Origin of the sequence: Campylobacter concisus, from assembly GCF_015229965.1 — a bacterium.
In the GTDB taxonomy this organism is placed as follows: domain Bacteria; phylum Campylobacterota; class Campylobacteria; order Campylobacterales; family Campylobacteraceae; genus Campylobacter_A; species Campylobacter_A concisus_BD.
Genome location: NZ_JAAKZB010000006.1, coordinates 1 through 88,904 on the forward strand (window position 1 = coordinate 1; position 88,904 = coordinate 88,904).

Sequence of the window (88,904 nt, forward strand, 5' to 3'; positions counted from 1 at the left end):
GTATATCTCTATAGGGTAGTAGGTATATTCACTTGTTTCATTTGAATAAGGTTCATAAGATATATTCTTAACAGCATAAGCGTCATTAAATTTATTTGTGAAATACTTATGAAGTATTAGTTCATAAGATCTTTTTTGTTGTTCGTAAGATGAAGTATAAGCACTATCTAGAAAAAAATTAAAGCCAGCTTTTGCGAGATTGGATATTACTGCTTTTCCTGCATTTTTTGCAAATTCTATACCTATCCTTAAAGTTATAAGTTTTCTTGTAGTGCCTTTATACTCTTGTGCTAATTTTTCTTGATTTAGACGTTGAGCTTTGTCTTCTGTTTTTTGTCCAAAATAAGAAAAAAGGTAGTCATTGCTTTTTAGCTTTTGCATCTTAAAAAATTCGCGACTTTCATGAAGTTTTAGATTTTTTTTATCATTTTTGCCGATGAATATCAAATAAGGTTTTTCTTTTATTAGTGTGGCCAATCTAAGCTCTCCGCCCGTTGCCATAAATATGCCTTTGACAACATTAAGAGGGTTAGCGTCTTTTCCTACGTAAAACATTGTCCTTATAACACTTTTCCATACAGTTTCACCACATTTATCTATAAAAAATCCATAAAATGGAAATATATCATATAATATATCGTTCATTATAGACTTTAGTGAAAAATCTATCACATTCTTGTACTCATCATCGTTTATAAGCTTTATATATCTTTTAAATTTCTCATCCTCTATGCTGCTCGTATCTATAGTATTAGGATTACCAAGTGTCTCTTTAAGTTCTTTATATTCTTCGTCACTTAAAGAAAATTCTTTTTTGAATTCAATTGCAAATTCCTCATTACTAATATCATGTGTGTCTATGGCTGTTGGCTCCTCAAGTATCTTTTTTAACTCACTATATGTATCATCATCCAATATATGATCATCATCCGCCACATGACTTTTTTCTATTGTTTCCACTATCTCTTCTATGCAGATTGTATCCTTTTCTCTAGCTTTTGCCTCTTTTTCTTTTTTAAAGAAATATATAGGAACTTTCGTTTTATCTTCTTTTAGATAATAGGTATTTTTAGATAAAACTAGAAGCGTTTCACCATATAATTTTATGGCTTCACCCTCAGGATAAGGTTCTGGTTTAATTATGGAATTATCAAATATTTGTCTTAATATAAAATATCCCATCGTTAATAAAAATACTTTTGTAGCTGGATAATAGTATTCTGTTTCTATCTCAATTGCATCATTAGACTCCTCTGCTAGTAGTTGCATCATACCTCTATCATCGATTGGTATTGAGGTTGGTTTGCCCAAAGCATAAACAATGCGATCTCGTTCTGTATTTGAATTCAAATTTAAAAAGAAGGTTTTGAATTCATCTATATTTGCCTTTAAAAATTCTTTCTCATTTTTGATTATCTCTTCCATGTCTTTAGCATTTTTAAAGTGCTTATCTATATGACTTAAATAGTCGACAGCTTGTGTAAATTCAAAGAATCTATCTGTGTTTCCAAAGATTTCTTTACCCATTGACGTGTTAAATATGGAATTCTTTGAAATGTTGTTTTTAAATTTCATTATCTTCTCTTTGCTAATCCTTGTAAATGGGCTTAAGCTTAACAGATATAGATCTTCATCGTTTTTGGCGTCTATTTGTATAGAGTACTGACTATAGTCTTTTGTGCCATTTAGTTGTTTAGGATCGGTCACCTTCTTATCATCCGCTCTATTTAGACTATCTACTATCTTGTAGTTTAATACGTTTTGTAAAAGATGCTCATTTAACTTTGCATTTTCTCTTATAGGGGCGTTTGAGATGACAAGATAGTTTTTAGAGATACCGCTACTATTATTTGTATTATGAGTGTTGTCTTTTGTGGTTAAGGATTTGTCTCTTAAAAGATTTGCAAATTTTAAAGAGTTAAAAAATGGATATTGCATATAGACAAAATTTACTCTATTTGCGATCACGCACTCTTCTATCCTTTTAAGTAAGCTCTCTTCAGTATTATCCTTATCGTTTTTGCATATTGATATATTATTCTTTTTGTCTATATTTTCATATTTGCTTATCCTTGCATCAAATAGACTTTTTTCATCACCTTCTAATGAAAAATCAGAACAAATTCCAATGTACTCATCATAGTTACTTTTTGTCTTAGTGGCTGTTATATCAAACCCTGAAAAGTCTATAAATGCTCCACTCTTTTGATCGTCGTTTGTAAAAACTAAGATATTATTAAACGACACTGTATTTAATAGCCCTAGAGTAAAGCCAAACTTAGTAGCTAGCAAACTCATAACTGGACCAGAAAAAGTATAAAATCCTCTTTTTTGAAGAAATTCACTTACATTTTTTATAGCAGAAAGGGCATCTGGCACGGCAAGCAGCAGCTTTAGTGGTTTAAAGGTAGACTTCAAATCAGTTATATCGACAAGGCTAAAAAGAAATTTAAATATCTCTTTTGCTATGTAAAGCTTGCCATCCTTTGAAGCTTTTTTAAGATTTTCTTTGATTTCTGTAAATCCGCTCTTGATTGCCTCTATGCTCTCTTTTTCCTTATCGAAATTTTCATGGTTTAATATTATGGTGACTTTTTCTATTAGTGCGTTTTGTAGCTTATCCAACAATGAATTAATTTGTTGATCTAATTTTTTATAGTTGCTCACTAGCTCACTAGATGCTTCTTCGAAATTTTTAACCTTATCATCTTTATCTCTAAATGAATTTGCCAGGTTTGCTAGCTCTTTAGTAAATTCTTCTATAATATCCTTTTCTTGACTAAGCACCTCTAAATTTATATTACTGTTTGCGACTTTTATTTCATCAGTTCTTTCAAAACCACGCTCATTTTTAAATAAACTAAACTTATCAAAGTACTTATAAGTCTTTATGCTAACGTTTTTGCCCGCTTTTTTTTGATCATATAGCTTGGTAAATATCTTATTATATAAGGCATCTCCGTTTAGTATGTTTGTATTATAGAAATGATTTAAGTCACGACAATAAAAAGTTATATTTTTGTATGTCTCACCATTAACACCAAACTCGAAAAGCAATTCCTCTATGCTTCTAATAATTTTCGTATTATCTAATCTCAAGAACGATCCTTCACTTTAAATTTATCAACTAACAAGCATTGTAAAGCTAGTTGTGTTTATGTCGTTTTCATATCCACTATCTAGCCCTTTAGCTATCTCAAGCTCTATACTTTTAGCGCCAGTTGGAGTTAAAAATACATTCGTATAAGTTTGCTTGTTTTTATCTGTGCTAGAGCTGTTAAACTCGTCTAAACTAGCATAAAATCCCACACCACTTTCAGGACTATTTGCTTTTTTATAGTTCTCTTTATCAAGTGCGCTAAAATTCTTTGGAGCGACAAATACCAAATTTAGCTTATCCGCTCCATATCTTAGTTTAAATTCTTTGATATCATAGCGCTTATCGTCATAATTATCCGCTAAAAGAGCCTTTAAATTCTTATCCTCTACGTCTCTTCCCTCATCTAAGTTGAGCTTGATCTTTTTAAAACCATTTTTATCTTCAAATTTTTTATCAAATAGATAGTACGTAGCCACTAAAAGGTTATCACTCTGAGAAGCAAAGGCCTTCACATGAAGTCTGATCACTGGCTTGTTTAAATTTGGATTTAGCACCGCTGCATTATTATTTTCAGATGCAGGGCTACCTATGCTATGAGCTAGCTTTATCCTATTTTCTTTTTTTATGCACCTTAGCGGTGAGCTAGTGTTGCTTAGGCACGCTGGCACTAGATCTTGCATAACAGCATAGTGGTCATTCATGCTTTTTAGACTAAGAGCCGCTCTTGGCACGTATGCCACCTTTGTGCAAGGGTTTTTAGCTGAGCAGCCAACTATCGGTGAGTTGATAAAATCAACATCAAGTATCACGCCTTGATCATCTGACCTTATGCTTTTGCCAGCTCTACTTTTTAAGATCACATGGCCACCATGTGGGCAAACTACCACGTCATCTTCTATTATTGGATTAGCAAAGGCAGTGCCACCAGCACCTACCGCGCTACTTTTCTTTTCTAAATTTAGTCTCTCATTTGCCTTTTCAAGCGACTCTTTGGTCTCTTTGTTTGTTGGCTTTAGGTCTATATTTAGGCTCTTTTCTAGTAAAGAGTAGTTTAGTATGCTAGCCTGTGAGTTTTTATAGCTAACGCTTAGTCTTCCCTTGTCTTTATCCTCATCTCTTGGCTGATGAGTGAAGCTTAGTAGGTTAGACTTTGACTCATCCCCATCCTCTTCTTTTTTAAAGTATAGCGGATAGTCTGATTGCTCTGTGGCGGTGTTTAGTGGCATAGAGTTTAAAAAGACGTTTGGCGTATAAGACCTAATATCCTCTATATTTAGCCTATCTTCTATCTTATTATAAATTTCATCGCAGTCCACAACATCCTTATCGTTTAAAAATATATAAAGCTGCTTGTTCTCAGTGTCAGCAAATGCCGTAGAGCTTGATCTATCTAGGCTAAATTTCTCTTTAGCCCCATTGTCTCTTATATAAATGCTAGTAAAGTTATCGCTAAACATAGCATTTTTAAACTGAGCCTTTTTGGCCTTTATAAACAAGCTATCTTTCTCTTTTGGCAAATAGCACTTTGTAAGATTTGAGCCGTAGGTGTAGGCTTTCGTGATATCAGTTTTATCTTTTATTAGCTCGTTTTCGTTATGTATAAATTCCAACGGATACATCTTTTGCAGCGATCTTACTTGATTTAAAGGTATATTTGAGCTATCGTCCATATCGTTTTTGTCTATTATCCTTGCATAAATTTGCTTATCCGCCAGATCCATCAGCATATCCACCAAGGTTACTTTACTTAGCTTATTTTCACTTTCGGCAGAGTATTTGTCTATTATCTCTTGACACTCCTCATCTCCAAGACTCTCTAGTATGTGATAAAGCTCTCCTAAAATGATACTTATATAGTTTTGATTACCATCTTTTATATTTTCGTTTTTATCGCTGAGCTTATATTTATTGCCCTCTATGTTGTCTACTAGTATGGCAGATAGCTTATCAAGATACGTTAGCGCATAGGATATGTCCTCACTTAGCGCCTTTTTCTTGGAATTTTTATCTTCTTTTAAAAGGTAGTCATATAGATATATGGCATATATTATACTAGTCATATAGTGTGAGTTTTTATAGTAATTGCCGTCGAGTTGACCTATATGAAGCAGATGAAGCCTAGGCGTATTTTTGTAGTTTATCCTATCATTTGGAGTAAGCCCTAGTTTATAGCCTAGATCAGCTATCACCGACACAGTAGGCTCTATGGCTCTATTAAAGTCATTGCCTATGTTAAATTCCTCGCAAGTCACAGTATTTTTTATAGTCTCGCAGTGGTGTATCTCAAATGGTATGCGGTCTTTGTATATAGTTTTGCAGCTAGCAGCGCTCTCCTCTAGCAAGTTAGGGTCTAGCTCGTCTTTGTGCTCTTTGCACTCGCTTATTAGAGTATCAGTACTTTTTGAGCCATTATATATCTTATCTACACATTTGTCTATGACCTTTCTGGTAAATCCAAAAAGATCAAGCAGCTTATGTACGCAAAATTTGATCATCTTAACTATCAGCCTAACCACCCTAAATACAAAATGCAAAGCACTGATAGCAAGACCACCTATACCAGGGGCATTATATGTATAAAGCTCATCTACATTTAAACTCTTGTAAAACAAGCAACATACCTGAGATAGGTGACCACCAAGGCTGTGGCCACATATACTTACGTTAAAGTTGGGCATTTTCTCGTCACTACCACTATCCTCTCTGATAGCCTTTTTTATATCGCCGATCATCGTAAAGAGCGATATGATCTGAGGTAGTCCAGCAAATGCAGCTATAAACACATCAGTAAGCACCAAGTCTTTTAATAGCTCAGCACCGCCAACCTCCGTGCCCCTAAATGCTATGATGTATCTTGGCTGATCACTACTCATAGTAGGCTTTGTATCCTTAAATATCGTGTAAGAAAAGCCAGATATTGAGGTATTTTGCTGATGAGATATCAGCTCATATCTATTTACAAATGTTTTTGTTCGGTGAGAAATTTGGTGAAAATTTTCTTGATTTACAAAGATATAAGGTGGTTTATCATCTGGTGTCACAATAAAACTTTGAATTTCGTTATTTATCATTTTATGCTCAGGCTCTTGAACATCATTTATCATTGGCTTAGTTATAGTCAGATCCTTCATAAATCTGGCTTCAATACATAAAGCATAAGCAGTTGGAGTTCCAGCTTCTTTAATAATATTGTCATTTTTATCCCGAATATCTTCAGTCAAGACATCGCCTATTCTAATATTGTCTTTATATCTCCAAACAGGTTTTTCTGCTTCTTGTTTCTTATATGAATTCACAATGCCTTCAGGGACATTTTCTTTACCTATTTTAGTATAAAGATCATCTAGTCCATTTTTTTCGTTTTCAAATACATTATTCAAAAAAGCATAGCTCGCATCTGCCATATTGGCGTGATCTTTTAAATCAGAGATTATCTGCTTAACTGATTTATTTTTAGGGTTATTATTGTTGTTCATTATTTATTCTTTATAAAAGTATTTTTATGATTATCAAAGTAAAAAATATTGCCACCTTTAATTGTGTAAATTTCATCTCTTGAGAGAGAAAAACCAGCTCCTTCGTCTCCAAATAGACCATATTTTTTCGCCTTATAGCTATATGTTACCGTTAATTCAATAGGCACTATATTATCCATATTGTCAATGTAAAAAGACCAAAGATTGATACTAGGTGTAAATTTATAATAATTTTCTTGTCCCATATAATCTATTATTTTATTAATATATATTTTAGATAATTTTACTGCTTTACGATAGTTATTAATTGTATAATATTGCTTACCATTAGAAAGAATTTGAGGAAATTTTTCATTAATAGGCTTTGGATCAACAGCATAAAGACCACCACCTAGGTCTCTACCTTTCATTTTTTTGCTTAGTTCTTTTCTCTCTGCTTCTCTTCTATCTATCTCTTCAACAAATTTTTGATTAAACACATAAACTCCACCATATTTACTAGCTAAATTTTCTAGCTCAGAGTTACTTATCTTATTGCTTGCTTGATTTGCAGAGCAAGCTATTAAAAATATGCTTGTTAGTAGTAGAAGTATAATTGCAACAAATTTCATCCTATATCCTTTTAGAAATTTTATTTTGGGTATTTTATTGTCGCAATATTTACAATCCCATTAATTATCTCACCCTTAAATTTCCAATCCTTAAGAAAAAGAATTAATATTAAGAGTAAAATAGGCTCTTTTAGGTGAAATTTCGCAAATGGCGTATCTGCCAAATATTGATAAAGAATTTCAATATTTTTTACTATCAAAATGAGCCAAATATTGAAAAAACTAAAGCATTTTTTTAAACTTGCTTTTAACTTTTTTGTTATAATATCCCATCAAAAATAAAAGGGATATTTTTTATCCGAATTAAGGTTTTAAATTTGAGAGTATATTTAGACAATAACGCCACAACGATGGTTGATCCAGAAGCTTTTGAACTTATGAAGCCATTTTTTTGCGAAAAATACGGCAATCCAAACTCACTTCACAAATTTGGCTCAGAAACCCACCCAGCGCTAAGAACAGCACTAGATCAGCTCTACACCGGACTAAATGCAAAAGATAGCGATGACATCGTCGTTACCTCATGCGCAACCGAGAGCAACAACTGGGTTGTAAAAGGCATCTACTTTGACAAAATAGCAACTGGCGAGAAAAAACGCATCATCACAACCGCAGTCGAGCATCCAGCCATTTTGGCAACTTGTAAATTTCTAGAAAAATATGGCGTGGATCTTACGGTTTTAGACGTAAATAGCGACGGCATCGTCACTCCAGACCAGCTAAGAGCCGTCATGGACGAAAACGTCGCGCTTGTCGCCATAATGAGCGCAAACAACGAAACTGGCATGATCTTTCCTATAAAAGAGCTTGCCAAAGTTGCCCACGAATACGGCGCTTTATTTCACACTGACGCCGTGCAAGCAGTCGGCAAGATAAAGATAGATGTTCAAGACCTAGACGTTGATTTTTTAAGCTTTTCAGCTCATAAATTTCACGGACCAAAGGGCGTTGGAGCGTTGTTTATAAAAAATAGCATGCCACTAAGCAGCTTGCTTCACGGCGGTGAGCACATGGGCGGACGCAGAAGCGGTACGCTTGATGTACCAGGCATCGTTGGCATGGGCAAGGCGCTTGAGCTAGCAAATAAATTTATGGATTACGAGCATTCGCACGTTCGTCGTTTGCGTGACAAGCTAGAAGACGCGCTACTACAAATTCCTGACGTTAGCGTCGTTGGCAAAAAAGAGCAGCGCGTGCCAAACACCATCCTAGCATCTATCAAAGGTGTCGAGGGTGAGGCGATGCTTTGGGATCTAAACAGAGCTGGCATAGCGGCCTCTACTGGCTCCGCCTGTGCGAGTGAGACGCTTGAGAGCAACCCTATCATGGAGGCGATCGGCGCTGACAAAGAGCTAGCTCACACCGCACTTAGACTCTCACTTTCTAGGTTTAACACAGAAGAAGAGATCGACTATGCGATCGAGCAGATAACAAAGGCCGTAAATAGGCTAAGAGGCATATCAAGCACATTTGCATACGCCCCAGAGTGGCATAAGAGTGGATTATAAAATTTAAAGGAAAAACATGGCAAAAAATAACTTAATCGGCGGCTCTATCTGGGATGAATACTCAAAGGTAGTGCAAGATAGGATGAATAATCCTAAATTCATGGGCGAACTAACCGAAGAGGACGCCAAAAAAGCAAACGCAAAACTTATCATCGCTGACTTTGGCGCAGAGAGCTGCGGCGATGCGGTCAGGCTCTACTGGCTCGTTGATGAGAAAACTGACAAGATAATAGACGCTAAATTTAAAAGCTTTGGCTGTGGCACGGCGATAGCTAGCTCTGATACAATGGCTGAGCTTTGCATCGGCAAAACGGTCGATGAGGCGGTAAAGATAACAAATTTAGATGTCGAAAGAGCTATGCGTGACAACCCAGACACTCCAGCTGTGCCACCTCAAAAGATGCACTGCTCGGTTATGGCATATGACGTTATCAAGGCAGCTGCTGCAAGCTACAAGGGCATAGACCCAGAGCACTTTGAAGATGAGATCATCGTTTGCGAGTGCGCTAGAGTGAGCCTTGGCACGATCAAAGAGGTGATAAGACTAAACGACCTTCACACGGTTGAGGAGATCACGCAGTACACCAAAGCTGGGGCATTTTGCAAATCATGTGTTAGACCTGGCGGACATGAGAAAAAAGACTACTATTTGGTTGATATCTTGCGCGATACTAGGGCTGAGATGGAGCAAGAGAGGCTCGAAGCTCAGGCCAACGCTCAAGCAAACAACACGCTAAGCGACGTTAGCTTTGAGAGCATGACGATGGTTGGCCAGCTAAAAGCGATCGAGTCGATCATCGATAAAGAGATCCGCCCGATGCTTATGATGGATGGCGGAAATTTAGAGATCATAGACATCAGAAACGACAACGGCGAAAATATCGACGTTTATATCCGCTATCTTGGCGCTTGCTCAGGCTGTTCAAGCGGCTCGACTGGCACACTTTATGCGATAGAAAATGTCTTACAAGAGAGCCTAAGCCCAAAAATCAGGGTTATGCCTATATAAATTTATCGAACGGCTTCTTTTGGAGCTGTTCGCCTCCACTAAACTAAATTTACCACCCAGACAATCTAAATTTAACCAAGCTCAAATTTAGCCTTTAAAAATTTCAAAATTTCACTTCTAGTCTGTGCCAAATCACCCACAAATTTCTTCTCAAACTGCGAGCAGTTAAAGGTTCTCTGACGCTTAGCAAGCTGGGCTGTGTGCGTTGCTATGAGTGTTTCAAGCTCACTTTTTGAAATTTCACCCTCCAAAAACTGCTTGCACTCTTTTAGACCTATTGATTTTAGTGGTTTTGGCTCGCTTTTATACTTGTCAAATAAAAACTTCGCCTCATCTATCAAGCCCTCATCTAGCATATTTTTCGTTCGCTTTGCGATGCGAGCTCTAAGCTCCTCTTTATCCCACAAAATTTCAAATATCGCAAGCTCTTTTATGACGCTCTCTTTGGTGTTTTGCTTTAGCCAGATGCTTGGGATTTGCCCGCTAAATTTATAAATTTGATACCATTTTTCAAGGCGATAAGAGTCGTTTTGACTAAATTTACTTGCAAACTCTGGATCGTTTTGTAAAGCTAGCTCGTAAATTTCTTCGTTGCTTAAATTTAGCTCGCATTTTGGCACGTCTGGCGCAAGACCGCTAAGCATCGCCTTTAGATAAAAGCCACTGCCGCCTGTGATGATGAGCAAAGACTCTTGCGAGCGCGCAAATTCCTTTGCCTTTTTATAAATTTCAAAAAATGCCCCAACGCTAAATTCCTCATCAGGATAAATTTCATCCACCCCAAAGTGCCTCACAGCTGCTAGCTGCCAGGGCTTTGGCTTTGCGCTGGCGATATCTATCTCTTTATAAAGTGCGAGTGAGTCAAGGCTTAAGATGACGCCATTAAACTTCTTTGCTAGCTCAAAGGCTAGATCGCTCTTGCCGCTTGCTGTGGTGCCAATTAGTGCTAGCTCGCCAAACAAGCTTAGCCCTCATAAAGTGAGCTAAATAGCAAAATTTCATCGCTTTGCTCGTTACTTTTGCCCTCTTTTAAAAGATCAGCCAAAACGCCTGCGAAGTGCGGTGCAAAGCTTAGTTCATTTAGCCCGTACGCTTGGTTATAAAGTAAATTTTGATATGTCTCGTCGCGTCCGATCGCTGGCTTGTCGTTTGAGCTAAGAAGGATGAAATTTACCCTAAATCTAGGCTCTTTTAGCTCGCTTATGCCAAGGTGTCTTTTTAGCTCGTTTAAAAATGCGTTGATCCTTTCTGTTTTTACAAGCGTATCGATAGCGCCCACTTGTAAATTTGTGATGATCGTGACGCCATTTTTGGTTGGGTAAATTTTGGCAAACATATCATTTAAAATGATAGGTTTTTTAGGGATTTGACCCTCGCTTAGCGCGAGATCGATCGTGTAAAATTTAGCCAAGATGGCGCTTAAATTTGTCCCAAGCTTGCTTGAAAGCTCCAAATTTCTACTAGCCACTACAAAGCTATCAGCCTCGTATTCGCCAGCACGGCCAACTGCCTTTTGAACGGTTTGCCCCTGCGTTTTTAGCTCATAAATTTCATCGTTTATAAACTGCGCTCCAAGCTCGTTTAGTTCGCTAACAAGCGCTTTTTTTAGCTCAGCTGCGTCGATACTTGCGTTTTTAGCTAAATTTAGCACCCCTTTTATGTTTTTATTTATCAGACCAAAATTTGCAAGCTCACTATCCACGCTTAAAATTTCTTGCTCGCTATCAGCGACTTTCATCTCATCAAGCCTCTTTTTAAAGCTCTCATCCTCGCTAAAGATGAAATAAACGCCACTCTCATCAAAATTTATCTGCGGATATTTTTCACTTAGCTCTTTTAAAATTTCAAAGCTCTTTTGTCCAAATTTCTTAAACAAAATTCTCATCTTTTTATCGTGAGCCTTTGTTGATTTAAGCGTGAAATTAGCCATCCAAGCTCTAAAATTTTCATTTAGGCAAAGCGCTATATCAAGCTCGCTTTTTTTACTAACTAGTCCCAAAAACGAGCTAGATATCGCTCCATCTCTTGCGAGCGCTGGGATGTTAAATGGGGTTAAAATTCCGCTCTCAAACTCATCTTTTTGGCTACTAATAACTAAAATTTCTTCATTCTTTTTAGCTAGCTCAAGTGCCGTAAATAACGCACTAAAACTATCTCCTATAATCACTATTTTACTCATCATAACCCTTCATTTTAAATTGCTCTTGCAATGATAATATAAATTTAGATTTAAAGCAAAATGGTGTAAAATCAGACACTTTTTAAAAAACATGGAAATTTATATGATCAAAAAGCTAAAAGATATCGCAGAACTCATCGTTTTTAAGCATTCGGTTTTTGCCCTGCCCTTTATCTTTGTGGCGATGATAGTTGCGAGCAAGATAGAAAACGGCTCGGCTTGGTTTGGCTTTAAACTGCTTATTTTAGGCACTCTTTGCGCAGTTAGCGCTAGAAATTTCGCTATGGCGTTTAACAGATACCAAGACGAGGACATCGACAAGCTAAACCCACGCACCGCAAGCCGTCCAAGCGTCGATGGGCGCATCGGCAAGGGCAATATGCAGCTTTTCATCGCAGCAAACGCGTTTATCTTTATCATCTGCGCTTATTTTGTAAATTCGCTCGCATTTTGGCTAAGCTTCCCTATCCTTGCCGTGCTTGGCGGATATTCGCTATTTAAGCGATTTAGCGAGCTAGCGCACTTAGTACTTGGACTTAGTCTTGGGCTTGCTCCCATCGCTGGCGTGGTCGCAGTGAGCGCTGCCATACCGCTTTGGAGCGTGCTACTTTGCCTTGGTGTGACATTTTGGGTGGCTGGCTTTGACCTGCTTTACTCGCTTCAAGATATAAAATTTGACCAAGAAAACAAGCTCTTTAGCATACCAGCCATTTATGGCGACAAGGCGACACTGTTTTTATCAGCTATTTTTCACGCCTTAGCTTTTATACTCTGGCTACTTTTTGCCTGGGCGGCTGGACTTGGAGCGATGGCGTTTTTTGGCATTGTGGTAAGTGGCGTGATATTATTTTTCGAGCATAGGATCGTAAGGCGCGACTTTAGTAAGATAGACCGAGCGTTTTTCACGCTAAATGGCTACTTGGGAATTTTATTTTTCATCTTTGTTTGGATAAGTGTATTATGAGCGAAGTAAGGCTTTTTAAAGCGCCTCTTAGCATGGTTTATGAGTGTGACAGCTCGGGAGATGAGAAATTTTTAAGAGAATTTAACTCTATCTTGCCAGGCGACGAAGATGCGCTTGGAGCGTGGCTAAAACGAGCTAAATCACGCGGCGAAACCAAAGAGAGCGACCAAGTCTTGCTAACGCTTGTCATCGAGCTTCATAGAAAGATCGACGCGCTAAGTGATTATATAAAAAATGAGCACAAGCAATACCTGCCACTAAAAGAGAGCGTAGATATCGATGAGATCGGCTTTACGCATATAAAAATAAGCGAAGATAAATTTAAAAAAGATGAAATTTACTACGCAAGGATCGCGATGCCTATCTTTCCAAAGAGAAATTTGAGCCTTTATCTAAGGGCGCAGGATGAGAGGCTAGCAAAGATAGAGAACATGCACGAAGAGGACGAGGCCGACTGGAACGCTTACGTGACGGCTAGAGAGCGTGTGATGATAAGAGAGCTTAGGGCAAATTCGTAAAGGAAAAATATGGAAATTTACATTTTTTTAGGTTTTGGTATCGTTTTAGCGATAATAATAGCTTTGATATTTATAAAAGATAGCGAGACAAATAAGAAATTTACAAGATATGAGCGTGCCATAGAGAGCGCCATACAAGAAAACTACAATCTCAAAAAGCAGCTAGCCGCACTAGCAAGCTTTAAGCCTGATGATGACGAGCAGCTAAAAGATGTAAAAGATGAGCTAAAAGAGCAGATAAACGAGCAGATAAATGAAAAAATCGTGCCGATAATCCGCGCTATAAAAAGCATCGAGCGAGTGATAGACGACTTTGCAAACGAGCAAAAAGATAGGATGTTTAACCTTGAGGAGCGAACAAGAGATATCAATAAAATCGCCCCAAGCGTCATCAACGAAGAAGAGCAGATCCTAAAGATGTTTAAAGATGGCAAAAGCGCAGCCATGATCGCTAAAGATCTTCACGTGGGTATGGGGCGAGTTGAATTTGTGCTTAAATTTCATAAATTAGCCTAAATTTGGGCTAATTTTAAAAGACAAAACTACTCTTAAACTACAAAAATTAGCTTAAATTTTTATTTAAATTTAAATCTTTTAACATATAATTGAAAATTAAAAAAGCTCTAACCAAGCTTAAAAAAGGTGCTTTATGCTAATAGATAAATATGGTCGGGTTGTTGATTATTTAAGAATTTCAGTGACGCAGCGCTGCAATTTTAGATGTAGATATTGCATGCCTACGACGCCGTTTAGTTGGACGCCAAAAGAGAATTTACTGACATTTGAAGAGCTATTTTTATTTGTAAAGGTAGCTATCGACGAGGGTGTGAAAAAGATCAGGATCACAGGCGGTGAGCCACTCGTGCGCAAGGATCTGGACATCTTTATAAAGATGATAAACGACTACAAGCCAGATATCGATCTAGCGCTTACGACAAATGGCTTCATGCTGCCACACTTTGCCAAAAGGCTAAAAGACGCTGGCCTAAAGCGCATAAATATGTCGCTTGATACGCTAAATGAGCAAAAGGCTAAATTTATCGCTCAAAAGAGCGTCTTACACGAGGTTTTGGCTGGCTTTGAGGCAGCACTTGACGCTGGGCTAAAAGTCAAGATAAACACCGTCGCACTAAAAGGCTTTAATGACGATGAGCTAGTAAATTTGCTTGAGTTTGCTAAATTTAGAAACTCCCAGATCAGATTTATCGAATATATGGAAAATTCGCACGCAAAAGAGGATCTAAAAGGACTAAAAAGCGATGAAATTTTAAATATCATCTCGCAAAAATATAACGTCACAAAAGATGAAAAATTGCCAAACGCACCTGCGTCTATTTATAGGCTTGATGACGGCTATAAATTTGGCATCATAGACCCTCACAAACACGACTTTTGCGAGAGTTGCAACCGCATCAGACTAAGTGCTGAGGGGCTTTTGATACCATGTCTTTACTTTGAAGATGCGCTAAGTATCAAAAAAGCAGTTGCAAATGGCGACATCGTCGCAGCAAGCGAGATCTTAAGGCAAGTGCTAGCTAACAAGCCAAAAGAGAACAAATGGGCTCTAGGAGCTGAAAATGAAACCTCTTCAAGGGCCTTTTACCAAACTGGTGGTTGATGAGCAAAGAGCTAGAATTAGTTGAGGCATTTTTAAGCATCCAAGGCGAGGGCGCTTATCAGGGCAGGCTCGCCATATTTTTACGCTTTTTAGGCTGCAACCTAAACTGCTCTGGCTTTGGCGTAAAGACAAGGTCTTTAAAAACAGGCGAAGAGCTTTTGGGATGCGATAGCATAAGAGCCGTTTTTAAGGGACATTTTCACCACAAAAGATATAGCACAGATGAAATTTTAAGTCTAGTTGATGGGCTTTGTAAAGGCTTAGAGCAAAAGCCGATCATCGTTTTAACAGGCGGCGAGCCACTCATCTGGCATCAAAATGAAAATTTCATAAATTTGGTAAGAAATTTGCTTATAAATTACGAGGTGCATTTTGAGACAAATGGCACGATCTTGGTTGATTTTGCTAAATTTGAAATTTATAAAAACTGCCATTTTGCACTTGGCGTAAAGCTAGCAAATAGCGGAGTTAGCGAGCAAAAACGCATAAATTTAGATGCCATTTTAGCTATCAAATATAACGCAAAAAGCAGCTTTTTAAAATTTGTCCTCTCGCGCTTTGATAAAAGCGAGCTGGATGAAATTTTATATATAAAAGATAGAGCAAATTTGCCAGTTTGGTGCATGGCGATGGGCGCAAATGAGGACGAGCTAAGCAAAAATGCTCTAAAAACAGCACAATTTGCCATAAAGTATGGATTTAACTACTCAGAGCGTATCCACATCAGGCTTTGGGGCGACAAAGAGGGTGTTTGATGATTGTTAGAAAACTTTTTAGATTTGAAAATGCGCATATCGTGAGATTTTGTAGCTCAAAGCGCTGCAGGACGAGCATCCACGGACACAGCTACGTAGCAGAAATTTTACTTAGCTCAAATTTCTTAGATAACGCTGGCATGGTCTATGACTTTGGGCTGATGAAGCAAAACATAAAGACGATCATCGATAGCTTTGATCACGCTACGACCATATTTTCAGGCGATAGTGACGAATACAAAAACGACCTTAAAAAGCACTCTGCAAGGTGGATCGAGATCCCGCTAAATCCAAGTGCAGAGCAGTTTTGCCGTATATTTTTTGTCATGATCGAGCGGATACTTGAGCTTAGCGTGATGAACAACGGCGAGCGCGAAGTAAAGCTTCACAGCGTCATCGTGCACGAGACCGATACTGGCTATGCGCAGTGTTTCAAAGAGGACGCGACAAACCCACAAATGGGCGAGATAAGGCTTAGCGATATCAAATTTTCTGAGGCCATTATGGACGAGTGGGAAGATAAAAATTTGCTTGAAAAGATGATAAATAAGATAAAAATAGAAAATCCAAAGGACGTTTAATGAAAAAATTTATAACCTCTTCTTTGCTTATAGCTGGCGTATTTTTGGGATGTGGAGATAAAGAAGAGGCCAAAAGCGACGTTAGTGAGCCAGTCCCTAGTGATGTTACGATAGCTCAGCCTGATGCGAATGTAACTATCGACGAACAGCTGCCACCTGAGCCAGTCGTCGAAGAAAACGAGCCTCCTAAAGAGAAGAAATGAACGAACATTTAAGCTCGCTTTATGCTTATACTTTGCCATTTCACGTGACATTTTTTTATGTGCTTCTTGCCTTGGCGGTGCTTTATCTAGCGCTTACTCAGTTTGGAGTGAGAAGCAAAAACTACGTGCTTCGCATAAGGTATTTTTTGCCTATTTATCATATGCTACTTAGCTTTTTGGTGCTAACTGGGCTTATTTTGTGGGCATATTATAGCTATGAGCTAAAATTTAACGCCATAAAGATGCTTCTTATCTTGATAGCCCTGATCGCACTTAGCGCAGTTGGATATAAAAGGCTAAAAAGATACGCCATTGCTGGCGAGCTAGAGAAATTTAAAAAATTTGCCCTTATTAAAGGCATTTGCGACATTATTTTGATTGTTATTGCAGGAATTTAGATGAAATTTTTATATGATAAAAACGCTGGCGAAGAGCGCTTAAAGATAGTAAATGATGCGTTTTTGCACCTAAAAGCTAGAAGGGTTGAAGCAGGAGAGCGCATAAGTGTTAGAAATTTACGTGACGGCAAAGAGTACATCTACGAGATTGATGAGATAGAGCGCAGAAGTGCAAATTTAAGCCTTGTCTTTGCCAGCCTAAACTGCGAGCATAAATTTGACTTTACCATCGCTTGGGCGGTCGTTGATCCAAAGACGATCGAAAAGGCACTGCCATTTTTAAATGAGCTTGGCGTTGGCAAGATCGCCTTTGTCTATACTAAATTTTCTCAGGCAAATTTCAAGATCGACCTTGAAAAGCTAAACTACATAAACGCACTTTCATGCGAACAGTGCGGGAGAACGTCGCTAATGGAGTTTGAAATTTACAAAAATTTAGACGAGCTAATGAGCGTTTATAAAAATGTCTCGGCCATAAATTTTGGCGGTAAAAATTTAAACGAAAAAAAAGATGATGAGATATTGATAATTGGTCCAGAGGGCGGATTTAGCGATGATGAGACGGCTAAATTTAAAAATATCTACGGCCTAAATACAAAAAATATCTTAAGATCGCAGACCGCAGTCATATTAGTGGCGGCAAAATTTCTTGCTTGATTTATTTGATTTTTAGATTAGTTTTTATATAATCAACAACTTTTAAGGTAACAAATAGCCCAAAATAATAAAGGAAAGATGATGAAAAAAGAGATCCATCCAGAGTATGTAGATTGCACCGTAACTTGCGCGTGTGGCAACACTTTTAAGACAAAGTCAAACAAAAGCGAAATCAGAATTGACATTTGTGACAAGTGCCACCCATTTTTCACAGGCAGCGAAAAGATAGTTGATAGCGCTGGCCGTGTTGAGAAATTTAAGAAAAAATACGCTCAAAAATAAGCCTTGCTCTACTTTGTTCCTACTCCAATAGGAAATTTAGAAGATATCTCGCTTCGTGCGATCAAAATTTTGCGTGAATGCGAGATAGCTATCTGCGAAGATACAAGAGTTTGCAAAAGCCTTGTAAATCTACTAAACGAACGCTTTGACGCAAATATAAATATCTCAAATTTTATCCCGCTTCACACCCACAACGAAGATGATTTTTTTGCAAATTTAAGTGATGAAATTTGGAGTAAAAATATAGCTTATATGAGCGATGCTGGCATGCCAGGCATAAGCGATCCAGGCGTTAGTCTAGTAAGATACGCTCAAAAAAATGATATCAAATACGAAATTTTAAGCGGAGCAAACGCCGCACTTTTAAGCGTAGTCGCAAGTGGGCTTTGCGATAAAGAGTTTGTTTTTTTAGGCTTTTTACCAAATACTGGCAGAGAGAGGGCTTTAGCTATACAAAACGCTCTAAGCTTAGCCTATCCAGCCGTGATCTATGAAAGCCCAAAACGCGTATTAAGCTTAGTGCAAAGCATCGCAAATTTAGAGCCAGAGAGAGAAATCTTTGCCATAAAAGAGGCCACCAAGAAATTTGAGACCAAATTTAAAGATAAGGCTCAAAATTTGGCCCAAATTTTAGAAAAAGCAAATTTAAACGGCGAGTGGGCGGTGGTCATCTCAAAAAGTGCTAACATAGCCACTCAAAACATCACAAAAGATGAGATCATCTCGCTTGATATAGCCCCAAAAGCAAAGGCAAAACTGCTTAGCAAAATAACTGGCGAAGAGGTCAAAAAGATCTACGACGAGCTCATAAAAGCATAAATTTAAAAGCTCAAATTCCCTCAAAAAGTTTCAAAAATTCACTCAAATTTAGAAGCAAAATAAGTTAAATTTTACTTGATTTTAGCTACCATAAGCCACTATGATAATATACGGAAAACAGCTATTTTTACATATTTTGAACAAGCGCCCGCAGATCCTAGAAGAGATCTATCTCTCAAAAGAGTGTGATAAAAAACTCTTCTCAAAAATTTGCGGCACTGGCAAGAAGATCATCCGCGTGGATAATCAAAAAGCTCAGTCTATGGCGCATGGCGGCAACCATCAAGGCTTTTTAGCAAGCGTTAGTGAGTTTGAGTTTTCAAACATTAGCGAGCTAAAAAAGCTAAATTTCATCGCCGTGCTTTATGGCATAAGCGACGTCGGAAACATCGGAGCCATCGCTAGAAGTGCCTATGCTCTAGGCTGCGAAGGACTAGTTATTGTTACAAAAAGTGTAAATATGCAAGGCGTTTTAAGGTCAAGTAGCGGTGCTGCCTACGAGATACCAATAGCGATCTTTGAAGACGGACTTAGCCTGCTAAATGAGCTAAAACAGTGTGGTTTTAAGCTCTATGCGACGGCAAGCAACGGCAAAAATATAAAAGAGATGAAATTTGCTGGCAAAAGGGCTTTGGTGATGGGCTCAGAGGGCGAAGGCATACCGCAAAAAGCTCTAGCAAAGTGCGATGAGTGCGTCGGTATCAAGCTAAAAGACGGCTGGGACTCCCTAAATGTAAGTGCAGCTTTTGCGATAATTTGTGATAGGATGATAGATGAATGAACTAGAAAATTTAAAAGAGATAGGCATAAAGGAAATTTCGCGTAAAACGCACATTGAACCCACATTTTTACAATACATTTTTGACAAAAATTTTGAAAAATTATCACGCTTAAACATGAGAGGCTATGCCAAAATTTTACAGCGTGAGTACGGCGTCGATCTTAGCGAACTTCTTGCTGAATACGACGCATTTATGCAAGAAAACATGCCCGATGAGAGCAAAAAAACAAAAGTTAGCCCAAAAATTTCTTCTTACACACCTGAGGATGTCTCGATCCAAAGGCAAAGTAGCGGTGGCGGGGCTGGATTTTTCTTCTGGATCATCATTTTAGCTATCATCGCTGGCGGCGCTTACTACTTTGACGCTTACAAATACGTCCAAAATTTCATAGCAAGCTTAAATGAAGACAACACGAGCGTGAGCTACTCGCAATCAAGCATCGTAAATGAAGTGAAGAAAAGTATAATCGACACAAACGTAACGATCTCTCAAAACACTCCAAAGATCGATGCAAACGCTTCAAGCGTGAAAATTTCAGCTCCAGCTGAGCAAAACGTGACTGTAAGTCCTGCTAGCGTTGATCAAAATGCCCTAAAACCTAGCATGGCAGCCCAGCCAGCTCCAAAAGTAGAGCAAAACGTGACAAAACCGCTAAATGAGGCGATCATCACGCCAAAACAACGCGTTTGGATAGGCATCATCAACCTTGAAAATGGCCAAAAAACATCAAGCGATACAAGCAAAAGTGTCAATATAAATTTAGACCAAAGACAGCTAGTCGTTTGCGGAAATGGCAACATCGAGCTTAAGATCGGTGATAAAGTGACGAAGTATAACCCAAGTCGTCCAGCTAGATTTTTAGTAGAAAATGGCGATATGAAATTTTTAACTTATGACGAGTTTGTCGAGATGAATAAGGGCAAATCTTGGTAAAAAAACTAGCCATATTTCTTCTTTTTAGCGTTTTTTCATACGCTTTTGATCTAAATAGTAGCGCAAACGCACTAAGTAGCGGAAAAGATCTGCAAATTTCTTTAGAAAATTTAGACACTAACGGCTCGCTAAACGTTGGCGAGCTAGTCTCAAGGCTAAAGCAAAGCTCAAACTACGATGCACTCTCTTTTAGCTCAAATAGCTTAAATTTAAAATTTATAAGCACGCAAAAAGTCCACTCAGCACTATTTGTAAAATCGATAAATTTAGCTCTTGAAGATGCAAACATAAGCGTGGCAAGGGTAAATTCTCTAAAAAATGGCAATGAAATTTCTTATGGGATTTTAGCTCTAAAAAGTGGTGGCATAGATCCAAATTTGCTAAATTTCACGCTTAGTAAAAGTGGCTTTAAGATCATGGGATTTGATAGAGTTGATGGAAATTTAGCGCTTTATTTGGACGCTAAAAATATGAGCCTAAATGCCTCAAAAGTAAATTTTAACGAAGAGACCCCGCTTGTAAAAAGTGGCGGCGTCTATATCGTAGATGTAGCAGGTGCAAGCAGCCTAAATATCATCTCAAACGAGCCAAACAAATGGGTACCACTTGTTAGAATTTATGATAAAAACTTAAACCAAATCGATCTAAAAAGAGAAAACGAGATAAAAACTAACTACACCATAAATTTAGCTAACGACGCAAAATATGCGTTAATTAGCGACAATAACGACATAACTAATATTAAAAACGAGATAATTATCAAGCTTATAAAATAGGAGCAAACAGTGTTTGATGAGATAAGATTTAATACAATTGAGCGTTTGCCAAACTACGTTTTTGCCGAAGTAAATGCTATAAAAATGGCAGCACGCAGAGCTGGCGAGGACATCATTGACTTTTCTATGGGCAACCCAGAGGGCAGAACACCGCAACATATCGTCGATAAACTATGCGAAAGCGCACAAAAAGACAAGACTCACGGCTACTCAGCCAGCGCTGGAATTTACAAACTCCGCCTTGCCATTTGCAACTGGTATAAGAGAAAATATGGCGTAAATTTAGACCCAGAAACTGAAGCAGTTGCCACCATGGGTAGCAAAGAGGGCTTTGTGCATCTTGCTCAAGCCGTGATAAACCCAGGCGACGTGGCTATCGTGCCTGACCCTGCATATCCGATACACACGCAAGCGTTTTTATTTGCTGGCGGAAGTGTCGCAAAGATGCCACTTCACTACAACGATAAATTTGAGCTTGACGAGAATAAATTTTTTGAAAATTTAACCCAGACGATACACGCAAGCTCGCCAAGGCCAAAATATGTAGTTGTAAATTTCCCGCACAATCCAACGACCGTTACCGTGCAAAAGAGCTTTTACGAGCGCCTTGTAAGCGTTGCAAAGCAAGAGAGATTTTACATCATCTCAGATATCGCCTACGCAGATCTTACATTTGATGGCTACAAAACGCCAAGCATCTTTGAAGTAGATGGGGCAAAAGACGTTGCAGTCGAGTGCTACACTCTTTCAAAAAGCTACAACATGGCTGGCTGGAGAGTTGGCTTCATGTGCGGAAACAAAAGGCTTTGCGCGGCTCTTAAAAAGATAAAATCATGGGTTGATTACGGCATGTTTACGCCGATACAAGTATCAGCCACAGTAGCGCTTGACGGCGATCAAAGCTGCGTTGAAGAGATACGCCAAATTTATGAAAAAAGAAGAGATGTGATGATAGAGGCCTTCACTCAGGCTGGTTGGGAGCTTAAAAAGCCAAATGCCAGCATGTTTATCTGGGCGAAACTGCCACCAAAAGCTAGCCACTTAGGCAGCCTTGAGTTTTCAAAGCAGCTTCTTACAAAGGCATCAGTCGCCGTTAGCCCAGGCATTGGTTTTGGCGAGGGCGGAAACGACTATGTGCGCCTAGCTCTTATCGAAAATGAAAATAGGATAAGGCAAGCAGCAAGAAATGTAAAAAAATATTTGAAAGAATTTGAATGAATGTAGCGATATTAGGCGTTGGAACCGTTGGCGAGTCGGTCGCAAAAATTTTACTAAAAAACAAAAAGCTAATCGCAGCAAGATGTGGCGAGGAGATAGTGCCAGTCATCGGCGTGGTTAGAAATTTAAATAAAAAAAGAGATGCTGACATCCCTTTGACTGATGATATAAATAGCGTCATAAACCGCGATGATATCGACGTTTTTGTCGAGCTTATGGGCGGCGTTGAAGAGCCTTTTAGAGTTGTGAGCGAAATTTTAAAACGCAAAAAAGCGGTCGTCACCGCAAACAAGGCGCTTCTTGCCTATCATAGATATGCTTTGCAAAATTTAGCCAAAAACACGCCATTTGGCTTTGAAGCAAGCGTGGCTGGTGGCATACCGATCATTAGAGCTTTAAGAGAAGGGCTTAGCGCCAACCACATCTTAAGCATAAATGGCATACTAAATGGCACAAGCAACTACATCCTAACCTCGATGATGAATGAGGGCTCAAATTTTAAAGACGCACTTAAAAAGGCGCAGGAGCTTGGATATGCTGAGGCTGACCCTACCTTTGACGTGGGTGGCTTTGACACAGCTCACAAGCTTCTCATCCTAGCAAGCATCGCTTATGGCGTGCACGGCGATCCAGAGGATATCTTGATAGAAGGGATACAAGGCATCACTCCAGAAGATATATTTTTCGCAAAAGATTTTGAATACTCGATCAAGCTTCTAGCTATCGCCAAAAAAAGTGAGGGCAAGGTCGAACTACGCGTGCATCCAGCGCTTGTGCCACAAAACAAAATGATAGCAAAGGCAAGCGGCGTGACAAATGCGATCAGCGTCGTTGGCGAGGTCGTTGGCGAGACTATGTACTATGGCCCAGGAGCTGGCGGCGACGCAACAGCAAGTGCAGTCATCAGCGATCTCATCGATATCGCAAGAGATAGCAAGTCGCCGATGCTTGGATACAAAGCGCCATTTGAGCTAAACACCTTAGAGCTACTTGACCGCGACAGGATAAAGACGAAGTATTACTTTAGGCTAAAAGTCGAAGACAAAATGGGCGTGCTAGCAAAGATAACAAATTTGATGAGCGAAAACAACCTTTCAATCGACAGCTTGCTGCAAAAGCCAAAAGATGAGAGCGAGTATGCCGTGCTATTTTTCACGACACACACGAGCTTAGAGGCCGATGCGAAGCGAACGATAGAGCTTTTAAAAGAGCAAGAGTATATAAAAGAAGAGCCATTTATGATGAGGATCGAGGAGTAGCTTGGGGCTAAAAGAGTATCTCTTTGGTAAGAGCTCTGAAGATAGGGCTTGCGAGTTTTTGCGTGAGCTTGGTTTTGTCATTTTAGAGAGAAATTTTCACTCTAAATTTGGCGAGATCGACATCATCGCACTAAGTAGTGATAAAATTTTGCATTTTATTGAAGTAAAAGCAACTAGCGGAGAATACGAAGCGGAGTATAGGCTAAACAAGGCAAAATATATGAAAATTTTAAAAACAATAAATTTTTATATGATGAAAAATGAGCCAAACAGGGACTATCAGCTTGATCTGCTTGTTGTTAAAAATGAAAATTTTGAGCTGATAGAAAATATTAGTTTATAATAAAATTTATTATTTATCTAAAATTTAAATTTGATTTTGTATAATTGCCACATCTTAAAATAAGGAGAACAAATGGGAAAATACATCGAACTCACAAAAGAAAATTTTGATGTAACAAAAGAAGGCGTTGCTCTAGTAGATTTCTGGGCTCCATGGTGCGGACCTTGCCGTATGCTAGCTCCAGTGATCGAAGAGCTTGCTGAAGACTTCGAGGGCAGAGCGAAAATTTGCAAGGTAAATACTGATGAAGTGCAAGATCTTGCAGTTGAGTTTGGCATCAGATCGATCCCAACATTGCTATTTTTCAAAAATGGCGAGCTAGTTGAGCAAATGGTCGGTGCGCAGTCAAAACAAGCCCTAACTGACAAACTAAATTCGCTTCTTTAATGGGCGAAAAAAGAAGAGGAAGTCTGCTTCCTCTTACCTATATATTTGGTTCATTTTTTGGTGCAGCTATGATAGCGGCTGCATTTGCGTATAGCAACTATCGTTTTTCACAATATAAATTTGTTGATTTTGCGAAGCTAGTTTTTTACGAAAAAAGCGAAATTTTCACTCCAAAAGAGCCAAAATACACGCTTTTAATCTTCAGTTCAAATCAATCAAAATTAGACGAAATTTTACCAACCAAAAATGAAACAGTTGTGGCGATCGATATCTTTCAAAAAAGATATGAGTCAAACTCAACACTAAAATATATAAGCTCAGATATAAATACAGTCCTAGAGCTGATGCGAAATTTAAGCATCACGAAGCTTCCAAGTAGTGTTGAGATAGTTCATCAAAGGGGCGAAATTTACAAACAAAATTCGTCCATAAATGTTTTAGAATAAAGGAAATTTATGCTTGATTTAGCGATCATCGGAGGCGGTCCAGCAGGACTAAGCGCCGGACTTTACGCCACTAGAGGCGGACTAAAAAATGTTGTAATGTTTGAAAAAGGCGAGCCTGGCGGTCAGATCACCTCGAGCTCAGAGATAGAAAACTACCCAGGTCAAAAAGCCCCTGGCGAGAGCGGCTTTGACTTTATGAGCACTTGGTGGAAGCAGTGCAGTGCGTTTGGACTAGTTCACAAGTGGGCAAACGTCGTTGGCGTTAGAAAAAATGGTGACGGCAGCTTTGAAATTTTACTTGAAGGCGGCAAGAGCGAGCAGGCAAAAGCTGTCATCGTAGCGACTGGCTCAACCCCAAGACGTGCTGGCTTTAAAGGCGAGGACGAGTTCTTTGGCAAAGGCGTTAGCACATGCGCGACATGCGATGGCTTCTTTTACAAAAACAAAGAGGTAGCCGTTCTTGGTGGTGGCGACACAGCTGTTGAAGAGGCACTTTATCTAGCAAATATCTGCTCAAAAGTTTATCTTGTGCATAGACGTGACGAGTTTAGAGCAGCGCCAACAACCGTTGAAAAAGCTAGAAAAAATGAGAAGATCGAGTTTATAACAAGTGCGACTGTAAAAGAGGCGCTTGGCGATAAGATGGGTCTAACAAAGATCGTGCTTGATACCAAAAATGGCGAGCGCGTGCTTGATGTGCCAGGCATTTTCACATTTGTCGGACTAAATGTAAATAACGGAATTTTAAAAGATGAAAACGGCAAATTTATCTGCGAAATGGGTGATGGCGGACAGGTCAAGACAAATCTCAAGATGCAAACTAGCCTAAAAGGGCTCTTTGTAGCAGGCGACATCAGAGAGGATGCTCCAAAGCAAGTCATCGTAGCTGCAGGTGATGGCGCAGTGGCTGCACTTAGCGCTATGAGCTACATAGAAAGCTTACATTAATACTCAAATTTAGCCAAATTTTTTGGCTAAATTTCTTTTTCAAAATAAACCTTTTAGTCAAATTTATATTTAAAAAATGCTTGGTTTTTAGGCTAATCAGAACACTTTTTTCAAAAATTGCATTAATAAAATAACTCTAGGGTAGAACATAACCTCTTTTGCATAAAATAGACAAAAAGTGCGCTCTAATATAATTAATACCCATTTTTCTGCTCGCAGCAGTTACCACAATGATAATTTTTAATTAAATTCTAGCCTCAGACAGCTCTTTTTCAAAAGCCATTTCGTAATCTCTCTATAATAAATTTTATGTTAAATTTCAACCAAAAATCAAAGGATAAATTTTGGTAAAAATAGGACTTTACGGCGCTAGCGGCAAGATGGCTCAAAGTATCATCTCTTGTTTAAAAGATGAGAAAAATGCCATTTTAAGCGTCGCGTTTAGCCAAAAAAATGAGGTTGAAAATTTAAGTAGCGAACTTTTGACAAATGACTTTGCTAAATTTTTTGAAGAGTGCGACGTCATCATCGACTTTAGCCAAAAAGAGGCGACCGTAGCACTGCTAAACTATGCTAGGACCAACCCAAAACCACTAGTCATCGGCACGACTGGGCTAAACGACGATGAGAGAAACTTGCTTCATCTAGCATCAGGTGCTATGCCAATACTCTACGCAACAAACATGAGTCTAGGCGTAGCAGTGTTAAACCGCATAGCAAGGATAGCTTCGAAAGTTTTAAGAGAATTTGATATAGAGATCGTCGAGCAGCATCACAGATATAAAAAGGACGCTCCAAGTGGCACTGCGATGACTTTAGCAGGCTGTGTGGCAGAGGCAAGGGATCTAAATTTAAAAGATGTTTTAGTAACTGGACGAGCTGGCATGGTGGGCGCAAGAAGCAAGGATGAGATCGCAGTTATGGCGCTTCGTGGTGGCGACGTGGTCGGTCGTCACACGGTTGGCTTTTACAATGACGGCGAATTTATCGAGTTAAACCACACCGCAACTAGTAGAGCGACCTTTTCAAAAGGTGCGATCAAGGCTGCCATCTGGCTAAAAGATCAAAGCAGCGGTCTTTACTCAATAGATGATAGTTTGGGGCTTGATGATTAAATTTAGTCTTGATGACGCGCAGAGCTACAAGCTAGAATTTGGCGATAAATTCTACCTGCCAGAGCGCGAAAATCGCCAAAATTTAAGAGCTGGTGAGTTTTATTTGAGATTATGGAATTTAATTTTAGTGGATGTGGATTGTTATAAATGGTGCAAATAACGGCGAATGTGCTAGCCATTAGACAACAAACACTTATAAAAAGTGCTTAGCGTTGGCTATGAAATTTAACTACAAAGATGAAATTTAAAAAGATGAAAAGAGGATAAAAGATGTGTGCGATAGTAGGTATCATAAATTCTAAAGATGCGGCGAAAACGGCGTATTATGCGTTATTTTCTATGCAACACCGCGGTCAAGAGGCAAGTGGCATCAGCGTCTGTAACGACGGAGAAATTTCTACTCACAAGGGCAACGGCCTAGTCACTGATGTCTTTAATGAGGAGATCTTGAGCTCTCTAAAAGGCGACATGGCGATCGGTCACAACCGCTACGCGACAGCTGGCAAAAACTCAGGCCGTGACGCCCAGCCAATAGCTGCCAACTACGCCCTAGGTCAAATCTCGATCGTTCATAACGGAAATTTGGTCAATAAAGACGAGGTTAGAGACGAGCTCATCAAAGATGGCGCGATATTTCAGACAAATATGGACACCGAAAACATCATCCACCTCATCGCAAGAAACCACGACGAACACCTACAAGATCGCATCATCGCAGCACTTGACAAGATAAAAGGTGCTTACTGCTTGCTCGTGCAGTCACGCCACAAGACTTTTGCCATCAGAGACCGCTGGGGAGTTAGGCCGCTAAGCCTTGGCAGGCTAAAGGACGGCGGATATATCGTAGCTAGCGAGACTTGTGCGTTTGACCTTGTGGGAGCGACATTTATAAGAGATGTTAGACCTGGTGAGATGATAGTTTTTGAGCACGGCAAGAGCGAGTTTCAAAGCTTGCAAATCTTCGAGCCAGATCCTAGAATTTGCGCCTTTGAATACATCTACTTTGCGCGCCCAGATAGCGTCATAGAGGGCAAAAGCGTCTATGAAGTGAGAAAAAAGATGGGCGAGGTGCTAGCTAGAAAGAGCAAGGTAAAAGCTGACTTTGTCGTGCCTGTGCCAGATAGCGGCGTGCCAGCAGCGCTTGGATATGCAAACGAGAGCAAAATTCCATTTGAGCTAGCCATCACCAGAAATCACTATGTGGGCAGGACCTTTATCGAGCCAAGCCAAGAGATGAGAAATTTAAAGGTCAAGCTAAAACTAAACCCAATGTCAAGCGTGCTAGCTGGTAAAAGCATCGTAGTGATCGACGATAGCATCGTTCGTGGCACCACTTCTAAAAAGGTGGTCGATCTCTTAAGACACGCAGGAGCGAAAGAAATTCACTTCAGAGTTGCGTGCCCTGAGCTAAAGTATCCTGAGCGATACGGCATCGACACACCAAGCTTTGAGGAGCTAATAAGCGCCAAAAAAAGCGTCGAAGAGGTCAGAGAGTACATCGGAGCCGATAGCCTAGAGTTTTTAAGCATCGATGAGCTTAAAGAGAGCATCGGCAATGAGAGAAAATACTCGCTTGTAAGCTTTGATGGCGATTACTTCATAAAATGAGAAATTTAGTAGTTTTGCTGCTTGCAGCACTTTTTTTTGCAGGCTGCTCGCAAAAGACACCTAGTAAAAAAGATGAAATTTCTATTATGGTGAGCTACTTTGAGCTAAATGGCGAAAAGCAGCAGCTACTAATAAAAAGCATGCCAAATTTGGCTGATAAAAATGCCAGCGTGCCATTTTTTGGCATGGTAAATTTTCTTGATCAAAACAAAACGACAAGTGCTTATTCTCTCGTAAATGGCGTTATAAACGTCATAGAAGCAGATAGCTCCTCTATAAATTTAAACAAAGCTAGTGACGTTTTGGCTCTTAAAAAATCTAGCGAAATAAGGTTTTATGAGATAAGGCCTGATGTGGTTGAGAGTGTTAAATTTAGATCAACAAATGGCGTTTGTGGTGAGTTTTTGGCTCAAAAGCCAGTTTTTGTAAATGCGGCCACCAACTACTACTTAAGAGATGATAGCTTTTTTGCAAGTTTAATTGATGCAAAATTTGTTTATAAAAAGGGCGCAAAGATCCTAAAAAAGGAGTTTACTTACAACATATCTGAGCCTAAAATCCTAGAAGAAGCAAAAGAATTTACACAAAAATCAAACCAGCTTTTCTTAAACGATATGCAAAAGCTTGGCAGACTGCTTGACATACTCTGCACATTTTAGCAGGCACTTAGACACTAAATTTATATTTTTCACGAGCTAATAACCCTTTTAAAATTTATTTTAAGTACGGGGGGGGTAGTGCTTCAGTATGGAGCTTATTTGGCGGCGATAGAGAAAATACAAAATGAAAAATGGTGATAAAAAGTGGAATTCTGTTCTTTATGACTATCAACACATGAGATATATTTATAAAGATGCTTCTGCATGGTGGCTATTATACCTTATTGAGCGTCAATAAAAAGAAAAATCAATAAATTTTTAAAGACCAATAAAAGATATTGGTCTTTATTTTTAGCCACAAAGTAATATATAAAAAATATCCAAGGAGTTATTTTTATTATTATTTTTTGGCTTATTTAAAACCATAAGAAAAAAGCAAATAAATACCAATAATAGCAATGACAATATCTAGTCTAGTAATTGGTAATCCATATAGCCGAAGCAATGCATTTTCGTCTTCTTTTAGTTCTTCAAAAAGAAATGGTATGTTTCTAGCCATTCTATCTTTTTTTTGTTTTATAATAAATCGCAATCTATCAAGCATTTTTATACCTTTCTGGTTTCACAATAAAAACTATTGTAGCAAAAAGAAACATTTTTTATAATACATTTTATCCATCTGATCGTGCTACAAGGCAAAAAGTATATATGGATCTTTGACCATCTCAGAGAAGTTGCCTATCGCTACAAAATCAGCTTCCAGCTGAGATATTATCTCTTTAGGCACTAGAAGCTTATGGACTGAGTTGTGGCTAAACTCAAAAAATTCATCGTGGGTTTTTAGTTCGAGCATGTTAATCTAATGCGTGAATTATCACTATAAAAAAGGAAACAATAAAAAAATATATGCCAAAAAATATTGCCATATAATTTGCCGTAGGGTCGGTTGTCATCTCCAATAAAACCCCATCATACCATTGATATAGAGCAAATTTTGCAAGAAAATAAAAAATGATACCAACTAAAACTCCCTGATAAAACCTAACATCCCAATGCTCTATAATGCCATTGACATGATCTGGATACAGAGCGAAAAAGAAAGGTAATATAAAGAATAAATATGTGATAGTCGAAAGCTTTCTAAGAATTTTTTCGGCTCTTTCTTTTTCAGTGCCACCCAAATATTTATATCCCCAAAGTATAAGTGGCGCATATATCAAGCCTATATAGAAAATAGTAAGTAACAAAAAGAATTTAGTATTTGAGCCAAAAAAAACCAAATATAAAAATATCCCTACCCACAAGCAACTTAATTTTACAAATATACTTTCAAATATACTTACTTTATTGCCACGGGAATCCTCTTTGTCTTTTGCAAAAGTAACTGCTGTATATAAAAGTGCCACAAAGAAAAAAAATGGTGGTGGAATTAAAGACACATCAAGCATGTGATTACCAAATAGCCACGCGCAAAAAAATGCACCGATCCACGCCAGGACTATTTTCATGATTTTGCTTTGCATATAACCACTCCTCTTTTAAATTTTCTTAATTATATATTTAAATTTGGCTCAGATCAATACTTTTTTAAAATTATAAATGGCTCAATTAAACTTAAGCGGTTTTTCTCTTATTAATTTAATCGGGAACTGCTGACTTGTAAATTTAGTAAATTTCACCATTTCAAGTCAGCCACTTTAAATTTAAATCTAAATTTAGCCCCCTACTCTTTTAAATTTAGCGCTCGCCTCAAAAAGCCAGACGCCAAATTTATCCTAAAGCATCTCTATAAATGCCTCGAGTCTTGTCTTGATCTGCCCAGCGTCGCTCGTCGAAAAGTCCGTCTCAAGCGCCATATAAGGCGTATCTACGTCGTTGCACGCCCTTTTTATATTAGCAGTTTCTACGTTGTAGGTGTGACAGGCTTGCAGCACAACGTCGATCACGCCGTCCGCCTTGTACTCTTTTATCATCTCTTGCAGCACATTTTCTCTCTCTTTATTTGGCGACATGATCGAGCAAGGTATCGCCATGTAGCGTTTTGCTATGGCGCTCACTGGATCGTCATTTTCATCGACAAGGTTGCTAAAATTTTTAGTCCCAGTGCAGTTTTCGTAAGCTACCACGACGCCGCCTGCCTCCTCTATGGCTGGCACGATCTTATCATAGACCCCGCCACTTGGACAGCCTGTGATGATGATGCGCTTAGCATCCTTATGCACGGGTGAAATTTTATCTCTCACGCATCCTTTTAGCTTCTCAACGATGATCTCAAGGTCGCTTATCTGCTCATTTTTATCAAATATAAAGCCATTTCCATATAGCAGTGCGTGCAGCTCTTTGCCGTTCATCGGTGGTGGCGTTAGTTTCATGAAATTTTGAATTTCTCCCATTAGCTCGCGCTCTTTGTTAAATAACCTGATAGAGTTTCTAAGCTCCTCATCGCTTACGCTCACGCCAAATTTAGCCTCCAAGCGCTCCTTTAGCTCCCTGACCTCATCTTGCCAAATTTCTAAGCTCTTTTGGCTCTTGAAATGCGGCAAATGCATGACGTGCACATCTTTAAATTCGCCCATTAGCTCATACATCTTTTTCTTGCCGTCGCACGTCGTCTCGCCGATAACGATATCAGAGTTTCGCACAAATGGGCACTTGTTTGCCTTAGCAAAGCCATAGCTTGCTTTTATGAGCGGACAGAGGTTTTTAGGCAGGTACTTTTCGCCCTCAACGACCGCGTTATCGCCAGTCGCGCAGACACTCACGCTATAAGCGTTTGCCGCGTGGATGATCTCTCTTGGCGTATAGGTGCAAAAGATAGCAGCGATCTTTTGGCCACTATTTTTGACTGCTTTGACGTTTTGGGCTAAATTTTTCTTAGCGCCATCATAGGTAGCGAAAATTTCGCTCAAACTCATACTCTCATTTATCGCCATTTTCTCTCCTTAAATTTCTTATCCCTGCAAGGCTAGCGCCTATCGCACCGCAGTAGATCGCATCTTTGTGCGTGCTGACTTTAGCTTGCAAGCACACTTCTAAATTTTCTCTCACATACTCACTCTTACTAAAGCCGCCGCTTAGAAAATAGCTCGTATTTGCCTGTTTTTTGACCAAATTTGAAATTTTATTTATAGCTGAGATGATCACCGCTTTTGCGATATTTTCTCGTGAGACGTTTTGAGCGATGAGGCTTATGATCTCAGACTCCGCAAAGACCGTGCACATCGAGCTTATGGATATATCTTTGTCGCTATTTTTAGCAAGGCGTGTAAGCTCATCAAACCTAACTCCAAGGCGGTTTGACATCACTTCAAGAAATTTACCAGTGCCGGCTGAGCATTTATCATTCATCGTAAAGTCCGTCACCGAGCCATTTTCAAGCTTGATAGCCTTCGTATCTTGTCCGCCCACGTCGATAACTGTGCAGTCGCTTTTGCAAAAGTAGTGCGCCCCAAGCGCGTGACAGGTGATCTCTGTAAGGGTTTTATCAGCGTATGGCACCGAGACTCTGCCATAGCCTGTCGCTGTAAAATATAGCTCGCCAAGGCCTAAAGCTAAAACTCGCTCTTTTATAAGCATAGCCGTATCTGCGCTGCTCCAGCCAGTTGGGAGTAAAAATAGCTCCTTTATCTCGCCGCTATTTGCCTCTATGATCGCGACTTTTGCAGAAGTTGAGCCTATATCAATACCGATTGAGTGCATTTTGTATCCAAAAAAGGTCTTTCTAAAACTTAGAACTGGCGTGATTTTACTCACTTTAAGACAAATTTGTCAATAAATAAGACCCAAAATTTATAGCCTTTTCACCTTTTAAAATTTATAATTTACCCACACTTTACAAAGGGGATGAAATTTGAAAAATTTGACAAACGAGCAGAGATTTTTCTCAAATGCCGACCTTGCAAGGCTCTTTTTCCCTATCGCCGTAGAGCAGTTTTTAGAGTATAGCCTAGGCCTTGCAAACTCGCTAATGGCAGCAAGCGTTAGCGAAAGTGCGGTGAGTGCGGTAAGCCTTGTGGAGTTTGTCATGGCGCTATTTATTAGCATATTTACCGCCATAGCCACTGGTGGCTCGGTGGTAGCTAGCCAGTATCTAGGCAGCAAACAAAGTGGCAACGCCAGAAATACCGCCGATCAGCTAGTTTGGTTTAGCCTAATTTTTGCAATATTTATAGCCCTTGCCATCATCATTTTAAAAGACCTCATCTTAGACAAAGTCTTTGGCGATATCGGCGAACAAGTGAGGCATGATGCTAGCCACTATCTCGTTTTCTCCGCCATTTCAGCGCCATTTTTAGCCCTCTATGCAGCAGCTGCGGCGATCTTTCGCACGATGTCAAACGCAAAGCTACCTATGTATATCATGGCGGCTGCAAATTTACTAAATGTGCTGCTAACTGCCATTAGCATCTACACATTTCACACAGGGGTGCTTGGCATCGCCATTAGCACGCTCATAGCAAGAGCGATCGCTTGCTTTGTCATCGTCTATCTGCTACTTGATATCAAGCTAAAACTTCACATAAGAAAGAGCCTTGTCTATAAATTTGACTACGAGATCATCAAGAAAATTTTAAATATTGGCGTGCCTTATGGCTTTGAAAATTCGATGTTTTACGTGGGTCGCATCATCGTTTTGAGCCTTGTTTCGCTCTTTGGCACGGCAAGCATCGCTGCAAATGCCGTAGGCGGGACGATCGTGATGTTTCAGGTGCTCCCTGGCATGGCGATAGGCACAGGCCTAAGCGTCGTCGTGGCTAGATGTATCGGCGCAAATGACTTCAATCAGGCTAAATTTTACGTAAGAAAATCAATGCTAAGCATCTACATCGTGCAGCTTTTTAGCACGGTTGCCGTGTTACTGCTTCTTGAGCCACTACTTCGCGTTTATAATCTCTCAAGCGAGGCCATAAATTTAACAAGGCAGATCGTCTGGTATCACGGCATCGCGATGTGCCTTATCTGGCCGCTTGCCTACACCTATCCGACCGTTTTTCGTGCTGCTGGGGACGCAAAATACCCAATGATAGTAAATTTAGCCTGCATGTTTGCCTGCAGGATCGTGCTAGCTTATATCTTTGCGCTTACATTTGATCTTGGCATGATAGGCACTTGGTTTGCGATGTTTGCCGACTGGGCAGTAAAGGCGGTGCTCTTTGTGCGCAGATATGCAAATGGCACGTGGATGAAATTTCGAGCCATTTAAAAAAAAGTAGTAATATACAAACGATTTTGTCACAAAGGATAAAGATGAAAAATGTTTTAAAATTTAGTGCAGCTCTAGTGATCGCAGCGCTTTTTGCAGGGTGTGCAAGTGAAAGCTCAAGAGTGGTAGAAACTCCAAAAGTAGCAAGCTACGGCTCAGTTTATAACGGCAAAAAGGTCTCAGTTTCTATTGGCCGCTTTAATAACCAATCAGCCTATCAAAATGGCGCCTTTAGCGACGGCGAAGATAGACTTGGCAACCAAGCTCAAAGCATCCTAATTACAAATTTACAGCAAAGCGGTAGATTTTCGGTGCTTGAGAGATCAAATATGTCAGTCCTCAAACAAGAGAGCGAGCTAAGCAAAGAGGCTCAAAATTTAAAAGGCTCAAGATATGTGATAACTGGCGATGTGACTGAGTTTGGCCGCAAGACAACAGGCGATCACCAGCTATTTGGCATACTTGGCAAAGGCAAAAAGCAAACCGCCTACTCAAAGGTAAATTTAAACGTTGTCGATACCAAAACGGCTGAGGTTGTATATTCTGTTAGCGGCGCTGGCGAATACACCCTTTCAAACAGAGAGATCATCGGCTTTGGCGGCACCGCAGGATACGACTCTACGCTAAATGGCAAGGTGCTAAGCCTAGCGATAGTTGAAGCGGTAAATAACCTAGTAAATGGCATAGAAAGCGGAGCATGGCAAGTAAAATAGGGCTTGCCTGCCTTGGCGCTCTTGCACTTGTGCTAGCAGGGTGCAGCAACGCAAGTGGCCCAAGGTCGCTTTACTACTGGGACGGCACATATAGCAGCTCGCTATATAGCTATCTAAACGAAGATGGCGACGCAACCGAGCAAATTTCACGCTTAGAAAATTTAGTGCAAAACTCAACCCAAAGGGGCTACAAGGTTGCGCCAGGGCTATACGCACACCTTGGACTTTTATACTTAAGTAACGGAAATTTAGGCGCTGCAAATGCAAATTTTGACAAAGAGGTGCAAAATTTCCCAGAGTCAAAAGAATTTATAAATTTCATCAAAGGCTCTAAAAATTTAACCCCAAAAAAGCAGAGCAAAAAAGAGGGAGCAAAAAATGAAAAATAGCCTGAAATTTATAGCTGTGACGCTTCTTGCGCTGTTTTTTGCGGGTTGTTCTTTCAAAGAGCCTGAGCCATACGACTACTCAGCCTTTTTGCAAAAAAAGCCACGCTCCATCCTAGTGCTCATGCCAACAAACGATAGCACCGAAGTAAGCGGCTCAGCAGCCGTTCTAGCTAACTCAGTAGCCCCACTTAGCGAGGCTGGATACTATGTATTTCCAGTGGCTCTTGTAAATGATACATTTAAGCAAAATGGCATAACCGAGCCAAGCGAGATCGCAGCCGTGCCACTAAATAAGCTTGATAAAATTTTTCATGCCGATAGTGTGATTTACATAAACATAAAAGACTACGGCACGAGCTACGTCGTGGTCTCAAGTTCTACAAAGGTAGTGCTTGAAGCAAAGCTAGTCGATATAAAAAGTGGCGCGACGCTCTGGCAGGGCGAGGCAGAAGCCGCAGAGGATAGCGGCAGCGGGCAAAACAGCCTACTTGGTATGCTAGTCTCAGCCGTCATCACGCAGGTGGCAAACACCATCTCAGATAGATCATACGACCTAGCAGTAAGGGCTGATGCCTACCTCTTTTCTAGAAACTGCCACGATTGCATACTTTATGGGCCGTACTCGCCTTACTACGGCAAAGACACCCAGCTACATAAAGATAGATAAATTTAATGTCCAGCCATCAACTTGGAGTGCTTCTTACGCTAGTTGGTGGCGTTCTTTGGGGATTTAGCGGAGTTTGCGGGCAGTATCTCTTCTCGCAAGGCATTAGCGCTGATTTTCTAGTGCCTTATAGACTCTTGCTAGCTGGTGCTTTTATCGTGCTCTACTACGCCTTTAAGGCTCCAAAAGCCGTTTTTGCGCCAGTTACTGACGTAAAACTGATGGCTGAGCTTCTCACATACGCCCTGCTTGGGCTCATGATGACGCAGTATGCTTACTTTTACTCGATCGAGCTCTCAAACGCCGCAGTTGCAACAGTTATTCAATACACTGCCCCAGTTCTCATCCTAGCCATCATCTGCCTAAAAGAGAGGCGAGCGCCAAGACCGCTTGAAATTTTGGCTCTGCTATGCGCGATGCTTGGCGTCTTTTTTCTTGCTACTCATGCGCAAATTTCAGCCCTTGTCATCTCACCAAAAGCGCTATTTTGGTGCTTAGTAAGCGCTGTTTGCGTCTGCGTTTATAACCTAGCTCCCGCAAGGCTAAATGCCAAATACTCAGTCACGCTCACGCTTGGCTGGGGCATGGTTATAGGTGGCGTGGTGCTTTGCCTTTATATGAGAGTGTGGGAGTTTGCAGGGCTTAGTGGCACGGCGCAGTGGCTGGCATTTCTCGCCGTCATCACGCTTGGCACGATATTTGCATTTAGCTTTTATATGACTGGAGTTAAGCTCATAGGCGCCTCAAAGGCCAGCATGATAGCCTGCATAGAGCCACTAAGTGCCGCGTTTTTTGGCTACTTTTGGCTTGGGACGAAGTTCGTCTTTTGGGACTTTTTAGGCTTTGCTCTCATCATATCATGCATATTTTTACTTTCAAAGAAGAGAGATGATATACCTAGCGCAAACTGACACGACGGCCGGCTTTTTAAGCAAGGACTACAAGGAGATAAATCACGTCAAAATGCGAAGTGAGGGCAAACCCTGCCTTATCACGACGGCTAAATTTAGCGTTTTACGTGAGCTTGCTAGAGCGCCAAAAAAGTATAAAAATTTCATCCGCCGCTCAAGAAAGACGACATTTTTATATCCAAATTTAAAGGCGATCAGGGTCGTAAAAGAGTGCGAACATGAGAAATTTTTAAGCAAATTTGACTGGCTTTACTCAAGTAGCGCAAACAAAAATGGCATGAAATTTGACGAAGTTTGGGCTAGAAGCGTGGCTGATGAAGTTGTTGATGAACGATTTTTTGAAGATACGCCATCAAAAATTTATAAAATTTCAAAGTCAAAACTAAAAAAGATCCGTTAGTTAAATTTGCTCCCTGCACTTTTTAAATTTAGGTAGTTTTTGTTGTTGTTTGAGGTGATAAATTTGCTAAATTTCACAGCCTGCAAGAGCAGTTTTAAAAGCTAGTTTTTTAGACAAGGTCTAAATTTAATCTACTAATTAGATAAATTTACAAATGTCCAAACTAAATTTAGCCCTTCACTTGCTATGAACCTCGCTCCAGACTATATTTTTTGAAATTTAAAGCCTGCCAGATGCTTTAGCCAAGCACTGGCTGATATAAATTTTCGCCAATATCTAAAGTTGCCAACTAAGACCAAATTTAAGTCATTCAGGCTCCGCCAACTCGCATAAATTGACAAATTTAGAGCAAGAAAGGACTAAATTTCATTAAATTTAGCTCATTTGTGCGGATAAAGTAGCCATTCGACGCAATACCACTACAACCACGCAAGCAAATTTAGTCAAGCCACAAATTTAAAATTTTAGCCACTATCAAAATTTGGATGCAGAGATAGTCAAATAAGTAAATTCATCAGCTCTCAAAACCTAAATTTAGCCATTTTGCAAATTTAAATAAGCAAATTCACTAACCACAGCTAGTTACTTTTTCACGGGCAAAATAGTCTTTGTAAAACGCAAACTACTCTATAAATTTCTCGTGACGGCATCAGATCAGACAAATTTACTTATCAAGCATAAATTTACAAATTTGAAGCGCCAGAACCCAAAAAACCAAAAATATTCTTTATAAATTTATGGCAGTCAAAACCAAAATTTGACTAAATTTAGCCAGCACCATTTGGCACAAACAGATAAATTTACAAACTAGATTATTAAATTTGGTTTTTGGATTAAATTTCACTTGCTAGCCCTTTGGCTGGCACCAAAGGGATTTTGCTAGCAAATTTGGATTATAGTTTTGCTTTTCTTTTGCGCTCTGTTGGGTCTAAATAGCGCTTGCGAACGCGGATATTTATAGGTGTAACCTCAACTAGCTCGTCATCTTCTATCCACTCTAGCGCGCGCTCAAGGCTTAGCTTTCTAGGTGGCACAAGCTTGATCGCATCGTCGCTACCGCTTGCACGCACATTTGTTAGGTTTTTGCCTTTGATAGGATTTACGTCAAGGTCGTTTGGACGGCTGTGCTCGCCGATGATCATGCCCACATAGACTTTTGCTTGCGGATCAAGGAATAGCACGCCACGATCTTGCAAGTTAAATAACGAATAAGCAAGCGTTACGCCGTTTTCCATAGAAACTAGTGCGCCGTTTGTTCTGTGCTCGACGGTGCCGCTAAGCGGTCTAAACTCCAAAAAGCTGTGGTTCATAACGCCCTCGCCTTTTGTATCAGTCAAAAACTGGCTTCTAAAGCCTATAAGGCCGCGCGCTGGGATCTCAAATTCTATCCTTGTTTGTCCGTCGCCTGTTGGGTTCATAGAGACCATTTCAGCCTTTCTTTTGCCAAGTTTTTCGATGACTGTGCCTGTCGTATCATCAGGCGCGTCGATAACCAAAAGCTCGTATGGCTCGCATTTTACGCCATTTATCTCTTTTACGATGACCTCAGGTCTGCCAAGTAAAAACTCATAGCCCTCACGGCGCATATTTTCAGCCAAGATGGTGATCTGAAGCTCGCCACGGCCGCTTACTTTAAATTTGCCCTCGCCGATGTTTTCATACTTCATTGCGATATTTGTCTTCATCTCGTTTGCAAGGCGCTCATCGATCTTATTTGATGTGACGTGTTTGCCCTCAGTGCCTGCTAGTGGGCCGTCATTTACAGAAAATACAACGCTAAGTGTTGGCTCTTCGATATGGAGCGGATCAAGCGGATGAGGGTTGTTTGGATCAACGACGCTATCGCCAACGTCAAGCGCGTCAAAGCCAGCGATCGCTACGATGTCGCCAGTGCCAGCCTCGTTTATATCGATCCTATCAAGTCCCATAAAGCCGATGAGTTTTGAAATTCTACCAGTTGTCTTCGTGCCATCAGCTTTTGCAAGCATGACGTTTTGGTTTTTAGCTATCTTGCCGTTAAAAATCCTCGCGATACCGATCTTGCCGACGTAGTTGTCATAATCAAGCGTGAAAACTTGAAGCTGAAGTGGGTTCTCGTCGCTACCGCTTGGAGCTGGTACGTGAGCTAGGATAGTCTCAAAAAGTGGCTGCATATCTTTGTTTTCATCGCTTAGTTTTAGCTTTGCATAGCCATTTTTAGCAGCTGCGTAAACTACTGGAAATTCTAGCTGCTCGTCATTTGCGTCAAGTGCGACAAAAAGGTCAAAAATTTCATTTATAACGCGGTCTGGATCGCCTGCAGGCTTATCTATCTTATTTACGACGACGATTGGGCGAAGTCCAAGTGAGAGCGCCTTTTTGACGACAAATTTAGTTTGTGGCATAACGCCTTCTTGCGCATCGACAAGTAGTAAAACGCCATCAACCATCTTAAGAACACGCTCTACCTCGCCACCAAAGTCGGCGTGGCCTGGGGTGTCGATGATATTGATCTTTGTATCTTTGTAGCGAATGGCGGTATTTTTAGAAAGGATCGTGATGCCACGCTCTCTTTCGATATCGTTGCTATCCATTACACGCTCGCCAAGGTTTTGATGCTCGTTAAATGTTCCTGACTGCTTCAAAAGCTCATCAACCATTGTTGTCTTACCGTGGTCGACGTGCGCGATAACGGCTATATTTCGTATCTTTTCCAAATGTTTTCCTTGAATTTATTTAAAGGTATGGATTATAATTAAAAAGAGTTTATTGTTTTATAAAAGAAAAATTTTACATTTACTATAACTATACCCTAATCTTCTAGAAGCAATTTTTCATTGTTTTTAAAGGTTTTCATGAGTTCCTCAAGATATTTTTTGCTATTTACGCTAATAATATCCTTAAAAGCAAACTCTACAATTTTATAGTTATTTGATTTTTTCAATAACTCTACCTGTTTCTCTCTAGGCAAAATACTCTTTTGTTCCAAATCCCTTACATAATATCGTTGCGTTGTTTGCTTAGATACACCATTTTCATCTATAAAAATTCCACTAAAATCTTTAAAGTACCTATAACTTACTTGCGCTTTTTCTTCAACATAATGAGCGAACGTATACCAAAGTTTTCCGGATCCAAATGAAATAATCTTGCCATTATTACGTACCAATACATCATATACACAATTCTCACCAAAACAACTAGTAGTATTTTTTGCATACTCGCTTGTTTTATCCCCATGTATAGCAAATGAGAATATAGGATCATTAGTTCTGATTACGCCCTGCATGTGCCTAAAATACTCCGTAAGCGCACCCATTTTACTTATAGAATTGCGCTTATCATAACATTCACCATTACAAAAGCTATAAGTAAAAGTCGGCATTATTAGCACCCCATTTTCACCTATAACCTCCAGAAAAGACTGCAATATGACACTTAAAAATTCCTCTTTAGCTAGAAGTGGTTTCCCAAGTGGAAAAATCTCAGAATGTACACAAATATGATCACTCTTGTCTATGCCAAGTTTTTTTAAAGCTTCAACTAACTCGTGTGTATTAAATTTTTTATTATTAACTTCTAAAAAATTCATTGTTGTCTTACTTTTTCAATTAAATTTGCAATACTCTCAAAACTTTCAAAGCTCTCAGCATCAACAAAATCAGCGTTCACCGGTTTTTTGCAAAGACTTTCTATTGCAGAAACTAAAGCCATGACATCCATACTATCAATCCTACCAGAGCTTAAAAGATTTTTTTCATCCCCTTTAATATCATCTCTTCCTATTTGATTAAACAACTCTTTAATTTCACACATCTTTACTCCTTTTAAAATCTAATTTTATTTTTAAATCACCATCTAGCTGTAATACCAAATAGTTTTCATGTATTTCGTAATATTTCACTTCTCTAAAGCTATCAAAAACTTTTATTATCGGCTTTTTTACATTAGACAAAAACCCACAATCCATCGCTCTTAAAAATCTAAAAATCTTTTCTTTTGACTCTGAGATATCCAATATACCATTATTTGGCAACTCTTCTCTTTTTCTTGTTATGCCATAATTTTTATCAAAAGAAACAAACTTGCTTTGGTCAAAATTAGCTTCACATAAAATGCTTAAGCATTCGCTAAAACTTTCTATGGCGAGTTTATTTTGTGCTATTAATAAAGATAATGCGGTTGTATAACTATCAATAGTAATTTCCTTTTGCAAAATAACCGCACCTGTATCTATATTATTATCTACAAAGTGCCATGTTATTCCGCTTTTTTTATCATTTTCATAAATAGACCAAATATTTGGATTTGATCCTTTATGACTTGGCAAAATAGAATTGTGATAATTAATAATTATATTATTTAAAATATGTTGCTGCTTAAAAATATAAAAGTTATTGGCACTAACTATAAAGCTATCCTTTTTATTTTTCAAAAATTCATCGAGCCCTGTTTTATTACAACCTGGTTTAAATTCATAAAAAGTAACATCTTGTTTAAAAAAATCTTTTAATTTTCTAATACATTCAGTCGCAACCCTTGAAAAACCAACAACAATAATTTGTTCAAATTTTTTCATAGAGTGCCTTCCTATCAATTTTACCGTTTTGGTTTAATGAAAATTTTTCAACCTCAATAATTTTTTTTGGCATCATGTAATGTGGCAATCTACTTTTTAGAAATTCAACTATATTCTGCTCCGCTTTGCCTTCATAGAACAAAGATATTATCTCATTTTTAAATAGACAAATAGCATTTTTTACTCCGTTAATAGAATTTGTCAAACTCTCTATTTCTCCTAGCTCTACACGATGCCCTGCTATCTTTATTTGACTATCAATTCTACCATAACAAAGAAGCTCCATATTTTCATTATAAGCAACAATATCACCTGTTTTATAAATAAATTCACGATAATTATTTTGAAGAGGATTTTGTATAAAAGCTTCATTTGTCTTTTCTAAATTTGCATAATATCCTACACTTAAACCAGTACCACGTACATAAAGCTCGCCTTTTACAAAAGGATCAGTAACTAGTTTTAAGTTTTCATCAAAAACTAGAAGTTCAGTATTTTTACACGCTTGTCCTATTGGCAGGATTTCTTCATCTTTAAAATCTCTGTTACAAATATAATAACTACAAACATCTGTTATTTCTGTGGGACCGTAAAGGTTTGCAAATAGAGTATCAGGTAGAGCTTTACGCCAAAAATTTAGTTGTTTATTAGGCATAATTTCACCACAAAATAATACTTTTTTTAAATTTGGCAAATCTAGCTTTACTCTTAAATTTGCAAAATAAACTAACACAGATGGCACCCAAAAAATCATAGAAATTTGGTGCTTTTGCAAATACGCTAAAACTCTATTTGCAAAAATAAATTCAGTATTTTTAATAATATGAAGTTCTGCTCCAGCCATAATAGATGCGTAAATATCAAGAACAGAATTATCAAAATAAAATGGTGCCTGATTTACTAATTTCTCATCAGATGTTACATTAAAAGTTTCACAAACCCAACTAACATAGTCAATAACACTTTTATGCATTATTGATACACCTTTTGGAACTCCTGTAGAACCAGATGTGAAAAGAGTATAACAAAGATCGGTATCTATTTGAGTTTTTTTGGCTTGCTCTATCAATATTTTATCCAATAAATAGCTATCAAAGCACTCAGTCGATAAAAGGTTTATTTCAAAGTCATCTAATTTTCTATTACTAATAATAAGCCCTGGTTTTAAAATACTACAAATACTTTTAAGTCTCTCTTCAGGCGTATTTTCATCTACTATGGAATAAAAATTTCCGCTTATCGCCACCCCAAAAAAAGCACATATTGCATCAACACCTTTTGGTAAAACTATCAAAACAGGTTTCTTTTTAAGATTAAGCCTTAAAATTTCACTTGCAATTTTTAAAGAGGTATTATATAGATCAGAATAAGTAATGCTTGTGTCGCAATCAACTACTGCTATTTTTTTTGAAAACTTAATTGCTGAGTTTTCTAGAAGGTCACTAACATTTTTAATCATTTAACTTCCTCAATAAGATTAAATTTAATCAACTGATCAATTATTTCTTTTAACTTTCTTACTTCAATTCCTAAAATATCAGCTATTTCTAAAGCATCAGTTTCTCCATCACAATATGCTAAAAAATGTCTTATATTAAGCATCTGTTTTGGATATGCGCCTTTATTTATTGTTGATATTAAGCCTCTTGAGCCTAAATTTGGCTCACAAACTGTATTTAGCTTAAATTTTGCATTTGTTTCAAGGTTTAAAACAATGTTTTTCGCATATTTTAACCCGCCAGTTAATCCCTTTTGTGTAACAAAATTTAAATCATCAAGACTATTGTGATACTCTTTAAATTCTCCAAATTTTGAACGACATATCGCAACCGCACCAAGGTTTAAAGATGGGGTATTAAATTGCCTTTCATCACTTCCTCTATGTAAAAAACTATAAATTTTAGGATTTTTTGTAAGGTGTTTTATAGTATGAAGTGCTATTTTGTCACTTAAACTATTCTCTTTTTGGCTTAAAACAACGCTATATGCCTTTTCATCCCCTAGACAAGACATAACAAAAGCGGCTTTGACATTTTGTTTAAGCTCATTAAAATGCCTACTTATATAAGTTATTGAACCTATTGTTTCTGGAATAATTAAAAACCTATAGTTGTAGCGCCTATCTTGTAGTGATTTTACAAACTCTATAAGTTTTGTCATAACAACAGGACCGCTTAATTCATTATTTGCCATTTGTGGATGACAAAGATATGTTGAAAATAATACTTCATCTTTTGTTTGCGTAGTAGCAGGTATAAATAATTCACCATAATAAAGCGATCCATCATCTTTAAAATCAGTATCTATAAAAACCTCATAAACTCCGTCTTTTAAACTATCTAACTCTTTCTTGCTAATACAAAAGCCCCAACGTCTTTCATAATAACTAGTAACATAAGGAATAGCATTTGGTAAATGAGGTAAAGAATAAAGATGAGGTAAAAGCTCTTTTAGATGCATTTTTTTATGAATTTTTTCAGAGTAATTAACTAAATTAAGTGTATTTTTACTAAATTCGCAGATCTTTTTGCCATCAGGTGTGATTATATAAGCATCTCTCACAACCCACTCGGGAGGTATGGTCCAGTCAAAACACTTGGTGCCACTTTTGACAGAAGTTATATTTAGCTTAAAATTATCCCCATCTTTTTCAACTTCATCTTTTATGAATTGCAAACTTTTTAAAAATCCTTCTCCAGTGATAGAACGAGGAATTGTAAAAAGCTTTGTAGCCATGTCATGCATTTTCATTTAAACTCCTTTTTTAAAATGAAATATTACCATTTTTTTTAATCTTTTATAAATTTTAAGCTGATATCAAGAAATTAATTTTTGGAATAGATTTTGCATGTAAGCGTTAAGTTTTTAAATTTAAAGGGATTAAATGCAAGCTTACACAGCGAAAAACAACGTAGATTTGCTAGCTCCTGCGGCTACTAAAAAGCCTGCAGCTGCGAAGAAGTCTCAAAACAACGGCGAGTTTTTGTCGATGGTTTTAGACGCAGCTGCGAGCAAGGCAAATAGCGGTCAAAAGATCACCGAAAAGGATGTCAAAGAGATAGTAAAAACTGTTGATATCCAAAAAGAGACGATAGAAAAGGCGCAAAACGAAAGCGTGGCAAAAATTTCAGCCGCACTTGAAGAAAATTTGGACGAAGATACAAAAAATGAGCTCTATGAAAATGCAAATTTCATGCAGCTTTTGCAAGTTTTAGAGATCCTAAATGGCAATGAAAAAGTAAGTAAATTTCCAAATTTCAGCGACAAAATAGCAAATTTCTTAAGTGTGCCCCAAAACGTTGAAGAGCTTAGCAACGTTAAAAGCGTTAGCGATCTTATCGACCTTGCTAAGAAATTTGACCTTGGCCTTGAAAATATAGAAATTTCAAACGAAGATGTGCCAAAACTAAACGAGATGTTTAAAAATTTGGGCAAGCAGGAATTTTTCACGCCGATAAAGACTGAGGACAAGCCTTTTTACCTAAAAGAGCTAAAAAATGAGGTCGAGCAAACTATCATCAAAAACGAGCCAAAAGAGGTCGTAAAGCTTGATACTTTGCTAAAAGAGGTGGTGGCAAATCCAGTCAGCGAAGTTAAAAATTTAGTCAAAGAAGAGCCTAAAAAGCTAGATGATAGTGAAGTAAAGCTTGATGATGAGATAGTGGATATTGAGCCAGATGAGCAGCCAAAAGAGCCAAAAGCAAAGATAAATTTACACGAGCAAAAGGCGCAAAAAGCCCCAACTCTTGAGTCGCTACTCTTTCCAGAAAGAGAGCAGATGAGCGAGGCTGAGCTAAGCGAGGAGACCTTTAGTAGCGATAACAAATCAGAGCTAAATCAAATGGTAAAAGATATCGCAAATAGCGCTAAACACCAGCTTCAAACAAAGGCAGAGATAAAAGAGACGCTTAGCAACTTCTCTTCTACGCTAAAAGAGCAGGTGCAAAACTACAAAGCGCCGATCACTCGCTTTAACATCACGCTCAATCCGCTAAATTTAGGCGAGGTCGAGATCACGATGGTTAATCGTGGCAATAATTTGCATGTAAATTTTAGCTCTACCACAGCTACAATGAACCTCTTTTTACAAAACCAAGCTGAGTTTAAAAACAGCCTTGTAAATATGGGTTTTACCGAGCTTGAGATGAATTTCTCAGACCAAAACCAAAGACAAGAAAAAAGAGAACAAGCAAAAAACAAATATAGCTCAAATCAAAGCGACGAGAGCGAAAACGCCCAAGCGGAACAAAGCTTGCTTGAGCTAGTAATACCAAGATATATTTAGGAGAGATTATGGCTTCAGTTTCAGATATAACTACACAAACAACGCAGCAAAAAAATGCCGAGAAAAAGGCAAAAGCAAGACAAGACGCTGCAGCTAGCACAGGAACTAATCCAAATGGACAGCTTGACAAAGATGCATTTATGAAGCTACTTTTAACCGAGCTTCAGCACCAAGACCCAACAAGCCCTATGGATACTGAAAAGATGCTAACGCAAACTAGCCAACTAGCATCAGTCGAGATGCAAGAAAACACAAACAAAGCGATGAAAGAGCTAGTAAGTCAGCTAAAGTCAAACGCAAATGCCTACGCTATCTCAGCCCTTGGCAAGATGGTCTCAACTGGCTCAAATGCAGTCACACTAACAGATGAGAAAAAAGATGCAAATTTTGCGCTTTACTTTAAGACAGATCTTGCAAATGGCAAAATCGAGGTCAAAAACGCAAATGGTCAAGTCGTAAGAACAACTGATCTAAATGAGACAAATGCAGGCGTTCATAACCTAGCTTGGGACGGCAAAGACGCGTCTGGCAATCAAGTGCCAAACGGCTCATACACCATTTCAGCGACTTACACTGGCAAAGATGGCAAAGAGTATAAAACACAAGTAGGCAACTACCCAGTCGAGGCGGTGAAATTTGTAGATGGCAAGGCTATGATGAAGGTAGCTGGCGAATACGTTTCAATGGATAAAGTATCTGAATATTACGAGGGCTAAAAGCCATGATGAGAGGTTTTTACAACGGGGTTAGCGGCATCAAGACGCAAAGCTTTGGCATGGATGTTTGGTCAAACAACATCTCAAATATAAACAATGTCGGTTTCAAAGCTTCAATCCCTGAGTTTAAAAATTTAATAAACCAAAACCTAGTCTCAGCAGGAAGTGGCCCAACTAGCGATCAAGTGGGACTTGGAGCTACCAAGCAAACGACTGCACTTGATATGTCAAATGGTAGCTTTCAAAGCACTGATAACAACTTTGACCTTGCCATAGGCGGAGATGGCTTCTTTGGCGTTGTCGATAAAACAGGCAAAAACTACTACACAAGAACAGGCACTTTTGACATAGATGCGGCTGGAAATTTAGTAGATACTAGGGGAAATTTACTCCTTGGCACGCTTGCAAATTTCACTCCAACCACGCCAAGTGCGAGCGCTCTTAAAAAATATGGTCAAACCTCAAGCGCCCCACAAGCTTACACGGTCTCGCAAGAGGAGCTAAGTCTTGGCGATCCTGGCTCGCAAAAGGGCATAACACTGCCTCATTTTTTATTTATGCCAGCTGAGGCTACTACAAACATCAGCCTAAAAGGCAACCTAAACTCAAGCCGCATAACAGATAAAAAAACGACAGCCATTGATGCTAGCGAATACGCCTACACGCTTGATAATACAAACAAGACGATCTCGCTAAACGGACAGATCCCGCTAAGCACCACATCTCTTGGCGCAAAGGCTGGCGATAGCGTGGTCGTAAAGGTAAAAGACGGCGATGGTAAATTTAGCGAGTTTTCTACCACTCTCGAGGGTGACGGCACTTGGCAGATAAACGACAAGAGCCTTAAATTTATGGATTTTGCAAATTTAGAGGTAAATGCTGAAGTCACCTCGCTCGTTGAAGTGCCAAACAAAGAGAAACTAACCTCTGATATCTACAACGCAGACGGCACAAAGAGCTTGGTCACTATAAATTTAACCAAGCAGATCCCACAAGCTGGCGACCAAACTATCTGGGACGCGGTGGCAACGATAACTGATGCTAGCGGAGCCGTGCAAAACACAGCGATGGGCTCACTTACATTTAATGGCAGTGGTAGGCTTGTCGCAAATACACTAACAAGCGTTGGCGGCGTAAATTTAAACTTTGAAGGCGACGGCGATGCGGACGTTTATAACGGCATGACAAGCTCAGCAAACGCTAGAAAAGATTTCAACATAAAAAGAGATGGCTACGCTGAGGGGCTTTTATCAAAATATAGCGTCGATGACCGCGGCAACATCATGGCAAATTTCGACAACACTCGAGCATTCCCCGTGGCAAAAGTGGCGCTTTATCACTTTATAAACGACCAAGGCGTGGCAAAGGTTGGTGACAATCTTTATGAAGCCACAGCCAACTCTGGCGAGCCATTTTTTTACAAAAATAAAGCTGGCGAGACAGTTTATGGGGCGCAAATTTTAGCAAACAAGCTTGAGATGAGTAACGTCGATCTTGGTCAAGCACTAAGCGAGGTGATCGTCACGCAAAAGGCCTACGAAGCGAGCGCAAAAAGCATCACGACAAGTGATGAGATGATACAAACTGCTATCCAGATGAAGAAATAATCCTTAAAGTAAATTTGGGCGAGCAATCGCCCTATTTTTATAACTTTAAATTTACTTTATCCCTTTCAAATCCCCTAAAATACTTACTTTTCTCTAAATATAGCAATATAATTTTAAGCGTGCTGGTTATAAAATTCATTTAATTTCTTTTTTTAAGGATTGTCAAATGAAAATGCTATTTTTAGCCCCAGTGCTAGCATGTAGTCTTGCCTTTGGTGCTGATGTCATCGCAAAAGACGCAAATATTACGCTTGATGGCAAGATGATCGGTAAGATCGAGGTTTTAACGCCAGTTGAAGTCGTCGAAAAAGGCGATAAAACGAGCAAGATCAAGGTTAGTGGCGTCGTGTCGGCAAACTACTTGGCTCAGCTTCAAAGAAGCGTAGAAGATCCTGAAGTTTTTGTAGCTTTTGATGACGAGAGCGAGACAAATTTCAAAAAAGTAAAAGATCTTGAAGATGACTACGGCGAGGTTTGGTATCAAGCTGATGGCGTTTATGAAGTGCCAAATGACGCACTTGGTGGCAACCAAAAAGAGCTTTACGCAAAGGCAAAGAAAATTTACGAAGAGACCTGCTCAGCATGTCACAGGCTGCACGAACCAAATAGCTTCACAGCTGCTCAGTGGCCAGCAAATTTATCTGGCATGGTCGATGCGAAATTTGTCGCACTTGATGAAACTGATCTAAATTTAGTGCTTAAATACCTACAACACAATGCCAAAAAAGTAAAATAAATTTTCATAAGGGAGAAAATATGAAAAGACGAGATTTTATAAAATTTTCTGCACTTGCTGCCACAGCAGCGCAGGCAAACAAGATAGAGGGCGTGACAAAGACCATTTTTGACCAAAACAAGACCTTTGGCGCAAATAGATTTGGGCTATTTTGGGCAAATACCAACTCAAACCAAATCGTCTCTGTTGATCCATTTGAGGGCGATAAATTTCCAAATACCATGAACAACAGCTTGCCAGACCTCATCCAAAACGAAAGCCGCGTGCTATATCCATACGTAAGAAAGAGCTACCTAAAGGCAAAAGGCGCAGCAAAGAGCGAACTTCGCGGCAAAGAGGAATTTGTGCGTGTTAGCTGGGAGACAGCCCTTGATCTAGCAGCAAAAGCCTTAAAAGAAAATTTCGACAAATATGGCCCTGAGAGCATCTACGGCGAGTGCTACTGGTGGGGTGGCAGCGGTAAGATCAGCTGGGGCAGGACTGTTGGTCACAGGATGCTAAAAGTGCTTGGCGGATACGTCGAAGAGAGTGGCGATTATTCAACTGGAGCTGGCCTTGTCATCATGCCTCACGTTTTAGGCAACAGCGCCGTTTATGACGCTCCGACAAAGTGGGAGGCCATCGCTAAAAACGCTAAAAACGTTGTATTTTGGGGTACTGACCCGCTTGTAACTGGTCAAATTTCATGGCAACCACCAACACATGATGGCTATCTTGGCATCAAAAAGATAAAAGAGGCAGGCATAAAAACTTATAGCGTTTGCGTCTTTAAAAACGACACCACAAGATATCTTGGCTCTGAAGCTATCATAGTTCGTCCAAATACCGACGTAGCAATGATGCTTGGCATGTGCCACTATCTATATGAAAACAAGCTTTATGACGAGGAATTTATCAAAAAATACACAGTTGGCTTTAATAAATTTAAAGACTACCTACTTGGCACAACTGACAAAGTGGTAAAAGATATCAACTGGGCGAGCAAAATTTGTGGCGTAAAAGCTGAAGATATCGCTAAATTTGCAACAGCACTTGCAAAAGAGCCAAGCGTCATCATCGCAGGTAGATCACTTCAAAGACAAGATCACGGCGAGATGGGCTTTTGGGGCATCGTAACACTTAGTGCGATGCTAGGTCAGATAGGCAAAGAGGGGCTTGGATTTGAGTTTAGCCTAGGATACGACTCTGCGGGCGCTACGGATAAGATCGCTCCGGTGCTAAAAGGCATCAGCACTAGCATCAGCGAAAAATACGACAACGTAGATGGCGCTCCTTGGAAGAAATTTAAAAACGTCACCATCCCATCTTCAAGATCGATCGAGGCTTTGCAAAACCCCGGCAAAGAGATAGACTATGATGGCTCAAAGATCAAGCTACCACACATGAGAGTGGCTTACATGGCGTCTGGATCGATGTTTACAAGGCATCAGGATGTAAATAACGCCGTAAAAGCGTGGCGTAAATTTGACACCGTAATAACCGCTGAGCCATTTTGGACAAGCACAGCAAAACTAAGCGACATCGTCTTACCAGTAGCCCTTGAAGTCGAGAGAAATGACATCAACCAAAGCGTGCCTACAAACGAGTACATCGTAGCTTACAAGCCTGTCGTAGAGCCTATGGGCGAGAGCAGGAGCGATTATTGGATCTGCTCACAAATCTGCAAACGCTGGGGTAGAGAAGAGGTCTTTACAGAGGGCAAAGATGAGCTTGGCTGGGCGAAAGAATTTTACGCAGACGCAGCCGAGCAAGCTAAGGGCATAAATGTCAAGATGCCAAGCTTTGATGAGTTTTGGAAAGAGGGATATGTTAGATTTGAGCAAGATGACGAAGCGAGCAGATACTACACAAGGCTTAGCGCTTTTAGAGAAAATCCTCACAAAAACCGCCTAGGCACGCCATCTGGCAAGATAGAGCTCTACTCTCCAACTATCGCTAAATTTGGCTACAAAGACTTTGCGCCGCACGTTGCTTGGATAGAGCCGTTTGAGTGGCTTGGCAGCGAAAAAGCCAAAAAGTATCCATTTAGCGTCACAACCCCGCACTCAAGATACCGCCTCCACTCACAGCTAAACAACTCAATAATCAGAAACTACGCTGAAGTATGCGCAAGAGAGCCAATGCTAATAAACGTAAATGACGCCAAGGCAAAAGGCATCGCAACTGGCGACGTGGTGAGAGTATTTAACGATAGGGGCGAAATTTTAGTTGGTGCGCTAGTCACTGACATCATCCCAGAGCATGTCATCGCCATCTGCGAGGGCGCATGGTACGATCCTGAAGTGCTAGGCGAAAAGAGCCTTTGCAAGCACGGCTGCGTCAATGTCCTAACTCGCGACAAAGGCACATCTAGCATAGCTCAAAGCAACTGCGGACACACGATCCTTGCAAATTTAGAAAAATATAAAGGCGAGATCAAACCGATCACTGCGTTTTCTAAACCAAAAATTTTGCAATCTTTGTAGAATTTATAAATTTAGCCCTCGCTTGGGGGCTAAATTTGATCATTTGCTGTTTTAATCAAAATCATCTTGCGGCTTAAATTTATAATCAACCTGCTCTAAGGCGCTAAATATCACTTATTGAAAACAACTGGTGCTAGAATTTATCTATAGAACCAAAATGATCGCTACTAAATTTATTTTTGCAAATTTAGGCACGCTTTATCGCCTAAACAAAAGCTACAAAGCAAACAAATTTCTATACCTTTAAAAAGACAAACTGCTACCCTGAAGTGCTTTTAGATCAAGATGATTGCAGAGCAAATTTCGCAGTCAGTGTAAATTTGGCTAAAAATTTGCTAGTAAAATTTTAGATTTAAGTCCGAAACGATTAAATTTCGTCGTAAATTTTCATGCTACTAAGTTTTTCTCGTTAAATTTAATGAGAGCAGAGCAATCATAACTAACTGCATTGTCGCTAGTTCTCAAAACACTGCCACCAACACAAGGCAAGCTTTTTTAATAGCCCAAATTCACAATCCACCTTGTTTTTACTCTTTAAATTTAGCTCAAGATATAAATTTACGAGTAGAATTTGGCTCCAGAGATGGTTAAATTTGGTCGTAAATTTTATGTTATTAAAAATTTTGATGAGAATACATCAACTATAACCAACTGCGTTATCGATAGCCACAAGCAATGCCCCCGCGCATAATATCAGCATTTTCTAGTAGTTCAAATTTATTACTTCTTTTTGTAAATTTACCCTGTTGTATCTTTTTAAATTTAGCTCCAGAAATGTTTAAATTTAGGCGTAAATTTCTATTTATAGTCAAATTACTAAGCGCGTATCAAACGTAACTATCCACCATTATCACGAGCCATTAGGACATCACAGAAATAAACCATAAAAAAGTATCTTTTTCTGGTAGCTCAAATTTAGCGCTTTCGTTGTAAATTTGGTCTCTTTTTTAAGTATCGTAGCTTCAAAAATTTAAGCCATAGCAAACAAATTTAGCAATAAATTTCTATCTCATTTGGTTTTGTAGTTAAATTTAGTGGGCATATCAACCACAATCAACTTTACGCTACATTGATAAACCTTGCCTTCATACAACCTACAAAAGCCGTCTTTACTCGATAAATTTACAAATTTGGCTTATTTTATTATTTGAAATCGCAGCGTCCAAATTTTTAAATTTAAACCCAAAAAACTAGATTTAGCCCTAAAATTTTATGTTTTTAGACTTTACGACTAATTGCCACAAACCGCACAAGATTATGCTTATCTAATAGTTCAAATTGACTGCCTATATTGTTTTTAAGCATCACAGCCTTAACGTTTTTAAATTTACGCCCAAAAAGACTAAATTTAACTCCATAGATTTTTAAAATTTGCACTCAAATTTAGCAGTAGAGCTTCGTCTTCAACCAACCGATTTTTCTATCCCGCACTGAACGATATTGTTTAAGCCCAAAGTATGCTATCAAATTCGTCAAAAATGGCTCAAAATGCTCATCAAACCCAATCAACACGCGTCTTTAAGCATTGCTAAAAACGGCAACCTCTACACTACCGCACTTGCTCTAGGTTTTTATTATCTCTTTGTTTCTAATAGCATAAAAATTTGATCTATAAATTTTATAAATTTAATGCAGATCGTTTAATAAGTGAAAATTTCTACTAAATTTTAAATAAGCAAATTTGATAAATTTAAATGAAAATCGAGTTTTTGAAGTTTTAAAATGGAGTTTAAAAAAAATGGTGCGGATGAGAGGACTTGAACCTCCACGCCGTGGGGCACCAGATCCTAAGTCTGGCGTGTCTGCCAATTTCACCACATCCGCACAACAATAATAAGTGGTACGCCCATCAGGATTCGAACCTGAGGCCTACGGCTTAGAAGGCCGTTGCTCTATCCAGCTGAGCTATGAGCGCATAAAGTCTTTCAAGTGGCGCGCCCGATAGGAGTCGAACCCATAACCTACAGATCCGAAGTCTGTCGCTCTATCCAATTGAGCTACGAGCGCCCAAAATGGGGTGAGTGATGGGAATCGAACCCACGACCCTCAGGACCACAATCTGATGCTCTAACCGACTGAGCTACACTCACCATTTAACATGGTCGGGGTGAAAGGATTCGAACCTTCGGCCCTCTGGTCCCAAACCAGATGCGCTAACCAGACTGCGCTACACCCCGCCTGAGTCGTGTTTGTAAGTTTATGCCACTACCTCATTAAAAAGTCGCATTGTATCTAAAAATGTTATTGTTGTCAAGAAAAAATTAGTTTTGGACTTTGTTTTTATAAAATTTCAAGAATTAAGTGTAAATTTCAGACTTTAAAGCTTTTGATAAAAAATCTAGCTAAAAAACGACGCGAGCAGCGCTAAAGCTGATATGAGCTGGCAATGCTCCTTGTGCTGGCTTTATCATGGTCTGGCTAAAACGCTTAAATTCTGGAGCTTCCCAAAGCTTTTTACATAAGCCTTGCTCGCTGATATCTACTCCCAAGCAGCTTTGATCTGCGGCAAAGAATTTTAATGAAATGCACCTTTCATTTTTAGCAAAAAAGCCAAGATCGCCAGAACTATCCACAACCCCAGCATTTGTCATCTCTTTAAATTTTACTTTATTGTTTGTAGTATCAAGAGCTAGTTTGCCTTGTGATATATAGTAGGCATTTATCTCTTCGATAGCGGTTCTAATCTCCGCCATAGTCTTTACCAAGACCGCATCATCTCTTGTAGCACTGATCCTTGGGATAGCAATAGCTGCTAATACGCCAATAACAACTATTACAAAGATGAGCTCTATCATAGTAAAAGCTTTTTTCATCACTTCATCCTTGAAATTTGAAGTTGGGAGATTATAGCTAGAATTTTTATAAATGAAAAATAAATTTTTAAGGGAAATTTAAAGAGAAATGGCAAGGAATTTCCTTGCCAAAAAGCTAGTGAGCTTAAATTATTCGTATTTTACGCCTATACCGCCAAATTTTAAATACTTTTTACCGTTATCATCAGTCAGAGCATCTTTAACACTTTTTAAGCCAGGTAAGCCCCATATATCATTACATAGACCTGCTGTTCCAACCACTACCTCTAAAGCACCACTTGTTGTAGTTGAAGGGCCTTTGACTTCTAAACAGTTATCTGCTTTTGCCTTAACAGGATTTGCAACGTTTGTCATCGCAGCTATATCAATATCACTACTAGTAGTGCCGCCACTACTTGTAGTTTTTGTAGCAAATTTACCTTGTGAGGTGTAATATGCACCTAAATCAGAAATAATAGTCTGTATGTTTGTGGCAACTTTAGCTTTCTCTGCATCATCCCTTGTTGCAGCTAGTCTTGGTATAGCAACCGCAGCTAATATGCCTAAAATCACGATCACGAAGATCAACTCGATCATTGTAAAACCTTTTTTCATGGTTTCCTCCTTGAAATTAAAAATTTGGCGGATTATACAACATTTTTTTCAAAATGCAAATAAAAACTAAATTTTTTACAATTTAGCCGATTTGGTAGTTATGAAAAATAATTCCGCTATAATGACGCTCAAGAATATGGAGATTTTATGAAAAAAGTTTTATTTTGGATGGTAGTATCTTTTTGCATTTTGAGCGCAAATTCATCATTTGAGCCAGTGCTTTCATCAAAATATAACGAAAAACAAGCCTACATCGGTAAGAAGCTCTTTTTTGACAAAAGGCTAAGCACCACTGAAAACTACTCATGCGAAACTTGCCACAACTTATACTGGAATTTAAGTGGCACAAACTCATCTTACACCAGCCAAAAGGGCGTTATAAACCCACCTAGCGTGCTAAATTCGGCTTTAAATTTTCTATTTTTTACTGATGGCAGGGTAAGAAGCTTAAAAGATCAGGTAAAAGAGTCGATAAATTCTAGAAATGAGCTAAATTCAAACAAAGATGAGATAGTAAAAAAGGTAAAAAGCATAGGCGAGTATGGGATTTTGTTTAATGATGCATATAGTGATGGCATAAACTACGAGAATATAGTAGATGCTTTGGTGGAATTTGAAAAGGCTATTTTAAGCATAGATTCGCCATTTGATGAGTATCTAGCTGGCAATGATGACTCCATAAATGCTGAGGCAAAAAAGGGCTTTGAGCTCTTTAATAAAATAGGCTGTGTGGCATGCCACAATGGTAGAAATTTAGGCGGAAATTTGATGCAAAACGTGGGCTTAAAAGATGCAGGTGAGAGCAGACGCCTCATGCGCGTGCCTTCGCTTAGAAATGTAGCAAGAACGGCTCCATATCTAAGCAGTGGCGAAATGAGCGATCTAAAAGAGGTCATAGGCTTTGTGAGCTATCATCAGCTGATCCACACACTAAGTAGCGAAGAGCTGGAGCAAATTTATAAATTTTTGCAAACACTAAATGGACGCAGACCTAGGATACTAAATGAATAAAAGACAAGCAAATATCATCTTAATCGTCCTAGCAATTATCTTTTGCTTTAGCTCAACCTACATCTACATGGCAAATAGAGCAGTTACTGCTGTTAGTAAATTTAATGATACGATCTTAAGTCTTATCTTACTAGATAACGAGCTAAGCTTTAGTTTAGAAAATAACGTACTTCGCCTAAACTACGACGATGTAAATAAAAATTTAAAAAGTTTTGATCAAAATTTAACCAGACTTGATGAGCTAAACGAAATCATACATGTCTTTTACCAAGAGAAAAATGCCAAAACTTTAAAGGTCATAAACGACGACTTTTTAAAAAAACAAAGGCTTGTAGATAGGTCAAACTACGCTAGCTCGTCAATGGCTGCTTATATCTTATCAGGTGAATTTGAAATAGCATCAGAGAAGAAGCTAGATGCACTTAATGTGATATTTCACGCGATAAAAAGCTCAGCCATAATCAGCCCTGAAACGCTAAATCAAACAAAAGAGCAGATACAAAAGTATAAAGATACCTACAAAAACGACGCAAAAGCGATCTTGGTGCTAAATAAGGCAACTTACGCGCTTGAATTTGCAAAAAACCTAAGCGCCATAGCTAAAGACTCTGTTGATCTAAAGCTTGGGCATGAGTTAAGAAAATTTAGAGATGATACCCTAGCCTCTTACAGCATAATGATACGAAATATAGTGATAATGCAAGTGCTTTGTCTTATCAGCTTCGTGCTATTTTGCGCACTGGCCTTTTACCAAGCAAGAGTGCTAACTAAACAGCTAAAGCAGATAAAACTACTAAAAACGACAGTGGATGCAGGACACAGCTCGATAGTCTTTTGCGACAATGACAATAAAATTTTATATGTAAATAAAACCTTTGAGTCAAAAACTGGCTATAAACTAAAAGATGTTGTCGGCAAAAGTCCTAAAATTTTAAAATCAAATATGCACCCAGAGAGCTTTTACGCTGAGATAAGAAATGCTATAAATAAGCACATCTCATGGGAGAGCGACGAGCTAATAAGCAGGACAAAAAGCGGCAAACTGCTCTATGAGAAGGTGCGTTTTGCGCCATTTTTCTTTGAGGGCAAGCTAGAAGGCTACATGGCTATAAAGCTTGATAGGACAAAAGAGCTTAGCATGCTTAAAGAGCTAACTCAAAAAAATGAGCAGATAAAAATACAATCCTCAATCGACAAGCTAACTGGCTTTGGCAACTACTTCGCTTTGACTGAGATGATAGAGGCGAAAAAAGATGGAATTTTGATCAGTATAAGCATCAAAAACTACAAGATGCTGCGATTTTTCTACCAAAACAAGGTCATCGAAGCCATGCTAAAAGCGGTGGCAAATACGCTAAAACTCTGCGTTGATACCTACTCTATAAATGCTGAGCTATTTAGGTTTCAAGATGATGCGTTTTACATCTGGTATCAAGGCGATGATATCGTTAGAGATATCGGCTTTATAAAAGAGTATTTTAACTTTAGTAGGATGAATATCGAGATAGACGGTAAATTTGAAAACCTACCTGGCATCAAGATAACTCTTGGCGTCTCTTTGTCAAATGACACACCGCAAACAAACCGCCTAATGCAGTCGATCCTAGCTAATCAACAAGCAAGCGATAGCGGCAACGAGATCTACTACTACCTAGAAAACGATGCGATCGAGATGAGATACTATAAAAACCAACTCATAACCGAACTCATCGAGTATGCCCTAGAAAACGACAAGGTGATAGTCGAGTGTCAGGGAATTTTTAACGTGCATGAAAATGAGACGGAGGCAAAATACTACGAAGTTTTGGTGCGCATAGTCGATCAAAACGGCAAGATCCGCTACCCAGGCGAGTTTTTAGAGATCGCAATGAAGACGCAACTTTACCTTCAGATAACAAAAAAAGTGATCGCTCTAGCCTTTGATCTAGTTAAAAAATATCCAGACTATACATTTTCTATCAACCTCTCAAGCTCGGATCTAACCGATCCTGGTGTTAGAGAAATTTTAGATGAAAAGCTAGAGAGCTGCCCAGATCCTAGCAGAGTTTGCTTTGAGATGCTAGAGAGCGAAGAGCTTAGCGACTACGGCATGGCAAATGAATTTATAAAAAGAGCTAAAAAATATGGATGTAAAATCTCGATCGACGACTTTGGCTCTGGCTACTCTAACTACTACCGAATTTTAGAGCTTGATATAGATAACATCAAGATAGATGGCTCGATCATCAAAAAGCTACCAACCGATGAAAACGCAAGGGTTTTGGTTGAGACTATCGTGAGCTTTGCTAGAAGACAAGGCTATAAGATAGTGGCTGAGTTTGTGAGCAACGAAGAAATTTTAGAATATATAAAGAAATTTGGAATTTCATACGCGCAGGGATTTTTACTAGGCAAGCCACATCAGATGTAAATTTTGCAGTTAATTTAGAGCCTATAAAAAACTAAATTTAACTGCTTTTTGCTTTTATACTCGTGCGAAACCTCTTTTTTAAATTTTGCTAGACGTGAAATTTGATCTCTTTTTACAAAACGAAAATTTAGGAATTTGTTTTTAGAAATCTTGAAATTTGGATTAACTAGATTTTAAAGCTTATGTGGATAAGATTTTGTCTTTTAGAAGTGGTGACCCATACGAGACTCGAACTCGTGTTACCGCCGTGAAAGGGCGATGTCCTAACCGCTAGACGAATGGGCCACGGTCGGTTATGAAGTTGGGATTATATTACTTTTTAACTTAAATTTACATAAAAGGACAAATCGTTGAAGAAATTTTCACTTGTTTTATTATCTGCTCTCATTTTTTCAGGCTGTGTTGCGACTAAAACACCGCAAAGCTCACAAGCTTTTCAGGTCACTTTATTTTCTCCGATGATAAAGATAAATGATGTTGGATTTTTTCACACTTATAAAAATGATCTAAATTTACAAATTTATAGCTCTGGCGTAAATACCGCAAATATCAATATAAAGGACAAAATTTGCGTAAATAGCGCTTGTTTTAAAAAGACAGAATTTAACGAGAAATTTTTTCTAGCGCCGCATTATGAGAGCCTTTTTGAAGAGATTTTGCAAAGGCAAAAAATTTATGACGGCAAAGGTCTAAGCACCACAGAGTGCGGCTTTAGACAAGATCTAAGTTCTTATTTTATAAAATACGAAGTTTGCGATAACTACGTCAAATTTATCGACAGCAAAAATAAAATAAAAGTGATAATAAAAGAGTTAAAATGAGATACATAGGGGCTCACGTAAGTGCGGCTGGAGGCGTCTTTAACGCACCGATAAACGCTGCAAAAATAGGAGCAAATGCCTTTGCGCTTTTTACAAAAAACCAGCGTCAATGGAGCGCAAAAGAGCTAAGCGAGGGCGAAATAGAGCAGTTTAAAGCAAATTTAAAAGCCTCTGGCATAAGCGCCGATCACGTCTTGCCACACGCAAGCTACCTCATAAATTTAGGCCATCCAGAAAAAGAGGCAAGAGCTAAGTCCCTTGAAGCCTTTATCGACGAGATAGAGCGAGCTAGCAAGCTTGGATTAAAACTTTTAAATTTCCACCCTGGCTCACACCTAAAGCAAATAAGCCAAAACGAGTGCCTAGATAACATCGCAAGATGCATAAACGAAGCGCTAAAACGAACAAGTGGCGTAAAACTAGTCATCGAAAACACAGCCGCACAAGGCTCAAATTTGGGCTTTGATTTTGCGCAGCTGGCGTATCTGATCGAGCGTGTGGATGATGAGAGCAGAGTTGGCGTTTGCATCGACACTTGCCACGCATTTGCCGCTGGGTACGATCTAAGAAGCAAAGAGGCTTACGCTAAGACGATGGGCGAATTTGACGCGATCATCGGCTATAAATTTCTATCTGGCATGCACCTAAATGACGCTAAATTTGGGCTTGGCTCAAAAAAAGATAGGCATGAGAGCCTTGGTAAGGGTGAGCTTGGGCTTGGCGCTTTTGAAAATATAATAAATGATGATAAAATAGGCGAAATTCCCTTGATTTTAGAGACGATTGACGAGAGTATTTGGGAAGATGAGATCAAAATTTTAAGAAACCTAGAAAAGGAAAAGCTATGAAAAGAGTGCTTTTAAGCATTGTTGCGACGTGTTCTTTATTAAATGCTGGGGGTTATAAGGTCCCTGAGCAAAGTGCTGACTCTTTAGGGCTTGCTGCTAGTAACGTAGCCTTTAGTTTTGGGGCTGATGCGGCTTATTTTAACCCTGCAAATATGATGTTTTTAGACGGGCTTCACCATTTTGAAAGCACGCTTGGTTGGTTTCATATAAATTCCATCGACTTTAAAAGCGATGATGGCAAAAGCTACAGCTCAAAGAAATTTGACTCGCTAGCTGGCACATTTAGCTTTGTAACGCCAGAAATTTATGAAAACTGGAGATTTGGACTAGCCCTTGCCGTGCCTGCTGCCGTTGGCATCTCGTGGGAGGATCCAGCTACTGCTTTTACTGGCAAGAGATTTAAACTGCAAGTTGTCGAGCTAAATCCAACCGTGGCTTACCGCATAAATGATAAGCTTGCCGTTGCTCTGGGCGCTAGAGGCGTTTATAGCAAGGGTAAGATAGCAAGCGACTTTGGAGGTTTTGGCTACAGAGAGATACAAGGCGATGGGATAAACTACGGTTACAACGTCGCTCTTACATATAGACCAATTGAAGACCTTAGCCTAGCTGTAACATATCGCTCAAAGGTTGATATGGAGCTAAAAGGTAGCACCGACGCTGACTTTAACGGACAGCTTGCACCTATAAGCTATCACGGCAAAACTAGCGTCAAGATCCCTTTACCTGCTCAGCTAGTGCTTGCAGCTGGATATAAATTTAGCGATTTTACACTTTTGCTAGCATTTGAGAGGACTTACTGGTCTAAATTTAAAGATTATGACTTTGAATTTGGCGATAAGACAGCAGCTCACACGAGTTCTCCGCTTAGCGGATACTTTAAGTCATTTATGGACGATCCAGTCGTTAAAAACGCAAAGGATACAAACACATATAGGATAGGTCTTGCCTACGATGTCAATGAAAAACTTAGGCTAATGGCTGGCTTTTCATATGATGAAGATATAACTAGCAGCGAGCATACTGGCTTGGAGCTTCCAAACACCACTTCTCAAGCTTACACGGCTGGAGTGAATTATAAATTTACACCAAATTTAGAGGTAGGGCTTGGCTATGTATATCAGCACCGTGATAAAAAGCGTGCAACAGATATAAAAAATGGCACTCGCAATGGCATGGGCTCAATGTCAGGAGAATTTGAAACTGGCAAGATACAGATAGTTGCAACAACATTTAAATACTCTTTCTAGGGCTAAAAATGCAATACTCTTATAATAATTTTTATGAAATTTTGACCAAAGTAGCAAAAGAAAGTCCAAACCAGATAGCGATCTTTGACGAAAAAGAGAAGCTAAAATACCATGAAATAAAGCAAAACGTCGATAAAGTGGCGGCTTACTTGCAGCTTTGTGGGGTAAATTTTGGCGACAAAGTGGCTATGGCGGTGGCAAATTCGAAAGAATTTATCATCTCATACCTTGCCATCACGGCTATCGGCGCGGTCGCAGTGCCGATGAATACCTTTTTAAAGACAAATGAGTTTGAGTATATCTTAAACGACTGCGGCGCAAGGGTGCTCTTTGCCTCCAGCTCGCTTGCAAAGGAGCTAATCGCACTTAGTGAGCTTGAAATTTTAAGAAAAATAATCTGGATCGGTCAAACGCCAAAAAAACTTCAAAGTGCCTCAAAAGACGACTATGTAAGCATTGATGAGGAGTATGGCGAAAGCGCCTATCTCTCTTCAACTCCACAAATTTCAAAAGAGGATATGAGCAAGGGCTATGAAAATAACGGCGTTGTAAAAAATGTAAATTTCAGCGAAGCGCTAAATCATAAATACACCCTAAGCATCACAAAATACCCTAAAATAGACGATCTCATGCACATCATCTACACCTCAGGCACCACAGGCAAGCCAAAGGGTGCGATGATATGTTACAAAAATATCCTATCAAATTTAGTCGGCGCTCATGAGCGTTTTAAGGTTAAAAAAAGCGATAGATTTATCGTGTTTTTACCGATGTTTCATAGCTTCACGCTCACAGCGATGGTGCTTTTACCGATATATGCAGGCGCTTCGATGGTGCTTGTAAGATCGGTCTTTCCATTTTCAAACGTGCTAAAGCAGACGCTACTTAAAAGGGTCACTGTATTTTTGGGTATCCCAGCCATCTATACAGCTATCGGCAAGGCAAAAATCCCTTGGTATTTTAGATGGTTTAACCGCATAAGGCTATTTGTAAGTGGCGCTGCTCCGCTTGCTAAGCAAACGATTGATGATTTTAGAGTGAAATTCCCACGTGCAACGCTCGTTGAAGGATACGGCCTTAGCGAATGCTCGCCAGTCGTAGCGGCAAATTTATTTGACAAGCAAAAGCTTCTAAGCGTAGGTCCTGCACTAAATGGCTATGCTGTAAAGATCGTAAATGACGAGATGATGGAGCTACCAGTCGGCCAGATCGGCGAGATCATCGTAAAAGGCGACTGCGTCATGCAAGGCTACTACGGCATGCCAGGTGTGACTGATGAGACCATTATAAATGGCTGGCTAAAGACAGGGGACCTTGGCAAGATCGATGAAGAGGGCTTTATCTACATCGTTGATCGCAAAAAAGACCTCATCATATCAAAGGGCATAAACATCTATCCACGCGAGATCGAAGAGGTCATCTATAAGCTTGAAGCAGTCGAAGCTGCAGCAGTCATCGGTGTAAAGGACGTGCATGCAGACGAAGAGGTCGTCGCCTTCATACAGGTAAAAGATGGCATGGATCTTGATGAAAAGACGGTTAGAGAGCATCTAAAGAAAAATTTAGCAAATTTCAAAATTCCAAAAAGCATTTATTTTGCCGAGGAGCTGCCTAGAAACGCGACTGGCAAGGTGCTAAAACGCGTGCTAAAAGAGCAGATAAAGGATAAAATTTAGTGAAGTATTTGCTTGATTTTCTAAACCAAGACCTCAAAAAAAGCAAAATTTACGAGCTTATAAAGTGCGGCGATGAAGAGGGAGAAATTTTAAAATACCTAAGCAAAGCCTACGTGCAAGGCACAGCTAGCATGAGCGTTTTTGAGCTACTTGGAGCTGTCTTTGGCACGCAAAATGACAAGCAGCTTTTATACCTTAAATTTATAAAAAATTTGCTGGGTAGCGGCTGGATAGTGCAAAACTACAGCCTCTTTAAAATGCCAGAAAACTCGCAAAAAAGCTCTAACCAAGGGCTACTCTCGCTACTTCACTCTGAAATTTCACTCTCAAGCACATTTTTAAAGATACTTGAATATGGCAACGCTGATATAAATTTACCAGAGCTTGCGCCGTATGAAGATCATTTGGAGTATTTAAAAGATCAGTTTTTAAAGATAGAGCTTTACTCTAAGGCTGCGATATTTGAAGGTGGCTCAAATGACGCTAAAAAGCGCATAAACGAGCAAATTTCTGAGCTTACAAAACGCATAAACGAGCGCGTAAAACTAAGCAAGATCAGCCTAAAAATAGAGCAAATTTTTAAAGAAAATTCGCTTGATGAAAAAGAACAGATTATATTTTTAGCCCTTTTAAAAGAGGAGTACGCGGGCGACTTTGAAAACGGCCGCGACCTAAACACGCTAGTTGGGCTAATAAGCAAAGATGAGCTTGAACGCATCAAAAATCGCACACTTTTAGAGGACGGCTCAAGGCTCATCGAGGGCGCACTAATCGACTACGACGAGGTTTTAAACGCTTATGGCAACGTAAGCAAGAGCTTTTTTATAAACGAAGAAATTTTGCAAAGCATAATGCACCCAAAAAATGACAAAAACAGCAAAAAAATCAAGATCGAAAGCCTAGTAAAAGAGCAAGAAATTTTTGAGCTCATTGAGCCAGTAACAAGCCTAGAAGACGTCGTGCTAAACGAAAAGACAAAGCAGCTTTTAAGCACGATACTAAAGCAAGTCGATAAAAAAGTGCTCGCTAGACTTAGCAGCTGGGGCATAAAAACTAGGAAAAATATAGACGCCAAGATCATCTTTTACGGCGAGCCTGGTACTGGTAAGACGATGAGTGCCGTTGGGCTTGCAAAGAGCCTAAAGAAGCAAATTCTAAGCTTTGACTGCTCAAAAATTTTAAGCAAATATGTCGGCGAGAGCGAGCAAAATGTAAGGAAAATTTTTGATACTTACAAAGAAATTTGCAAAAAAAGTGGCAGTGAGCCAGTGCTCTTGTTAAACGAGGCTGATCAGTTTTTAAGCACGAGGGTGGAGAGCTCGAGCGGGGCTGAGAAGATGCATAATCAAATGCAAAATATCTTTTTAGAGCAGATCGAGCGCTTTGAGGGCGTGCTGATCGCCACGACAAATTTCTTGCAAAGCCTTGATGTGGCATTTTCTAGGAGGTTTGACTACAAGATCGAGTTTAAAAAGCCTGATTATAACGGTAGACTTGCCATTTGGCGTAAAATTTTGCCTGAAAATGCGAGCTTTGAAGATGGCTTTAGCGTAGAAAGGCTGGCTGAGTTTAACCTAAGTGGCGCGCAGATCGTCCTTGCACTAAAAAACACCGCTTTAAAAGTGGCGATAAAAGATGATGGGATTTTTACCTTTGAGGACTTCAAAACCACGATAGAGCGCGAGCTAAACTCAAGCTTTGGCGAGGATAAAAAGATGGGATTTGGCTATTAAGCCTTATCTTATTTTATAAATTTGACTTTGCGCTACACAAAACCGCTGGTTTGATAAGAAATTTGCTTTACTCAATAAAATTTAGAAGAGTTTTGCCACTAAAATCACAGAAAATACGAGATAAATTTAGGCTTTGGCGATAAAAAATGCAGATGATTGCCAAGAGTGTGAAATTTTGTTTTTATACGGAGTATGCCCCTAAAAGCGATAGGGAAAGTGAGCTAAATTTGAGCTTTGATGAGAATAAAAAGGTAAATTTTGCTCTTAGATTTTTCTAAAGTATGTTGCAGGCTTTACACTACCACAAAGACCAAAGCGCAGATATCAAATTTGCTTTTATCTATTAAATTTAAAAGAAGCCTGCCACTAAAGTTATAGAAAACATGAAGCAAAATCTATCTTTGAAAAAGTTTTTCTCTTACGCTTTTTTAAATATACGCTTTGCGTCACAAAGCAAAGTCTAAAATATCGGTGCTTGTCAAAACTAAACGTGGAATTTTTTACAATTAAATTTTGGCAAAAACTACAATAGGATAGACGCCTACCCATAGGCTTTTTGCATAAATTTAACTCGCTCGCTTGCCATAAATTTACTACTGCAACCTTTACAAACAAACATTTTTTATTAAAAAGCCAAAAATTTTAAATTTTATCTGCCGTGTGGAGTGTGGGCGTGAGTGCTTTTTTATAACGTTTTATCATTTTTCCTAATACAAAAGTCGCCCACTTCACGAAATTTAACCCCAAAAAACCCAGTAAATTTCAAACACGCTTCCGCGACTTTTATAGCAACACTTTTCGCACCAAAAAAACAAATTTACCGATCTTTTTAATAATAAATTTAAAAGACTATGAAATTTTAGTAGTCAAATTTATAGAGAAATTTTACTGATTGATCTTATCAAGCAGCTCTTCGACCTCTTCAAGTGCAAAGGCCTCTTCTGAGCTTTGTTTTAAGAAGCTCTCCATAAATTCTTTTTTCGAGATCGCAAGGTCAAGCTCCTTGTCGCTGCCCTTTTGATATGCGCCGATGCGAAGTAGGACCTCATTTTCTTTTAAAAGCGAGTAAAGGCGCTTAAATTTCATCGCATTTAGCTTGTGTTCTTTGCCGATCACGTCGCCCATGACACGCGAGGCCGAGTTTTGGATATTGATAGGTGGGTATATGCCAAAGTCTGTTAGCTCGCGGCTTAGCACGATGTGGCCGTCTAGGATAGAGCGGCTTTGGTCAGCTATCGGGTCGCTCATATCATCGCCCTCGACTAGCACGGTAAAAAACGCCGTGATACTGCCCTTGCCCTCCTCTTTGCCCGCGCGCTCCATTAGCTGTGGCAAGAGTGTGAGCGAGCTTGGCGGATAGCCCTTTGAGGTCGGTGGCTCGCCAAGTGCAAGGCCGATCTCACGCTGCGCCATCGCAAAACGTGTGACGCTATCCATAATAAAAAGCACGTCGTTGCCCTGCTGTTTGAAGTATTCAGCTACGCTCATCGCGCAAAAAGCGCCGTACTTTCGCATGAGCGAGCTATCATCGCTGGTTGCTACGATGATGACCGTGCCCTCTAGGTCGCCGCCTAGGTTTTTTTCGATAAATTCAGGCACCTCACGGCCACGCTCGCCTATTAGCGCGACTACTTTTATGGGAGCTAGCGTATTTTTTACGATCATACCCATGAGGGTTGATTTGCCCACGCCTGAACCTGCGAAAATTCCCAGCTTTTGCCCTTTGCCGCAGGTAAGCAGCCCATCTATAGTCTTTATGCCAACACTAAAAGGCTCGTTTATAAGCCCCCTTTTCATCGCATCTATCGGCGCTCTCATGATCGGCATATATTCAGTCGTGTCAATCGCCCCTTTGCCGTCAATGGGCTTCATAAATGGATCGACCACGCGACCAAGTAAATTTGGCCCCACTGGTATGCTCATACCCTGATCGCTCTCATAGACAAAGTCGCCTATCCTAAAGCCCTCGACAAAGCCAAATGGGCTGATGTAAGCGCCATCTGTCTTTATCTGCGTGACCATGCCAAGACCGTTTTTGCTCTTGTCTTTTGCTACTATGCGCACGATGTCACCGATACTTGGGCGAAGTCCGGTGATCTCTATCGTAGTAGCCGTGATCTTTGTGATGACACCAAAAGTATTTGAGAGCTTAACGCCCTCTTTAAGCCTTGAATTTATGCGCTCTAAGCTCAAAAATGCGTTTCCCTAGGCGAATTTATAAGCGAGAAAAACTCCCGCCTTGTGTCTGCGTTTTTGATAAAGCAGCCCCTAAGCGCAGAGGTCGTGGTAGTCGAGTTTATCTTCTCCACTCCCCTCATCTCAACGCACATATGCCTTGCCTCGACGACTACTCCAACGCCTTTTGGAGCGATAACGTCCTCAAGCGCCTTTGCGATCTGCTCGGTCATCTGCTCTTGAATTTGTAGGCGTCTGGCGTAGATATTTACCATGCGTGGAATTTTACTAAGGCCAACGACCTTGCCATTTGGGATGTATGCCACATGCACGCGGCCGATAATAGGCAGCAAATGGTGCTCACAAAGGCTGTAAAACTCGATGTTTCGCATTAAAACCATTTCGTTGTTTGAGCTGGTAAATAGCGCGTCACCAAGGACTTCTTTTGGGTCTTGATCGTATCCGCTAGTTAGAAATTTAAAAGCTTTATAAACGCGCTCAGGAGTTTTAATAAGCCCCTCTCTGTTTGGATCTTCACCGATGATAGTTAGCATATTTTTAACTGAATTTTCAAAACTCTCTTGCATAAATTTTCTCCATAATTTTATCGCCAAATTCTACGTTAAAACGCCTTTTATATCTATAAAAATTTACAAATTTACAATGAAATAAGGAAAATTCTGCTATATTTTGGGCTAAAAATTTGTATTCATAAAGGAATTCGATGGAAATCAAAATCAAAGCTCTAGATAGCGTAAATACCCTAGCAAGCACGACTATAAGTGCAGATGCTATAAAGTCTAGCGTAGAAAAACTAGCAAAAAAAGCAGCAAAAACTATGAAAGTAGATGGCTTTAGACAAGGCCATGTACCAGTCGCTGTCGTGCTAAAACGCTACGAGAAAGAGCTAACAAATGACGCTGAGCAAGATGTCTTAAGAGATGTAGTCGAAGAGACTATCAAACAAGCAGGCAAGAAAAATGACGACCTTATCGGCGAGCCTATCGTTTCAAAATTTGATAGAAAAGATGACAAGATCGACGTTGAGCTAACAGTTTCATTTAAGCCAAGTGTCGATGTGAGCGGCTATGAGAGCTTGTTACCTGAGTTTTCAAACCCACGCGTTTTGAAAAAAGATATCGACGAGAAGAAAACTGAGCTTTTAAAAATGATAGCTCCACTTGAAAAAGTAGAGAGCAAAAGAGGCCTAAAAGTTGGCGATTTTGCTAAATTTGACTTTGAGGGCTTTGTTGATGGCGTTGCATTTGAAGGTGGCAAGGCTGAAAACTACGTGCTTGAGATCGGCTCAAATCAATTCATCCCAGGCTTTGAAGATGGCATGGTAGGCATAAAAGCTGGCGGCGAAAAAGATATCGAGGTTAAATTCCCAGAAAACTACGGCGCTGCACATTTAGCTGGCAAAGATGCCGTTTTTAAAGTCAAACTTCATGAAATTCAAGAGAGAAAGATCCCTGAAAAACTAGACGAAGAGATGCTAAAAACTATCCTTCCAAACGAAGAAAAACCAACTGAAGAGCTACTTGAAGAGCGCATAAAAGAGCAAATTCGCCAAGAGAAAATTTATAAACTTATAAACGAAGAGCTAAAACCAAAATTTGCTGAAGCTGCGGTTGAGAAATTTAAATTTGACGTGCCAAAAAATATCGTCGAGCAAGAGATCGATATGCAGTTTAGAAACGCATGGAGCTCATTTACTCCAGACGATATGAAGAAATTTAGAGAAGACAAAGATGCTCTAGCTAAAAAACGTGACGAGTACAGAAAAGACGCTGAAAATAGCGTTCGCCTAACTTTCATCATCGATGAGCTAGCTCGCGTAAGAGGCGTGAAAGTGAGCGATCAAGAGGTCGTTCAAGCGATCTATTTTGAGGCATATAGAAGCGGTCAAGATCCAAAAGCACACCTTGAGATGTACCGCAACCAAGGCATGCTTCCAGCTATAAAGATGTCGATGATCGAAGAGAAGCTATTTAGCGAGCTTTTCAATAAAGAAAAAGACGAGAAAAAAGCAAGCAAAAAAGAGAAGGCTGAGTAATGAGCTATTACGTTCCTGTCGTAGTTGAAAGAACTAGCAGAGGTGAGCGAAGCTATGATATATACTCCCGTCTTTTAAAAGACAGGATCGTTATGCTAAGTGGCGAGATAGAGGACGGCATGGCTGCTTCTATCGTCGCTCAGCTGCTATTTTTAGAGGCTGAAGATCCAGATAAAGATATCTACCTTTACATAAACTCACCAGGCGGCGTGATAACAAGTGGCTTTAGCATCTATGACACGATGAACTACATAAAGCCAGATGTTTGCACGATCTGCATCGGTCAGGCCGCTAGTATGGGTGCATTTTTACTAAGCTGTGGCGCACCTGGCAAAAGATATGCACTGCCAAATTCTCGTATCATGATACACCAACCACTCGGCGGTGCTAGAGGACAAGCGACTGATATCGAGATACAAGCTCGCGAAATTTTACGTTTGAAAGAAATTTTAAATGGAATTTTGGCAAAAAATACAGGCCAAAAACTAAGCAAGATTGTAAAAGATACTGAGCGTGACTTCTTTATGAGTTCAGCTGAAGCTAAAGAGTACGGACTTGTCGATAAAATTTTGGAGAAAAGTTTTAAATAAGGCCCAAAGTGATAAAGATAGATAACGCACCAGATCCAAAGAAAAAAGCAGCTGAAGCAAAACCAGCTGTCAAAAAAGAAAAGGTAAATATCTATAAATTTTCAGAGGACGTTTTGCACGAACTAAGCGACGACAACGTCCCATCTACGCCGACAAACTACTCTATCTACTTTGAAAAGATGCTTGATGGGCAGTCAGATGAGTTTAGAAAAGAGATCGGCGATATCATCGTGGCAAATTCTGAAAGCTCAGTGCCGACAAATGGCAACATCTCTATCGAAAAAGAGGTAAAACAAGGCTTTATCCAGATAAAGAGCATGCTTCAAGCAGTCGTGCTCATCTATAAAAATTTAGGCGTTATGAGAAGCCTAGTGCAAAAGCGTATGGATGGGCTTAAAAACAACACAAATGTCCTTGCGCTGCAAAATGTCTTAAGCGCCTTTAACCAAGACCTCATCAAGCTAAACGACCTCATGGATAAGCACCTTGACGTCATCAAGATGAGCTACGAAGAGGTCGGCAAGATGTTTAAGGCGATCGAAGAGCAGTCGATCTACGATACGACCTACGAGGTCTATAACAAGAAATTTCTAGTAGCGACCATAAGCAGCGAGATCGAGTCTGTTAGGCGCTACGGCTATAATGCCTCATTTTTGCTAGTTAAGATAAAAGATAAATTTGCAAACCGCGTTAAAAATTTAAAAGAGCGAAACAATATGTTTAAAAGCATGTCGCAGCTTCTTTTAAGAACTTCACGTAGAAGCGATATAGTCGCACACTACGGCGATGGCTGCTTTGCTATGGTGATGAAATACACCGACGAAAACGGCACAAAACAAGCGTGCGCGAGAATTTTAAACATGCTCTCATCTATGCCTTGGAAGATCGACAATGAAGAGTGCAAACTAGACGTGCAGATCGTCTCAAGCATGATCTCAAAGATGAAAAGCACCGAAGAGTTGCTCTCTCACGCACTTGACAAGCTAGAGACCAACCAAGACCTAAATGAGCCACTATTTTTAGACGAGAAAGCAGAGAATTAGTTTGATCCTAGAAGTTTTATCCTATCCAAATAAAAAACTTTATGAAATTTCAAAAGAGGTTGAAGTTTTCGATGAGAAGCTTCATAAGCTTCTTGATGATATGTATGAGACGATGATCGCAAAAGAAGGCATCGGTCTTGCGGCCATACAAATAGGCGTTGCAAAGAGAATTTTTATCATAAATTTAGCCAACGAAGAGGGCGTGCAAGATAGAGAAAATTTAATCGAGATCATAAACCCAAAATTTGAGCTACGTGAGGGCGAGTGCGTCTATCAAGAGGGCTGCCTTAGCGTGCCTGGCTACTACGAGGACGTTAAGCGAAGTGAGGTCGTTAGCATCAAATTTCAAGACCGCTTTGGCAAAGAGCAGACCTTAAAAACTGACGGGCTACTAGCGATCGCTATCCAGCATGAAAATGACCATTTAGACGGACATCTTTTTATAGAAAAAATAGGCTTTAACAAACGCAAAAAATTCGACAAGGAATACAAAAAGCAGAAAAAAGAAAAGACATCATGAAGTCCCTAAAATGTGCTACTTACGGCGACGGACTAAAGATCATTGATGTTGAGTCTATCTTTTCGCGTGGGCTTCCTGGCTTTAGTATCGTGGGCCTTGCAAGCACCAGCATCAAAGAGAGCACAGAGCGCGTAAAGGCGGCCCTTTTAGCGCTTGACTTTGCCTTTCCCGCTCAAAAAATAACCATAAATTTATCCCCCTCAGACCTGCCAAAAAGTGGCTCACATTTTGATCTAAGTATCGCACTTCTCATCGCTCTTCAAAAGGCAAAAAGCTTGGAGAAAATTTTTGTTTTTGGAGAGCTTGGGCTTGATGGCAGTGTAAAAAGCACGGCAAATTTGTTCTCTATCCTACTTTTTTTAAGCACGCAGGTGCAAAAGGCAAAAATTTTAGTGCCAAAAGAGATAGCGCCCAAAGCCTCGATGATCCCAAATTTAGAAATTTACGGCGTTGGCACACTAGAAGAGGCGATCAAGTTTTTTAGCGACGCAGAATTTGCAAAAAGCATGCATTTTAGCGCCACGCACGAGCTATTTTCAAATGTGATAGAAGTTGGCGGCAAAAGATATGTTCCAAATTTAAACTTCGAGCTTGATTTTAAGGACGTTTTAGGCCAAGAAAGAGCCAAAAGAGCCTGCGTTATCGCAGCCGTTGGCATGCACAATATCTTATTTGAAGGCAGCCCGGGCAGCGGTAAGAGCATGTGCGCAAAACGCCTAGTTTATATCATGGCGCCACAAAGCCTAGAAGAGGTGCTAAAGTCCGCCGCCTACCGATCGCTAAACCTGCAAGATAGCGAATTTACAAGCACTAGAGCCTTTCGCTCACCACACCACACCTCGACAAAAAGCTCGATCTTTGGCGGTGGCTCAAACGTCGCAAAGATCGGCGAGATCGCACTTGCAAATGGCGGAGTGCTATTTTTTGATGAGTTCCCACACTTTGCTAAACAGGTGATAGAAAGCCTCAGAGAGCCGCTTGAAGACAACCAAATCCACATCGCAAGGGTAAATTCAAAAGTGACTTATGAGACTAAATTTATCTTCGTAGCTGCGCAAAATCCATGCCCTTGTGGAAATTTATTCTCACGCAACCTAAACTGCAAATGCAGTGAAAATGAGATAAAAAACTACAAAGCCAAAATTTCTGCCCCAGTGCTTGACCGCATAGACTTAAAGGTCGCGATGGATGAGAGCTCGCCAGATGACAAGGCTAGTTTGAGCTCACAGCAGATGAGCGAGATGGTTTTAAAAGCCTTTATATTTCAAAAAAAGCGTGATCAAACGGAGCTAAATGGCAAGCTAAATGACGCGCAGGTGGCTAAATTTTGCACGTTAAACGCCGAGGCAAGTGAGATTTTGCAAAAGGCTGCCACAAAGTACAACCTCTCTCAAAGGGGCATAAAAAGGACGCTTAGAGTGGCTAGAAGTATCGCCGATCTTGACGAGAGCGAGCAAATTTTAAAGCCCCACATCTTAGAGGCGCTTAGTTTTAGGGCATAGAATGAAAAATTTATATTTAGACACGAGAGTTTTGGACGAGCGAGCAAGCGAGAAATTTGGACTTAGCGAAGAGCTTTTAATGGAAAATGCAGCCGCAGCCATAGCAAATTTCATCCGTAAGAAATTTAAAAAAGGCGTGAGAGTGCTTGGCGTTTGTGGCGCAGGAAACAACGGCGCTGACGTGCTTTGCGCTTTAAGAATGCTAGAGGGCGAGTATGAGTGCGAATTTATCCTAGCTAGTCAAAATTTAAAGCCACTTGCCACCAAACAGCTCGAGCGAGCTAAAATTGCTGGCGTGCGAGAGAGCAAAGAGATAGAAAATAGCTTAAATAGCGCAAAATGCCTCATAGACGGGCTTTTTGGCTCAGGGCTAAATAGAGCTTTGGATCAAAATTTAACTAATCTCATCTCAAAAATAAACGCCAGCCCCGCTTATATCATCGCTTGCGACGTGCCAAGCGGACTAAGTAGCGAGGGCAAAGTGCTTGGCGCTTGCGTAAAAGCAGACGCCACCATCACGATGGGAGCTAGAAAGCTAGGGCTTTATAGTGACGTGGCAAAGGACTACGTGGGCAAGATAAAGATCGCTACTCTTGGTATAAGCGCGCAAAACTACGAGTGCGAGAGCGACTATCATCTGCTTGAAAAATGCGACCTCATGCTTCCAAATAGAAAAAATCAGTGCGTAAATAAGGGCGACTTTGGCCACGCATTTATCATATCTGGCGAGCACATAGGGGCTAGCAAGCTTTGCGCAAAGGCGGCATTTGCCTTTGGGGCTGGGCTAGTTAGCGTGATAGGCGAGCAGAGTTTAAATTTACCAACACACATCATGCAAGCTAGCAAGATAAGTGAAAAAATGAACGCTGGAGCCCTTGGCATGGGGCTTGGCAAAAAAGGCGTAGAAGAGCTTGACGTAGAAATTTTAAAGGGCAAAAAGCTCGTTCTTGACGCTGATATCTTTTACAGCCCAAAAGTGCTTGAGCTGCTAAGCGAAAACTGCGTCTTGACACCTCATCCAAAGGAGTTTTGCTCTCTTTTAAAAATTTGCAAAATAGCCGATATAGATGTGCAAACCTTGCAAGAAAACAGATACGCTTATGCGAGGGCTTGGAGCGAGAAATTTAAGGCTGTGCTTGTGCTAAAAGGGGCAAACACCATAATCGCCAAAGATGGGCAAATTTACGTCATGCCTTATGGTAAAAGCGCGCTTGCAAAAGGCGGCAGCGGCGACGTGCTAAGCGGTCTTGTACTAGCACTTTTGGCTCAAGGCTATGAACCGCTAGATGCTGCCATCTCAGCCACTTTAGCTCATGCGCTTAGTCTTAGAAATTTTGACAAAAACAGCTATGCGCTGGAGCCAACAGACATCATCAAAGGAGTAAAATGCTTACGAAAAAGATAGCCGTGCTTTTTAGCGGCAGTGGCTCAAATTTAGAAGCGATACTTAAAAAAGTTCATAATCAAATTTTTAACGGCGTAAAGATAGAAGTTTGTCTTTGTATCTGTAATAAACCTGGTGCATTTGGCATAGAGCGTGCTAAGAAATTTGGGCTTGAAACGCTCGTCATAGAGAGTGCTAAATTTAAAAATCGTGAGGAATTTGACGCTGTTTTGGTGGAGCAAATTTTAAAAAGTGGGGCAGATCTTACGGTACTTGCAGGCTTTATGAGGATACTAACACCAGTTTTTACGGCGCAGATAAAAGCCATAAACCTTCACCCATCTATCCTGCCGCTTTTTAAGGGCGCGCATGCGATAAAGGAGAGCTTTGAGAGCGACATGATGATAGGCGGCGTGAGCGTGCATTACGTGAGTGAGGAGCTTGATGGGGGCAAACTGATCGCGCAAAGGGCGTTTGAGCGAGAGGACGGCATGAGTTTAGATGAGTGGGAGGCTAAAATTCACGCCATAGAGCATGAAATTTTGCCTGAGAGCATAATAAAAATTTTAACAAAGGAAGTAAATGTTTGAATGGTTGAGTTCGCCAGAGGCGTGGATATCGCTACTTACGCTAACTGGCTTGGAGATAGTTTTAGGCATAGATAACATCATATTTATCGCTATTTTAGTAGGCAAACTGCCGCCAGAGCAAAGGGGCAAAGGCCGCATTTTAGGGCTTGGCTTTGCGATGATCACTAGGATCATCCTGCTACTTTCGCTATTTTGGATCATGAAGCTTACAAAGCCGCTCTTTAGTATAGGCGAGCTTAGCATCACTGGACGCGATCTAGTGCTTATAATAGGCGGTCTATTTTTGATAGTAAAATCATCAATGGAGATCCACGCAAACGTCACTGGCAAGCACGAAGAGGCTCACGAGAGCAAGTCTCATCCAGGATTTTTTGCGACTATCCTTGAGATAGGCATTTTAGACATAGTCTTTTCGCTTGATAGCGTTATCACCGCAGTTGGCATGGCTCAGCACATCGATATCATGATACTTGCCGTCATCATCGCAGTTGGCGTGATGATGTTTGCCTCAAAGGCGATCTCAGAATTTGTCGATAACAACCCAACCATAAAAATGCTCGCGCTAGCATTTTTAGTGCTAGTTGGCTTTGCGCTCATACTTGATGGCTTTGGCGTGCATGTGCCAAAAGGCTACATCTACTTTGCGATGGGCTTCTCGCTAGCGGTTGAGTGCCTAAATATCTACGCTAGAAAAAGGGCTTCAAGAGATCAAAAGTAAAAATGTGAGCTAAAATGCAGATAAAAAATTTAGATCACATCGTGATAGTCGTAAGCGACGTTAAAGAGGCGCTTAAATTTTACTGCGACATTTTAGGCATGCGACCAGCTCAGAAAGACGGTCACATTAGCCTAAAATTTGGCTCACAAAAGATAAATTTACATAGGTTTGAGGGCGAGTTTTTACCTGCAGCAAAGCATCCAACAAAGGGTAGCGCTGATATATGCTTTTAGCTAAAAATGACATAGAAGATGTGCGCTTGGAGCTACTTTCAAAAAGCATAAAGCCCGAGCTTGGCGTCGCTAGGCGAAACGGAGCACTTAAAGCAATGAAAATTTATATATTTATGGCAGAAATTTGATAGAGCTTAGTCCAGATAAAATTTAACAAGAATACAGCTTGGACCTACTAAAAGACCCGCTAAATAAACTAATCATCTCGCTCTCGCTGCCAGCTGGCGTGGGTATGATGTTTAACACGCTTTACAACGTCACTGGCACATTTTTCGCCGCTAAAATTTCTACCCTTGCAGTTGCTGGCATGGCGATGAGCTTTTTGCTCTATCTAAGTGTCGTTGGCATCGGTCTTGGCTTTGGCTCGGCACTCACCGCGCTAATAGGCAACAGCCTAGGCGCAAACAAACCAAAAATGGCTAAACTTTATGCGGCAAATGGCATCATCTTTGTGCTTCTTTTTGCCCTATTTATGGGACTTTGTGGCTACTTGCTAGCGCCAAATCTGCTAGTGCTTTTAGGCGCTGATCATCACTACATCAATGAAGCACTTGACTACGCTGGTGTCATCTTTCTTGCAGCTCCATTTTTCTTGCTTATAAAATCGCTTAACGGCGTTCTAGTCGCACTTGGCGATACTAAAAGCTACCGCAACTGGCTATTTTGCGGCCTTTTTATCAACGCATTTTTTTGCTATCTTTTTGCTTTTGGCTTTGCTCTTGGTGTAAAAGGCCTTGCTCTAGCAACGGCTAGCGTGCAGTTTTTAGGCATGATCTATCTCTTTTTTAAAGTTAGAAAAAGCAAGATGATAGAGCCTAGAAATTTAGGCTACTTCGTGCCAAATTTAGCCGTCTGGGCAAAGATACTAAAGCAAGCCTTGCCAGCTTGTCTAAACTACCTCTCAATGTCGCTTGGCTCGCTCGTGCTTTTAAAATTTGTGAGCTTTTACGGCGTCAATGCAGTGGCAGGTTATGGCATAGCTTTAAGGATCGAGCAAATTTTAGTGCTTCCAACCATCGGCATGGCAGCAGGAGTGCTTAGCATCATCTCAAGAAACTACGGCGCTAAGAGCTTTCAAAGAACGATGCAGTGCTACAAACTATCGCTTCTTTTTTTGCTCATCTACTGCGCCTTTGCCTACATCTTTATCAGGCTTTTTGGCGAGAGCGCGATCAAGCTCTTTGACAGCACGCCAGCCGTGCTAGAAGTGGCAAAGCTCTACCTTAGCATCAACTCACTTGCCTACATGGCTTACGGCACGATAAACATCTCAGGCAGCACGCTACAGGCCATAAAACGCCCAGTGGCGATCTTTTTGCTAAATGGCTTTAGACAGCTCGTGCTTCAATGCTCGCTCTTTTACGTGGTGGTCTTTTGGCTAGGACTTGAGATTAAATTTATGTGGCTAGCGCTCTTTTTTAGCGTCTATTTTACGGCAGTTTGCTTTTTGGCTTGGACGCTTTTTAGGTTAAAAAGAGCTAATAAATTTTAGCCACAAACATCTATGATATAATCTCGCAAAATATAAATTTTAAGGAGCTAAAGTGACTAACACAGTAATGCTTCAAGGGCAAAATGGCTTTATAATCACAAGCGAAATCATCAGCGCCATGAAACAGCTTTTTGGCGAAAAGATCAAAGTAGTAGAGATAGATGATGAGTTGATCGATAATGTTTTGGATATAAAAGATGCAAAAGAGGCTGAGGAAATTTATGCTAGATTTGTAGCAAGTAACAGCAAAGGCACGACGCTTGATGAACTCAAAAAAGAAAACTGCTTATGAAAGTTATCATTACCGATGAAGCAAAGGTAAATTTTAACAAACTTGATGGCTCTGTTAAAAAGCAAATCATCAAGGCTCTCGAAAAACTAGAAACCCTAAAAGACCCGCGTGATAGTGGAAAGGCTCTAGTAGCAAATTTAAACGGACTTTGGCGTTATAGAGTTGGTGATTATCGCTTGATTTGCTTGCTAAAAGACGACGAACTAATAATCCTGCTTTTAAATATCGTAAAAAGAGATGAAGCTTACTTAGACAAAAACGTAAAACTACTTTTAAAGCTAAAAGAAAAAGCAGAAAAATCTTCTTAAGAGCTAAATTTAACTCCTCAAGCTTTTAAATTTAAAGCTAAACGCAAAAAAGCAAAGCGAGGCGACTAAGATGATGCTGGCTCCACCTGTGAGGTTAAAGTAAAAGCTAATCACAAGCCCGCTGAAGCAAAAAATGATAGAAAAAATGGTTGAGATTAGCATCATGAGCCCCAGCCTTTTGGCAAAAATTTGAGCAATATATGGCGGTATGGTAAGTAGCGCGATGACAAGTATTAGCCCCACGACACGGATCGTAGCCACCACGCAAAGCGCCATCATACAAACTAGCAGATAGTGAAAAAATGTCGTATTTACCCCGCGAAGTTTTGCAAACTCCGCATCAAAGCTGATCGCCACAAACTGGCGGTAAAAAAGTGCGATGAGAGCCAAAAACAAGAGGTCTAAAACGCTCATAAAGATAATATCTGTGCCGCTAACTGCAAGGATCGAGCCAAAAAGATAGCTCATAAGATCGGCGTTATAGCCAGGCGTTAGATCGATGAAAATGATGCCAATCGCCATGCCAATCGCCCAAATAGCGCCTATTACGGAGTCAATGTTTGTCTTATCTTTTAGCGTGATCGTGGCGATAATGAGCGCTAAAAATAGCGAAAATATGCTCGCTCCAAAAAGCGGCTCGAGCGAGAAGAAAAATGCAAGCCCTATGCCGCCATATGCGCCGTGTGCGATGCCTCCAGCGATAAAAGTCATCTTGTTTATCACCACAAGCGAGCCTATCATGCCGCATATTATGCTTACTAAAATGCTCGCAATAAAGGCATTTTGCATAAAATTTAACTCTAAAATTTCACTCATTTTCTCTCTTTAAAATTTAAAAACATTGCTCTTTGTTTTTTCACAACCACACTCGCCAAGTGCGATCTCGACATCACAAAAATGGCTATGTGTTCTAGCTAGATGCTCGATAAATTCCCTCTTTGCAAGGTTTTCATGCGTTTTATGAATGTGTAAATTTTTACTCACGTAAGCGATCTTTGTAGCGTAATTTAGCACGATATTCAGGTCGTGACTTACCAAAACCACACCCACGCCATTTGCGTTTATACCCTTTAAAATTTCATAAATTTCAGCCTGCCCTTTTGTGTCGATGCTTGCCGTTGGCTCATCTAAGATGAGCACTTTTGCGTTTGCACAAAGCGCTCTAGCGATATAGACGCGCTGCCTTTGACCGCCACTTAGCTCGCCGATCCTTGCATCTGCAAACTCCCTCATACAGACTTTTTCAAGGGCACTTAGCGCTAGGGCTTTTTCATCTTTTGAGTAAAAACCAAAGATTTTTTTATCGATTAGCCCCATTAAAACGACTTCTAAAACCATCATCGGAAAGCTTTGATTTGATAGGAAATTTTGTGGCACGTAGCCTATAAATTTACTTACCTCGCTTGGCTCTTTACCAAAGAGCTTGATCTCGCCGCTTTGAGGCTTAAGCAGACCCAAAATGAGCTTTAAAAGCGTGCTTTTGCCCCCGCCATTTGGACCAATTATCGCTAAAAACTCGTCGCTACTATAGTCTAAATTTATATCCTCTAAAACGACTTGTTTATCGTAGCTAAAGTTTAAATTTCTAATTTTTATAATATCTTTCAAAACAGGCTCTTTTGCGTAAATGTCGTGATAAAAATGAAAAGTCCAAGCCAAAGCATGATGCCAAGGGCTGCAAATTCTGCGTAGATTTTAAACTTTTTTAGCTTAATGTTCGTGCTGATCTTTGAGCCAAAAACTGCCGCTACAAATATCACCACGCTCATGCCAAGTGCCATAAACAGGCCACTTATCACGCCTGCAAAGTAGCTACCTATCTCATTTGCCAGCACAAAGACTAGTATCGTGCCAGGACAGGGCACAAGAGCCGCAGCAGCCGCTACTAGCCACTCCTCTTTGCTCTTTGGCTTTTTAGTGGAGCAAATTTGACAGCCACAATCACTTGTAAATTTTGTATTTTTACTCAAATTTTGACTTAGATTTGAGCTAAAAATATAAAATTTAGTCTCATTTTTGTTTGATAGATAAAATTTGATCTTTTTAACGAGCATAAAAATCGCCACAAAAAAGATCACAACTCCAGAAAACGCGGTCGTTATGCTAGCTGTGTCCTTTGTAAGGTCGTTACTCACCTCTCGTAGCAACAAAAAGCTAGCAAAGACAAAGACAAATGCGCCCACAACATGCAAAAAGCCGATTTTTAACGCAAATAAAAACGCCCTTTTGTAGCTGCCACCAGTTGCGGCAAAATATGAGCTTGTTAGCACCTTGCCATGACCTGCGCCAGCAGCGTGCAAGAAGCCATAGCCAAATGAGATAAACGCTAAAAATAGCAGCGCAAGCGGACTTTTGTAATCCACGCTTCTTAAAATTTGCTTTAGCCTATCAAGCAAGCTTAGGCTAGTTTTTGAAACGATGTCAAATTTAGCCTCATCAATCTTATCTATCTGGCTTAAATTCTCATCGCTCACGCTGGCTACTGGCTCTTTTAGCAGCTCTTTAAGCGCTGGCTTTTCGTTGTGAGCTTTGGCTGCTTCTTTGCTTGAAAATGTAAAAAATATCAAATTTGAGTTTGAATTTGGTATCGCCCAGAAGCTTTCACCCACCAAAAATGCGTTATTTTGCGTGAATTTAAAGTTAAAATAGCCCTCTTTGTCCTCCATATCAACCGACACGACAAGTCCGTCAGCGATCACTAAATTTGTCTTAAAACTAACATCAAATTTAAGCCTGCCCTCGTCAAAGTAGAGCTTGTAATTATTTAAATTTGGCTCTATTATAGTGGCGTTTTCGTCTTTGTAATAGTACTCAATGTCCGTTAGATAGTGCCTTGGCACGAGGTAGTCTAGTAAATTTAAGCGGATCTTTCTAAGCTCTTTATCATCTATCTTTTCATCTTGATTGAGGTCAAAATTTTGCTTCATCAGATCTGAGAAATTTTGCGAAAAAGTCCAAGTAAAGGCTATTTGCGTGATATTATTTTCGTTAGCTACAAATTTCGCGCTAACGTGAGCTGTTGGGCTATAAAGCGAGCATAGAGCACACCCGAAGGCATTTATGGCTAGTATGCAAATGACGATCAGGCGTGCTAACATTTTTATAGACTTTTAGCGAAAATTTCAGCCGTTTTTTTCATCTCGGCTAGCCAGTTTTCAGGCAACTGATCTATCATGACGACCTTTGAGCCAGTCTCTTTTGCGATCAAATTTGCAGCCTTTGTTGGGAATTGTGGAGCTACGAAAATGACCTTTACACCGTGCTCTTTAGCCTCTTCTATAAGCTCTTTTAGCTCAGCTGGCTTTGGCTCTTTGCCCTCTACCTCGATAGCGATCTGCTCTAGGTCATAGCGCTTTGCAAAGTAGCCCCAAGATGGGTGATATACGATAAATTCACGAGTTTTGACATCTTTTAGAGCGTTTTTGATAAAGCCATCAAGCTCGTCAAGGCTAGCTTTAAATTTAGCCAAATTCTCCTCATAAAGCTTTGCATTTTGCGGGAATTTTTCTATTAGCGCCTTAGCGATATTATCAGCTTGAGTTTTTACCAAGATAGGGTCAAGCCAGATGTGCGGGTCAAGACCGTCATGGTGATGATGGTGATCATGATGGTCATGAGCGCCATGGTCGTGGTGCTCGTGTTTATGTTCGCCCTCGTGCTTATGCTCGTGGTGCTCTTCATGCTCATGCTCCTCGCTCATAGCGATCTTTTCGATGCCCTCTTGCGTCTTTACGATACGTAAATTTTTAAACGTCTTTGAGAAGCGATCAAGCCACGCGTCCTCAAACTCGATGCCGATAGCAAAGTAAAGCTCGCTCTTTTCAAGCTCCTTCATCTGCTTTGGTTTTGGCTCATAGGTGTGTGGGTCAGCCCCTTTGCCAACCATCGCATTTACATCTAGCGTATCTCCTGCGATCTGCTCGACAAAAAATTTCGTTGGCAGTATGCTAGTAGTCACAACCGGCTTTGCAAAAAGAGACAAAGCACAAACAGCTAAAAAAACGATAATTTTTCTCATTATCTCTCCTTTAAAAAATAATTGCGAAGTTTAGCAAAATGCAACTTGGTTGCAACTTAAAAAGCAAAAGCCTAAATTTAGCCTTTTCTTTTAAATATAGTTTAAATCTTTTAGCGTTAATATACGAAAAATCAAAAGGGTAAAGATGAACGCGAGAAATTTCTTAGAAGAGCACAACATCAAGGCTACGACGCTTCGCATAAAGCTTGTTGAAATTTTGCAAAACGCCAAGGCGCCGCTAAGCTACGATGAAATTTTAGAGAGCCTTGACGCAAACAAGACGACCTTTTATAGAAGTATGGAAATTTTCGAAAAAGAAAATCTCGTGATAAAAACCGAAAACAACCACAAGAGCTACTACGAGCTGGCAAATGAGGCCAAAGCCTACTTCATCTGCGACGTCTGCCACAAGGTGACAAACATCGACATGCCCCACCTAAGCGTCGCTAAAAATATAAAAAGCGCCGTGATAAAGGGCGTTTGCAACGAGTGCGGTCACGAGTAAAGCGCGATGATCTCAGCCGGGATAGCTTTTGGGCGGTTTGTCTTTAGATCGATATAGACAAACTCTGTCTTGCCAGTTGCTATTAGCTCGCCATCTTTTTTAAACTCAAAATATCTGCAAGATGTCGCCTTACCCTCAGTCTGCGTGTAGGTGTGAATTTCTATCTTATCCATCAGCTTTGCGCTTTTTATATATTTTGCTTCATTTTTTCTAATGAGCCAAATTTCACCCCTTTTATACTGTGCCTCGACCGTGTCGCCAACAGCAGCAGAGTGGGCAAATGCGGCCTCTTGCATAAGCGTGAAATAATAGACATTATTCATGTGTCCGTGCATGTCGATAGCTTGTGGCGGGATGGTGACGCGATATATAAAATCTCTCATTTTTGACCTTTTTTGCTAAAATTATAACCAAAAAAGAGGAGCTAAAATGCAAAATTTATGGGATAAAAAGGCGTCAAACTACCAAAGATTTGACGGCAAGATCAGCGCTATCCAGCAGCAAATTTATGGTAAAGCCTTGGCTTGGGGGATAGACTTTAACGGCAAAGAAATTTTAGATATCGGCTGTGGCACAGGCGTTTGGAGCATATTTTTATCAAAAACGGCTAAGCATATAACTGGCATCGATAGCTCAGAAAAGATGATAGAAATTTTAAACGAGGACGCAAAGAGATTTGGCGTGACAAATTTAACCAGCGAGGTTTGCTCGTGGAGAGAATTTAAGCCAGCAAGGCTCTTTGATATCGCTATTTGCACGATGAGCCCAGCCATTGCAAGCGACGAAGACTTTGCGAAATTTCAAAACTGTGCCAAGCAAAAGCTCTATCTTGGCTGGGACAAGCCTAGAAGCTCTGATCTGCTTGAGCCATTTTTTGAAAAATTTGGTCGCGTGCTCTCTCAAAAAAATGTCGTAGATAGGCTCGAAGCGTGGCTAAATGAGCAAGGCATCGCTTTTAAGAGTCAAATTTTAAACGAAACTAGGATCGCTAGACGAAGCGTGCAAGAAGCAGCTGAAAATATCTGCTGGCACCTTGAGATAAACGGAGCTAAAAACTACGATGAAAAGATGGTTTTAGCAATGTTAAAAGAGAGATTTGAGGGCGAGTTTATAGATGAAAAAATAGACTCGCAAATGAAGCTTTTTGTCTTTTAAGGCTTAAATTTAGAGCAAATTTGCTTGCCAAATTCGCTAAAAATGACGCCAAAGATGATTAGCATGGCTCCAAAAATTTGCCAGATGCTAAGTAGCTCGCCAGCAAAAAAGTAGCCTATTAGCCCAGCAGAGACTGGCTCTAGACAGAAAAACAAGGCTGCCTTGCTAGCGGTCGTGTATCTTTGAGCGATCGTTTGCACAAAGTAGCAAAATATGGTGCCAATCACCGTCGTGATAAATATCGCTATGAAAAATTCCCTATCAAATTTTGGCACGATACTGCCCTGAAAAAGCGCAAAAACAAGCGAAAGCATGGCATTTGTGAGAAAGACCACAAAGACAAGCAGATAAAGCTCGCTCTTTCTTACAAAGTGGCCATTTAGCGTAGTATAAAGCGCATAAAATATCGCGCAAACAAGCGCTAGTGCCTCTCCGCTCCCAAGTGCGAGCGTGGCGCCACTTAAGAGCCAAAGCCCAAAAATAGCGATCATAGCGCCCAAAATGGCAAAAATACTTATCTTATTTTTAAAAATAAAAGCCGCCATAAAAGGGACTATCGCGCACTCAAGTCCCGTGATAAAGGCGACGCTCGAGCTAAAAGTGAGCTTTAGGGCGTAAGTTTGCGTGGCAAATGATAAAAAGAGCACCGCGCCAAGGATAATGCCGTAGATGACGCTCTTTTTGTCAAATTTCTTAGTAAATTTAAGCGCGACAAAGCCCATAAAGATAGCCGAGAGAAAAAACCGGCAAAAGAGCATGACAAAGACGCCATTTGTCTTTAGCGCGTTTGCCATGGGTAAAAACGTAGCGCCCCAAACGACGGCAACTACGATAAGAGCGATGTCGGCTTTGTTTTGAGCGCTTAAATTTCTCATTTAAAGATCGAGTCAAGCACCTTTTTGCCGCTATCTAGGCTAAAGCCGCTTCTTAGCCCCTTTTCCTTCTCGCTCATCACGTTAAATAGCCCATCTAGCGTCTTTCTCGTGATATAGGCGTTTAGATCTTCGCCTTCATCTGGCACATATTCGCTTGCGCCTAAATTTTTAGCTAGGCTCTTCACTGATTTTATCGTTTCGTTATTTTTTGCTGAGCCACCGATGAAAGAATTTAGCCCATTATAGGCAGTAGCAAAGCTATTATCACTCATCATTTTCTCGATTATCGGCGTAAATGCCGCCTTTAGCTTTTGGCTGGAGCTTTGCTGCAAATACTTCGTAACGCTATCGCTGCCGCCATTAAAGAGCTTTTTGACATCAGCTTCGCTCATATTTTTTATGCTATCACTAAAAATTTCAGCAGCCTTTGGCACGGCCGTGGTTGCGGCGTTGTTTATCGACTTGCTAAGGTCTTGCGCCCACTTCTCGCCGCCCACTTTTTTGGCTAAATTTGACGCCATTTCAAGGCTTTTTGGAAGCGGGATTTTAGCTGTGGCGTTGTTTATAAAGCCCTCTTTTGAAAGCTCGCTCACAGCGGCATTTAGCGCCTCGCCAACTAAGCTTTTATAGTCGCCGCTTGATGCATGAGTGGCGATTTTGACACCTTTATTTATCATATCATCCATGCTTGCGGCTTGCAAATTTAAAGCAAGCGCGCCACAAAGCATAACAAGAGTTCTTTTCATCTTCTCTCCTTTTTTAAATTTAAAGCAAAATCATACAAAAAATATCTAAACGCTTAAAATAAATTTAATATTTTTGCACTAGAATTCACCCTTTTTTGAGGGGAATTTATGCAGCTTTTACTTCTTAGCTTCGCTCTTAGCATGGATAGTGCGGCACTAAATATGGCAAACGGCGCAAGGTATAAAAGCCTTGGCTTTGGCAAAATTTTATTTATAGCTTTTATGCTTGGCTTTTTTCAGTTTCTCATGCCGCTTCTTGGCTATTTTCTAGGCATTAGCTTTGCTAAATTTATAAGCTCCATTGATCACTTCATCGCATTTTTTATACTTTGTTTTCTTGGCTTTAAAATGCTAAAAGAGGCCTGTAGCAGTGAGGCTGGCGAGTCATTAAGTATGGATACTAAGACCATTTTTATAGGTGCATTTGCCACGAGCATCGACGCGCTTGCCATCGGTGTCACGCTTAGCTTTGAAGCGGTTAATGTATTTGAGAGTGCGCTCATCATCGGCGTAGTCTGCTTTGTGCTAAGCCTAGCCGCCTTTTACATCGGTAAATTTATGGGTGAAATTTTAGAGAAAAAGGCGCTTTTTTTAGGTGGCGCGATACTTATATTTCTAGGCTGTAAAATCCTAATCACCCACCTGCTAGAAGAGGGCGTGCTCTAAATTTCTATCTCTATGCCAACTGGACAGTGGTCGCTGCCGGTGATCTCTGGCAGGATAAAGGCGTCTTTTAGCCTATCTTTTAGCCCCTGCGAGATGAAGAAATAATCAATCCTCCAACCTACGTTTTTTGCCCTTGCATTAAAGCGGTAGCTCCACCACGAGTAGGCGTCCGTAACGTCGCCATTTACGGCTCTAAAGGTATCTATAAAGCCACTTTTTAAAACCTCATCTATCCACGCTCGCTCGATAGGCAAAAAGCCAGAAGTCTTGGCGTTTGCCTTTGGATTTTTCAGGTCGATCTCGCGGTGAGCGGTATTTACATCGCCACAAAATATCACCTCTTTGCCGCTTTTTACAAGCTCTTTGCAGTAAGCTAGAAATTTCTCGTAAAAGTCCATCTTGTAAGCTAGCCTCTCGTCGTCCTTTTGACCGTTTGGAAAGTAGATGTTAAAAAGCACGATATCATCAAATCTATGCTCCAAAACTCGCCCCTCCGTGTCGTCAAAAAAGGCCGCTTTTTGCGTTTGCACGTCAAATTTAGCAAGGCTCATCACCCCAGAGTAACCAGCCCTTGCGCCTGAATTTACACTGATATCTTTAAAGCCAAGGTTGTAAATTTCTTTTGGCACGTCATCTTCTTTGACCTTGATCTCTTGCAGCCCCAAAAAATCAGGCTTAACCTCATCAAGCCAGCCAAAGCCATCTTTTGCCACGACTGCGCGCAGCCCATTTACGTTCCAGCTAATAAGTTTCAAATTTCATCCTTTTTTTAATTATAATTATGCCAAAAATCACAAAAAGGAAAGTTATGAGAAACCAGCCAACGTATAAATTTTTTAAAAATTTTGGCTACGCAAGAGAGGGTTTGGCTGAAATTTTTAAAAACGAAAAGAGCTTTCGGATAGAAATTTGCATATTTTTGGTAGCTAGCATTTCGCTATTTTTTTGGAAATTTGACCTTATTTTTAACCTATTTTTGATCTTTAGCATGGCATTTGTGCTAGTTTGCGAGTGCCTAAACTCGAGCCTAGAGCGAGTGACTGATCTTGCAAGCCCAGACTATCATGCCCTAGCAAAGGCAGCGAAGGACGCTGGAAGTGCTGCCGTGATGATCGCAAATTTCTTATGTGGCGCGCTTTGGTGCGTGGCTATATATTATAAATTTTGAGATTAGCGTGAAAGAGCAAATTTACAAGGTGCTGCTTGGCGAGAAAAAGGTAGAGATCATAAATTTACTTTGCGAGCTAAGCGATGAAAATGGCTTTATAATGCTTAAAATTTCAGAAATTTGCGAGAAGCTAAATGTGAGCAAACCAACCGTGATAAGCACGTTTAAGCTGCTTGAAGAGAAGAAAATTTTTGAGCGAGTAAAAAACGGGGTTTATAGATTTAAAAATTTATAGTGGCAAGCAAATGCCTGCCACTAGTAGTTTTAGCCTATGGTCTCAGCAGCGATCATACCAAATGTCAAGCAATCAGTTATCGCAACTGATCCTAGACGGCTGGCTCCGTGAACGCCACCTGTGATCTCGCCAGCTGCATATAAATTTGGTATAGGCATAGCTGTTTGAGAGTTCATGACTTGGGCTTTTGTGTTGATATTTAGGCCACCCATTGTGTGGTGCACTTTTGGCGTGCCACGCTCTGCGTAAAACGGCGGAACTGAGATATCAATGCCCTTTGTCGTAGTCGCAACAACTGGCTTGCCAAAATCCTCATCAACGCCTTTTTTAACAAATTCGTTGTATCTTGCGACTGTTTTTTTGAGCTCATCAACTGGGATCTTATACTCAGCTGCCAAAGCATCAAGTGTGTCAAATTTCTTGCAAATTCCAGCTGCGATAGCCTTTTCATAGTGGGCTGGGAGCATGTGAGGAAGGGCTCTTGAGTCGCAGAAGTTGATAGGGAAGTTTTTATCGTCTTCGCCTTTTTCATGGATGACTTTAAACATCGCTTCAGTTCTTGTCCTGCGGTCAGCTAGCTCGTTCATATAGCGTTTGCCAGTTCTTGGATCGACTGAAATTCCAAATGGAAAAGCGCCATTTACGTTAAACATCGATCCCACGCCAAAGCCTGTCTCATCGGCACATCCCCATGGGCCGTACTGGATCCAGCTTGGCTGAACTGGATAAGCACCCGCTCTAAATGCCGCTAAAAGCGCGCCTGCTGTTGAGCCTGGTTGGTTAGTTGAGTCTGTCTCAGGTGTGATCCTCGGATCTTGAAGACGCCTAAAAATTTTATCTCTACAAAAGCCGCCAGCTGCTAGCACAACGCCCTTTTTGGCTTTTATATATTTTGTATCGCCGCCTTTGTTTTCGACGTCGTCACTCATCAAATTGCCATCAAATTTGTAGTTTTCTCTGACGATGACGCCTACAACTGCGCCCTTGTCGTCAAAGACAAAATCATCAAATTTTGTCCTTTTTTTGATCGACGCGCCCTCTAATTTTTCAAATGTCGCAGTCATAGGAAGCACGATGCCAGCGCCACTGCCGACCTCTGTTTGAAGGCTTCTTGGCACTGAGTGACCACCTGCGTGAGTGATCTGATCGATATATTTTGCACCACAATCAAGTGTGAGCTTGTAGGCATCTTGCGCTCTCTCGCCGATCTTTGCCAAAAGATCAACGTGGTTGATGCCTCGACCTGCTTTCAAGCAGTCTTTGATAAATAGCTCTGTGCTATCTTTGATGCCAGCTTTCTTTTGCATGTCGCTATTTGGAACGGCAAAAATTCCGCCGTTGATGACAGAGTTGCCACCTGTGCGGCCCATCTTTTCGATCAAAACGACTTTGTTGCCTTTTTTGGCTGATGTCACACCAGCTGCAAGAGCTGCAAAGCCTGAGCCGATGATGACTACGTCATACTCCTCGTCCCATTTGACATCTTTTTCGTTCATCGCACTAGCCATTAAATTTGTAGCGCCCATGCCAAGTGCCGTGGCTCCGATAGCGCTAAATTTCACAAAATCTCTTCTAGATAAACCTGAATTTTTCATGCTCTCTCCTTTGAAGTAAGATAATTGCTTATTAGATTATACGACTTTTTTATTTAAATTTGCTAATTAATTTTTTAAATTAAATTTTATTAAAGCTAGGTGCGAGTTAGGCGGACTTTGGTAATATTTATTGACACTATTTT

At 40.0% G+C, this 88,904-nt stretch carries 91 protein-coding genes, 6 tRNA genes and 1 pseudogene; 63 read left to right on the forward strand and 35 right to left on the reverse strand.

Going from position 1 to position 88,904, the window contains the following annotated elements; genetic code table 11:
* The 3 genes from G6W43_RS03785 to G6W43_RS03795 form a co-directional block, all read right to left on the reverse strand.
* On the reverse strand, positions 1–3,099 hold a 3,099-nt coding region (locus G6W43_RS03785; protein WP_194169195.1), incomplete at its 3' end, for a hypothetical protein.
* Positions 3,100–3,123: 24 nt separating this feature from the next.
* Positions 3,124–6,576 (reverse strand): hypothetical protein, encoded by a 3,453-nt coding sequence (locus G6W43_RS03790; RefSeq protein WP_194169196.1) that lies wholly within the window; start codon positions 6,574–6,576, stop codon positions 3,124–3,126.
* Complete coding sequence (locus G6W43_RS03795) at positions 6,576–7,187, reverse strand: tRNA 2-selenouridine synthase (protein WP_103617371.1); 612 nt, start codon at positions 7,185–7,187, stop codon at positions 6,576–6,578. Before G6W43_RS03795 ends, G6W43_RS03790 begins: the two co-directional genes overlap by 1 nt.
* Before the next feature lie 317 nt (positions 7,188–7,504).
* On the opposite strand from G6W43_RS03795, the gene G6W43_RS03800 reads away from it, so the two are divergent.
* Entirely contained in the window at positions 7,505–8,695 is a 1,191-nt protein-coding gene (locus G6W43_RS03800) for a NifS family cysteine desulfurase (protein WP_012001071.1), read from the forward strand.
* Between the two features lie 16 nt (positions 8,696–8,711).
* Positions 8,712–9,704, forward strand: a complete 993-nt coding sequence (locus tag G6W43_RS03805; RefSeq protein ID WP_004318029.1) for an iron-sulfur cluster assembly scaffold protein NifU — start codon at positions 8,712–8,714, stop codon at positions 9,702–9,704.
* 71 nt (positions 9,705–9,775) lie between these two features.
* On the opposite strand, the gene miaA is transcribed toward G6W43_RS03805, so the two are convergent.
* Both miaA and G6W43_RS03815 read right to left on the reverse strand, forming a co-directional pair.
* Entirely contained in the window at positions 9,776–10,666 is an 891-nt protein-coding gene (gene miaA, locus G6W43_RS03810; RefSeq protein ID WP_194169197.1) for a tRNA (adenosine(37)-N6)-dimethylallyltransferase MiaA, read from the reverse strand.
* A gap of 2 nt (positions 10,667–10,668) precedes the next feature.
* The gene (locus tag G6W43_RS03815) at positions 10,669–11,883 is read right to left on the reverse strand and encodes an FAD-dependent oxidoreductase (RefSeq protein WP_194169198.1); all 1,215 of its coding nucleotides are present in this window, start codon (positions 11,881–11,883) and stop codon (positions 10,669–10,671) included.
* Between the two features lie 103 nt (positions 11,884–11,986).
* On the opposite strand from G6W43_RS03815, the gene mqnP reads away from it, so the two are divergent.
* From mqnP to G6W43_RS03935, 24 genes are all read left to right on the forward strand, one after another.
* Entirely contained in the window at positions 11,987–12,847 is an 861-nt protein-coding gene (mqnP, locus tag G6W43_RS03820; protein ID WP_021085628.1) for a menaquinone biosynthesis prenyltransferase MqnP, read from the forward strand.
* Positions 12,844–13,365: a hypothetical protein gene (locus G6W43_RS03825; RefSeq protein WP_194169199.1), complete on the forward strand. Its 522-nt coding sequence runs from the start codon at positions 12,844–12,846 to the stop codon at positions 13,363–13,365. The genes mqnP and G6W43_RS03825 overlap by 4 nt, the downstream gene beginning before the upstream one ends.
* Positions 13,366–13,374: 9 nt before the next feature.
* Positions 13,375–13,881 carry a DUF6115 domain-containing protein gene (locus tag G6W43_RS03830; protein ID WP_004318037.1) on the forward strand — a complete coding sequence of 169 codons (507 nt, stop codon included), beginning with the start codon at positions 13,375–13,377 and terminating at the stop codon, positions 13,879–13,881.
* Positions 13,882–14,014: 133 nt separating this feature from the next.
* Positions 14,015–14,983, forward strand: a complete 969-nt coding sequence (moaA, locus tag G6W43_RS03835; protein ID WP_194169200.1) for a GTP 3',8-cyclase MoaA — start codon at positions 14,015–14,017, stop codon at positions 14,981–14,983.
* Positions 14,983–15,738, forward strand: coding sequence for a 7-carboxy-7-deazaguanine synthase QueE (locus tag G6W43_RS03840; protein ID WP_194169201.1), 756 nt, complete (start codon positions 14,983–14,985; stop codon positions 15,736–15,738). The genes moaA and G6W43_RS03840 overlap by 1 nt, the downstream gene beginning before the upstream one ends.
* Entirely contained in the window at positions 15,738–16,319 is a 582-nt protein-coding gene (locus tag G6W43_RS03845; RefSeq protein ID WP_194169202.1) for a 6-pyruvoyl trahydropterin synthase family protein, read from the forward strand. Before G6W43_RS03840 ends, G6W43_RS03845 begins: the two co-directional genes overlap by 1 nt.
* The gene (locus G6W43_RS03850; protein ID WP_194169203.1) at positions 16,319–16,522 is read left to right on the forward strand and encodes a hypothetical protein; all 204 of its coding nucleotides are present in this window, start codon (positions 16,319–16,321) and stop codon (positions 16,520–16,522) included. The genes G6W43_RS03845 and G6W43_RS03850 overlap by 1 nt, the downstream gene beginning before the upstream one ends.
* The gene (locus tag G6W43_RS03855; protein WP_194169204.1) at positions 16,519–16,920 is read left to right on the forward strand and encodes a hypothetical protein; all 402 of its coding nucleotides are present in this window, start codon (positions 16,519–16,521) and stop codon (positions 16,918–16,920) included. Before G6W43_RS03850 ends, G6W43_RS03855 begins: the two co-directional genes overlap by 4 nt.
* A complete protein-coding gene (locus G6W43_RS03860) occupies positions 16,921–17,577 on the forward strand; it encodes a 16S rRNA (uracil(1498)-N(3))-methyltransferase (RefSeq protein ID WP_194169205.1) in 657 nt (218 codons plus the stop codon). It begins immediately after the preceding gene.
* An 81-nt stretch (positions 17,578–17,658) separates the two neighbouring features.
* Positions 17,659–17,859, forward strand: coding sequence for a 50S ribosomal protein L31 (gene rpmE / locus G6W43_RS03865; RefSeq protein WP_009295018.1), 201 nt, complete (start codon positions 17,659–17,661; stop codon positions 17,857–17,859).
* A 3-nt stretch (positions 17,860–17,862) separates the two neighbouring features.
* Complete coding sequence (gene rsmI / locus G6W43_RS03870) at positions 17,863–18,678, forward strand: 16S rRNA (cytidine(1402)-2'-O)-methyltransferase (protein ID WP_194169206.1); 816 nt, start codon at positions 17,863–17,865, stop codon at positions 18,676–18,678.
* A gap of 100 nt (positions 18,679–18,778) precedes the next feature.
* Complete coding sequence (gene rlmB / locus G6W43_RS03875; RefSeq protein ID WP_194169207.1) at positions 18,779–19,459, forward strand: 23S rRNA (guanosine(2251)-2'-O)-methyltransferase RlmB; 681 nt, start codon at positions 18,779–18,781, stop codon at positions 19,457–19,459.
* Complete coding sequence (locus G6W43_RS03880; RefSeq protein WP_103646061.1) at positions 19,452–20,393, forward strand: phosphatidylglycerophosphate synthase; 942 nt, start codon at positions 19,452–19,454, stop codon at positions 20,391–20,393. The genes rlmB and G6W43_RS03880 overlap by 8 nt, the downstream gene beginning before the upstream one ends.
* On the forward strand, positions 20,387–21,169 hold the full coding sequence (locus G6W43_RS03885; protein WP_194169208.1) for a hypothetical protein: 783 nt from the start codon (positions 20,387–20,389) through the stop codon (positions 21,167–21,169). The genes G6W43_RS03880 and G6W43_RS03885 overlap by 7 nt, the downstream gene beginning before the upstream one ends.
* Before the next feature lie 9 nt (positions 21,170–21,178).
* Positions 21,179–22,387 carry an LL-diaminopimelate aminotransferase gene (locus G6W43_RS03890; protein WP_194169209.1) on the forward strand — a complete coding sequence of 403 codons (1,209 nt, stop codon included), beginning with the start codon at positions 21,179–21,181 and terminating at the stop codon, positions 22,385–22,387.
* A complete protein-coding gene (locus tag G6W43_RS03895) occupies positions 22,384–23,646 on the forward strand; it encodes a homoserine dehydrogenase (protein WP_103650041.1) in 1,263 nt (420 codons plus the stop codon). Before G6W43_RS03890 ends, G6W43_RS03895 begins: the two co-directional genes overlap by 4 nt.
* 1 nt (position 23,647) lies before the next feature.
* Positions 23,648–23,989: a YraN family protein gene (locus tag G6W43_RS03900; protein WP_103570516.1), complete on the forward strand. Its 342-nt coding sequence runs from the start codon at positions 23,648–23,650 to the stop codon at positions 23,987–23,989.
* 72 nt (positions 23,990–24,061) lie between these two features.
* Positions 24,062–24,376 carry a thioredoxin gene (gene trxA, locus G6W43_RS03905; RefSeq protein ID WP_087586842.1) on the forward strand — a complete coding sequence of 105 codons (315 nt, stop codon included), beginning with the start codon at positions 24,062–24,064 and terminating at the stop codon, positions 24,374–24,376.
* Entirely contained in the window at positions 24,376–24,822 is a 447-nt protein-coding gene (locus G6W43_RS03910) for a hypothetical protein (protein ID WP_021083954.1), read from the forward strand. The genes trxA and G6W43_RS03910 overlap by 1 nt, the downstream gene beginning before the upstream one ends.
* A 9-nt stretch (positions 24,823–24,831) precedes the next feature.
* On the forward strand, positions 24,832–25,770 hold the full coding sequence (locus G6W43_RS03915; RefSeq protein WP_194169210.1) for an NAD(P)/FAD-dependent oxidoreductase: 939 nt from the start codon (positions 24,832–24,834) through the stop codon (positions 25,768–25,770).
* A gap of 344 nt (positions 25,771–26,114) precedes the next feature.
* On the forward strand, positions 26,115–26,885 hold the full coding sequence (dapB, locus tag G6W43_RS03920; RefSeq protein ID WP_194169211.1) for a 4-hydroxy-tetrahydrodipicolinate reductase: 771 nt from the start codon (positions 26,115–26,117) through the stop codon (positions 26,883–26,885).
* Entirely contained in the window at positions 26,878–27,045 is a 168-nt protein-coding gene (locus G6W43_RS03925; protein ID WP_187422429.1) for a hypothetical protein, read from the forward strand. The genes dapB and G6W43_RS03925 overlap by 8 nt, the downstream gene beginning before the upstream one ends.
* Before the next feature lie 110 nt (positions 27,046–27,155).
* Complete coding sequence (gene purF, locus G6W43_RS03930; protein WP_012001049.1) at positions 27,156–28,493, forward strand: amidophosphoribosyltransferase; 1,338 nt, start codon at positions 27,156–27,158, stop codon at positions 28,491–28,493.
* Entirely contained in the window at positions 28,490–29,152 is a 663-nt protein-coding gene (locus G6W43_RS03935) for a hypothetical protein (RefSeq protein ID WP_194169212.1), read from the forward strand. The genes purF and G6W43_RS03935 overlap by 4 nt, the downstream gene beginning before the upstream one ends.
* Before the next feature lie 352 nt (positions 29,153–29,504).
* Here the strand turns inward: G6W43_RS03935 and G6W43_RS03940 are convergent, their stop codons facing one another.
* From G6W43_RS03940 to G6W43_RS03960, 5 genes are all read right to left on the reverse strand, one after another.
* Positions 29,505–29,696, reverse strand: a complete 192-nt coding sequence (locus G6W43_RS03940) for a hypothetical protein (RefSeq protein WP_148824163.1) — start codon at positions 29,694–29,696, stop codon at positions 29,505–29,507.
* A gap of 84 nt (positions 29,697–29,780) precedes the next feature.
* Positions 29,781–29,945, reverse strand: coding sequence for a hypothetical protein (locus tag G6W43_RS03945; protein ID WP_194169213.1), 165 nt, complete (start codon positions 29,943–29,945; stop codon positions 29,781–29,783).
* Position 29,946: 1 nt separating this feature from the next.
* On the reverse strand, positions 29,947–30,615 hold the full coding sequence (locus tag G6W43_RS03950) for a hypothetical protein (RefSeq protein ID WP_194169214.1): 669 nt from the start codon (positions 30,613–30,615) through the stop codon (positions 29,947–29,949).
* Between the two features lie 252 nt (positions 30,616–30,867).
* Positions 30,868–32,025 (reverse strand): double-cubane-cluster-containing anaerobic reductase, encoded by a 1,158-nt coding sequence (locus G6W43_RS03955; RefSeq protein WP_194169215.1) that lies wholly within the window; start codon positions 32,023–32,025, stop codon positions 30,868–30,870.
* Positions 32,012–32,791 carry an acyl-CoA dehydratase activase gene (locus tag G6W43_RS03960; RefSeq protein WP_194169216.1) on the reverse strand — a complete coding sequence of 260 codons (780 nt, stop codon included), beginning with the start codon at positions 32,789–32,791 and terminating at the stop codon, positions 32,012–32,014. Before G6W43_RS03960 ends, G6W43_RS03955 begins: the two co-directional genes overlap by 14 nt.
* 151 nt (positions 32,792–32,942) lie before the next feature.
* Here G6W43_RS03960 and G6W43_RS03965 point away from each other — a divergent pair, with 151 nt between their 5' ends.
* The 6 genes from G6W43_RS03965 to G6W43_RS03990 are packed head-to-tail and all read left to right on the forward strand — an operon-like array spanning position 32,943 to position 37,372.
* Positions 32,943–34,295, forward strand: coding sequence for an MATE family efflux transporter (locus tag G6W43_RS03965; protein ID WP_194169217.1), 1,353 nt, complete (start codon positions 32,943–32,945; stop codon positions 34,293–34,295).
* 44 nt (positions 34,296–34,339) lie between these two features.
* Positions 34,340–35,008, forward strand: coding sequence for a CsgG/HfaB family protein (locus G6W43_RS03970; RefSeq protein WP_103586454.1), 669 nt, complete (start codon positions 34,340–34,342; stop codon positions 35,006–35,008).
* A complete protein-coding gene (locus G6W43_RS03975; RefSeq protein ID WP_103617331.1) occupies positions 34,993–35,397 on the forward strand; it encodes a DUF4810 domain-containing protein in 405 nt (134 codons plus the stop codon). Before G6W43_RS03970 ends, G6W43_RS03975 begins: the two co-directional genes overlap by 16 nt.
* Positions 35,387–36,064, forward strand: a complete 678-nt coding sequence (locus tag G6W43_RS03980; RefSeq protein WP_194169218.1) for a DUF799 domain-containing protein — start codon at positions 35,387–35,389, stop codon at positions 36,062–36,064. The genes G6W43_RS03975 and G6W43_RS03980 overlap by 11 nt, the downstream gene beginning before the upstream one ends.
* Positions 36,065–36,069: 5 nt before the next feature.
* The gene (locus G6W43_RS03985) at positions 36,070–36,972 is read left to right on the forward strand and encodes a DMT family transporter (RefSeq protein WP_149712424.1); all 903 of its coding nucleotides are present in this window, start codon (positions 36,070–36,072) and stop codon (positions 36,970–36,972) included.
* The gene (locus tag G6W43_RS03990; protein ID WP_149702094.1) at positions 36,950–37,372 is read left to right on the forward strand and encodes a Sua5 YciO YrdC YwlC family protein; all 423 of its coding nucleotides are present in this window, start codon (positions 36,950–36,952) and stop codon (positions 37,370–37,372) included. The genes G6W43_RS03985 and G6W43_RS03990 overlap by 23 nt, the downstream gene beginning before the upstream one ends.
* An 893-nt stretch (positions 37,373–38,265) precedes the next feature.
* Here the strand turns inward: G6W43_RS03990 and typA are convergent.
* The 6 genes from typA to G6W43_RS04020 form a co-directional block, all read right to left on the reverse strand.
* Entirely contained in the window at positions 38,266–40,068 is a 1,803-nt protein-coding gene (gene typA, locus G6W43_RS03995) for a translational GTPase TypA (protein ID WP_004317297.1), read from the reverse strand.
* Between the two features lie 95 nt (positions 40,069–40,163).
* Positions 40,164–40,943, reverse strand: coding sequence for an AAC(3) family N-acetyltransferase (locus G6W43_RS04000; protein ID WP_103617327.1), 780 nt, complete (start codon positions 40,941–40,943; stop codon positions 40,164–40,166).
* The gene (locus G6W43_RS04005) at positions 40,940–41,167 is read right to left on the reverse strand and encodes a phosphopantetheine-binding protein (protein ID WP_103617326.1); all 228 of its coding nucleotides are present in this window, start codon (positions 41,165–41,167) and stop codon (positions 40,940–40,942) included. Before G6W43_RS04005 ends, G6W43_RS04000 begins: the two co-directional genes overlap by 4 nt.
* Positions 41,160–41,930, reverse strand: coding sequence for a formyltransferase family protein (locus G6W43_RS04010; protein WP_103617325.1), 771 nt, complete (start codon positions 41,928–41,930; stop codon positions 41,160–41,162). The genes G6W43_RS04005 and G6W43_RS04010 overlap by 8 nt, the downstream gene beginning before the upstream one ends.
* Entirely contained in the window at positions 41,917–43,389 is a 1,473-nt protein-coding gene (locus G6W43_RS04015; RefSeq protein WP_103617324.1) for an amino acid adenylation domain-containing protein, read from the reverse strand. The genes G6W43_RS04010 and G6W43_RS04015 overlap by 14 nt, the downstream gene beginning before the upstream one ends.
* Positions 43,386–44,681, reverse strand: coding sequence for a DUF4910 domain-containing protein (locus G6W43_RS04020; protein WP_316246324.1), 1,296 nt, complete (start codon positions 44,679–44,681; stop codon positions 43,386–43,388). The genes G6W43_RS04015 and G6W43_RS04020 overlap by 4 nt, the downstream gene beginning before the upstream one ends.
* 1,222 nt (positions 44,682–45,903) lie before the next feature.
* On the opposite strand from G6W43_RS04020, the pseudogene G6W43_RS10850 reads away from it, so the two are divergent.
* The 5 genes and pseudogenes from G6W43_RS10850 to G6W43_RS04045 form a co-directional block, all read left to right on the forward strand.
* Positions 45,904–46,215, forward strand: a pseudogene (locus G6W43_RS10850) (flagellar hook-length control protein FliK); the annotation flags it as partial.
* An 8-nt stretch (positions 46,216–46,223) separates the two neighbouring features.
* The gene (locus G6W43_RS04030) at positions 46,224–46,931 is read left to right on the forward strand and encodes a flagellar basal body rod modification protein (protein ID WP_148785641.1); all 708 of its coding nucleotides are present in this window, start codon (positions 46,224–46,226) and stop codon (positions 46,929–46,931) included.
* A 5-nt stretch (positions 46,932–46,936) separates the two neighbouring features.
* A complete protein-coding gene (locus G6W43_RS04035) occupies positions 46,937–48,538 on the forward strand; it encodes a flagellar hook-basal body complex protein (RefSeq protein ID WP_194169220.1) in 1,602 nt (533 codons plus the stop codon).
* A gap of 166 nt (positions 48,539–48,704) precedes the next feature.
* Positions 48,705–49,274: a hypothetical protein gene (locus tag G6W43_RS04040; RefSeq protein WP_194169221.1), complete on the forward strand. Its 570-nt coding sequence runs from the start codon at positions 48,705–48,707 to the stop codon at positions 49,272–49,274.
* A 20-nt stretch (positions 49,275–49,294) separates the two neighbouring features.
* Positions 49,295–51,739, forward strand: coding sequence for a molybdopterin-dependent oxidoreductase (locus G6W43_RS04045; protein WP_194169222.1), 2,445 nt, complete (start codon positions 49,295–49,297; stop codon positions 51,737–51,739).
* A 1,739-nt stretch (positions 51,740–53,478) separates the two neighbouring features.
* Here the strand turns inward: G6W43_RS04045 and G6W43_RS04050 are convergent.
* The 7 genes from G6W43_RS04050 to G6W43_RS04080 form a co-directional block, all read right to left on the reverse strand.
* A tRNA-Leu gene (locus G6W43_RS04050) sits at positions 53,479–53,563 on the reverse strand.
* A gap of 14 nt (positions 53,564–53,577) precedes the next feature.
* A tRNA-Arg gene (locus G6W43_RS04055) sits at positions 53,578–53,654 on the reverse strand.
* 15 nt (positions 53,655–53,669) lie between these two features.
* Positions 53,670–53,746: transfer RNA gene (locus G6W43_RS04060), tRNA-Arg, on the reverse strand.
* Between the two features lie 6 nt (positions 53,747–53,752).
* A tRNA-His gene (locus tag G6W43_RS04065) sits at positions 53,753–53,829 on the reverse strand.
* 9 nt (positions 53,830–53,838) lie between these two features.
* A tRNA-Pro gene (locus G6W43_RS04070) sits at positions 53,839–53,916 on the reverse strand.
* 165 nt (positions 53,917–54,081) lie between these two features.
* Entirely contained in the window at positions 54,082–54,552 is a 471-nt protein-coding gene (locus tag G6W43_RS04075) for a type II secretion system protein (protein WP_194169223.1), read from the reverse strand.
* 129 nt (positions 54,553–54,681) lie between these two features.
* Positions 54,682–55,146, reverse strand: a complete 465-nt coding sequence (locus G6W43_RS04080; RefSeq protein WP_087583421.1) for a type II secretion system protein — start codon at positions 55,144–55,146, stop codon at positions 54,682–54,684.
* A gap of 147 nt (positions 55,147–55,293) precedes the next feature.
* On the opposite strand from G6W43_RS04080, the gene G6W43_RS04085 reads away from it, so the two are divergent.
* On the forward strand, positions 55,294–56,157 hold the full coding sequence (locus G6W43_RS04085; protein ID WP_149712418.1) for a cytochrome-c peroxidase: 864 nt from the start codon (positions 55,294–55,296) through the stop codon (positions 56,155–56,157).
* Positions 56,150–58,567 carry a bifunctional diguanylate cyclase/phosphodiesterase gene (locus G6W43_RS04090; RefSeq protein ID WP_012001026.1) on the forward strand — a complete coding sequence of 806 codons (2,418 nt, stop codon included), beginning with the start codon at positions 56,150–56,152 and terminating at the stop codon, positions 58,565–58,567. Before G6W43_RS04085 ends, G6W43_RS04090 begins: the two co-directional genes overlap by 8 nt.
* A gap of 210 nt (positions 58,568–58,777) precedes the next feature.
* On the opposite strand, the gene G6W43_RS04095 is transcribed toward G6W43_RS04090, so the two are convergent.
* A tRNA-Glu gene (locus G6W43_RS04095) sits at positions 58,778–58,852 on the reverse strand.
* A gap of 65 nt (positions 58,853–58,917) precedes the next feature.
* On the opposite strand from G6W43_RS04095, the gene G6W43_RS04100 reads away from it, so the two are divergent.
* The 6 genes from G6W43_RS04100 (at position 58,918) to G6W43_RS10745 (ending at position 65,173) form a co-directional block, all read left to right on the forward strand.
* Positions 58,918–59,388: a hypothetical protein gene (locus G6W43_RS04100; RefSeq protein WP_021087028.1), complete on the forward strand. Its 471-nt coding sequence runs from the start codon at positions 58,918–58,920 to the stop codon at positions 59,386–59,388.
* On the forward strand, positions 59,385–60,236 hold the full coding sequence (gene nfo / locus G6W43_RS04105; RefSeq protein ID WP_103606286.1) for a deoxyribonuclease IV: 852 nt from the start codon (positions 59,385–59,387) through the stop codon (positions 60,234–60,236). The genes G6W43_RS04100 and nfo overlap by 4 nt, the downstream gene beginning before the upstream one ends.
* Positions 60,233–61,486: an OmpP1/FadL family transporter gene (locus G6W43_RS04110; RefSeq protein ID WP_021087101.1), complete on the forward strand. Its 1,254-nt coding sequence runs from the start codon at positions 60,233–60,235 to the stop codon at positions 61,484–61,486. Before nfo ends, G6W43_RS04110 begins: the two co-directional genes overlap by 4 nt.
* Positions 61,487–61,494: 8 nt before the next feature.
* Positions 61,495–63,162, forward strand: a complete 1,668-nt coding sequence (locus tag G6W43_RS04115) for a fatty acid--CoA ligase (RefSeq protein WP_194169224.1) — start codon at positions 61,495–61,497, stop codon at positions 63,160–63,162.
* Entirely contained in the window at positions 63,162–64,895 is a 1,734-nt protein-coding gene (locus G6W43_RS04120) for an AAA family ATPase (RefSeq protein ID WP_194169225.1), read from the forward strand. The genes G6W43_RS04115 and G6W43_RS04120 overlap by 1 nt, the downstream gene beginning before the upstream one ends.
* A gap of 146 nt (positions 64,896–65,041) precedes the next feature.
* A complete protein-coding gene (locus G6W43_RS10745) occupies positions 65,042–65,173 on the forward strand; it encodes a hypothetical protein (protein ID WP_275052078.1) in 132 nt (43 codons plus the stop codon).
* Positions 65,174–65,780: 607 nt separating this feature from the next.
* On the opposite strand, the gene fliI is transcribed toward G6W43_RS10745, so the two are convergent.
* A complete protein-coding gene (gene fliI, locus G6W43_RS04125; protein WP_004317323.1) occupies positions 65,781–67,088 on the reverse strand; it encodes a flagellar protein export ATPase FliI in 1,308 nt (435 codons plus the stop codon).
* Complete coding sequence (gene folE / locus G6W43_RS04130; protein ID WP_004317386.1) at positions 67,085–67,657, reverse strand: GTP cyclohydrolase I FolE; 573 nt, start codon at positions 67,655–67,657, stop codon at positions 67,085–67,087. The genes fliI and folE overlap by 4 nt, the downstream gene beginning before the upstream one ends.
* Before the next feature lie 137 nt (positions 67,658–67,794).
* On the opposite strand from folE, the gene tig reads away from it, so the two are divergent.
* From tig to G6W43_RS04195, 13 genes are read left to right on the forward strand one after another with little or no spacing between them, the layout of a single operon-like run.
* The gene (gene tig, locus G6W43_RS04135) at positions 67,795–69,126 is read left to right on the forward strand and encodes a trigger factor (protein WP_149712412.1); all 1,332 of its coding nucleotides are present in this window, start codon (positions 67,795–67,797) and stop codon (positions 69,124–69,126) included.
* On the forward strand, positions 69,126–69,716 hold the full coding sequence (gene clpP / locus G6W43_RS04140) for an ATP-dependent Clp endopeptidase proteolytic subunit ClpP (protein ID WP_004317374.1): 591 nt from the start codon (positions 69,126–69,128) through the stop codon (positions 69,714–69,716). Before tig ends, clpP begins: the two co-directional genes overlap by 1 nt.
* An 8-nt stretch (positions 69,717–69,724) precedes the next feature.
* The gene (locus tag G6W43_RS10790) at positions 69,725–70,759 is read left to right on the forward strand and encodes a GGDEF domain-containing protein (protein WP_107943984.1); all 1,035 of its coding nucleotides are present in this window, start codon (positions 69,725–69,727) and stop codon (positions 70,757–70,759) included.
* A gap of 1 nt (position 70,760) precedes the next feature.
* Positions 70,761–71,279 (forward strand): peptide deformylase, encoded by a 519-nt coding sequence (def, locus tag G6W43_RS04150; protein ID WP_103614072.1) that lies wholly within the window; start codon positions 70,761–70,763, stop codon positions 71,277–71,279.
* On the forward strand, positions 71,276–72,781 hold the full coding sequence (locus G6W43_RS04155) for a YifB family Mg chelatase-like AAA ATPase (protein ID WP_149712411.1): 1,506 nt from the start codon (positions 71,276–71,278) through the stop codon (positions 72,779–72,781). Before def ends, G6W43_RS04155 begins: the two co-directional genes overlap by 4 nt.
* A gap of 1 nt (position 72,782) precedes the next feature.
* A complete protein-coding gene (locus tag G6W43_RS04160) occupies positions 72,783–74,186 on the forward strand; it encodes an NAD(P)H-hydrate dehydratase (RefSeq protein WP_194169226.1) in 1,404 nt (467 codons plus the stop codon).
* On the forward strand, positions 74,168–74,755 hold the full coding sequence (gene purN / locus G6W43_RS04165) for a phosphoribosylglycinamide formyltransferase (RefSeq protein WP_009295075.1): 588 nt from the start codon (positions 74,168–74,170) through the stop codon (positions 74,753–74,755). Before G6W43_RS04160 ends, purN begins: the two co-directional genes overlap by 19 nt.
* On the forward strand, positions 74,748–75,473 hold the full coding sequence (locus tag G6W43_RS04170) for a TerC family protein (protein WP_087583407.1): 726 nt from the start codon (positions 74,748–74,750) through the stop codon (positions 75,471–75,473). Before purN ends, G6W43_RS04170 begins: the two co-directional genes overlap by 8 nt.
* A gap of 14 nt (positions 75,474–75,487) precedes the next feature.
* Entirely contained in the window at positions 75,488–75,706 is a 219-nt protein-coding gene (locus tag G6W43_RS04175; protein WP_194169227.1) for a VOC family protein, read from the forward strand.
* Positions 75,697–75,834, forward strand: coding sequence for a hypothetical protein (locus G6W43_RS04180; protein ID WP_194169228.1), 138 nt, complete (start codon positions 75,697–75,699; stop codon positions 75,832–75,834). Before G6W43_RS04175 ends, G6W43_RS04180 begins: the two co-directional genes overlap by 10 nt.
* Before the next feature lie 38 nt (positions 75,835–75,872).
* The gene (locus G6W43_RS04185; protein WP_194169229.1) at positions 75,873–77,198 is read left to right on the forward strand and encodes an MATE family efflux transporter; all 1,326 of its coding nucleotides are present in this window, start codon (positions 75,873–75,875) and stop codon (positions 77,196–77,198) included.
* Positions 77,199–77,250: 52 nt separating this feature from the next.
* Positions 77,251–77,490, forward strand: coding sequence for a hypothetical protein (locus G6W43_RS04190; RefSeq protein WP_087583405.1), 240 nt, complete (start codon positions 77,251–77,253; stop codon positions 77,488–77,490).
* Positions 77,487–77,798 carry a type II toxin-antitoxin system RelE family toxin gene (locus G6W43_RS04195; RefSeq protein WP_087583404.1) on the forward strand — a complete coding sequence of 104 codons (312 nt, stop codon included), beginning with the start codon at positions 77,487–77,489 and terminating at the stop codon, positions 77,796–77,798. Before G6W43_RS04190 ends, G6W43_RS04195 begins: the two co-directional genes overlap by 4 nt.
* A gap of 9 nt (positions 77,799–77,807) precedes the next feature.
* Here G6W43_RS04195 and G6W43_RS04200 read toward each other — a convergent pair whose 3' ends face one another.
* The 4 genes from G6W43_RS04200 to G6W43_RS04215 are packed head-to-tail and all read right to left on the reverse strand — an operon-like array spanning position 77,808 to position 81,816.
* A complete protein-coding gene (locus tag G6W43_RS04200; protein WP_194169230.1) occupies positions 77,808–78,614 on the reverse strand; it encodes a metal ABC transporter permease in 807 nt (268 codons plus the stop codon).
* Positions 78,615–78,623: 9 nt separating this feature from the next.
* Positions 78,624–79,406, reverse strand: coding sequence for a metal ABC transporter ATP-binding protein (locus G6W43_RS04205; protein ID WP_194169231.1), 783 nt, complete (start codon positions 79,404–79,406; stop codon positions 78,624–78,626).
* On the reverse strand, positions 79,403–80,896 hold the full coding sequence (locus tag G6W43_RS04210) for a nickel/cobalt transporter (protein ID WP_194169232.1): 1,494 nt from the start codon (positions 80,894–80,896) through the stop codon (positions 79,403–79,405). Before G6W43_RS04210 ends, G6W43_RS04205 begins: the two co-directional genes overlap by 4 nt.
* A gap of 2 nt (positions 80,897–80,898) precedes the next feature.
* Positions 80,899–81,816, reverse strand: a complete 918-nt coding sequence (locus G6W43_RS04215; RefSeq protein WP_194169233.1) for a metal ABC transporter solute-binding protein, Zn/Mn family — start codon at positions 81,814–81,816, stop codon at positions 80,899–80,901.
* A gap of 145 nt (positions 81,817–81,961) precedes the next feature.
* On the opposite strand from G6W43_RS04215, the gene G6W43_RS04220 reads away from it, so the two are divergent.
* On the forward strand, positions 81,962–82,321 hold the full coding sequence (locus tag G6W43_RS04220) for a Fur family transcriptional regulator (RefSeq protein WP_194169234.1): 360 nt from the start codon (positions 81,962–81,964) through the stop codon (positions 82,319–82,321).
* Here G6W43_RS04220 and G6W43_RS04225 read toward each other — a convergent pair.
* Complete coding sequence (locus G6W43_RS04225) at positions 82,312–82,704, reverse strand: acyl-CoA thioesterase (protein WP_149718668.1); 393 nt, start codon at positions 82,702–82,704, stop codon at positions 82,312–82,314. The two genes, G6W43_RS04220 and G6W43_RS04225, sit on opposite strands and share 10 nt — an antisense overlap.
* A gap of 46 nt (positions 82,705–82,750) precedes the next feature.
* On the opposite strand from G6W43_RS04225, the gene G6W43_RS04230 reads away from it, so the two are divergent.
* The gene (locus tag G6W43_RS04230) at positions 82,751–83,476 is read left to right on the forward strand and encodes a class I SAM-dependent methyltransferase (RefSeq protein ID WP_103617403.1); all 726 of its coding nucleotides are present in this window, start codon (positions 82,751–82,753) and stop codon (positions 83,474–83,476) included.
* Here the strand turns inward: G6W43_RS04230 and G6W43_RS04235 are convergent.
* Together G6W43_RS04235 and G6W43_RS04240 are read right to left on the reverse strand one after the other, a co-directional pair.
* Positions 83,473–84,351 carry a DMT family transporter gene (locus tag G6W43_RS04235; protein ID WP_194169235.1) on the reverse strand — a complete coding sequence of 293 codons (879 nt, stop codon included), beginning with the start codon at positions 84,349–84,351 and terminating at the stop codon, positions 83,473–83,475. The genes G6W43_RS04230 and G6W43_RS04235 overlap by 4 nt on opposite strands.
* Positions 84,348–85,097: a DUF4197 domain-containing protein gene (locus G6W43_RS04240; protein WP_194169236.1), complete on the reverse strand. Its 750-nt coding sequence runs from the start codon at positions 85,095–85,097 to the stop codon at positions 84,348–84,350. Before G6W43_RS04240 ends, G6W43_RS04235 begins: the two co-directional genes overlap by 4 nt.
* 108 nt (positions 85,098–85,205) lie before the next feature.
* Here G6W43_RS04240 and G6W43_RS04245 point away from each other — a divergent pair, with 108 nt between their 5' ends.
* Positions 85,206–85,763 carry a manganese efflux pump MntP family protein gene (locus G6W43_RS04245; protein WP_194169237.1) on the forward strand — a complete coding sequence of 186 codons (558 nt, stop codon included), beginning with the start codon at positions 85,206–85,208 and terminating at the stop codon, positions 85,761–85,763.
* On the opposite strand, the gene G6W43_RS04250 is transcribed toward G6W43_RS04245, so the two are convergent.
* Positions 85,760–86,518 carry an exodeoxyribonuclease III gene (locus G6W43_RS04250; RefSeq protein WP_194169238.1) on the reverse strand — a complete coding sequence of 253 codons (759 nt, stop codon included), beginning with the start codon at positions 86,516–86,518 and terminating at the stop codon, positions 85,760–85,762. The genes G6W43_RS04245 and G6W43_RS04250 overlap by 4 nt on opposite strands.
* Before the next feature lie 53 nt (positions 86,519–86,571).
* Here G6W43_RS04250 and G6W43_RS04255 point away from each other — a divergent pair, with 53 nt between their 5' ends.
* A complete protein-coding gene (locus G6W43_RS04255; RefSeq protein WP_194169239.1) occupies positions 86,572–86,931 on the forward strand; it encodes a diacylglycerol kinase in 360 nt (119 codons plus the stop codon).
* A gap of 7 nt (positions 86,932–86,938) precedes the next feature.
* Positions 86,939–87,166 carry a replication/maintenance protein RepL gene (locus tag G6W43_RS04260; protein WP_223227547.1) on the forward strand — a complete coding sequence of 76 codons (228 nt, stop codon included), beginning with the start codon at positions 86,939–86,941 and terminating at the stop codon, positions 87,164–87,166.
* A 29-nt stretch (positions 87,167–87,195) separates the two neighbouring features.
* On the opposite strand, the gene G6W43_RS04265 is transcribed toward G6W43_RS04260, so the two are convergent.
* Positions 87,196–88,761 (reverse strand): flavocytochrome c, encoded by a 1,566-nt coding sequence (locus tag G6W43_RS04265; protein WP_103608691.1) that lies wholly within the window; start codon positions 88,759–88,761, stop codon positions 87,196–87,198.
* Positions 88,762–88,904 lie beyond the last annotated feature (143 nt).

What these genes read in the sequence shown, in the direction of transcription:
- G6W43_RS03790 (WP_194169196.1), bottom strand. Translation starts at nt 6,576, where the DNA reads ATGAACAACAATAATAACCCTAAAAATAAATCAGTTAAGCAGATAATC.
- G6W43_RS03795 (WP_103617371.1), bottom strand. Translation starts at nt 7,187, where the DNA reads ATGAAATTTGTTGCAATTATACTTCTACTACTAACAAGCATATTTTTA.
- G6W43_RS03805 (WP_004318029.1), top strand. Translation starts at nt 8,712, where the DNA reads ATGGCAAAAAATAACTTAATCGGCGGCTCTATCTGGGATGAATACTCA.
- G6W43_RS03815 (WP_194169198.1), bottom strand. Translation starts at nt 11,883, where the DNA reads ATGAGTAAAATAGTGATTATAGGAGATAGTTTTAGTGCGTTATTTACG.
- mqnP (WP_021085628.1), top strand. Translation starts at nt 11,987, where the DNA reads ATGATCAAAAAGCTAAAAGATATCGCAGAACTCATCGTTTTTAAGCAT.
- G6W43_RS03825 (WP_194169199.1), top strand. Translation starts at nt 12,844, where the DNA reads ATGAGCGAAGTAAGGCTTTTTAAAGCGCCTCTTAGCATGGTTTATGAG.
- G6W43_RS03830 (WP_004318037.1), top strand. Translation starts at nt 13,375, where the DNA reads ATGGAAATTTACATTTTTTTAGGTTTTGGTATCGTTTTAGCGATAATA.
- moaA (WP_194169200.1), top strand. Translation starts at nt 14,015, where the DNA reads ATGCTAATAGATAAATATGGTCGGGTTGTTGATTATTTAAGAATTTCA.
- G6W43_RS03840 (WP_194169201.1), top strand. Translation starts at nt 14,983, where the DNA reads ATGAGCAAAGAGCTAGAATTAGTTGAGGCATTTTTAAGCATCCAAGGC.
- G6W43_RS03845 (WP_194169202.1), top strand. Translation starts at nt 15,738, where the DNA reads ATGATTGTTAGAAAACTTTTTAGATTTGAAAATGCGCATATCGTGAGA.
- G6W43_RS03850 (WP_194169203.1), top strand. Translation starts at nt 16,319, where the DNA reads ATGAAAAAATTTATAACCTCTTCTTTGCTTATAGCTGGCGTATTTTTG.
- G6W43_RS03855 (WP_194169204.1), top strand. Translation starts at nt 16,519, where the DNA reads ATGAACGAACATTTAAGCTCGCTTTATGCTTATACTTTGCCATTTCAC.
- G6W43_RS03860 (WP_194169205.1), top strand. Translation starts at nt 16,921, where the DNA reads ATGAAATTTTTATATGATAAAAACGCTGGCGAAGAGCGCTTAAAGATA.
- rpmE (WP_009295018.1), top strand. Translation starts at nt 17,659, where the DNA reads ATGAAAAAAGAGATCCATCCAGAGTATGTAGATTGCACCGTAACTTGC.
- rlmB (WP_194169207.1), top strand. Translation starts at nt 18,779, where the DNA reads ATGATAATATACGGAAAACAGCTATTTTTACATATTTTGAACAAGCGC.
- G6W43_RS03880 (WP_103646061.1), top strand. Translation starts at nt 19,452, where the DNA reads ATGAATGAACTAGAAAATTTAAAAGAGATAGGCATAAAGGAAATTTCG.
- G6W43_RS03895 (WP_103650041.1), top strand. Translation starts at nt 22,384, where the DNA reads ATGAATGTAGCGATATTAGGCGTTGGAACCGTTGGCGAGTCGGTCGCA.
- trxA (WP_087586842.1), top strand. Translation starts at nt 24,062, where the DNA reads ATGGGAAAATACATCGAACTCACAAAAGAAAATTTTGATGTAACAAAA.
- G6W43_RS03910 (WP_021083954.1), top strand. Translation starts at nt 24,376, where the DNA reads ATGGGCGAAAAAAGAAGAGGAAGTCTGCTTCCTCTTACCTATATATTT.
- G6W43_RS03915 (WP_194169210.1), top strand. Translation starts at nt 24,832, where the DNA reads ATGCTTGATTTAGCGATCATCGGAGGCGGTCCAGCAGGACTAAGCGCC.
- G6W43_RS03925 (WP_187422429.1), top strand. Translation starts at nt 26,878, where the DNA reads ATGATTAAATTTAGTCTTGATGACGCGCAGAGCTACAAGCTAGAATTT.
- purF (WP_012001049.1), top strand. Translation starts at nt 27,156, where the DNA reads ATGTGTGCGATAGTAGGTATCATAAATTCTAAAGATGCGGCGAAAACG.
- G6W43_RS03935 (WP_194169212.1), top strand. Translation starts at nt 28,490, where the DNA reads ATGAGAAATTTAGTAGTTTTGCTGCTTGCAGCACTTTTTTTTGCAGGC.
- G6W43_RS03940 (WP_148824163.1), bottom strand. Translation starts at nt 29,696, where the DNA reads ATGCTTGATAGATTGCGATTTATTATAAAACAAAAAAAAGATAGAATG.
- G6W43_RS03945 (WP_194169213.1), bottom strand. Translation starts at nt 29,945, where the DNA reads ATGCTCGAACTAAAAACCCACGATGAATTTTTTGAGTTTAGCCACAAC.
- G6W43_RS03950 (WP_194169214.1), bottom strand. Translation starts at nt 30,615, where the DNA reads ATGCAAAGCAAAATCATGAAAATAGTCCTGGCGTGGATCGGTGCATTT.
- G6W43_RS03955 (WP_194169215.1), bottom strand. Translation starts at nt 32,025, where the DNA reads ATGGCGATAAATGAGAGTATGAGTTTGAGCGAAATTTTCGCTACCTAT.
- G6W43_RS03960 (WP_194169216.1), bottom strand. Translation starts at nt 32,791, where the DNA reads ATGCACTCAATCGGTATTGATATAGGCTCAACTTCTGCAAAAGTCGCG.
- G6W43_RS03970 (WP_103586454.1), top strand. Translation starts at nt 34,340, where the DNA reads ATGAAAAATGTTTTAAAATTTAGTGCAGCTCTAGTGATCGCAGCGCTT.
- G6W43_RS03975 (WP_103617331.1), top strand. Translation starts at nt 34,993, where the DNA reads ATGGCAAGTAAAATAGGGCTTGCCTGCCTTGGCGCTCTTGCACTTGTG.
- G6W43_RS03980 (WP_194169218.1), top strand. Translation starts at nt 35,387, where the DNA reads ATGAAAAATAGCCTGAAATTTATAGCTGTGACGCTTCTTGCGCTGTTT.
- G6W43_RS03985 (WP_149712424.1), top strand. Translation starts at nt 36,070, where the DNA reads ATGTCCAGCCATCAACTTGGAGTGCTTCTTACGCTAGTTGGTGGCGTT.
- G6W43_RS03990 (WP_149702094.1), top strand. Translation starts at nt 36,950, where the DNA reads ATGATATACCTAGCGCAAACTGACACGACGGCCGGCTTTTTAAGCAAG.
- G6W43_RS04000 (WP_103617327.1), bottom strand. Translation starts at nt 40,943, where the DNA reads ATGAATTTTTTAGAAGTTAATAATAAAAAATTTAATACACACGAGTTA.
- G6W43_RS04005 (WP_103617326.1), bottom strand. Translation starts at nt 41,167, where the DNA reads ATGTGTGAAATTAAAGAGTTGTTTAATCAAATAGGAAGAGATGATATT.
- G6W43_RS04010 (WP_103617325.1), bottom strand. Translation starts at nt 41,930, where the DNA reads ATGAAAAAATTTGAACAAATTATTGTTGTTGGTTTTTCAAGGGTTGCG.
- G6W43_RS04015 (WP_103617324.1), bottom strand. Translation starts at nt 43,389, where the DNA reads ATGATTAAAAATGTTAGTGACCTTCTAGAAAACTCAGCAATTAAGTTT.
- G6W43_RS04020 (WP_316246324.1), bottom strand. Translation starts at nt 44,681, where the DNA reads ATGAAAATGCATGACATGGCTACAAAGCTTTTTACAATTCCTCGTTCT.
- G6W43_RS04030 (WP_148785641.1), top strand. Translation starts at nt 46,224, where the DNA reads ATGGCTTCAGTTTCAGATATAACTACACAAACAACGCAGCAAAAAAAT.
- G6W43_RS04035 (WP_194169220.1), top strand. Translation starts at nt 46,937, where the DNA reads ATGATGAGAGGTTTTTACAACGGGGTTAGCGGCATCAAGACGCAAAGC.
- G6W43_RS04040 (WP_194169221.1), top strand. Translation starts at nt 48,705, where the DNA reads ATGAAAATGCTATTTTTAGCCCCAGTGCTAGCATGTAGTCTTGCCTTT.
- G6W43_RS04045 (WP_194169222.1), top strand. Translation starts at nt 49,295, where the DNA reads ATGAAAAGACGAGATTTTATAAAATTTTCTGCACTTGCTGCCACAGCA.
- G6W43_RS04075 (WP_194169223.1), bottom strand. Translation starts at nt 54,552, where the DNA reads ATGAAAAAAGCTTTTACTATGATAGAGCTCATCTTTGTAATAGTTGTT.
- G6W43_RS04080 (WP_087583421.1), bottom strand. Translation starts at nt 55,146, where the DNA reads ATGAAAAAAGGTTTTACAATGATCGAGTTGATCTTCGTGATCGTGATT.
- G6W43_RS04085 (WP_149712418.1), top strand. Translation starts at nt 55,294, where the DNA reads ATGAAAAAAGTTTTATTTTGGATGGTAGTATCTTTTTGCATTTTGAGC.
- G6W43_RS04090 (WP_012001026.1), top strand. Translation starts at nt 56,150, where the DNA reads ATGAATAAAAGACAAGCAAATATCATCTTAATCGTCCTAGCAATTATC.
- nfo (WP_103606286.1), top strand. Translation starts at nt 59,385, where the DNA reads ATGAGATACATAGGGGCTCACGTAAGTGCGGCTGGAGGCGTCTTTAAC.
- G6W43_RS04110 (WP_021087101.1), top strand. Translation starts at nt 60,233, where the DNA reads ATGAAAAGAGTGCTTTTAAGCATTGTTGCGACGTGTTCTTTATTAAAT.
- G6W43_RS04115 (WP_194169224.1), top strand. Translation starts at nt 61,495, where the DNA reads ATGCAATACTCTTATAATAATTTTTATGAAATTTTGACCAAAGTAGCA.
- G6W43_RS10745 (WP_275052078.1), top strand. Translation starts at nt 65,042, where the DNA reads ATGCAGATGATTGCCAAGAGTGTGAAATTTTGTTTTTATACGGAGTAT.
- folE (WP_004317386.1), bottom strand. Translation starts at nt 67,657, where the DNA reads ATGCAAGAGAGTTTTGAAAATTCAGTTAAAAATATGCTAACTATCATC.
- tig (WP_149712412.1), top strand. Translation starts at nt 67,795, where the DNA reads ATGGAAATCAAAATCAAAGCTCTAGATAGCGTAAATACCCTAGCAAGC.
- clpP (WP_004317374.1), top strand. Translation starts at nt 69,126, where the DNA reads ATGAGCTATTACGTTCCTGTCGTAGTTGAAAGAACTAGCAGAGGTGAG.
- G6W43_RS04155 (WP_149712411.1), top strand. Translation starts at nt 71,276, where the DNA reads ATGAAGTCCCTAAAATGTGCTACTTACGGCGACGGACTAAAGATCATT.
- G6W43_RS04160 (WP_194169226.1), top strand. Translation starts at nt 72,783, where the DNA reads ATGAAAAATTTATATTTAGACACGAGAGTTTTGGACGAGCGAGCAAGC.
- purN (WP_009295075.1), top strand. Translation starts at nt 74,168, where the DNA reads ATGCTTACGAAAAAGATAGCCGTGCTTTTTAGCGGCAGTGGCTCAAAT.
- G6W43_RS04170 (WP_087583407.1), top strand. Translation starts at nt 74,748, where the DNA reads ATGTTTGAATGGTTGAGTTCGCCAGAGGCGTGGATATCGCTACTTACG.
- G6W43_RS04175 (WP_194169227.1), top strand. Translation starts at nt 75,488, where the DNA reads ATGCAGATAAAAAATTTAGATCACATCGTGATAGTCGTAAGCGACGTT.
- G6W43_RS04180 (WP_194169228.1), top strand. Translation starts at nt 75,697, where the DNA reads ATGCTTTTAGCTAAAAATGACATAGAAGATGTGCGCTTGGAGCTACTT.
- G6W43_RS04195 (WP_087583404.1), top strand. Translation starts at nt 77,487, where the DNA reads ATGAAAGTTATCATTACCGATGAAGCAAAGGTAAATTTTAACAAACTT.
- G6W43_RS04200 (WP_194169230.1), bottom strand. Translation starts at nt 78,614, where the DNA reads ATGAGTGAAATTTTAGAGTTAAATTTTATGCAAAATGCCTTTATTGCG.
- G6W43_RS04210 (WP_194169232.1), bottom strand. Translation starts at nt 80,896, where the DNA reads ATGTTAGCACGCCTGATCGTCATTTGCATACTAGCCATAAATGCCTTC.
- G6W43_RS04215 (WP_194169233.1), bottom strand. Translation starts at nt 81,816, where the DNA reads ATGAGAAAAATTATCGTTTTTTTAGCTGTTTGTGCTTTGTCTCTTTTT.
- G6W43_RS04220 (WP_194169234.1), top strand. Translation starts at nt 81,962, where the DNA reads ATGAACGCGAGAAATTTCTTAGAAGAGCACAACATCAAGGCTACGACG.
- G6W43_RS04225 (WP_149718668.1), bottom strand. Translation starts at nt 82,704, where the DNA reads ATGAGAGATTTTATATATCGCGTCACCATCCCGCCACAAGCTATCGAC.
- G6W43_RS04230 (WP_103617403.1), top strand. Translation starts at nt 82,751, where the DNA reads ATGCAAAATTTATGGGATAAAAAGGCGTCAAACTACCAAAGATTTGAC.
- G6W43_RS04235 (WP_194169235.1), bottom strand. Translation starts at nt 84,351, where the DNA reads ATGAGAAATTTAAGCGCTCAAAACAAAGCCGACATCGCTCTTATCGTA.
- G6W43_RS04240 (WP_194169236.1), bottom strand. Translation starts at nt 85,097, where the DNA reads ATGAAAAGAACTCTTGTTATGCTTTGTGGCGCGCTTGCTTTAAATTTG.
- G6W43_RS04245 (WP_194169237.1), top strand. Translation starts at nt 85,206, where the DNA reads ATGCAGCTTTTACTTCTTAGCTTCGCTCTTAGCATGGATAGTGCGGCA.
- G6W43_RS04255 (WP_194169239.1), top strand. Translation starts at nt 86,572, where the DNA reads ATGAGAAACCAGCCAACGTATAAATTTTTTAAAAATTTTGGCTACGCA.
- G6W43_RS04265 (WP_103608691.1), bottom strand. Translation starts at nt 88,761, where the DNA reads ATGAAAAATTCAGGTTTATCTAGAAGAGATTTTGTGAAATTTAGCGCT.